The 90595-nt window shown below is 61.4% G+C and carries 83 protein-coding genes (1 of these 83 running past the window's edge); 45 read left to right on the top strand and 38 right to left on the bottom strand.

The features are described 5' to 3' along the window. The 3 genes from ilvC to VFW72_RS02995 all read right to left on the bottom strand — a co-directional run. Window positions 1-838, bottom strand: an 838-nt coding sequence (gene ilvC / locus VFW72_RS03005) for a ketol-acid reductoisomerase (protein ID WP_329672780.1), incomplete at its 3' end; no start/stop codon positions are given. A 59-nt stretch (window positions 839-897) separates the two neighbouring features. Continuing rightward, entirely contained in the window at window positions 898-1389 is a 492-nt protein-coding gene (gene ilvN / locus VFW72_RS03000; RefSeq protein WP_329672779.1) for an acetolactate synthase small subunit, read from the bottom strand. A 174-nt stretch (window positions 1390-1563) separates the two neighbouring features. Then, on the bottom strand, window positions 1564-3303 hold the full coding sequence (locus tag VFW72_RS02995) for an acetolactate synthase 3 catalytic subunit (RefSeq protein ID WP_329672778.1): 1740 nt from the start codon (window positions 3301-3303) through the stop codon (window positions 1564-1566). A gap of 325 nt (window positions 3304-3628) precedes the next feature. Here VFW72_RS02995 and VFW72_RS02990 point away from each other — a divergent pair, with 325 nt between their 5' ends. The 5 genes from VFW72_RS02990 to VFW72_RS02970 all read left to right on the top strand — a co-directional run bounded on the left by VFW72_RS02990 (window position 3629) and on the right by VFW72_RS02970 (window position 6905). Then, complete coding sequence (locus VFW72_RS02990; RefSeq protein WP_329672777.1) at window positions 3629-4216, top strand: RNA polymerase sigma factor; 588 nt, start codon at window positions 3629-3631, stop codon at window positions 4214-4216. After that, on the top strand, window positions 4213-4809 hold the full coding sequence (locus VFW72_RS02985) for a DUF3619 family protein (protein ID WP_329672776.1): 597 nt from the start codon (window positions 4213-4215) through the stop codon (window positions 4807-4809). The genes VFW72_RS02990 and VFW72_RS02985 overlap by 4 nt, the downstream gene beginning before the upstream one ends. Further along, window positions 4809-5642 (top strand): DUF3106 domain-containing protein, encoded by an 834-nt coding sequence (locus VFW72_RS02980; protein WP_329672775.1) that lies wholly within the window; start codon window positions 4809-4811, stop codon window positions 5640-5642. Before VFW72_RS02985 ends, VFW72_RS02980 begins: the two co-directional genes overlap by 1 nt. 92 nt (window positions 5643-5734) lie before the next feature. After that, window positions 5735-6280, top strand: coding sequence for an RDD family protein (locus VFW72_RS02975; protein ID WP_329672774.1), 546 nt, complete (start codon window positions 5735-5737; stop codon window positions 6278-6280). Window positions 6281-6326: 46 nt separating this feature from the next. Continuing rightward, window positions 6327-6905 (top strand): TIGR00730 family Rossman fold protein, encoded by a 579-nt coding sequence (locus tag VFW72_RS02970; protein ID WP_414638769.1) that lies wholly within the window; start codon window positions 6327-6329, stop codon window positions 6903-6905. Between the two features lie 23 nt (window positions 6906-6928). On the opposite strand, the gene VFW72_RS02965 is transcribed toward VFW72_RS02970, so the two are convergent. After that, window positions 6929-7267: a P-II family nitrogen regulator gene (locus tag VFW72_RS02965; protein WP_329672772.1), complete on the bottom strand. Its 339-nt coding sequence runs from the start codon at window positions 7265-7267 to the stop codon at window positions 6929-6931. 44 nt (window positions 7268-7311) lie between these two features. Beyond that, window positions 7312-9018: an NAD+ synthase gene (locus tag VFW72_RS02960; protein WP_329672771.1), complete on the bottom strand. Its 1707-nt coding sequence runs from the start codon at window positions 9016-9018 to the stop codon at window positions 7312-7314. A gap of 186 nt (window positions 9019-9204) precedes the next feature. Here VFW72_RS02960 and VFW72_RS02955 point away from each other — a divergent pair, with 186 nt between their 5' ends. The 4 genes from VFW72_RS02955 to VFW72_RS02940 all read left to right on the top strand — a co-directional run bounded on the left by VFW72_RS02955 (window position 9205) and on the right by VFW72_RS02940 (window position 15116). Continuing rightward, on the top strand, window positions 9205-11130 hold the full coding sequence (locus tag VFW72_RS02955; RefSeq protein ID WP_329672770.1) for a sensor domain-containing protein: 1926 nt from the start codon (window positions 9205-9207) through the stop codon (window positions 11128-11130). A gap of 157 nt (window positions 11131-11287) precedes the next feature. Next, a complete protein-coding gene (locus VFW72_RS02950) occupies window positions 11288-12805 on the top strand; it encodes an NAD(P)/FAD-dependent oxidoreductase (protein ID WP_329672769.1) in 1518 nt (505 codons plus the stop codon). 84 nt (window positions 12806-12889) lie between these two features. Then, the gene (locus tag VFW72_RS02945) at window positions 12890-14734 is read left to right on the top strand and encodes an aminopeptidase P family protein (RefSeq protein ID WP_329672768.1); all 1845 of its coding nucleotides are present in this window, start codon (window positions 12890-12892) and stop codon (window positions 14732-14734) included. A gap of 190 nt (window positions 14735-14924) precedes the next feature. Continuing rightward, window positions 14925-15116 carry a hypothetical protein gene (locus tag VFW72_RS02940; protein WP_329672767.1) on the top strand — a complete coding sequence of 64 codons (192 nt, stop codon included), beginning with the start codon at window positions 14925-14927 and terminating at the stop codon, window positions 15114-15116. 22 nt (window positions 15117-15138) lie between these two features. On the opposite strand, the gene VFW72_RS02935 is transcribed toward VFW72_RS02940, so the two are convergent. From VFW72_RS02935 to metE, 3 genes are all read right to left on the bottom strand, one after another. Then, window positions 15139-15888, bottom strand: coding sequence for a DUF481 domain-containing protein (locus tag VFW72_RS02935; protein ID WP_329672766.1), 750 nt, complete (start codon window positions 15886-15888; stop codon window positions 15139-15141). 42 nt (window positions 15889-15930) lie between these two features. Then, a complete protein-coding gene (locus tag VFW72_RS02930) occupies window positions 15931-16938 on the bottom strand; it encodes a hypothetical protein (protein ID WP_329672765.1) in 1008 nt (335 codons plus the stop codon). Window positions 16939-17056: 118 nt separating this feature from the next. Continuing rightward, window positions 17057-19360, bottom strand: a complete 2304-nt coding sequence (metE, locus tag VFW72_RS02925) for a 5-methyltetrahydropteroyltriglutamate--homocysteine S-methyltransferase (RefSeq protein WP_329672764.1) — start codon at window positions 19358-19360, stop codon at window positions 17057-17059. Window positions 19361-19462: 102 nt separating this feature from the next. On the opposite strand from metE, the gene VFW72_RS02920 reads away from it, so the two are divergent. Together VFW72_RS02920 and VFW72_RS02915 are read left to right on the top strand one after the other, a co-directional pair. Beyond that, on the top strand, window positions 19463-20413 hold the full coding sequence (locus tag VFW72_RS02920) for a LysR family transcriptional regulator (protein ID WP_329672763.1): 951 nt from the start codon (window positions 19463-19465) through the stop codon (window positions 20411-20413). 57 nt (window positions 20414-20470) lie between these two features. Then, a complete protein-coding gene (locus VFW72_RS02915) occupies window positions 20471-22027 on the top strand; it encodes a methyl-accepting chemotaxis protein (RefSeq protein ID WP_329672762.1) in 1557 nt (518 codons plus the stop codon). 87 nt (window positions 22028-22114) lie between these two features. On the opposite strand, the gene VFW72_RS02910 is transcribed toward VFW72_RS02915, so the two are convergent. Next, window positions 22115-22660 carry a DUF1415 domain-containing protein gene (locus tag VFW72_RS02910; RefSeq protein WP_329672761.1) on the bottom strand — a complete coding sequence of 182 codons (546 nt, stop codon included), beginning with the start codon at window positions 22658-22660 and terminating at the stop codon, window positions 22115-22117. A 66-nt stretch (window positions 22661-22726) separates the two neighbouring features. Next, the gene (locus VFW72_RS02905; RefSeq protein WP_329672760.1) at window positions 22727-23701 is read right to left on the bottom strand and encodes a GlxA family transcriptional regulator; all 975 of its coding nucleotides are present in this window, start codon (window positions 23699-23701) and stop codon (window positions 22727-22729) included. Window positions 23702-23766: 65 nt separating this feature from the next. Here VFW72_RS02905 and VFW72_RS02900 point away from each other — a divergent pair, with 65 nt between their 5' ends. Beyond that, window positions 23767-24702 carry a glutathione S-transferase family protein gene (locus VFW72_RS02900; protein ID WP_329672759.1) on the top strand — a complete coding sequence of 312 codons (936 nt, stop codon included), beginning with the start codon at window positions 23767-23769 and terminating at the stop codon, window positions 24700-24702. A gap of 1 nt (window position 24703) precedes the next feature. On the opposite strand, the gene VFW72_RS02895 is transcribed toward VFW72_RS02900, so the two are convergent. Further along, window positions 24704-24934, bottom strand: coding sequence for a hypothetical protein (locus VFW72_RS02895; RefSeq protein ID WP_329672758.1), 231 nt, complete (start codon window positions 24932-24934; stop codon window positions 24704-24706). 135 nt (window positions 24935-25069) lie between these two features. Between VFW72_RS02895 and hypB the strand changes: the two genes are divergently transcribed. From hypB to VFW72_RS02820, 15 genes are all read left to right on the top strand, one after another. Further along, on the top strand, window positions 25070-25858 hold the full coding sequence (gene hypB, locus VFW72_RS02890) for a hydrogenase nickel incorporation protein HypB (RefSeq protein ID WP_329672757.1): 789 nt from the start codon (window positions 25070-25072) through the stop codon (window positions 25856-25858). Continuing rightward, window positions 25843-28278, top strand: coding sequence for a carbamoyltransferase HypF (gene hypF / locus VFW72_RS02885; RefSeq protein ID WP_329672756.1), 2436 nt, complete (start codon window positions 25843-25845; stop codon window positions 28276-28278). Before hypB ends, hypF begins: the two co-directional genes overlap by 16 nt. 4 nt (window positions 28279-28282) lie before the next feature. Then, window positions 28283-28543 (top strand): HypC/HybG/HupF family hydrogenase formation chaperone, encoded by a 261-nt coding sequence (locus VFW72_RS02880; RefSeq protein ID WP_329672755.1) that lies wholly within the window; start codon window positions 28283-28285, stop codon window positions 28541-28543. Then, a complete protein-coding gene (hypD, locus tag VFW72_RS02875) occupies window positions 28540-29652 on the top strand; it encodes a hydrogenase formation protein HypD (protein WP_329672754.1) in 1113 nt (370 codons plus the stop codon). Before VFW72_RS02880 ends, hypD begins: the two co-directional genes overlap by 4 nt. After that, the gene (hypE, locus tag VFW72_RS02870) at window positions 29649-30722 is read left to right on the top strand and encodes a hydrogenase expression/formation protein HypE (protein ID WP_329672753.1); all 1074 of its coding nucleotides are present in this window, start codon (window positions 29649-29651) and stop codon (window positions 30720-30722) included. Before hypD ends, hypE begins: the two co-directional genes overlap by 4 nt. A 15-nt stretch (window positions 30723-30737) precedes the next feature. Continuing rightward, entirely contained in the window at window positions 30738-31067 is a 330-nt protein-coding gene (locus tag VFW72_RS02865; protein ID WP_329672752.1) for a cupin domain-containing protein, read from the top strand. After that, entirely contained in the window at window positions 31064-32854 is a 1791-nt protein-coding gene (locus VFW72_RS02860) for an NAD(P)H-dependent oxidoreductase subunit E (RefSeq protein WP_329672751.1), read from the top strand. Before VFW72_RS02865 ends, VFW72_RS02860 begins: the two co-directional genes overlap by 4 nt. A gap of 4 nt (window positions 32855-32858) precedes the next feature. Beyond that, window positions 32859-33563 (top strand): 2Fe-2S iron-sulfur cluster-binding protein, encoded by a 705-nt coding sequence (locus tag VFW72_RS02855; protein WP_329672750.1) that lies wholly within the window; start codon window positions 32859-32861, stop codon window positions 33561-33563. Continuing rightward, window positions 33560-34111, top strand: a complete 552-nt coding sequence (locus VFW72_RS02850; RefSeq protein WP_329672749.1) for an NADP oxidoreductase — start codon at window positions 33560-33562, stop codon at window positions 34109-34111. Before VFW72_RS02855 ends, VFW72_RS02850 begins: the two co-directional genes overlap by 4 nt. 19 nt (window positions 34112-34130) lie before the next feature. Next, window positions 34131-35642 (top strand): Ni/Fe hydrogenase subunit alpha, encoded by a 1512-nt coding sequence (locus tag VFW72_RS02845; RefSeq protein WP_329672748.1) that lies wholly within the window; start codon window positions 34131-34133, stop codon window positions 35640-35642. Then, window positions 35639-36118 (top strand): hydrogenase maturation protease, encoded by a 480-nt coding sequence (locus VFW72_RS02840; RefSeq protein ID WP_329672747.1) that lies wholly within the window; start codon window positions 35639-35641, stop codon window positions 36116-36118. The genes VFW72_RS02845 and VFW72_RS02840 overlap by 4 nt, the downstream gene beginning before the upstream one ends. Continuing rightward, the gene (locus VFW72_RS02835; protein WP_329672746.1) at window positions 36111-36467 is read left to right on the top strand and encodes a hydrogenase maturation nickel metallochaperone HypA; all 357 of its coding nucleotides are present in this window, start codon (window positions 36111-36113) and stop codon (window positions 36465-36467) included. The genes VFW72_RS02840 and VFW72_RS02835 overlap by 8 nt, the downstream gene beginning before the upstream one ends. A gap of 115 nt (window positions 36468-36582) precedes the next feature. Beyond that, entirely contained in the window at window positions 36583-38160 is a 1578-nt protein-coding gene (locus VFW72_RS02830) for a DUF4118 domain-containing protein (RefSeq protein WP_329672745.1), read from the top strand. Further along, window positions 38157-38849, top strand: a complete 693-nt coding sequence (kdpE, locus tag VFW72_RS02825; protein WP_329672744.1) for a two-component system response regulator KdpE — start codon at window positions 38157-38159, stop codon at window positions 38847-38849. The genes VFW72_RS02830 and kdpE overlap by 4 nt, the downstream gene beginning before the upstream one ends. A 5-nt stretch (window positions 38850-38854) precedes the next feature. Then, window positions 38855-40744, top strand: coding sequence for a potassium transporter Kup (locus tag VFW72_RS02820; protein ID WP_329672743.1), 1890 nt, complete (start codon window positions 38855-38857; stop codon window positions 40742-40744). 34 nt (window positions 40745-40778) lie between these two features. Here the strand turns inward: VFW72_RS02820 and VFW72_RS02815 are convergent, their stop codons facing one another. The 5 genes from VFW72_RS02815 to VFW72_RS02795 form a co-directional block, all read right to left on the bottom strand. Further along, a complete protein-coding gene (locus VFW72_RS02815; RefSeq protein WP_329672742.1) occupies window positions 40779-41231 on the bottom strand; it encodes a hypothetical protein in 453 nt (150 codons plus the stop codon). A 144-nt stretch (window positions 41232-41375) separates the two neighbouring features. Continuing rightward, entirely contained in the window at window positions 41376-42203 is an 828-nt protein-coding gene (locus tag VFW72_RS02810) for a hypothetical protein (RefSeq protein WP_329672741.1), read from the bottom strand. Window positions 42204-42425: 222 nt separating this feature from the next. Then, entirely contained in the window at window positions 42426-43250 is an 825-nt protein-coding gene (locus VFW72_RS02805) for a crotonase/enoyl-CoA hydratase family protein (protein WP_329672740.1), read from the bottom strand. A gap of 10 nt (window positions 43251-43260) precedes the next feature. After that, a complete protein-coding gene (locus VFW72_RS02800) occupies window positions 43261-43701 on the bottom strand; it encodes a nuclear transport factor 2 family protein (RefSeq protein ID WP_329672739.1) in 441 nt (146 codons plus the stop codon). A gap of 46 nt (window positions 43702-43747) precedes the next feature. Further along, on the bottom strand, window positions 43748-45769 hold the full coding sequence (locus VFW72_RS02795; protein WP_329672738.1) for an NADPH-dependent 2,4-dienoyl-CoA reductase: 2022 nt from the start codon (window positions 45767-45769) through the stop codon (window positions 43748-43750). 181 nt (window positions 45770-45950) lie between these two features. Here VFW72_RS02795 and VFW72_RS02790 point away from each other — a divergent pair, with 181 nt between their 5' ends. The 4 genes from VFW72_RS02790 to VFW72_RS02775 all read left to right on the top strand — a co-directional run bounded on the left by VFW72_RS02790 (window position 45951) and on the right by VFW72_RS02775 (window position 50691). After that, on the top strand, window positions 45951-46508 hold the full coding sequence (locus VFW72_RS02790; protein ID WP_329672737.1) for a PadR family transcriptional regulator: 558 nt from the start codon (window positions 45951-45953) through the stop codon (window positions 46506-46508). Window positions 46509-46694: 186 nt separating this feature from the next. Then, window positions 46695-47915, top strand: coding sequence for a hypothetical protein (locus tag VFW72_RS02785; RefSeq protein WP_329672736.1), 1221 nt, complete (start codon window positions 46695-46697; stop codon window positions 47913-47915). 8 nt (window positions 47916-47923) lie between these two features. After that, window positions 47924-48382, top strand: a complete 459-nt coding sequence (locus VFW72_RS02780) for a hypothetical protein (RefSeq protein ID WP_329672735.1) — start codon at window positions 47924-47926, stop codon at window positions 48380-48382. Further along, on the top strand, window positions 48379-50691 hold the full coding sequence (locus VFW72_RS02775; protein WP_329672734.1) for an ATP-binding protein: 2313 nt from the start codon (window positions 48379-48381) through the stop codon (window positions 50689-50691). The genes VFW72_RS02780 and VFW72_RS02775 overlap by 4 nt, the downstream gene beginning before the upstream one ends. Here VFW72_RS02775 and VFW72_RS02770 read toward each other — a convergent pair whose 3' ends face one another. The 4 genes from VFW72_RS02770 to VFW72_RS02755 all read right to left on the bottom strand — a co-directional run bounded on the left by VFW72_RS02770 (window position 50692) and on the right by VFW72_RS02755 (window position 57154). Beyond that, on the bottom strand, window positions 50692-52407 hold the full coding sequence (locus VFW72_RS02770) for a PAS domain-containing protein (protein WP_329672733.1): 1716 nt from the start codon (window positions 52405-52407) through the stop codon (window positions 50692-50694). Window positions 52408-52552: 145 nt separating this feature from the next. Next, entirely contained in the window at window positions 52553-53935 is a 1383-nt protein-coding gene (locus VFW72_RS02765) for an efflux transporter outer membrane subunit (protein WP_329672732.1), read from the bottom strand. Window positions 53936-53943: 8 nt separating this feature from the next. Then, window positions 53944-55935: a MacB family efflux pump subunit gene (locus VFW72_RS02760; protein WP_329672731.1), complete on the bottom strand. Its 1992-nt coding sequence runs from the start codon at window positions 55933-55935 to the stop codon at window positions 53944-53946. A gap of 4 nt (window positions 55936-55939) precedes the next feature. After that, entirely contained in the window at window positions 55940-57154 is a 1215-nt protein-coding gene (locus VFW72_RS02755; RefSeq protein ID WP_329672730.1) for an efflux RND transporter periplasmic adaptor subunit, read from the bottom strand. A 68-nt stretch (window positions 57155-57222) separates the two neighbouring features. Here VFW72_RS02755 and VFW72_RS02750 point away from each other — a divergent pair, with 68 nt between their 5' ends. Then, window positions 57223-57972, top strand: a complete 750-nt coding sequence (locus VFW72_RS02750) for an SDR family oxidoreductase (RefSeq protein WP_329672729.1) — start codon at window positions 57223-57225, stop codon at window positions 57970-57972. 27 nt (window positions 57973-57999) lie between these two features. Here the strand turns inward: VFW72_RS02750 and VFW72_RS02745 are convergent, their stop codons facing one another. Next, window positions 58000-58875 (bottom strand): DUF3034 family protein, encoded by an 876-nt coding sequence (locus tag VFW72_RS02745; protein ID WP_329672728.1) that lies wholly within the window; start codon window positions 58873-58875, stop codon window positions 58000-58002. A 153-nt stretch (window positions 58876-59028) separates the two neighbouring features. Between VFW72_RS02745 and VFW72_RS02740 the strand changes: the two genes are divergently transcribed. Both VFW72_RS02740 and VFW72_RS02735 read left to right on the top strand, forming a co-directional pair. Continuing rightward, a complete protein-coding gene (locus VFW72_RS02740) occupies window positions 59029-59511 on the top strand; it encodes a group 1 truncated hemoglobin (protein WP_329672727.1) in 483 nt (160 codons plus the stop codon). 73 nt (window positions 59512-59584) lie between these two features. Beyond that, window positions 59585-60199: a methylamine utilization protein gene (locus VFW72_RS02735; protein ID WP_329672726.1), complete on the top strand. Its 615-nt coding sequence runs from the start codon at window positions 59585-59587 to the stop codon at window positions 60197-60199. Window positions 60200-60343: 144 nt separating this feature from the next. On the opposite strand, the gene VFW72_RS02730 is transcribed toward VFW72_RS02735, so the two are convergent. Continuing rightward, entirely contained in the window at window positions 60344-61309 is a 966-nt protein-coding gene (locus VFW72_RS02730) for an asparaginase (RefSeq protein ID WP_329672725.1), read from the bottom strand. 109 nt (window positions 61310-61418) lie between these two features. On the opposite strand from VFW72_RS02730, the gene lexA reads away from it, so the two are divergent. The 3 genes from lexA to VFW72_RS02715 all read left to right on the top strand — a co-directional run bounded on the left by lexA (window position 61419) and on the right by VFW72_RS02715 (window position 62791). Next, the gene (lexA, locus tag VFW72_RS02725) at window positions 61419-62129 is read left to right on the top strand and encodes a transcriptional repressor LexA (RefSeq protein ID WP_329672724.1); all 711 of its coding nucleotides are present in this window, start codon (window positions 61419-61421) and stop codon (window positions 62127-62129) included. A 125-nt stretch (window positions 62130-62254) separates the two neighbouring features. Continuing rightward, window positions 62255-62542, top strand: coding sequence for a hypothetical protein (locus VFW72_RS02720; protein ID WP_329672723.1), 288 nt, complete (start codon window positions 62255-62257; stop codon window positions 62540-62542). A 126-nt stretch (window positions 62543-62668) separates the two neighbouring features. Continuing rightward, complete coding sequence (locus tag VFW72_RS02715) at window positions 62669-62791, top strand: hypothetical protein (protein ID WP_329672722.1); 123 nt, start codon at window positions 62669-62671, stop codon at window positions 62789-62791. A gap of 105 nt (window positions 62792-62896) precedes the next feature. Here the strand turns inward: VFW72_RS02715 and VFW72_RS02710 are convergent, their stop codons facing one another. The 3 genes from VFW72_RS02710 to VFW72_RS02700 all read right to left on the bottom strand — a co-directional run bounded on the left by VFW72_RS02710 (window position 62897) and on the right by VFW72_RS02700 (window position 65982). Beyond that, window positions 62897-63679 carry a hypothetical protein gene (locus tag VFW72_RS02710; RefSeq protein WP_329672721.1) on the bottom strand — a complete coding sequence of 261 codons (783 nt, stop codon included), beginning with the start codon at window positions 63677-63679 and terminating at the stop codon, window positions 62897-62899. Window positions 63680-63776: 97 nt separating this feature from the next. Further along, window positions 63777-65627 carry a dihydroxy-acid dehydratase gene (gene ilvD / locus VFW72_RS02705; protein WP_329672720.1) on the bottom strand — a complete coding sequence of 617 codons (1851 nt, stop codon included), beginning with the start codon at window positions 65625-65627 and terminating at the stop codon, window positions 63777-63779. 85 nt (window positions 65628-65712) lie between these two features. Next, the gene (locus VFW72_RS02700; RefSeq protein WP_329672719.1) at window positions 65713-65982 is read right to left on the bottom strand and encodes a TIGR04438 family Trp-rich protein; all 270 of its coding nucleotides are present in this window, start codon (window positions 65980-65982) and stop codon (window positions 65713-65715) included. Between the two features lie 88 nt (window positions 65983-66070). Between VFW72_RS02700 and VFW72_RS02695 the strand changes: the two genes are divergently transcribed. Then, entirely contained in the window at window positions 66071-66385 is a 315-nt protein-coding gene (locus VFW72_RS02695) for a c-type cytochrome (protein WP_329672718.1), read from the top strand. An 84-nt stretch (window positions 66386-66469) separates the two neighbouring features. Here VFW72_RS02695 and VFW72_RS02690 read toward each other — a convergent pair whose 3' ends face one another. Together VFW72_RS02690 and acs are read right to left on the bottom strand one after the other, a co-directional pair. Next, window positions 66470-68125: an MFS transporter gene (locus tag VFW72_RS02690; RefSeq protein WP_329672717.1), complete on the bottom strand. Its 1656-nt coding sequence runs from the start codon at window positions 68123-68125 to the stop codon at window positions 66470-66472. A gap of 207 nt (window positions 68126-68332) precedes the next feature. Continuing rightward, window positions 68333-70312, bottom strand: coding sequence for an acetate--CoA ligase (gene acs, locus VFW72_RS02685; protein WP_329672716.1), 1980 nt, complete (start codon window positions 70310-70312; stop codon window positions 68333-68335). A gap of 133 nt (window positions 70313-70445) precedes the next feature. Here acs and VFW72_RS02680 point away from each other — a divergent pair, with 133 nt between their 5' ends. From VFW72_RS02680 to VFW72_RS02665, 4 genes are all read left to right on the top strand, one after another. Then, a complete protein-coding gene (locus VFW72_RS02680; protein WP_329672715.1) occupies window positions 70446-71051 on the top strand; it encodes a TIGR00645 family protein in 606 nt (201 codons plus the stop codon). Between the two features lie 64 nt (window positions 71052-71115). Continuing rightward, the gene (locus VFW72_RS02675; protein WP_329672714.1) at window positions 71116-72642 is read left to right on the top strand and encodes a fumarate hydratase; all 1527 of its coding nucleotides are present in this window, start codon (window positions 71116-71118) and stop codon (window positions 72640-72642) included. 167 nt (window positions 72643-72809) lie between these two features. Continuing rightward, window positions 72810-74153: a patatin-like phospholipase family protein gene (locus VFW72_RS02670; protein WP_329672713.1), complete on the top strand. Its 1344-nt coding sequence runs from the start codon at window positions 72810-72812 to the stop codon at window positions 74151-74153. 20 nt (window positions 74154-74173) lie between these two features. Beyond that, complete coding sequence (locus VFW72_RS02665) at window positions 74174-75238, top strand: MBL fold metallo-hydrolase (RefSeq protein ID WP_329672712.1); 1065 nt, start codon at window positions 74174-74176, stop codon at window positions 75236-75238. Here VFW72_RS02665 and VFW72_RS02660 read toward each other — a convergent pair. The 10 genes from VFW72_RS02660 to VFW72_RS02615 form a co-directional block, all read right to left on the bottom strand. Further along, window positions 75233-75901, bottom strand: a complete 669-nt coding sequence (locus VFW72_RS02660; RefSeq protein WP_329672711.1) for a PEP-CTERM sorting domain-containing protein — start codon at window positions 75899-75901, stop codon at window positions 75233-75235. The two genes, VFW72_RS02665 and VFW72_RS02660, sit on opposite strands and share 6 nt — an antisense overlap. Before the next feature lie 250 nt (window positions 75902-76151). Next, window positions 76152-77030, bottom strand: a complete 879-nt coding sequence (locus VFW72_RS02655) for a PEP-CTERM sorting domain-containing protein (RefSeq protein ID WP_329672710.1) — start codon at window positions 77028-77030, stop codon at window positions 76152-76154. Window positions 77031-77170: 140 nt separating this feature from the next. Further along, complete coding sequence (gene clpB, locus VFW72_RS02650; RefSeq protein WP_329672709.1) at window positions 77171-79768, bottom strand: ATP-dependent chaperone ClpB; 2598 nt, start codon at window positions 79766-79768, stop codon at window positions 77171-77173. A gap of 113 nt (window positions 79769-79881) precedes the next feature. Next, the gene (locus VFW72_RS02645; RefSeq protein WP_329672708.1) at window positions 79882-81105 is read right to left on the bottom strand and encodes a GGDEF domain-containing protein; all 1224 of its coding nucleotides are present in this window, start codon (window positions 81103-81105) and stop codon (window positions 79882-79884) included. Window positions 81106-81207: 102 nt separating this feature from the next. Then, window positions 81208-81705 (bottom strand): molybdenum cofactor biosynthesis protein MoaE, encoded by a 498-nt coding sequence (locus VFW72_RS02640; protein ID WP_329672707.1) that lies wholly within the window; start codon window positions 81703-81705, stop codon window positions 81208-81210. Window positions 81706-81712: 7 nt separating this feature from the next. Continuing rightward, a complete protein-coding gene (locus VFW72_RS02635; RefSeq protein WP_329672706.1) occupies window positions 81713-81979 on the bottom strand; it encodes a MoaD/ThiS family protein in 267 nt (88 codons plus the stop codon). Further along, the gene (glp, locus tag VFW72_RS02630) at window positions 81976-83247 is read right to left on the bottom strand and encodes a gephyrin-like molybdotransferase Glp (protein WP_329672705.1); all 1272 of its coding nucleotides are present in this window, start codon (window positions 83245-83247) and stop codon (window positions 81976-81978) included. Before glp ends, VFW72_RS02635 begins: the two co-directional genes overlap by 4 nt. A 20-nt stretch (window positions 83248-83267) precedes the next feature. Beyond that, the gene (thrC, locus tag VFW72_RS02625; RefSeq protein WP_329672704.1) at window positions 83268-84689 is read right to left on the bottom strand and encodes a threonine synthase; all 1422 of its coding nucleotides are present in this window, start codon (window positions 84687-84689) and stop codon (window positions 83268-83270) included. Between the two features lie 20 nt (window positions 84690-84709). After that, window positions 84710-86047 carry a homoserine dehydrogenase gene (locus VFW72_RS02620; RefSeq protein ID WP_329672703.1) on the bottom strand — a complete coding sequence of 446 codons (1338 nt, stop codon included), beginning with the start codon at window positions 86045-86047 and terminating at the stop codon, window positions 84710-84712. Window positions 86048-86104: 57 nt separating this feature from the next. Further along, entirely contained in the window at window positions 86105-87334 is a 1230-nt protein-coding gene (locus VFW72_RS02615) for a pyridoxal phosphate-dependent aminotransferase (protein WP_329672702.1), read from the bottom strand. Between the two features lie 105 nt (window positions 87335-87439). On the opposite strand from VFW72_RS02615, the gene VFW72_RS02610 reads away from it, so the two are divergent. The 3 genes from VFW72_RS02610 to VFW72_RS02600 all read left to right on the top strand — a co-directional run bounded on the left by VFW72_RS02610 (window position 87440) and on the right by VFW72_RS02600 (window position 90367). Then, entirely contained in the window at window positions 87440-87814 is a 375-nt protein-coding gene (locus VFW72_RS02610) for an Mth938-like domain-containing protein (protein ID WP_329672701.1), read from the top strand. A gap of 96 nt (window positions 87815-87910) precedes the next feature. Next, a complete protein-coding gene (locus VFW72_RS02605) occupies window positions 87911-88390 on the top strand; it encodes a peroxiredoxin (protein WP_329672700.1) in 480 nt (159 codons plus the stop codon). A gap of 273 nt (window positions 88391-88663) precedes the next feature. After that, window positions 88664-90367 (top strand): PhoH family protein, encoded by a 1704-nt coding sequence (locus tag VFW72_RS02600; protein WP_329672699.1) that lies wholly within the window; start codon window positions 88664-88666, stop codon window positions 90365-90367. An 86-nt stretch (window positions 90368-90453) separates the two neighbouring features. Here the strand turns inward: VFW72_RS02600 and VFW72_RS02595 are convergent, their stop codons facing one another. Then, on the bottom strand, window positions 90454-90595 hold the final stretch of the coding sequence (locus tag VFW72_RS02595) for an amidase (protein ID WP_329672698.1). The gene runs 1349 nt beyond the window's last position; 142 of the gene's 1491 nt are visible here — the last part of the coding sequence; its start codon lies off the right edge, out of view — the gene reads right to left on this strand; its stop codon occupies window positions 90454-90456.

Below are 90595 nucleotides of genomic sequence, written 5' to 3'. Positions count from 1 at the left end.
GCTTGAGTGCATTGCGCATGGCTTCACGGGAAGCATCGTTGATCACTTCGGGGCCGGTCACGTACTCGCCATACTCCGCATTGTTGGAGATGGAGTAGTTCATGTTGGCGATGCCGCCTTCGTACATCAGGTCGACGATCAACTTCAGTTCGTGCAGGCACTCGAAGTAAGCCATTTCCGGAGCGTAGCCAGCTTCAACCAGGGTTTCGAAACCGGTCTTGATCAGTTCGACACAGCCGCCGCACAGCACGGCTTGTTCGCCGAACAGGTCGGTTTCGGTTTCTTCACGGAAGTTGGTTTCGATCACGCCACCCTTGGTGCCGCCGTTGGCAGCAGCGTAGGACAGAGCGATGTCACGGGCCTTGCCGGACTTGTCTTGGTACACAGCGATCAGGGAAGGCACGCCGCCGCCCTTCAGGTACTCGGAACGCACGGTGTGGCCTGGGCCCTTGGGGGCAACCATGATCACGTCCAGGTCAGCGCGAGGCACGACTTGGTTGTAGTGCACGTTGAAGCCGTGAGCGAAAGCCAGCACAGCGCCTTGCTTGATGTTGGGCTCAACGTTGTTCTTGTAGACCTCAGGGATGTTCTCGTCGGGCAACAGGATCATGACAACGTCAGCGTTCTTCACGGCTTCGTTGACTTCAGCGACCTTGATGCCAGCGGCTTCGACCTTGGCCCAAGAGGCGCCGCCCTTGCGCAGACCCACGGTCACGTTCACGCCAGAGTCACGCAGGTTTTGTGCGTGAGCGTGGCCTTGCGAACCGTAACCCACGATGGTGACGTTCTTGCCCTTGATCAGGCTCAGATCGGCGTCCTTGTCGTAATAGACCTTCATGTTTTTAGCTCCGTCAGAAAATCAGTTGCTTGTGCAGCGTGTAGGAAATTGCGGGAGGATCAGACGCGCAAGATGCGCTCGCCGCGCCCGATCCCGCTGGTCCCGGTGCGCACGGTTTCAAGAATGGCTGCGCGGTCAATGGCTTCGATGAAGGCATCGAGCTTGGCTGCGTCGCCAGTCAGTTCAATGGTGTAAGTCTTGTCGGTCACGTCGATGATGCGGCCGCGGAAGATGTCGGCCATGCGCTTCATCTCTTCGCGCTCCTTGCCCACGGCACGCACCTTGATGAGCATCAGCTCGCGCTCGGTGTAAGGGCCTTCGGACAAGTCCACCACCTTGACCACTTCGATCAGGCGGTTGAGGTGCTTGGTGATTTGCTCGATGACGTCGTCGGAACCCGTGGTCACGATGGTCATGCGCGACAGCGAAGGGTCTTCGGTTGTCGCCACAGTCAGGCTTTCGATGTTGTAGCCACGAGCGGAGAACAAGCCCACCACGCGCGACAAGGCGCCGGCTTCGTTCTCAATCAGCAATGCAATGATGTGTTTCATGGTGATCGTCCTGGCAGGTTCTTCAACGTTCCGGGCGGTAACCCGGGCATCTTGGCCTGCGGTTCGATGAATCGGATTAATCAAGACCCGGCATGCTTTTCAGGCTCAGCCCGCACAGATCCCGGCAAGGATCTGGCTGCTGCCCCGTCTGGCATGACGGGCATCAACGCGGAATCAGAGCTCCTCGGAACCCAACAGCATCTCGGAGATGCCCTTGCCTGCCTGAACCATCGGCCAGACGTTTTCGGTCGGGTCGGTGCGGATGTCCAGGAAGACGGTGCGGTCCTTGAGCTTGATGGCTTCACGCAGCGCGCCTTCCACGTCTTCTGGACGCTCGATCAGCAAGCCGACATGGCCATAGGCCTCGGCCAGCTTCACGAAGTCAGGCAGCGCATCCATGTAGCTGTGCGAGTAGCGGCCGGAGTATTCCAGCTGCTGCCACTGACGCACCATGCCCAGGTAGCGGTTGTTCAAAGCGATGACCTTGACCGGCGTGTTGTACTGCTTGCAGGTCGACAGCTCTTGAATACACATCTGGATCGAGCCTTCGCCGGTGATACAGAACACGTCTGCATCGGGCTTGGCCAGCTTGATGCCCATGGCGTAAGGCAAGCCTACGCCCATGGTGCCCAGACCGCCGGAGTTGATCCAGCGACGGGGCTCTTCAAACTTGCTGTACTGCGCGGCAAACATCTGGTGCTGGCCCACGTCAGAGGTGATGTAGTAGTCGGTGCCCTTGGTCAGCTCGGCGAGCTTTTCAACCACGGCCTGAGGCTTGATGACCTCAGTCGATGTCTTGAACTTCAGACACTCGCGCTTCTTCCACTCGTTGATCTGGTTCCACCAGGCAGCCAGCGCGTTCGGATCGACACGCTGAGTGGTTTCCTTGATCTGCGCCAGCATCTCTTGCAGCACGTCTTTCACATCGCCCACGATGGGGATGTCAACCTTGACGCGCTTGGAAATCGACGATGGGTCGATGTCGATGTGGATGATCTTGCGCTCGACCTGGGCGAAGTGCTTGGGGTTGCCGATCACGCGGTCGTCGAAGCGGGCACCGATGGCGATGACCACGTCAGCGTTCTGCATGGTCATGTTGGCTTCGTAGGTGCCGTGCATACCCAGCATGCCCAGGAAGGTCTTGTCAGACGCAGGAATGGCGCCCAAGCCCATCAAGGTGCTGGTGCTGGGGTAACCCAACAGGTTCACCAGCTCGCGCAGTTCGTTGGAGGCCTCACCCAGGATCACACCACCGCCGGTGTAGATGTAGGGGCGCTTGGCGGTGAGCATCAGGTTCACGGCCTTGCGGATCTGACCGCCGTGGCCCTTGCGCACGGGGTTGTACGAGCGCATCTCGACCGTTTCGGGGTACTTGAATGCGGTGGTCTTGAGGGAGACGTCCTTCGGAATATCGACCACGACTGGGCCAGGACGGCCGGTGCGGGCGATGTGGAAGGCTTTCTTCATGGTCTCGGCCAGGTCAGCCACATCCTTCACCAGGAAGTTGTGCTTGACGATGGGGCGAGTGATGCCCACGGTGTCGCACTCCTGGAAGGCGTCCAGGCCGATGGCGGCGGTGGGCACCTGACCGGTGATGATCACCATGGGGATGGAGTCCATGTAGGCGGTCGCGATACCGGTGATCGCGTTGGTCACGCCGGGACCCGAGGTGACGAGCGCCACGCCGACTTCGCCAGTGGCGCGTGCATAGCCGTCAGCGGCGTGCACAGCGGCCTGTTCGTGGCGAACCAGCACGTGCTCGATGGTGTCTTGCTTGTACAGCGCGTCGTAGATGTACAGAACGGCGCCGCCTGGGTAGCCCCAGATGTACTTGGTGTTTTCTGCCTGCAGGCAGCGAACCAGAATGTCCGAGCCGTTGAGGATCTCGGGCGTGGTGGGATTAGACATATCCATGTCAGAACCTTTCAGAATTTCTCTAACGAAAAACGATCGGTGCCCCTCTACACCAGCTCACCCCCGAAGGAATAAACCAGCAACGCTGCGACCACGGATGGCCGTGCGCTCGCCCTTGTGAGGCGGATTTGGAGCCTGCGCGGACTGAATCGGAAGTCGGTTGACACTCAGACCCAGACCAGATCGGAATTGGCGCAAAGACTGCGATTATCACACTCATTACACATGCCGCCAACACAAAACCGCATGTAACAGACCACAGAAGCCAGGGGGATGCATAATTCGCCCGCAACTCAGTCGTCCCTTTTCCCCTCAAGGCTTGGTCTTGACCCCTCTGCCCAGTCCGTCCGTCGAAGAAGAACTCAACGAGTTTCTCAAAAGCGTTGAACGTCGAGCGTTCAAGCGAACGGTCTATGCTGTCCGGGACGAAGATGCTGCACTCGACATCGTGCAAGACGCGATGATCCGTCTGTGCAGCAGCTACGCCGATAGGCCAGCCAGCGAGTGGCCGATGCTGTTTCAGCGCATCGTTTCCAACGCCACCCTGGACTGGTTTCGACGCCAGAAGGTTCGCAATGCGGTGTTCCAGAACATCGGGGACCTCGAGTCCAGCATTTCGTCAGACGACGACGGTGACTTCGACCTGCTGGAAGCGCTGCGAATCGATGAGCCTGGCACAGAAGGTGCTGAAGACAGCGCCAGTCGGACCGAAATTCTGGCTGCGATCGAAGCTGAAGTCGAAAAACTGCCAGCACGTCAACGGGAAGCCTTCCTGCTGCGTTACTGGGAGGAACTGGATGTAGCAGAGACCGCTGCAGCCATGGGTTGTTCTGAGGGCAGCGTGAAAACGCATTGCTCTCGTGCAGTACAGGCTTTGTCTAAAGCCCTTCACTCTCGCGGTATCTCATTGTGAAAAATGCACCCCGTCACCCGCTGAACGAAGCGCAACGCGAGTCCCTGGAGGCCCGTGTTGCTCTGCGTATTGGCGCGCACCTCGAGGCGGGCGCTCAACGCCTGCCACACGACATCACGGAACGATTGCGCGTCGCGCGCGAGCAGTCCATTGCCCAGGCACGGTTGAGTAAGGCACACGCCGTCAAGCCTGTGCAGGTGGCGCAACCGGTCCTGGGCCTGCAATTGGCAGGCGCCTCGGGTTCCGGCAGTCGCCTGTCGGGTTGGAGCCGCGCGATCGCGCGCGCCACAGGTCACGGTCGCCGTCTTGATGACGCGCCCCTGAGTTGGGGGTGGCGACTGGCGTCGGCATTGCCGGTGGTCGCCTTGGTTGCGGGCCTTTGGGGCATCCACACGTGGTACCGACTGGAACAACTTCAAGCCACCACCGAGGTCGACATTGCCTTGCTGACCGACGATTTGCCGCCATCGGCTTACTCGGATCCTGGGTTTGAAGAGTTCCTGCGATCCACTGACGACGAGCCCGCCGCCCCAGCGGCCGAAGTAGCTCCTGCGACGGACAGCGATACCCCAGCGACACACGAAACCACCTGATGAAGCTGGCCAAGAAGTATTTCACCTTGGGATTGGGCGGCTCGCTGCTTGTGCTCGCCGCCTCTGCGCCCTTGGCTGCCGGAGGAGGCGCAGGGCTTCCGCCGCCCGTCAGCGCCGTCGAAGTGGGCGCGAACCCCTCCTGGTCTCAACTGACACCCGCGCAGCAGCACGCACTCAAGCCGCTGGCCAACCAGTGGAACTCGCTAGAACCCGGCAGCAAGGACAAGTGGCTCAACGTGGCCAGTCGATTTGCCCAATTGCCCCCGCAGGAACAAGCTCGCGTTCAAGATCGCATGACGCAGTGGGCGAAGTTGCCCCCCAAAACCCGTGGTGAAGCCCGTTTGCGTTTCCAGCAGACTCGCCAACTGCCCTCGCAAGAGCGCCAGCAAAAGTGGGAGGCTTATCAGGCTCTGTCTGAAGCAGATCGTCGCGCGCTGGCTCAAAAAGCTCGCCGCAAGCAGCACCCGGTTTTGCTGGCAGATGACATGGCCGGGCCGCGCGAGCAAAGCCAGGTCTTCAGCGGGCGTACGCCTGTGACCAAAATCCAGGAAAAGAAGTCCAACGTGGTCCCTGCCACGCTGAGTTCAGCCCCTGCGCCCACATCGGCCTCGCCATCTCTGGTCAAACCCAGTCGCGGCGCCACCACGACATTGGTGAACGAACGCGCCACGCCGCCCATGCATCAGCAAACGGGGCTGCCCAAAATCGCGGCGACCAAGGGCTTTGTTGACCCGCAGACCTTGCTGCCTCGCAAAGGCCCACAGGGTGCGGCGATGGCCAGCCTACCTGAGTCAGGCCCATCTCGCCCGGCTCCACCCCACCACCGTCACTGACGCGCATTCCCCAGCCGGCTTGGGCATCAACATGGGTTGTGCTGCCCATGCAGGCCATCCGCCGGTCAGATTGCCTGTTAGATTCTCTCCCCATGATCAAGAGCACCCCTCCCAATCAGGGCGGCCTGACAGCCGCTCAGTACGCGCAAAGGGCCGCAGGCCCGGCCCCCACCCTCCTGCGCCGAATGGCCGCATTCATCTATGAAGGCGTGGTGTTATTTGGAGTGGTGATGACCGTAGGGGGCATCTACTCGGTCAGCACGAACCAGACTCATGGCTTGCATGGTCGCCAAGGTCTGCAGGCGGTGTTGTTCCTTACTTTGGCGCTTTACTTCATCTGGTTCTGGACCCACGGCGGCCAGACTCTGGCCATGCGGTCCTGGCAACTGCGTCTGGTCAACACCGAAGGCCAAGCGGTTTCCCTGCGTCAGGCGCTGACCCGGTTCCTTTTGTCATGGCTGTGGTTTGTTCCCGCCCTGGGGGCCGCCTGGCTGGCCGGATGGCACCAATCCAAACTGTTGTACGGCGCGATGCTGGTCTGGGCTTGCACATATGCCTTGCTGAGTTTCCTCCACCCCCAGCGCCAGTTCTGGCACGATGCGGTCTGTGGCACCCGTGTGATCGACAACCGAAGCTGAACCCAACGTGACTCGCCTCTCCCTCTGTGTGTACTGTGGCTCCCGCATGGGGGCATCGCCCGCTTTTGAAGCAACTGCCCGCGAAGTCGGGCGTCAGATTGGCGAACGGGGCTGGCGCCTGGTGTACGGGGGGGGCAGCACGGGCCTGATGGGGGCGGTGGCCGACGCGGCTCTGGCCGCAGGCGCGGAAGTGGTGGGCGTGATTCCGGAGCGTTTGATTCAGCGCGAACTGGGCCATGGTGGCGTCACCGAACTCCAGGTGGTCGACAGCATGCACGAGCGCAAACACCAGATGGCCATGCATTCAGATGCTTTCCTGGCCATCCCGGGCGGCATCGGCACCATGGAAGAAATCTTCGAGGTATGGACCTGGCGCCAGCTCGACTACCACCGCAAAGCGCTGGGCCTGCTCAATGTGGAAGGCTATTACGACGCTTTGCTGGCCTTCATTGACCGCAGTCGCGACAGTGGCTTCCTGTGGCCCGATGTACAAGAGCTGCTGCTAGTCGATACGCAGGTCACCGAGATGCTGGACCGCCTTGAGGCAGAGCACTTGAGGCTGCAAAAACAAACGCCGCCTCAAGCCCCCGATGCGGGCCCTGGCGGCGTGGTTCCGGGGATCTGAGCCCCGGACTGCTGACGGTGAGATCAGACCGCGGCTTCGTCGGTCTCGCCCGTGCGAATGCGAACAACCTGTTCAACAGGGGTCACAAAAATCTTGCCATCACCAATCTTGCCAGTCTTGGCAGCCTTGATGATGGCTTCGATGCAACGCTCCACGTCGTCACCCTTGACGACGACTTCGATCTTGACCTTGGGCAGGAAGTCGACCACGTACTCGGCGCCACGGTACAACTCGGTGTGCCCCTTCTGACGACCAAAACCCTTGACCTCTGTCACCGTCAAACCGGTGACGCCCACTTCGGCCAGGGCTTCACGAACTTCTTCCAGCTTGAACGGTTTGATGACGGCAGTGATCTGTTTCATAAAGGACTCTCCAAAAGCAGATATTTAATCACGTCTGAGGCCACTCAGGCGCGGAACTTAGAGGTAATGGGGTAGCGCCAATCTCGACCAAACGCACGGTGGGTGATGCGGATGCCGACCGGTGCCTGGCGGCGCTTGTACTCGTTGATCTTGAGCAGGCGGGTCACCTTTTCCACATCGGCCACGGCAAAACCTGCCGCCACGAGTTCTTCAATGGATTGATCCTGCTCCATGTAGCGCTCCAGAATGGCGTCCAGCACCTCGTATTCAGGCAGGCTGTCCTGGTCTTTCTGATCCGGCCGCAGCTCGGCCGAGGGGGGGCGGGTGATGATGCGCTCGGGAATGGGCTCCACCTCGCCGCGAGCCACGGCCTCGGCGTTGCGCCAACGCGCCAGTCGGTACACCAGCGTTTTGACCAAATCCTTGATGACGGCAAAGCCACCGGCCATGTCGCCATACAGGGTGCAGTAGCCGGTGGCCATCTCGCTCTTGTTACCGGTGGTCAGTACGATCGCGCCGGTCTTGTTGGACAAGGCCATCAGCAAGGTGCCGCGGATGCGGGCCTGGATGTTTTCTTCGGTGGTATCGGGCTGACGGCCCACGAACAGCGGCGCCAAGGCCTGATTGAACTGATCGAACATCGGTGCAATCGAGATTTCATCGTGTTGCACCCCGAGCCGGTCGGCCATGTCACGGGCGTCGATCCAGGAAATGTCGGCGGTATAAGGTGACGGCATCATCACAGTGCGCACCTTGTCGGCTCCGAGAGCGTCGACCGCAATGGCCAGAACCAGTGCCGAGTCAATGCCGCCCGACAGACCGATGATGGCGCCAGGAAAACCATTCTTGCCAATGTAGTCGCGCACGCCACACACCAGGGCAGCCCAGATTTCACCTTCATGGCTGGGTGGCTCGGCCAGTTCACCGCGAACGCCCCCCTGGGGCTCCAGTCGCAGGCGCAGGGTGGCCAATTCGAAACTGGCGGCACGGGCCCCAACCTGACCTTGCGCATCGACGGCAAACGATGCGCCGTCAAAGACCACTTCGTCCTGTCCGCCAACCAGATGGGCATAGACCAGCGGCACACCCAGGCTGCGTGCCCGTTGAGCCATGCGGTCTTCACGCTCGGCGCGCTTGCCGGCATGAAACGGCGAGGCATTCAGCACCACAAAGGCTTGCGCTCCAAGAGCCTGAGCCGCCTGTGCTGGCTCGTCAAACCAAGCGTCTTCACATACCAGCAAGCCGATTTTCCAGCCCAGCACATCTACCACCACCGGGCCCAGACCGGCCTCGCGGCCACCAATGAAATAGCGGCGCTCGTCGAACACCTGATAGTTGGGCAGCTCGCGTTTCGCATAGGTGGCCACCACCTGACCGGCGCGCAGCAAGCTGGCCGCATTCAAGCGACGAGGAACCGACCAAGAGCGGGTGCGCAGATCGTCACCGGGGCCCATCTGGGGGTGTCCAATGACCAGATGCAGATCAGGCAGGTCAGCCAGCTCTTGCGCCACCTGATTCAGAGTCTGCTCACAGGCGAGCATGAAGGCCGGGCGCAGCAGCAGGTCCTCCGGGGGATAGCCACACAGCGCCATTTCGGGCGTCACCACCAAACGAGCCCCGTCAGCGTAGGCCTGACGCGCCGCTGCCACGATGCTGCGGGCGTTGCCGGCCAGATCGCCAATGGTGGGATTGAATTGCAGCACCGCGACTTCCAGGGCAGAAGCAGCAGCGACAGACGACAAAGAGCTCATGAGCAAAAACGAATCAGTACAGACGCAGGTGAGCATGGTAGCGGGCCTGGGCAGCGTTTCGCCAGGCGGGGTCATATTCACAGCTGGTTACACCGCTCACCACTTTCGACGTGATCGGCTATCAAGACTTGCGGAGCAACACCCGAAAAAGGTGTGAACTGCACTTTTCTTATGTCTGGGGTGATCATGTCCTCTGCTGAGTTGTTCAAGAGGGTGCGCACTCTGATACGTCGCGTGCCCATGGCCGCCTGGCCTCCCCTGCTGGCTGCCGGCATGGTGGCGGGTCTGGTGCTGACATCTTCCTCGCAAGGGGCTCTGCACTGGCTGGGCCTGTCGGTGCTGGCTGTCACATCCGGCACGCCACTGTGGTTCATGAACCGCTGGCGACGGCATGTGCGCGTGGCGCAATCGGCTCAGTCAACCTGGCAAGCCCTGTTGGATGGCAGTCAGGATGCCGTGATGGTGGTGCGCGTTCGCCGCGACGACACGGGCAAGCGCCTGGGCTATGAGGTCAGCCGGGCCAATCAACAGGCCGTCCAGTGGTTTGGGCAGACGCAGTCGGATCTGATCGGCATGGATCTGGCAGAGCTCTTTCCTCAACCCCAGTATTCCCTCTTCTTCCAACGCCTGAATCGCGCCCGCAAAACACGCACGGCCGTGGCCGAGGAGCACCTGTACGCACCGTTGCACCTGGCTGGATCGGGGCGTGCGCCCACCTGGCTGCACCATCAGATCATCCCCATTCCCGAGGGCGTGGCCCTGGTTTCGCGCGATACGACGGCCTCGCATGAAGCTCTGCAAGCCATCAAGCAGCAGGAATTGTTTTACCGCACCCTGGTCGACACATTGCCGATTGCCGTCAGCGCCAAGAGCGTGCGCCCCGAGAACCGCGATCGAATCCTGGTGTGGAATCAGGCCGCCTCGGACACCTTGCAGTTGCCAACCGAAGACGTGGTTGGCAAAACGACCCACGAGGTCATGCCTGACGAACTGGCGACCCGCAACGAACAGCAAGACGCCCTGGTCCAGCAGAACCCCACCCTGCACCATTTCCAAAGTGTGCCCATGCGCACGGCCAAAGGCGACCGCCTGTTTGACGTCATCAAGTCGCCCGTTTGGGGTGCCGACGGTCAGATCGACCACATCCTGACCATCACGCGTGACATGACCGAACACCGCCTGGCGGCTGACAAGTGGCGACTGGCTAGCCGGGTGATGGAAGAAACCGGCGACGCCGTGGTGATCAGCGACGCGCTTGATCGCATTCTGATGGTCAACCCCGCCTTCTGCCGCCTCAGTGGCATGAGCCCCAGCGAGGTGACGGGGCGAAACGCCGAGTTGATTGGCTTGATGCCTCTGCGCGAGAGCCACCTGCAAGGCATTGATGCCGCACTGAAGGGCAACCAGCGCTGGGCCGGCGAAACCCAGCAGATTGCACAGAACGGGGAGACGCTTGACCTCCTGATGCGCGTGAGCACCTTGCGCAACGAAGCCGGCCGCATCGTTCAGCACATTCGTGTCATGCAAGACATCAGCGTGTCCAAGGCCCGCGAACGCGAACACCATGAGCAAACCCGTCACGATGCGTTGACAGGCCTGCCCAATGCGCGCGCCTTTGAAGAACGCCTGGACCACGCGGTGGAACGCGCTCGTCGCAGCAAGCAAACCCTGGCCGTGCTCTACGTGGACTTGGATGGCTTTGCGGGCGTGAACAACCAGCACGGGCGTGAGGCGGGTGACCGCCTGCTGGTTGAAGCTGCCAACCGCATGCGCGCCTTCACGCGGATCACCGACACCGTTTGCCGCTTGGCCGGCGACGAATTCACCTTGATCCTCGAAGAGGCCGGCCAGCTTGACGAGGTCGAGCGCATTTGCGGTCGGATCGTCGACGCCCTGAGTCTGCCCTTTGACCTGGGCGACAACGCCGTGGTGATCAGCGCCAGCGTGGGCGTGGCCTTGTGGGAAGCCAAAGAGACCGCTGCCTCGTTGTGCGTGCGCGCAGACAAGGCCATGCACAGCGCCAAGCGGGCGGGCAAAGACCGCTACGCCTTCGCCACGCAGGGTGGCACGCTGGACCTGCTGATGACCCCGAAAGCGCTCGACGCCGCCTGATTTCCCATTCCGTGTCCTCTGAGCCCCCTCGATCGAGGGGCGCACCACAGCGGTGCAAGACCACACACAGGACACGTGTACTGGTATAAACCACGAGAAATTCACCAGGCACGTTTCGTGGCGGTGTCACATTACTCTTTTTCATCAACCGCAACGCATGCCCAACACCAGCCGTCCCTCTGCGCCCAAGCCTCGTGTCGTCATCATCGGATGTGGTTTCGGAGGCCTTGAAGCGGCCAAAGCCCTGTCGCATGCGCCGGTGGAAATCGTGGTCATTGACCGCACCAACCACCACCTGTTTCAGCCCCTGTTGTACCAGGTGGCCACAGCCGGGCTACCTGCCCCAGCCATTGCGGGCCCGATTCGCCACATCCTGCGCAAGCAGATCGCGCGCGGCAACCTGACGGTGCTGATGGGTGAAGTGACCTCGATCGATGCCGCATCGAGCTGTGTGGTGATCGACGGTGGCGAGCACATTCACTACGACCATCTGATCGTGGCTGCGGGTGCAACCCACTCTTACTTCGGCCGCGATGATTGGGCCAAGTACGCGCCGGGTCTGAAGACGCTGGGTGACGCGTTCACCATTCGCCGCCGCGTGCTGACCGCCTTCGAACAAGCCGAGCGGGAAACCGACCCAGCCAAACGCGAACCCTGGCTGACCTTCGCCATAGTGGGCGCAGGCCCCACTGGCGTGGAAATGGCAGGCACCCTGGCGGAAATTGCGCAGCAGACCCTGCGTTCTGAGTTCCGCCGCATTGACTCGCGCCGTGCCCGTGTCATCTTGCTGGAAGGCGCCGGCCGCGTGCTGGGCACCTTCCCCGAAGACATGTCGCAACGGGCCAAGGAGCAACTGGCCGGCCTGGGCGCCGAAGTGCTGACCGGCGCCAAGGTGACCAACATCACCGCCTTCGGCATTCATTACGACACGATGGAGCCGGGCCCGGATGGCACGCCTCACCCGGTGTCGCATTTCCTGCCCAGCCGCACCGTGGTGTGGGCCGCCGGTGTGGCCGCGTCTCCATTGGGGCGCGCCCTGTCCAAGAGCACGCGCTGCCAGCTCGACCGCGCCGGCCGCGTGGTGGTCCAACCCGACCTGACCATCCCCGACCACCCGAACATTTACGTGGTGGGCGACCTGGCCAGCGCCAAGAGCTACCTCGATCCCGACAACCCCACACCCGTTCCCGGTGTGAGTCCGGGCGCCAAGCAGATGGGCCGAAAGGCGGCATTCAACATCATGCGTCGCCTTCAGGGTAAGGAATCGCAAGCCTTCCGTTACTTCGATTACGGCAATCTGGCCACCATCGGCAAGCGTGCCGCCGTGGCCGTGCTGGACCTGCCCTTCATCAACAAGCGCGTGAAGTTCAGCGGCTTCTCTGCCTGGCTGTTCTGGCTGTTCGTGCACGTCTACTTCCTGATCGGCTTCCGTAACCGCACCGTGGTCTTGATGGACTGGGCTTGGGCTTACTTCACCTCGCAGCGCCATGCTCGCGTGTTCCCGGACCCACATGCACTCGAACCCAATGCCATGGTGGTGCGAGTCACGCCCCCGTCAACGCCCCCTGTCAGCGTGTCGGCCGTGAGCCAACCCACCACTGCCCCCAATCAAGCCACCGTGTCAGCCCCTGGCAACACTGGCGCAACAGGTGGGCAGGCCGCGCCAGCCCGATAACAGCGTGCATCGCGCCTGCGGCAGCGGGCTGCGCCCGAACATGGCAACATGGGAGCGTGTTTGTTCTCCCATAGTTGCCTGTACATGCCTGCCACGTCTGCTGCTCTCGTTTCTGCTCGACTCCAAGCCCTGCGCGCCCACATGGCCGCACAAGGCTGGCAAGCTGTTCTGATTCCCAGCAGCGATCCCCATTTGTCCGAGTATCTGCCCGCGCACTGGCAAGGGCGGGAATGGTTCAGCGGGTTCACGGGTTCTTCAGGCACCCTGATCGTCGCGAGCAGCAAGGCCGCCCTGTTCACAGACAGCCGCTACTGGGAACAGGCGGAGGCCGAACTCGCCGGCACGAGCGTCGATCTGGTCAAGCTAGACGGGCCAGCCACTCCGGCCTATGCAAATTGGCTGCGCATGCAGGCCGGCAAGGGCCAACTTGCGGTTGACGGCGCCGTGTTGGGCTTGGCACAGACCCAGCAATTGATTCAAGCCCTCGCAGAGGTCGGCTGGACACTGGAGGCTGGAAACGACCCCTTGAATGCAGCGTGGGCAGAACGCCCGCCCTTGCCTGCGGGCACCGTATTCGAGCATGAAGCTCCCTTCGCAGCCACGCCCCGCAGCGACAAGCTCGCGGCCCTGCGCCAGGCCATGCAAGACAAAGGCGCCACCCACCATTGGATCGCCACGCTGGATGACCTGGCCTGGTTGCTGAACCTGCGCGGCGCAGACGTGGAGTACAACCCTGTCTTCCTGGGCCACGCTCTGGTCAGCCAGAACCACGCGACCTTGTTTGTCGGCGAGGGGAAGGTGCCTGCGGCGTTGCAGCAATCATTGGCACGCGACGGCATTCAAACCCAGGCCTATGAACTGGCCCTGCCTACCTTGGGAGACCTGCCCGCGCAAGCCTGCTTGTTGGTCGACCCCAAGCGCATCACCTGGGGTTTGCGTCAGGCCGTCCCGGACACGGTCAAAGTCATTGAGGCCATCAACCCCACTACCCTGGCCAAGTCACGCAAAACCGATGCCGAAGCCCACTTCATTCGCGAAGCCATGGCCCGAGACGGTGCGGCCATGGCCGAGTTTTACGCCTGGTTCGAGCAAGCCCTGGGCCGAGAGTTCGTCTCCGAGATCACGGTGGACGAAAAGCTCACGGCAGCACGGGCTCGCCAGCCTGACTATGTTTCGTTGAGCTTCCCCACCATCGCGGGCTTCAACGCCAATGGGGCCTTGCCCCACTACCGGGCAACACCGCAAGCCCATGCCGTCATCAGCACCCCGCAAGGGCTGACTGCCCAAGGCCTGCTGCTGATCGACTCGGGTGCGCAGTACCTGGGTGGCACCACCGACATCACCCGGGTGTGGGCCATCGGTGAACCGACTGCCGAACAGAAACGAGATTTCACCCTGGTTCTGAAGGGCACCTTGGGCTTGTCGCGCACGCGCTTCCCGCGCGGCACCCTGGCCCCGATGCTGGACGCGATAGCCCGCGCCCCTTTGTGGGAACAGGGCCTGGATTTCGGCCACGGCACGGGGCATGGGGTGGGCTACTTCCTCAATGTTCACGAAGGGCCGCAATCGATCTCGAAGGCCATTCCCGATACGAACATGGCCATGCAGCCCGGCATGATCACCTCGATCGAGCCCGGCCTGTATCGGCCCGGTCAGTGGGGCATCCGCATCGAAAACCTGGTGCTCAATGTGCCCTTGCCCTCGACGGTACCCAACGCCCAACCCGGTACACCCGAGTACGGGGAGTACCTGGCGTTTGAAACCCTCAGTCTGTGCCCCATCGACACGCGCTGCATAGACCGCAGCTTGCTGCGGGCCGACGAAATCGCGTGGCTCAACAGCTATCACGCTGAGGTGTGGCGGCGGGTCAGCCCGATGGTGCAAGGAGAGGCGCGAGCCTGGCTGGAACGGCGCACAAAGGCCATCTGAGCAGGCCACGGTTCAAGCCATTTTTTGGATGGCGAGACATCTGTCACGAACGGAAGCTCGCCCCCCCGCAATCAGGCGGCTAGTCCAAAACGAACCTGCCGGGTACAGTTGATTCCAGTGTCACTGACCCGGTGTTCTGCCCCCCGAACCGGTGTTCAGCTGCAGTTTCGGGAGGCGGCAGGAGCCCACCATGAACGAAGACAACAGCGCCGATCTGGCTCGCAAGCAGTTCATGGACATGCAGGCCATGCTGATCAAACTGCGTGATGGCTTGCTGAACTTGAGCGCCTCGCTGCAAGAACTGGCCATGGTCTCGGATGACGAAGCCATGAAGCAGGCCAGCGTGGAAACCGAAGCCCTGTTGGCCCGTCTGCGTGGATGATGCGCGGTTGATTCTCAGCTGATCAGAAGCTGTAGCTCAGCCCGACTTCCGACAGCCATTCCCCATCCTTTTCCTGCGAATCGAACGGGAAAGCTCGGCGATACAGAAGCTCATACTTCAGTCCGAGCTTGTCTGTGAGCTTGTTACGCACTCCTAGGGTCAAGGTCGTGTAGGACTCACGACTGCTCCACTCATTGACCCAGTTCAATTTGACCGAAACGGTCTCACTGGCATTCCATCGCCCCTTGATGGATGCGATGTACAGAATCTCTGAAACCTCGCCCTGGCCGGCCAGCATGGCCTCGCGGTAGCCAGTACCCAGCTCAACGTTGTACTCGAGGGCCGTGCTCGAGCCAAATTTTCGCCCCGCCCCGGAGCGAATCGACTGGGCCTTCTGGTAGAACCCGAAGCGGTCATAGCGCATACGGGGTGAGACGTAGAGGTAGTAAGGCGTGTCGTCCAGAAAGTACTTGTACTTCAGGATCGCATCGTACTTGTCGGTGTTGACCTCTAGCGGCGTCCCCTTGATCTGGATGTACTCGCGATCGAAGCGAAACTCGCCATCCAGCTCGCTGTGCGGCAAAGGCAAGGTCAGGTCCGACGACAGGGAAATTTCACGGGTGGTGTAAGTGGCTTGTGCGAAGGCGTAATGGCCATCGACGTCACCCGACCAGACGTAGAGCTCAGCATGAGCCCCTGCGCACCCCAGCAACCCAGCCAACCCTAGCTGCGCTACTTTCCCCCGCGCCAGGGCATGCCAACTCGATTCCATCCGTCTGACCGATTCAATTTCAAAGGTAGTAATTGTCTCAGTTCAGGGCGCGTGCCCCAGCAGCCAGGCCTGGCGAATCAGGCGGCCACACTCCACAGATCGAACAGCAGGTTTGCTGTCCGGGTCTGCGCTGAGCACACCAGAGCGCTCTTCCCTGGCCACGATGCCGTAGAACTGGCGCCCGGCATCGATCCAGGGGTAAAAGCCAAATGCGCCCGGACTGCTGAAGGCCCCATCGCCCACGGCGGGGTCGTCTTCCACCCAATGACCGAGGGAGTAATGCCAGGATTCGGTGACGGGAATAGGCGTCTTGAGCGCTTCCCCCGGACAGGCTCGCGGCTGGGTACACACCGGATGACTGCCCAACAAGCTGCCCATTTTCAGATCGCCTGAGAGCATGGCGCGCAAGAATCGACCGTAGTCACTCGCGCTGCTCTGCACCCCACCAGCCAGTTGTGGCTGACCATAGACCAGGTCCCAGCCCTGCCCGGCTTTACCCAAGCCGCGCACGATGGCCTGCGCCAAGCCTTGGTTATCCAGTGCCCCCAGGCCCATCAACGCAGCATGTTGCTGCATGTGGCCCCCGTTGTAATAGAACCGCCCGATGGTCTCGGGGTCTTGTGCCCCACGCCGGTTGAGCATGCTGGTGCGGCACTCCTCTACCGTTTGCCCCTGGCGGCACATGTGAAAGCGGGTGTAGCCACTCTGAAAATTCAGATAGCGAACATCGTCTTGCGTCAGGGCCCCGCCCCGCTGCTCAGCCACATAAGCCCCATAGATCCATTTGGAGGCTGATGCGATCTGAAGCCGGGTTTGGGCATCCGGCGCCTTGCGCCCGGCCTGCCCGCTGGCCAACACCCGCCGCCCATCGCCAATTTCCCAATAGAAAGGCTGCGCCACCTGGCACTGCGGCGCATTGTTGGCCATGGCCTGGGCCGCGCGAACGCGCTCAGGCATGCCGGGCTCAATGGCCGTCGCGGCAAAACTCACTCCGAGGCAGCCCCATGATGCGAGCGATATGAGGGTCTGCCTGGCAATCTGGTTCGACATGGCGCCATCCTTGGGCGAGTGGAATCTGAGCGTTATACAACGCCCGACCCTGCGGTTCGGATGACGCCTGTCTTCTGTCTCGGGCAGACATCAGGCTGCCCCCCCCCGAGCGATCAAATCAAGCGGCCAGGGCCGGCTGACTCAGACGCGCACGCAGAATGTGGGCCGCCTCAACCATGTGCTGCAGCGCAGCCTCGGTTTCTGGCCATCCACGGGTCTTGAGCCCGCAGTCGGGGTTGACCCACACACGCTCGACCGGAATGACCTGGCAAGCCCTTTCAAGCAGATGCAACATGGCATCGACCGATGGCACACGTGGCGAGTGAATGTCATACACCCCGGGACCGATTTCGTTCGGATACGCAAAGCGACCGAATCCATCGAGCAACTCCATGGCCGAACGCGATGTTTCAATCGTGATCACATCGGCATCCATGGCGGCAATGGCAGGCAAGATGTCGTTGAATTCGGAGTAGCACATGTGGGTGTGAATCTGGGTGTCGTTGCGCACGCCTGCAGCCGAAATGCGGAACGCCTGCACGGCCCAATCGAGGTAGTGCTGCCACTGGCTGTGCAGCAAGGGCAAGCCTTCCCGGAAGGCGGGTTCATCGATCTGCACCACGCGAATGCCGGCCCTTTCAAGGTCTTGCACCTCGTCTCGAATGACCAAAGCCAGTTGCATGGCGGTGGTCGAGCGAGGCTGATCATCTCGAACAAAAGACCATTGCAGCATGGTGACCGGGCCCGTGAGCATGCCCTTCATGGGGCGGTCGGTGAGCGACTGGGCATAACGCGTGGTCTCCACCGTGATCGGCTCCGGGCGGAAGATGTCGCCATAAATGATGGGAGGCTTGACGCAGCGCGAGCCATAGCTTTGCACCCACCCGTTCTCGGTGAAGGCGTAACCCCACAGGTACTCGGCAAAGTATTCGACCATGTCGTTGCGCTCAGCTTCGCCATGCACCAGCACATCCAGCCCCAACGCCTCTTGTTTGCGCACAGCCAGTGCGATTTCATCGCGCATGCGCTGCAAGTAGTCGAAAGCACTGAGATCACCCCGGCGGAATGCCGCCCGCGCCTGGCGGATCTCAGGCGTTTGTGGAAACGAGCCAATGGTGGTGGTGGGCAAGAGCGGCAACTGGAGCGCTTCTCTTTGCTCGCGAGCCCGCTGGGCATGGGGGCTTTGGCGATCGGCCATGGCCGGGCTGATCTGGGCGAGGCGCTTTTGCACGATGGGGTGGTGCACACGGCCGGACTGTCGTCGTGACTGCACCGCCGCCAAGGCTTCGTTGAAGGCCTCGGACACGGCCTCCACCCCTTGATCGAAGGCCTTGCCCAGGGTGGCCACTTCTTGCACTTTCTCTTGAGCAAATGCGAGCCAGGATTTGATCTCGGGGTCGAGTCGGCGTTCGGATGCGAGACTGACTGGCACATGCAGCAAGGAGCACGACGACGCCACCCACAGACGATCCCCAAGCAGCTGATAGGCCTTGTCCAATCTGGACAGACTGGCCTGCAAATCGTTGCGCCAGATGTTGCGCCCATCGACCACGCCGGCCGACAGCACGGCTTGCTCAGGCAGCAACGCGAGCCATTCATCCAGTTGCTCAGGGGCACGCACGAGATCCAGATGGAATCCCGCCACCGGCAATTGAGAGATCAGTTTGGCATGGTGCCGGGTGGTTTCAAAGTAGCTCGCGAGCAAGATTTTGATGCCACAGCCCTGCAAGTCGGCGTAAGCCGATTCAAAGGCAGCCAGCCAATCGGTTTCCAACTCCAGCGACAAAATGGGCTCATCGATCTGCACCCACTCGACCCCTCTGGCCTGGAGCGCACCAAGCAAGCGCACATAAGCCTGCACCAGTTGGGGCAGCAGGCTCAAGCGGTCAAAGGCACCACCGTGCGACTTGGCCAGGTACAAGAAAGTCAGTGGGCCAGTCAGCACCACCTTGACCGGCATGCCCAGTGCCTGGGCTTCATCAACCTCATCCAATAACCAGGTCACGCCTCCGTCAAACCGAGTCTGAGGCCCGACCTCAGGGACCAGATAGTGGTAGTTGGTGTCGAACCACTTGGTCATTTCCATCGCGGGCTGTTGGGCATTGCCTCGAGCCAGCTCAAAGTACTGGGCCAAGCTGAGCTTGTCGGCTGCAAAGCCGAATCGTGCGGGCAGGCAACCCAAAGTGGCACACAGGCTGAGGATGTGGTCATACCAGGCAAAGTCGCCCACGGTGACCCAGCTCAAGCCGGCATCGCGTTGAATACGCCAATGGCGCTCACGCAGCTGGCGCCCGGTTTCCAGCAGGGTCAGCTCGCGAGCCTGACGGTCTTCGGGGGCGGCTTGCCAGAATGCTTCGAGGGCTCGCTTGAGTTCACGTTGGGCTCCCACGCGGGGAAAGCCAAGAATGTGAGTCCGAGTCATGGTGAGAGGCTCCGTGTCAGTCATTGAAAAGTGACGCGAAGTGTGGCGATACCACTAGAATGAAACAAGCGACATTTTTTCATCCATCCATGAATTTCATTCATGCTTGACATCCGCCATCTACGTTCACTGGTGGCCATTGCCGAATCAGGCAAGCTGGCCACTGCCGCCGAGCGGGTTCACTTGAGCCAGTCAGCCCTATCGCACCAGATCAAGGCCCTCGAAACGCATTACGACCTGGTGCTTTTTGAACGCAGCAAGAGCGGCATGCATTTCACTCCGGCGGGTGAACGATTGCTGAGCCTGGCTCGCGCCGTGTTGCCTCAGATCCATGATGCGGAGCGGGATCTGACACGCATGAAAAGCGACACCAGAGGCGAATTGCGGATCGCGCTGGAGTGCCACACCTGCTTCGACTGGCTGATGCCAGTGATGGACGAATTTCGCCGGCGTTGGCCTGAGGTCGAGGTCGATCTGGTGGCGGGCTTTCACGCCGACCCATTGAACTTGCTGGAGCGGCGCCGGGCCGACCTGGTGATCGGGTCGCATCCATCATCCCCCGGCCAATGGCACATTGCCCCCCTCTTTCGGTTCGAGATTCTGGCCGTGCTGCCAAACGAACATCGCTTGCGCAACAAACGCCGGCTAGAGGCCCAAGATTTTGTGGGCGAGACCCTGATCACCTACCCGGTTCCAGAGGAGCGCATTGACCTGATCCGACAGATTCTCGCGCCGGCCGGCATTTCTCTGCCGAGGCGCAAGGCAGAGTTGACGGTGGCGGTGCTGCAGTTGGTGGCGAGCCGCCGAGGCGTTGCGGCCTTGCCCAATTGGGGCGTCAAAAGCTATGTGGACCACGACTACGTGTTGGCCAAACGGATTGGCTTGCGAGGCCTGTGGAGCGAGTTGTACGCCATCGCCCCCCAGGCGCTGGCAAGTCGCCCTTATCTGGCAGATTTCGTTCAGATCGTGCGCGACATCTGCGCTGCACAACTGGCTGGCATTCAGCTGCTGGCTGACAAAACGCCTCAAGTTGGTGCCAAACGCTCCGAATAAGCTTGCAGGCCGCGCCCCCTTGGGTAGTTCGTGGCCCCATTGTCCTTCGGAGCCACCATGTCTCAAGTTTCCACTTCCGGATCAATCCAACGCCGGCTTGTTCTTGTTTTGACCACCGTTTTGCTGCTGGCCAGCATCGGTTCCGTCGTCGGCATCTGGTCGCTGACCCACATCAGTGGCAAAACCCAAGCCCTGACTCAAGATTCCCTCACCACCGAGCGCCTGGCTGCTGACTGGTATCGGAACCTGTCTGTGAACGCCGTGAGAGCCAAGGCTGCCGCTTTGGCCCCTGACCCCGCCATCGCCAAATCCTTTTCCGATGATGCGGCCGCCACGTCCAAGGTCTCAAGCGAAATTCAAAAGCAGCTTGAGCCGCTGATGGTCAACGCCAAGGAGAAGGAACTCTTTGCCCAAATTGGCGAAGCGCGCAAGGAAATGCTTCGCACCCGCGCTGAGGTGTTCGACGCCAAGAAGGCCGGCGATACGGCCGCGGCTGAACGGGCTTTGCAAAGCGGCTTCCTGCCTGCCACCGCCAAGTTGCAGGATCTGGTGCAGCAATTGGTCAAGACTCAACGTGAGGACATCGATCAGCAGGCGCTGTCGATTCAATCGGCCAACAGCACCGGCCGCAATGCACTGATTGTGTTCGGCCTGTTTGCCCTGGGTTCGGGCATCGCACTGACCCTGTGGCTGGCGCGCACCCTGACCCAGCCCTTGGCGAAGGCCGTGGAAGTCAGCGATCGCATCGCCGCGCTGGATTTGAGCGAGCACATTGACGCACACGACAAGGACGAGACCGGCCATCTGCTGCTGTCGCTGAAGTCGATGCAGGATTCGCTCAAGTCGCTGGTGGCGGAAGTGCGCAACTCGACGGACAGCATGAAGGTGGCGTCGGTTGAAATTGCCACCGGCAACTCGGACCTGTCTAGCCGTACCGAGCAAACTGCCAGCAACCTGCAGCAAACCGCCAGTTCGATGGAACACCTGACCGGCACCGTGCGTCAGACCGCCGAAGCTGCTCGGGTGGCCAATCAATTGGCAGCCTCTGCCCACGATGCAGCCAGCCGCGGTGGTGAGGTGGTGTCGCACGTGGTGGCCACGATGGATGAGATCAACCAAAGCTCACGCAAGATTTCCGACATCATTGGCGTGATTGATGGCATTGCCTTCCAGACCAACATCCTGGCCTTGAATGCGGCCGTGGAGGCCGCCCGTGCGGGCGAGCAAGGTCGCGGCTTTGCGGTGGTGGCGGGTGAAGTTCGCTCACTGGCACAACGCAGCGCGAATGCGGCCAAAGAGATCAAGACACTGATTGGTGCCAGTGTGGACAAGGTGGAAACCGGTTCGCGCCTGGTGCAGGAGGCCGGCACGTCGATGAGCGCGATCGTTCAAAGCGTGCAGCAGGTCAATGACATCATTGGTGAGATCACCGCCGCGACCGCCGAGCAGTCGGATGGCATTGGCCAGATCAATGCGGCGGTGACGCAACTCGATCAAATGACCCAACAGAATGCGGCCTTGGTCGAACAAAGCGCCGCCGCAGCGGAGAGCATGCGCGACCAGGCGCAACGCCTGGCCGACAAGGTGGCCGCGTTCAAACTGCATCGAGGCTGATCGCTCACAGGCTTCCCCTGAACAAAAACGCCCCGGTCCACGCCGGGGCGTTTTGCTATGTCTAGGCCAAGATGCGGCCAACTGCCATCAGGGCAGCCACAGCTTTCGCCACCCCTCCAGACCCAGCTTGCGCAGGGTTTCCATATTGGTTTCATAGATGTCTTCGGCGTTGGGAAACGCCGCCACGGCCCGCTCTATGCTGCTTTCACGCAGCAGATGCAAGGTGGGGTAAGGCGAACGATTGGTGTAGTTCTCGATGTCGTCTTCCTCGGTGCCATCGAACTGGTACTGCGGGTGGAAGCTGGCCACTTGCAGTTCGCCCTCCAGTTCCATTTCATCGATCACCGCATCAACGATGTCGAGAAAGGCGTTGTAGTCATCAAAGTCTTGCAGCACCTGCGGGTGAATCAACAAGGTGGTGTCGACTTCCTCGGGGTCGGCATCGCGCAGCAAGCTCAACTCGGTCACCAGGTGTTCAACCAATTGCTCGGGCGTGGTCGCATCAGAAACCACGTAGCGAATCTGCTCCTTCACATGCACCGACTTGGCGAAAGGACACAGGTTGAGGCCAATGACGGCACGGGTCAGCCAGTCTTGCGTCTGGCCAATGATGGAGTCTGAATCGAAGGTCATGCGGGCATTGTCTCAGCTTGGTCGCGCTTGTCCAGCACGCCACATCAGACCGAGGCGCCGGATGGCCTAGGCGCCCACGCCCTGCTGCTGCCGATAAGCCGCCGGACTGAGACCCGTGACCTTCTTGAACACGCGGCCAAATGCCACCCGATCCTGATAGCCCACGCACTCGGCCACGGCTTCAATGGGCAAGCGACTGGATTCAAGCAGATCCTTGCTGCGATCGATGCGCACGGCCTGCTGGTACTGAATGGGTGTCATGCCGGTGGCCGCCAGAAAACGACGCTGCAGCGTGCGCACACTGGTGTGCAAACGCTGGGCCAACTGCTCCAGCGACAGGGGCTGGGCATGGTGTTCGGCAATGAAGGCTTCGACTTGGTGAATGCCGTCATCGTTGTGCCGGCGCCAACCATGGGGCGGTGTGTACCAGGTTTGCGGGCCATGGCTCAAATCCGTGACCAGCAAGCGAGCAAGGTTACGCGCCACATCTCGCCCCGCCAACAACTGAACCACGTACAGGCACACATCGACTGCAGCCAAGGATCCTCCGGAGCACACGACCTCGGCCTCGTGCGTGAGGTTGTGGCTGGCCTGTACGCGAACCTGCGGGTAACGTGCCTGAAAGCCGTTGGCCAGCATCCAGTGGGTGGTGGCCGCTTTGCCATCCAGCCGCCCACTGGCCGCCAACAGGTAAGCCCCCGTGCACAGGGTGGCCACCAAAATGCGCGAGTCGAGCCGAGCCAGTGCCGCAATCGTCTGCGATTGCTCGGCCACAGCCTCGGGCCCATTCAACCAAAGTGAAGGAATGAGCACCACGTCGACACCCGACAAGGCTTCCAGACCGGCGTCGACGCGCAAATCGCCATCGGGATGCGCAACGGGCTGGCCATCCTGACTGATGCGAACCAGGTGAAACCGATGTGCCACGCCCAGTTGGTTGGCCATGCGGAAGGCATCGAGCACCAGGCCGTAGCTGGCCAGGCTGTGCTGCCGGCAGATCAACACGCCGACACGATGATCTTGGGGAGCCGCAATGTCCATATCAGCATCAAAGATGTCTATTACGACAATTCTATGGTTCGGCCTGCTTGGCCACAATGAGCACCATGAACACCGCCACACACCCCACACTGATCCTTCACCACTACAACGAGTCGCCCTATGCGGAAAAGATTCGGGCCATGCTGGGCTTCAAGGGACTGGCCTGGGAGTCGGTGGTGGTGCCGATGATGATGCCCAAGCCCGACATGACGGCCTTGACGGGCGGCTACCGCAAGGTGCCGGTGCTGCAGGTGGGGGCCGATGTGTATTGCGACACCCGCCTGATTGCCCGCGTGCTGGATAAGCTGGCCCCATCCCCGGCAGCGATGCCCGAAACTGGCTGGAGCGAAGTCATCGCCCACTGGGTGGACGTGAACTTCTTTGGCAAAGCAGTGGCCTACACCTTCAGCCAGATCGTCGACTTTCTCAGCGACGACTTTCTTGCAGACCGAGCCGCACTCAGCGGCATGCAAGGCATGAGCCGTGAAGCGGTGAAGCAGTCTGGGCCGCAAGCCCGCCTGGTGCTGGAACGTGAACTCGCCTGGGTGGAACAAGGCTTGAAGCAAGCACAGCCCTTTGTAGGCGGAGACACACCGACCCATGGCGACTTTGCGCTGTACTGCGCCTTGTGGTTTGTGAAGGTCAGCCGACTGGATCTGAGCGCTTACCCCGCCACGCTGGCCTGGATGAAACGCATGAAGTCATTCGGACATGGCACCCGCAACGAACTGGCAGCGCACATGGCACTGGACGTGGCGAGAGACACGGAGCCTGCTGCACTCGACTACGAAACGGCTGAGACAGATCCGAGCGGCTTGCGCGTGGGCCAACGCGTGAGCGTCCGCCCCGAAATCATGGGACAGGAAAGCGTCGAGGGCGACCTGATCGGCTTGAACGCGGAACAGCTGACGCTGCGCCTGCAAAGCGAGCGCTGTGGCACGGTGCACGTGCACTTCCCGCGCACGGGCTACCGCGTCAAACCGGTGGGCAATGCCGGTTGATTCAGGCCATTTCCTGGAACATGCGCTTGCGCTGTTCCAGGGTGGGAATGGGCGCCCGCAGAACCGGGCGCTCCTGGCGGCCACCGACACGGTGCAGTGCTGACAGGCCAAAAAATGCCGCTACGGTGCACAGCGACACGCCCATCCAGGGCTGACCAATCAAAAAAGCAGCAGCGGCTGCCACACCAGCGACAGAGCTGGCCAGACGTTTGAACTGTTTGGACGATCTCATTACGGGGTCTCAAGTCAAACAACGTGACATTTATGGCACTTTGTGACCCACCCGAATAGGGGGATTGCCCGACGGCGGGGAAACCATGAGTCCGTTATGGTGCATGGATTGATCCCGTCTCCATGCAGGTTCCCCATGTGCACCATTTGCGGCTGTGAGTCTGCCGACCACCATCACCACTCGCCACACGAGCCCTCGCACCCACATGCCGAGGACGATGGGCACGCGCACCCGATCTCTGAAGTCGCTCAAACCGGCTCCGGCTTGCACACCCGGGTGCTGCAACTGGAGCACGACATTCTCGCGGGCAACAACCATGTCGCCGCCCACGTTCGAGAGCACCTTCAAGGCCAGCACACACTGGCGCTGAATCTGGTGTCGAGCCCCGGCTCCGGTAAAACCACCTTGCTGGTGGAAACCGTGAGCCGATTGCAGAGCCAACGCCCAGTGGCCGTGATCGAAGGCGACCAACAGACCAGTCTGGACGCTGAGCGCATACGTGAAACCGGGGTAGCGGCCATTCAGGTCAACACCGGCAAGGGCTGCCACCTTGACGCCCGCATGGTGCATGACGCCCTGCATCATCTGCCGCCTTTGCCCCATGGCGTGCTGTTGATCGAAAACGTTGGCAACCTGGTCTGCCCGGCTGGCTTCGACCTGGGGGAAGCCGCCAAGGTACTGGTGTTTTCGGTGACCGAAGGGGAAGACAAACCGCTGAAATACCCCGACATGTTCCAGGCAGCGCAGCTGGTGCTGCTGTCCAAATGTGACCTGCTGCCCCATTTGCGTTTTGATCTGGAACGAGCCAGGCATTACATCCATCAGGTCAACCCGCAGGCGGAGATCTTGCAGGTGTCGGCCACCAGTGGCGCAGGCATCGATGCCTGGCTCGAATGGATTGAACAGCAGTGCGCCAAGACCTGATCCTGCATGGCCTGGTGCAAGGCGTGGGCTGCCGCCCCTGGGTGCACCAACAAGCCACGCAACGCGCCCTGAGCGGTTGGGTGCGCAACACGCCGCAGGGTGTCGCGGTGCGGCTGGAAGGGCTCGCGGCCGACATCGACTCCTTGGTGTCGCACCTGCCGCACATGCCATTTCCAGCGCGGGTTGACCGCATCGAAAAGTTACCCAAGCCTGCGGATGACTGGCCCCCCATTGCAGCTGGGGCCTTTCAAATTCTGAAGAGCACTGTCAGCGACTCTCTCCACGCCCTTGGCACCCACATTGGCACCGATCTGGCCACCTGTCCACGCTGCTTGAGCGAACTGTTCGATCCGCAAGACAGACGCTGGCGCCACCCCTTCATTCACTGCCCTCAATGTGGCCCACGCTACACCGTGGTCCATGGCTTGCCATTTGATCGCGCTCACACCAGCATGGCGTCGATGGCGGTATGCCAGCAGTGCACACGGGAGTTCCTGTCACCCACCCACCATCGTTTCCACGACCAGACCACCTGCTGCCCGGCGTGCGGACCGCGCCTGAGCCTGTGGCGCCGCGACAGAACATTGCTGGCAGGCGACGCCACCGACCGGGATCCCATCGCCGAAACACTGGCGCTGATTCAGGCCGGACAAATCGTGGCCATCAAAGGCATCGGGGGCTTTCACCTGTGCTGCAACGCGCGCGATGCCCATGCCGTCGCACGCCTGCGGCAACGCAAGCAGCGCCCGAGCAAGCCCTTGGCGATCATGGCGGCCAACCTGCCCTCGCTCCGTCCGTGGGCCCATATCCAGCCGCACGAAGAAGCATGGTTGACCCAAGCCGGTCGCCCTATCGTGTTGTTGCAGCAAACCCCGCAAGCGCAGCAACAGCTTGCGCCCATCGCGCCGGGTTTGACCGCCATCGGCGCCATGCTGCCGTATGCGCCCATTCATCACTTGCTGTTTCATGAAGCCGCACAGCGCCCCGCCGGCACAGACTGGATGCACCACGCGCAAGAGCTGCTGCTGGTGATGACCAGCGCCAATGTTTCGGGTTCGCCCCTGGTGATCACCCACGACGAGGCATGGCAGCAGTTGCCAGACCTGGCCGATGCCCTGCTGCTGCACGACCGCGAGATCCTGCATCGGGCAGACGACTCCGTATTGCGGGTCCGACCCGACGGCAGCGCCTGCTGGATACGCCGAAGCCGAGGCTACGCCCCAGAGCCCTTGGTCTGTGGCCCTACCCCGCATCGGGTCAACGTCGTCGCCTGTGGGGGCGACCTGAAAAACACAATCTGCCAGATTCGCACCACGCCGCAAGGTCAATGGGAAGCGGTAGTCTCTCCCCATATCGGGAATCTGAGTGGCGCAGCGTGCCGGCAGGTCTACCAAGCCCAACTGGATCAGCTTGGTGACACATTCATCCACTCGACCGCGCACCGTGCCGTGGCCAGCGATCTGCACCCCGACTTCTTCAGCCACCGCAGCGCCGCGAATCTGGCCCACAGGTATGAAGCCGACTGGGTGCGGGTGCAGCACCACCATGCCCATGTGGGCGCAGTGCTGGCTGAGCATGCTGCCAAGGGGCATACACCCGGTGCCGTGATCGCCCTGGCGCTGGATGGGTTTGGCCTCGGCACAGACGGTCACGCCTGGGGTGGCGAGCTGTTGAGAGTTCACGGGGCTGAGTGCCTCCGACTGAGCCACCTTCGCCCCCTGCTGCTTCCCGGAGGCGAGCGAGCCGCGCGGGAGCCCTGGCGCCTGGCCGCTGCGGTGTTGCATGACCTGGGGAGAGCGTCGGAAATTGGGCAGCGCTGGCCCGAGCAGCCTCAGGCTCGCGCACTGCAAGCCTGGCTTCAGCAACAAGGCACCCAGCCCGCCGCGCAGACCCTGTCCACCACCAGTGTGGGCCGACTGTTTGATGCCGCAGCCGCTTTGCTTGGCTTGACCTCGTGGTCAGACCATGAGGGCCATGCGGCCATGTTGCTTGAAGCCTGTGCCTCACCAGCATGGCCCACCGAGGCGACTGCCCCAATGGCCCGCATCCATGCCCCCCCCTCACCAAAGGAGGAATCGGGCATCGCCCCATGGGACTGGCGTGATCTGATGCACACGCTGATTTCCTTGTCTGGCGATCTCCACAATCGTCATCAGGCTGCAGCCTACTTTCACGCAGCTCTGGCTCAAGGCCTGGCGCAATGGGTCGGACAAGCCTGTCGGGATCAAGGCTTGAACACGGTGGTGCTGACCGGCGGCTGTCTGGTCAACCGTTTGCTGGACGACCGCCTCACCGAATTGATCCAGGCACAAGACCTGCGAGTCTGGCGGGCCTCACAATACCCCTGTGGTGATGGCGGCCTGTCTTTGGGTCAGGCCTGGGTTGCCTTGCAAAGCCTGTCGCCCCCTCCTGCTTTTTGACACCATGTGCCTCGCCCTGCCCGCCCGCGTGATCGATGTCGATGCCACTGGTCATGGTCATGTCGACCTGGCTGGCGTGCGCAAGCACATCTCCATGGCCCTGCTCGATGACGTCAAGCCCGGCGACTATGTGATCGTGCACGTAGGCTATGCCCTGACCAAACTCGACCCGCAAGAAGCCGAAGCCACCTTGGCCTTGTTTGCGGAGATGGGGGCACCAGATGCGCGCCCAATGGCCCCGCCACCGGCCCCATCAACGCCGTGAAGTACATCAGCGAATTTCGTGACCCGGCCCTGGCAAGCGCGTTGGCGCGAGCCATCTGCGCCGAGGCACGCCCCGATCGTGCCTATCGATTCATGGAGTTCTGTGGCGGTCACACCCATGCACTGGCACGCTATGGCGTGCTGGACCTGCTGCCAACCAACATCCGGATGATTCACGGCCCGGGCTGCCCGGTGTGTGTGTTGCCAATCGGTCGCATCGACCAGGCCATCGCGGTGGCGCGGCAGCCTGGCGTCATCCTGAGCAGCTATGGCGACACCTTGCGTGTGCCGGCCTCGGGGCAGACCAGCCTGTTGCGCGCTCGCGCCCAGGGAGCCGATGTGCGTGTGGTCTATTCGGTAGACGATGCGCTGAACCTGGCCCGACAACACCCAGATCGGGAAATCGTCTTCCTGGCCATTGGCTTTGAAACCACCACCCCGCCCACGGCGGTGGCCGTGCTCACCGCACAGCGCGAAGGCCTGACCAACTTCAGTGTGCTGTGCAACCACGTGCTCACACCAGCGGCCATGCACGCCATCCTGAATCAAACCGAACCGGTGGCACTCGACGGTCTGGTCGGCCCTGCGCACGTGTCCACCATCATCGGCACCCAGGCGTATGCCCTCTTCCCGGCCCAGTATGGCCTGCCAGTGGTCATTGCCGGGTTCGAGCCGCTGGATATCATGCAGGCCATTTTGATGCTGGTGCGCCAGGTCAACGACGGTCGCGCCGAGGTGGAAAACGAATTCACCCGGGCCGTGAATGCCCAAGGCAACCGGCGGGCGCAAGCCATGGTCCATGAGGTGATGACCTTGCGAAGCGAGTTCGAATGGCGCGGCCTGGGCTCCATGCCGCACAGTGCCCTGCGCCTGCGAGACGCGTTCGCGGCACATGACGCCGAGCGCAAATTCGGCGTAGCAGCCTCGCCAGTGGCTGACCACCCGCAGTGCCTGTGCGGGCCCATTTTGCGAGGCCACCGCCAACCGCAAGACTGCAAGCTGTTTGCCACGGCCTGCAGTCCCGAACATCCCTTGGGCGCCTGCATGGTCAGCTCTGAAGGGGCTTGTGCCGCGCACTACCACTACGGCCGTCATCGAACCACTGCATGAATACCAGCCGACACCATCTGCGTCCGCTCGACAAGAAACAGGGCCGCATCGACATGAGCCATGGCGCAGGCGGGCGCGCCACTTATCAGCTGCTCCAGGAGATCTTCCGCCCCGCGTTCGAGCGCACCTGGCCCGAAGGTTGGCACGATGCAGGCGACGATGGCGTGGTGCTCAGTGGGGCCCTGCAAGTGCCGGCTGGACACGATCTGGTCATGTCCGCCGATGCCCATGTGGTGGCGCCGCTGTTTTTTCCAGGCGGCGACATTGGCAGTCTGGCGGTGAACGGCACCACCAACGATCTGGCCATGATGGGCGCCCGGCCCGCCTGCCTGACCGTGACCTTTGTGCTGGAAGAGGGCCTGCCCCTGGCCGACCTGCAACGCGTGGCCCAATCGATGGCCGAAGCCGCCTGTCAGGCCAGCGTGGCCATCGTGGCAGGCGACACCAAAGTGGTGGAGCGCGGCAAGGGTGATGGCCTCTACATCAGCACCAGTGGTCTGGGATGGCGCCCCCAAGGGCTGCGCCTGTCCGGCTCACAAGCCCGGCCGGGAGATGCCATCTTGCTGTCCGGCCCAGTGGGCGACCATGGCCTGGCCGTGCTCAGCCAGCGCCAGGGTTTGCAGTTCGACTCGCCCATCGTGTCCGACTGCGCCCCCTTGAATTCGCTCACCCAAGCCATGTTGGCCACCGGCGCCCAGCTGCGGGTGCTGCGTGACCCGACACGCGGCGGGGTCGCCACCAGCCTCAATGAAATCGCCGCGGCTTCGGGCGTGGGCATGGCTCTCAACGAAGCCGACGTGCCCGTGAGCCCGGCCGTTCAAGGTGCCTGTGAACTGCTGGGACTGGATCCGCTTTACATGGCCAACGAGGGCAAGCTGCTGGCAATCTGCGCCAATGACGACGCCGAACGGCTGCTGGCCACCATGCGAGCACACCCGCTGGCCCAGCAAAGCTGCCGTATCGGCACGGTCACACAAGACCCCCATTGTTTCGTGCAAATGCGCACCCGATTCGGTGGCTGGCGTATGCTCGACTGGTTGACTGGTGAACCCCTGCCCCGAATCTGCTGAAACAGGAGCCGCATCATGGCCATTGCCCACGCAGCATCAGGTGATCTGATTCACGCCCAACCCTTGGGCGCCCGCTTGCCGGACGTGCAGAGCCATGCCCTGCTCAAAAGCGAACAGCTCGAACTCATCCGGCTGGTGCTGCCTGCCGGCAAAGGCATGAAAGAACACCGGGTGGATGGCGAAATCACCATCCAATGCCTGGAAGGGGTCATCGAACTGTCAACTCAAACCAGGACACTGAGCCTGAAGGCGGGTGACCTGGTCTTTCTGGCCGGCGGCGAACCCCATGGCCTCAAAGCATTGGAACCAGCCTCGGCCTTGCTGACCATCAGCCTGACATCGTGACGCAAGCCAAGCCGCCCACACCAGAGCACGATCTGGACAACCTCCTGGCTCGGTATACGCCCGGCCCAGGGTCGCTGTTGCAGGTCTTGCGTCTGATACAGGCACGCTTTCATCACATTCCGGCCTGGGCCATTGACACCCTGGCCTCGCAATGGCAGCTGAGCTATGCCGCCATTCGCAGCGTGATCGGTTTCTACCATTTCCTCAGTTTCGAACACCGTGGGCACTACACCGTCTACCTCAGCGACAGCGTGACCGATCGCATGCTGGGCAGCGAGGCGCTGTTGCAACGACTGTGTGACCAGTTGCGCGTCGAACCGGAGCAGACACGGGCCGACTTGCGCGTCTCGGTGCACCGTACGGCGTGTACCGGCCTGTGTGACCAGGGGCCAGCCGGCCTCATCAATGGACGCCCGCTCACGCAACTCACCCCGCGTCGCATCGATGAAATCGCAGCGCTCATTGAAGCCGCTTCGCCCTTGGACGAATGGCCGGTCGATTTCTTTGCCGTCAGCAACCCCATTGGCCGTCACGACCTCACACTGAGCCATCCGATTGCCCCCGGGGCGGCCATCAGCCGAGCGCTGCAAATGGGGCCCGACGGCATCATCGCCGCATTGAAAGAGGCTGGCCTGCGCGGCCGAGGCGGCGCCGGTTTTGCAACCTGGCAAAAATGGCAGGCCTGCCGTCAGGCTCCGGGCCCGCGCGCCATCACCTGCAATGCCGACGAAGGCGAACCCGGCACGTTCAAAGACCGCATGCTGTTGATGCAGTGGGCCCATGAAGTGATCGAGGGCATGACCTTGGCCGGGCTCTCAGTGGGCGCGCAGCAGGGTTTTCTGTATTTGCGGGGCGAATATGAATTCATTGCCCCTCATTTGCTCCAGGTGCTGGCCCAACGGCGACAAGCGGGCTGGCTGGGCCAGCGTGTGGGCGGTTCAGCTCATGCATTCGACATCGAGCTTCATCTTGGTGCCGGCGCTTACGTGTGCGGCGAAGAAACCGCGCTGATCGAATCGGTGGAAGGCAAGCGAGGCATTCCCCGCACACGCCCGCCCTTCCCAGTCGACCGCGGCTATCTGGGCCTGCCCACCGTCAACAACAACGTCGAAACGTTTGCACAGGTGGCGCAGATTGCCCTGCACGGAGGGGCCTGGTTTGCCGCGCAGGGCACCGAGCACTCAAGAGGCACACGCATCCTCAGCGTGGCGGGCGACGTGGCCCGACCTGGTCTGTATGAAATCCCCTGGGGCCTGACCGTTGCCGAAGTGCTGGCCGACTGCGGCGCACACGATGTGCAAGCCGTGCTGGTGGGCGGCCCCTCAGGCAAACTGATTGACGCCAGCCAGCTGCAGCGCCGCATCAGCTTTGAAGACCTGCCCACCGGCGGCGCCTTCACCGTGTTCAACGCCCAGCGAGACATGCTGGAAGTGGCGCGCCAGTACACCCATTTCTTTGCCCATGAGTCGTGCGGGTTCTGCACGCCGTGCCGAGTCGGCTGCGGCCAACTGGTGGAAACGGCCGACCGTCTGGTCACTGGCCACGCCAGTGACATGGATGTGCAACGCTTGAAGGAAACGGGCGAACTCATGCAAAGGGCCAGCCACTGCGGATTGGGGCAGACCGCCGCACACCCCCTGCTGGACGTGCTGGCCCATTTCCCAGAGCAAGTTCAGTCGCGCCTGGTGCCCGCGCAGCAAGCCTTCGACCTGAGTGCGGCGGTGGTCAACATGCATGCCTTGGCGCCCCGTCTAACCCAGTCCTCCCAGTCTGAGACCTCTGCCTGAGCCCATGTCCGAGCCGCTCACCTTCACACTGGATGGCCAAGCCATTCCCTTCACCCCAGGCCAGACCGTGATGCAGGCCGCCACGGCCGCCGGCGTCTACATTCCCCACCTGTGCCACCACGTCGATTTCGACCCCATTGGCAGCTGCAAGGTCTGCAGCGTGCGAGTCAAAGGACGGCTGATGACGTCATGCACCCTGCCAGCGAATGCCGGCATGGTGGTCGAGTCGGAAACCCCCGAGCTGCAAGCCGACCGCAAACGGCTGATTCAAATGCTGTTTGTGGAAGGCAACCACCACTGCCCTTTTTGCGAAAGGAGCGGCAACTGCCACTTGCAAGCGCTGGGTTACCACCTGGGCATGCAAGACACCCACTTCGTGCACGAGTACCCGCACCATGCGGTCGACGCTTCTCACTCGGATGTCTGGCTGGACCGCAGCCGTTGCGTGCTGTGCGAACTGTGCGTGCGGGCCAGCCGCGAAGTCGATGGCAAGAACGTGTTCGCCATTGGCGGGCGCGGCCTGAAAACCGAACTGCTGGTCAACAGCCCCAGTGGCTTGCTGAAAGACAGCGACATTGCCGCCACCGACCGGGCCATGTCCATCTGCCCCGTGGGGGCCTTGATGCCCAAGCGGCAAGGCTTCATCATCCCCATTGGCCAGCGGCCCTACGATCAGGCCGACATTGCCCAGCACCCGGAGGACACATGAGCGTGCCTCGCCCCAAATTGACCATCGCCACCTGCTCGCTGGCGGGCTGCTTCGGGTGCCACATGTCTTTTCTGGACGTGGACGAGGCCCTGGCTGACCTGATCGACCACATTGAATTCGACCGCAGCCCGCTGACCGACATCAAACACGTCAACCCGAATGGTGTCGACATTGGTTTGATCGAAGGTGGCCTGTGCAATGCCGAGAATGTGGAGGTGCTGCGCGAGTTCCGGGCCCGCTGCAAGGTGCTGGTGGCCGTAGGCGCCTGCGCCATGTACGGGGGGGTACCTGCCCTGCGCAATGGCATCCCCGTGTCTGAACTGGTGGCCGAGGCTTACCTGGGCTCAGATCTGCTCAACCCTCAGGTGCCCCAAGACCCCGAATTGCCGCCTCTGCTGCAAAAGGTCTTGCCACTGCACGAGGTGGTGCCCGTGGATTACACCCTGGCAGGCTGTCCGCCACCGGCAGCAGCCTTCAAGGAGCTCATCATGGCGCAGCTGGAAAACCGCGCGCCAGAACTGCCGCAGCAAGCCCGCCGTTTTGACTGATGGTTGACCTCTGACACCCATGCCTCATCCACTTGAAACCGCCGCGCACCCCGAAGGCCTCGAACGCGTTGTGATCGAGCCGGTCAGCCGCGTGGAAGGCCACGGCAAGGTCACCCTGCTGCTCGACGAGCACCGTCGCGTACAACAAGCCCGCCTGCACATTGTTGAATTCCGAGGCTTCGAACGCTTCATTCAGGGCCGCCCTTACTGGGAAGTGCCCACCCTGGTTCAACGCCTGTGCGGCATCTGCCCGGTCAGCCACCTGCTGGCCGCCAGCAAGGCTTGCGACCCCTTTGTCATCGGCTCGGCACGCATTCCCCCCGCGGCAGAAAAGCTGCGCCGACTGCTGCACGCCGCACAGGTGCTGCAATCACACGCCCTGCACTTCTTCCACCTGGCCTCGCCCGACTTGCTCTTTGGCTTTGACGATGCCGTGCCCCACCGCAACATCGTGGGCGTGCTGCAAGACGAACGCGAACTGGGATTGCGGGGCATTCGCATCCGCAAGTTCGGGCAGGAGGTCATTCGCATCCTGACCGGCAAGCGTGTACACGGCACAGGTTCTGTGCCTGGTGGATTCAACCGCCCCTTGTCGGTGGCTGATCGCGATGCCTTGTTGCATGAAGTGCCGCAGATCATCGACTGGAGTGCTGCGGCGCTGAACCTGGCGCGTGACCTGTTCCTGGCCAACCATGCCGCGCACAGCACGTTTGCTGACTTCCCCTCGCTGTTCATGTCATTGGTGCGGCCCGACGGTGCGGCCGACCTGTACGACGGCGCCCTGCGCGTGAGCGACGCGGCCGGCCTGCGCGTGTTCGACCAGGTCGATGTGCACACCTACCCTCAATTGCTGGTCGAGGAAGTCAAACCCTGGACCTACATGAAGTTCCCGCACCTGCGGGCCCTGGGCCCCGATCGGGGCTGGTACCGCGTCGGCCCCCTGGCTCGCATCAACAACGCCAGCTACCTTGACACCCCACGAGCCGAGGCCGCCCGTGAGGAATTCAAAGCCTGGAACCATGGCAAGCCGGTGACGGCCTCGTTGGCCCAGCACTGGGCGCGCATGATCGACATGTTGCACTGCGCCGAAACCATTGAGCGGCTGCTCAACGATCCCGACATCACCAGCACCGACCTGATGGGCCGTTTGCCGGCAGGTCAAGCCGTCTTGCGCGAAGGCATCGGCGTGATCGAAGCGCCCCGAGGCACCTTGATTCACCACTACCGCGTCGATGAAAACGACCTCATCAGCTACGCCAACCTCATCGTATCGACCACGCACAACAACACGGCCATGAACGAAGCGGTGCGCAGCGTGGCAGCGCAGTATTTCGATGGCCGGGCCTTGACCGAAGGCTTGCTCAATCACATTGAGGTGGCGATCCGGGCTTACGACCCCTGCCTGTCGTGTGCCACCCATGCCCTCGGCAAAATGCCCCTGCAAGTGGAGCTGCTCGACGCTCAGGGGCAGACCGTGGACCTGCTGCTCAAACACGAAGATGGGCAGATCGAACACCCGGGGCATGCATGAAACCCATTCTGGTTCTGGCCATTGGCAACCCCAGCCGAGGCGACGATGCCTTGGGCCCTCTGCTGGCCGAACGACTGATGCAATGGCTGCAGCGTCGCCCCGCTTCGGTGCAAAGCGCCATCGAAATCATCTGCGAACAGCAACTCATGGTGGAGCATGTGGAAGACCTGCGAGACCGCCCCTGCGTGTTGATCATCGACGCCGCCGCAAGTGGTAGGCCAGGGGCCCAGATCCAGACCGTGCAAGCCTTGCCTGCCCCGCCATCTGTTCAAAGCCACCAATGCCCGCCCCCGGCCTTGCTGGCGCTGTACCAGCACCTGCTGCAAAACCCGCCGCCGCCATGCAGCGTGCTGTCGGTCAAAGGCGAAGGCTTCGAGTTGGGGGCACCGCTGTCTACCGACGCGCGCCAGGCCTTGCGAACAGCTTGGGATTTGATGCAGGCCTGGCTGGATGAAGCCTTGCACACCCATGCATGAAGCGTCCCTGGCCATGGAGATCGTGCTGACGCTAGAAGCCCAGGCCGATCAGCTCGAACGCATCACGGCCATCACGTTGGATATCGGCAGCCTCAGTTGTGTGGAGCCACAAGCCTTGCTCACGGCGCTGGAAACCGCACTGACTGGCACGCTGGCAGACGGCGCGGTCATCCACATGGTGCAGCAGGCCGCTTTGGCCCATTGCCAGGACTGCGGCACGCAGTGGTCGCCACCGGACCGAATCGAGCCCTGTCCGCAATGTGGGTCGTTTCGCAAAACCTGGCTGGCTGGGCAGGACATGAAGATTCGCGCCATTGAGGGCTGGGCACGCCCCGCTGCTACGACCTGAAGCGATGCTGCGGGGCAGCATTTTTACGGCATTTTTATGCCCGACATGCCAGAATTTTCGACAACAAGATGCCCGCCCACCTAAGCTGTAGGCATCAGGGCTTCCGCTTCCTTGTATGCACGACGCTTCGGCCATTCCAGACGCCCCCACTGCCTCTTCGCCACGAGCTGGACACGCCAAGGCCGTGGCCGCATGCGGCCTCACCACAGCCCTGACCTGGCCCATTCATGACATTCTGGACCCGGTCAACACCGTCATGCTGTTCCTCTTGACGGTGGTGCTCGTGGCCACGCGATGGGGGCGGGGCCCGGCAGTTCTGGCTTCATTCCTCAGCGTCGGATTGTTTGATTTTTTCTACGTGCCACCTCGGTGGTCTTTTGCTGTCAGCGACATCCAATACCTGCTGACCTTTGCGGTGATGCTAACGGTGGCCCTCATCATTGGCCATCTCACCATCGGTCTACGACAGCGCGCCGATGAGGCCAACGCATCAGCCAAGCGCTCGCAGGCGCTCTACACATTGGCCAGTCATCTGGCAGGGGCCATGTCGATTGAGAACGTGCGGCAGCACAGTGCCAGCTTTGCGGCCACACAACTGCATGCCGAGCTGTCGCTTTGGGTCTGCGCGCCCGACAACACCCTCGTTCCCGCAACACCCGACGATGCCGCACTGCCTCATCAGGCTGGTCCTGACGTCGCCCGCGTGATGCACATGGTTCACCACGAACACAAGGGGGTGGCCTCGCACCAGCTCGCAGACAGCGGCCAGCTCGTCATCGCGCTGCCGTTGACGGGCTCCACGCGCTCAAGAGGGGTCTTGCTGCTGAGCCCGTTACGCGCGCATGACCCCACGCTGGATCGCCATCGGCCTTTGCTGGATGCGGTGACATCGTTGGTTGCCACTGCCATCGAGCGACTGCACTTTGTTGAAGTCGCTCACCAACATCAAATAGAAGCCAATGGCGAGCGTTTGCGCAACTCGATCCTGTCAGCCCTGTCTCACGACATTCGCACCCCATTGACTGCCCTGTACGGCCTGGCCGACACGCTGACGCTGATCCAGCCACCCTTGCCCGATCGTGCGCAGGAAATGAGCAGCGCCATTCGCGATCAAGCGATGCGTCTGAACCGCATGGTGTCCAACCTGTTGGACATGGCTCGCTTACAGAGAGGAAAGGACGCTGGACAACTGCCCCTTCGACTCGAGTGGCAACCGATTGAAGAGGTGATCGGCGCCAGCATTCAGATGTTAGGGATGGCCCTGCAAGACCATGCCGTTCAAGTGCACCTGCGCTCAGACCTGCCCCTGGTGCACATTGACGCCGTCTTGATGGAGCGGGTGTTCGGCAACCTGATAGAGAACGCGGCCAAGTACAGCCCTGCCGGGTCAGCCATTCACATCAATGCAGAGGTTCAAGGCGACACCCTTGAAGTGCGCATCAACAATGATGGGGCAGGCTTTCCCCCCGACAGACTTCAAGAGGTGTTCAACCTGTTTGAGAGGGGCATGCCCGAATCGACCGTACCCGGTGTGGGGCTGGGACTTGCCATTTGCCGAGCCATCATCGAGGCCCACTGCGGTCGCATTGAAGCCTGCAACCCGGCCGAAGGGGGGGCTCAAGTGCGGTTCACCCTGCCCTTGGGAACCCCGCCCACCATCGAACCGGAATCAGAGGGGGAGGACCGCACATGAACGCCCCCATCGTTTTGCTGGTTGAAGACGACCCCCACATTCGTCGCTTTGTTCGCACCGCACTGGAAAGCGACCAGTACAGAGTGGTCGAGGCAGAATCCATGCGTCAGGGCCTGATTGAAGCCGGTACACGCAAGCCAGACATGGTCATCCTTGATCTGGGGCTTCCCGATGGGGACGGACGCGGCTTTGTTCAAGATTTGCGAACATGGTCCGGCATGCCTGTTTTGATTCTGTCGGCCCGATCTACAGAGACAGACAAGATCGATGCCCTTGATGCAGGGGCCGACGACTACCTCACCAAGCCCTTTGCCGTCGGTGAATTGCTGGCGCGAGTCAGAGCCATGCTACGCCGCAGCCGCAAAGGAACCGACATCGAACAACCGTGCCATCGATTTGGCGAGGTCGACATCGACCTGATCACCCGTCAGGTAAGGCGAAACGGCGAGCCCGTTCACCTGACTCCGATCGAATACCGCCTGCTTTGCGTGCTGTTGGCCCATGCAGGCAAGGTCATGACACATCGGCAATTGCTTCGCGAGGTATGGGGACCGTCCCATTCCGAGAGCAACCATTACTTACGGATCTACGTCGGGCATCTACGCCAGAAACTCGAACACGATCCGGCTCAACCACGCCATTTCCTGACGGAAGTCGGCGTCGGCTATCGATTCCAGCTAGGAGTATGAGTTTCATGTCCCACCCCTCGACCGACTCACAGGGTCACGGCCAGTCCAGCCTGGGCGCCCTCACGCTCGCCGCCCTGGGCATTGTGTTTGGTGACATTGGCACCAGCCCGCTGTACGCCTTCAAGGAGGCCTTCAATGGCCCCCATGCATTGGCGCTGTCACCAGAAAACGTACTGGCCACCCTGTCCGCCTTGCTCTGGGCCGTGTTCATCATCGTCTCGATCAAGTACGTATGGATCGTACTGAAGTACGACAACGACGGCGAAGGTGGCGTGTTGGCATTGACCGCGCTGGCCCATCGGCTGGCACACGACGCACCAAGACGTTCTGTATTGGTCGTGGGTGCAGGCGTATTTGCTGCAGCGCTGTTTTATGGCGATGCGATCATCACACCGGCCATCTCCGTCCTGTCTGCAGTGGAGGGCATCAGCGTGGCCACGCCGCGGTTTGAGCACTTCATCGAACCGATCACCATCGGCATCTTGATCGGCCTGTTCCTGATTCAGAAGCAAGGCACAGGCAGCGTTGGCAAGTGGTTCGGTCCCATCACGGTGATCTGGTTTGCTGCACTGGGCGCATTGGGCGTCCACAGCATTGCCCAAACCCCCATGGTGCTGCAAGCCATCAACCCCATGCATGCCCTGCAATTCACATTGGACCACCCGGGAGCCGCCTTCCTGCTGTTGTCGGCTGTTTTCCTGGCCATGACGGGTGGCGAAGCACTCTATGCCGACATGGGCCACTTCGGTGCAAAAGCTGTTCGCCTGGGTTGGTACGGGCTGGTCTTTCCCTGCTTGATCCTGAATTACTTCGGCCAAGGCGCACTGGTGCTTCGCGACGCCAGCGCGGCCACAAACCCCTTTTTCATGCTGGCACCGCAATGGTTGCTGATTCCGTTGGTTGCCCTGGCCACGGCCGCCACGGTCATCGCTTCTCAAGCGACCATTTCGGGAGCCTATTCGATGACCTTGCAGGCCAGCCGGCTGGGCTACCTGCCGCGTGTCCGCATCCTGCACACCTCCGATCAGGAGCGCGGCCAGATCTACGTGCCCAGCGTGAACTGGATGATGTTGCTCGCGGTCATCGCTCTGGTGCTGGCGTTCAAGACCTCGGGCGCCTTGGCTGCCGCGTACGGCATTGCCGTGTCCGGCACCATGATCATCACGACCGTGCTGACGGCCTTCGTCACCCGCATCAGCCCCCGCCCATGGCGGCGCACAACCCTGGTGGCCCTGGGGGGCTTTGCCTTGCTCGAATTAGGCTTCTTTGCGTCGAACCTGAGCAAGCTGGGCGAGGGAGGCTGGTTCCCATTGACCTTGGGGGCAGGCATTTTCCTGATGCTGACCACCTGGAAAAAAGGCAGTGGCCTGGTTGCGGATCAACGCCGCCAGATCGACATTCCCATGGATGATTTTGTGCACAGCCCACGCCCCGATGTGCCGTATGTGGAAGGCACGGCGGTGTATCTCACGTCGGACCCGACCATCGTGCCCAGCGCGCTTTTTCACAACCTCAAACACTACAAGGTCATGCACAGGCAAACAGTGTTCCTGCATGTGCTCAACGACAACGCCCCCTACGTGAGCGCGGCCGAGCGCGTGGCTGTGGAGGAGTTAGGCCCAGGCCTTTACACGGTCACTGTACGCTTTGGCTTCAGAGAAGAACCCGATATTCCAGAGGCCTTGGGTGCGCTGACGCACGCAGGCTTGGATCTGGAACCCATGCGGACGACCTACTTTGTGGCTCGATCAACCGTCGTCGATGGCCCCGGTGTATTGCCGACATGGCAATGCGGCCTGTACAGCTGGATGACTCGCCAAGCCGAAGGTGCCGCGACTTATTACAGGCTGCCTGCGAACCAGGTTGTGGAGTTAGGCACCCAGGTCATGCTGTGAACCCGAAGGGCTGGAGCGCAAGCCCCGCGCCAGGTCACTGCATCAACTTGAACTCTTCAAACGCCACGCGCTTGATGCGAGGCTTGACCTGCTGTTCGTTGAGGTATTCGTTGACCGACTCTTTCACCAGTACCCCGAACTCGAGGATGCGATCCGGGCCACGCAGGCCGGTTGCGTCAAAACCCGACCCGGCTTCGGCAACCAGTGACTTGAACGCCGGCTCGTACGGACGCAAGACATCCAGGTCTTCCTCGTTTTTCAGCAAGAGGTTCACTTTGACGGACAGGATGCGACCGTCGGCCGTCTGCGCTGTCACGGGGCTGACGCCCAACCACGTCGGCACCGGCCGCTTGGGCTCCTCCGGCTGAGAACTCAGCCGGGTGTACGCCCAGGCACCCAACAGCGCCACGAGGGTCACAATGCCAATGAGGATGGCCAGCTTGAGTTCGCCGCCTGAAGCTCGCGGACTGCTGGTCGCGGTTGCCATATCTGAGATCTCCTGTCTGAACGGCTCTGAAGTTACTACAGCCGGTCAGCGTCAATGCCTCAAATTAGGGGGCCTGGCGTCAGGAAATCACGGTCGGGATCAAGCAGGCCAACAAAGCGTGAAAAAGGTCCGCGGCCAAGGGCGTCACAGGACCGTACGAACCGCACGAATCCGCAAAGCCGCACCCGGCATCACAGGCACCACCATGCCGACCAGGGTCAGCCCCCTTGCCTCGTGATTCAAATGCGCCCCCAGCCCGAATTCGGTGTCGTCGTCTTCATGGCAGGTGTAGTCAACCGGTACGGCATGGGCGCCCGGCACCCAGCCCAGGGCCACGGGCAAATCAAGCACCACGGCACGCGCCAATTGAACCTGCCAGGCATCGACATCCAGCAATTCACGCTGCGCATCGTTAGCCGCATCGTCAGCACGCTGCAGCATATCGATCATGCCGGCATTCAGCCGCAAATGCCCCACCAGACCGAAAGGCACTTCTTCGGCGTGCAAACGCACCAGCCAAGGTTGCTGGAAGGCATTGGGCAGCAAAATCTGGCCGCCTTCCTGAACGTGCGCAGACTCGATCGCAGACTCGGGAAGCGAACCGACCGTGACCTGGAAATGCCACTGAGGCCAGTTCACGGCGGCACCTTGAAGTGCCGCGGGAGGAACTGATTCGAGCACCAGCGCCAGGGGCAGAAACACCTCGGTGCCGATGGGTGCCAGACGCATGTCGCTGATGACACAGCGAACCTGCTCGGACGGCGCCAACTCGTCTCCCACCGGGGCCGCTTCAGACCTCACCTCGAACACGAGCGGATGCTGGCACCAGTGGGTCAATTGACGCACCAGCCCATCCACATCAGACAGCCCCCCCCAAGGCATGGACACACGCAGGTCGCCCCAGCGCGTACGAGCCACCAACTCACGCGCATCGACAGGTTCGCTTAGCAGCCGGGCCCCCATCATCGGCACCCCGCCGCTTCTGTAAAACAGATCATCGCCATACTTGGTCTCCGCACGCAGGCCAGACGACCTTCAAAGCGGATGATTCGAAATTGGCGCGAGTGTGCGACGGGGTAAAAGAAAGGCCAAGTTCGCTTGCATTGTTTTACCAATTTTGCGAAGACTTGGCCTGGTGCACAGTTGTCCTGTGCGTGAACTGTGCTTGGCAAAACGCCAAGTTGTCCGAAAAACTCAATCCTTGAACACGGGCGTTTGCTTGGTCATGCCCGCCATCATGGCGGCGTTGAGGTCGTTGGACATCAACATGGCCGCGTTCCAGGTGGCAATGTAGTTCAAGCCATCGGCTACAGAGTGGTCACGCGAGTAGTTGAGCATTTCCTTGGTGCCGCGGATCGACAGTGGCGACTTGGCCGCGATCTGGGCGGCGATTTCACGCACGCCGGCTTGCAGGGCTTCGCGGGTCTCGTACACGCGGTTGACCAGGCCGATGGTCTGCGCCTCGGCGGCCTCGACCTTGCGGCCGGTGTAGGCCATTTCACGCACGATGCCCTGGTTGCCAATCAGCTTGGGCAGACGCTGCAAGGTGCCCACGTCGGCCACCATGCCGATGTCGATTTCCTTGATCGTGAAGTAGGCATCGGCCGAGCAGTAGCGCATGTCGGTGCAGCTGATCAGGTCGACCCCACCGCCCACACAGCCACCGTGAATGGCCGCCAGCACGGGCTTGCGGCAGCGCTCGATGGCGGTCAGCGTGTCTTGCAGATCGAGCACCACGCGGCGCAGGTTTTCACGCGTGCGGCCATCGCATTCGTTCTTGATCATGGGCAGCAGGCCCATCATCATCTGCAGGTCAATGCCGGAGGTGAAGTGCTTGCCTTCGCCTTCGATGATGGCCACGCGCGCTTCAGCGGTCTCGTCGATCCAGTTGAAGGCCTTGCGGATGTCGTGCCACATGGTCAGGTTCATCGCATTGGCCTTTTCGGGCCGGTTCAGGCGAACGGTGGCGATGTGGTTGTCAACCGAGACGGTGACGGTTTCAAAAGTCGTCTGTGTCATGGAAGGAAGATCAGAGTTGGGCCTTGTAGGCAGGCAGGTAGGCGGCCAGGCGTGCGCCCATTTCGGCGCCCAGCGCCTGCAAGGCGTTGAAGGGACGAATCATGACCTCGAAGTCGACAATCTTGCCGGTTTCGTCAAAGCGGATCATGTCGATGCCTTTGAGCGATTTGTCGCCCACCTTGGCACTGAATTCGAGCACCACGCTCAGCCCGTCGTCTGAGGCGAACTGGCGGTGGTATTCGAAGTCGCTGAACACTTGCACCACGGTGGACAGGATCAAGGTCACGGCCTCGGCGCTGACATAGGGCTTGAACGCCATGGGCGAACGAAACACTGCGTCGTCATGCAGCAGCCCGCGCAGCTTGCTGAGGTCGCGCTGGGCCAGCATGGCATGCCACTGCGCCAGGGCAGCCGCCACGGACGGCTGCAGTTTGGGATCGAGTGCGTTCATGACCGTCTCCTGTCCAGGGTGGTGTCAGTGCAGATTCACAGTGAAATCACAGCGCAGCGGCCACTTCGGTGCCTTGCTTGATGGCGCGCTTGGCGTCGAGCTCGGCGGCCACGTCAGCACCACCAATCAGAGTCACCTTCTTGCCTGCGGCTTCCAGGCCGGCTTGCAGTTCGCGGAAGGGTTCCTGACCGGCACACAGCACCACGTTGTCGACGGGCAGAACCATGTCCTTGCCACCCACGGTGATGTGCAAGCCCGCGTCATCGATCTTGTTGTAGCTGACACCGGCAATCATTTCAACATTGCGGTTCTTCAGCGAGGTGCGGTGGATCCAGCCGGTGGTCTTGCCCAGGCCGTCGCCGACCTTGCTGGTCTTGCGCTGCAACAGGTAGACCTGACGGGGCGCCTTCTCGAGATGCGGCTGCTTGAGGCCACCCCGGTTGGTGTAGTCGCTGTCAATGCCCCACTCGTCGTTGAACTTGGCCAGGTTCAGTGCAGGGCTGTCGCCCTCGTGCGTCAGGTACTCGGACACATCAAAGCCAATGCCACCAGCACCGATCACGGCCACGGTCTTGCCCACGGGCTTCTTGTCGCGCAGCACGTCGAGGTAGCTCAGCACCTTGGGATGGTTCACGCCCTCGATGGCGGGGGTGCGTGGCGACACGCCGGTGGCCAGCAGGATTTCGTCAAAGCCGCCCTTGACCAGATCGTCCACGGTCACGCGGGTGTTGAACTGGGTTTTCACGCCAGTGGCCTTGATTTCGTTGCGGAAGTAGCGCAGGGTTTCGTAGAACTCTTCCTTGCCAGGAATTTGTTTGGCCACGTTGAACTGGCCACCCACATCGCTGTCGGCTTCAAACAAGGTCACGTCCAGACCGCGGCGGGCTGCGGTGGTGGCGGCGGCCAGACCCGCGGGGCCAGCGCCCACAACCGCTACGCGCTTCTTGGCAGGCGCGGGTTCGATCTTCAGAATGGTTTCGTGGCAGGCGCGTGGGTTGACCAGGCACGAGGTGATCTTGCCGCTGAAGGTGTGATCCAGACAGGCTTGGTTACAGCCAATGCAGGTGTTGATGGTTTCGGGCTTGCCAGCAGCCGCCTTGTTGACGAACTCGGGGTCAGCCAGCATGGGGCGAGCCATGGAGACCATGTCAGCACAACCGTCGGCCAGGATTTGCTCGGCTACCTCAGGGGTGTTGATGCGGTTGGTGGTGATCAGAGGGATGCCCACCTTGCCCTTCATCTTCTTGGTCACCCAGGCAAAGGCGCCGCGAGGCACGCTGGTGGCAATGGTGGGAATACGCGCCTCGTGCCAACCGATGCCGGTGTTGATCAGGGTGGCACCGGCTTTCTCGATGGCCTGAGCCAGTTGCACGACTTCGTCGAAGTCAGAACCGCCATCGACCAGGTCCAGCATGGACAGGCGATAGATGATGATGAAGTTCGGGCCGACGCGCTCACGCACGGCCTTCACGATTTCAACGGGGAAACGCATGCGGTTTTCGTAGGAACCGCCCCACTCGTCGGTGCGCTGGTTGGTACGCGCAGCGATGAATTCGTTGATCAGGTAGCCCTCAGAGCCCATGACTTCCACGCCGTCGTAGCCAGCCTTCTGAGCCATGGCAGCGCAATTGGCAAAGTCTTCGATGGTTTGATAGACCTCGGCGGTGGTCAGTTCGCGGGGAGGCATCGGAGCGATGGGCGCCTTGATGGGGCTAGGACCCACCAGACCAGGATGGTAGGCGTAGCGGCCGAAGTGCAAGATCTGCATGGCGATCTTGCCGCCGGCTTCGTGCACCGCATCGGTCACGATTTTGTGCTGGGCGGCCTCTTCTTCAGTGGCCAGGCGCGCACCACCGGGGTAAGGACGGCCATCGTCATTGGGGGCAATGCCGCCGGTCACCATCAGGGCCACGCCGCCGCGTGCACGCTCGGCATAGAAAGCAGCCATGCGCTGGAAGCCGTCCTTGGCTTCTTCCAGACCCACGTGCATCGAACCCATCAAGACGCGGTTCTTCAGCGTGGTAAAGCCCAGATCGAGTGGTTTCAGCAGATTGGGAAAAGCAGTCATGTCGTGTCCTGAAGGGGTTCAGTTGTCAGATCGTGAAAGATAAGCCGATACAAGCCGGCCACATGTGGGGGCCTACCCCAACTATGCAACCAGTTGCATGAATCAGTGCCGTGAATGTATGCGAGCTTCCGCATTTATGCAACTGGTTGCATAGTTCAAGCCCGCCCCTTAGACTCGAAGCATGTCGCTTTCACATGCCCTGATGACCTCATTGCTGGAGAAGTCTTGCTCCGGATATGACCTGGCTCGCCGCTTCGACAAGTCCATCGGCTTTTTCTGGCGTGCCACGCATCAGCAAATCTATCGCGAGCTGGCCCGCATGGAGAAGGCGGGCTGGATCGAGTCGGCTGCCGCCCCGGACGGCGGGCGCACCCGAAAGAAGATGTATCGCGTCCTGGAGGCGGGCAAGACTGAACTCATGCGCTGGGCTCGCGAACCCGCCCCCCCGCAAGACATGCGGGAAGAGTTGGCTGTGCGATTGCGCGCCGATGCCGTCCTGGGCCCGCTGGGGCTGGAAGACGAAATCGCACGTCGAATGGCGATTCACCTGGAAAAACTGGCTGGATACCGCGCCATTGAGGCGCGCGATTTCCCGCCCCATAAAGTCCTCACCCGCGAGGCTCAAATCCAGCACATGATCCTCAAGGCGGGCATCATGTTCGAAGAGGGGTGGGCGAAATGGTCACAGGAAACACTCGATCTCCTGCGCCAAACTGCACAAACGTCCTCCAAAGTGTGACCTGATTCGCCAAAACTGCTCAGGAAGCTCCGCGTTCAACCGATAGCGACGACATGCCGCCTCAAAAGGCGGCCACTGGTGTCGTTGGCAGTTTCGGACGACACCCCTTCGACCATCTGAGAAGGATCGTGCCGCGCCATGGTTTCGTTGTCTGTCCCGTTAGAGGAATCAGCCCCTGGTTTCTTGATGAAGAGCCTGCTGGCTGTGTGCCTGGGCTCGCTCATGTCGCAGACCGCCTTGGCTGCAGAGGGCAGCGCACTGAAGCTATCGGGCTTCGGTACGGTGGGCTATTGGCTGAGTGACAGCAAAGACGACCTGCGCTTTCGCCGCGAATTGAGCCAGAACGGCCCGAAGATCAAAGACCACCATGAACTGGCCGACACCCGCTTGGGTCTGCAGGCCAATTACGCCTTGACGGATCACCTGGAAGCCGTGGGCCAACTCGTTTTTCGAGAAAAGGCGGCCTACAGCAACCGCGACACGGTCGAATGGGCTTTTGTGAAATACAAGCCCAATCACGACACCGACTTGCGCGTGGGGCGCGTGGGGCTGGACACCTTCATGCTGTCCGACTACCGCAGTGTGGGCTATGCCTACAACTGGGCTCGCCCGTCGGCTGAGTTCTATGGATGGATCCCGTTTTACTCCCTTGACGGCGGCGACATCAGCAAACGCTGGACCTTGGGCGATGGGCAATTGAAGGTCAAAGCCTTTGCCGGCTCGACGCACACCGGCATGCCCTGGGCGGACAAGAGCTACCCGCTGGAAGCCGTGGCAACGGGTGTGAACGCCACGTGGGAATCGGACGAGTGGCGCCTGCGCCTGGGTCACACACGGATGCGTTTCGAGAAAAATGCGCCGTTTGATCAGCTCATTCCCTATCTGCAGAACCCGGTGGTTCAAGCGCTGTGGCCCTCTGCCGCCGCTTACGCCGATGACCTCAAGCTTGACGGGCAACACCTGCATTACAGCGTGATCGGACTGGCCTGGGAGCGCGATGGCTGGCAGGTATCTGGCGAAGTCGCCGCCACCTCGGCCAAAACCGTGTTTGCCCCTCAGGGGCTGAGCGCGTACATGTCGGTGGGCCGGCGCTTCAACCAATGGGTGCCCTACGCCACCTTCGCTCGCAACTGGAATACCTCCAAGTTGAAGCTGAGCCCATCGCCCGCGCCGGTTCTCGATCCCCTGGGCGCGCAATTGAACCAGGCTTACGAATCGACTCACACCAATCAGTACACCGCTGCAGTCGGCGTGAGGTGGGACTTCGCCGAGCGACTCGCACTGAAGCTGCAATGGGACCGCTCGGTGATCAGCCCGACCGGCGTGCAGATGTGGGGTGACGGCACGATCGACTGGCGTGGTGGCAGCAAGCACATCTGGTCCGCCACGGTGGACTTCACCTTCTGAGGATGATCATGAAAAAGACCATCCTCCTCCTTCTCGCCCTGAGCGGACTTTGGCTGCCTCCCATGGCACAAGCGCAAAGCACCAACAACACGCTGCTCGTGGTGGTCAACAGCCGCAACGTCAGTACCGCCGTCAGTGCCCGTGACATCGCAGACCTGTACCTTGGCCGCACCCGCAATCTGCCCAATGGGCAGTCCATCGTGGCGGTGGACCACCCTGGGGCCTCTGCGGTGCGCGCCCGGTTCTATCGCGCCCTGACGGGCAAGGCCATCACCGACATCAACGCCTACTGGGCCCGATTGCTGTTCACCGGCCAGAGTTCTCCTCCCCAACCTTTGGCAGACAGTGCCGCGGTGATCGAAGCGATCAAGTCCAACCCCGGTCTGATCGGTTATGTCGAGCAAGCGCAGCTGCCCAACCCGGAAGCTTTGGGACTCAAAGTGATCCTGAGCATCAACGCCCCATGATTTTCAGCAACCGATCGCTGCAGACTTACCTGGGCTTCGTCGCCGCCGTGGTCACGTTGGTGCTGGCCACCATCGCGGGCATGCTGGTGTTTCATTTTCAGGCGGCCAAATCTGAAGAGGAAAGCCGTGCCCTGATCAAAAGTCTGATGGCGACGGTCTACAACACGGCGGCCATTGCCACCTTCGCCAACAACCAGCAAATCGGACAGGACGCGATCGATGGTTTGCTGAAGAACGATGTGGTGCAACGTGCTCAGTTGACGGGAAACCGCGGCATCAACATCACCAGCGAAAGGGCAGGCAGCGAGCAAAACGCGAAGAACGCCCTGGTTGAGCCCATTCACTCGCCGTTCAGCGATGACGAGGTGGTAGGCGAGTTGCGGGTGGAACCGAACCGCGATTGGATCGCCAAGAAGGCGCGAGATTCGGCGCTGACCATGGTGGCGTGGATGGCCGGCATCATCGTGCTGACGACCATCATCTTCATGTTCATCATTCGTCGTACGTTGACCGACCCGCTGGTGTCGGCCGCGAGGCAACTGGCCAGGGTGGTCCCGGGTCAGCAGGCTGCGCTGACAGTACCGTCCCACCTGGAACGCAACGAAGTCGGCGCCCTGATTGACGGTGTCAATGAGTTGCTGGGCAAGGTGGGCCAAGCCCTTGATGTCGAGCGCAATTTGCGCAACCAGGTCGAAGAAACCGATGCCCAGCTGCGGATCGCCATGATCAAGACGGAAGCAGCCGCCAAGGCCAAAGAGGACTTCCTGGCGTCGATGAGCCACGAAATTCGCACGCCGCTCAACGGTGTGGTGGGCACCCTGGATCTGTTGTCGTTGAGCAAACTGGACGACGAACAGCGCGAGCAGATCAATGCCATGCGTGAGGCCTCCGGGGCTTTGCTGGGCATCATCAACGACATCCTGGACTTCTCCAAGATTGAGGCCGGCAAGCTGGACGTGAACCCAGAGCCAGTCGACCTACCCCATTTGCTGGGCTCGGTCACCAACCTCTACCGCGACACTGCCAGCAGCAAGGGACTGACGCTGGACTTGCAGGTCATCGGCATTCAGCAAACGGTGTTGTGCGATCCACTGCGCATGCGCCAGATCGTCAGCAACCTGGTCAGCAATGCGCTCAAGTTCACCCAGCAAGGCGGTGTGACGGTGCGCGTGCGCGGCCTCCCCAAGGGCGACAAGCAGATTCAGATCCGCCTCGATGTGATCGACACGGGGATCGGCATTCCGCCCGAGTCGCAACACAAGGTGTTCTCGGCCTTCTCGCAAGCCTCGGCCGACACGGCTCAACGCTTTGGTGGCACAGGGCTGGGCCTGACCATCTGCAAACGGCTGGCTGAATTGATGGGCGGCTCGATTTCGCTCAAGAGCACCCCGGGCAAAGGCACCACCTTCTCGGTCGACCTGCCCCTGGGCTTGACCGATCAGGCACCGAATTCAACCCATCTGGATGATCTGGCTCGCCAGGTGGCACCCAGCAATCAAGGTCCACGCAAGCTGTTGAGCGTGGAAGAGGCTCAGGCCCAGGGCTGTCTCATCGGTCTGGTCGATGACCACCCCATCAACCGATATGTGCTCAGTCGCCAGCTCTCGCTGCTGGGCTACACGTCGGTCTCGGCGGAAGATGGCGAACAGGCTCTGGCCATGACGCACCAGTACAAACTGGCCCTGCTGATCACAGACTGCCAGATGCCCCGCATGGATGGCTACCAACTGGCTCAGGCCATTCGAGCCGAAGAAGCCGAAGCGGGACGAGCGCCCCTGCCGATCCTGGCGTGCACGGCTGCCGCCCTTCAGGGTGAAGCAGAGAAGTGTCAAGCCGCCGGCATGAGTGATTACATGACCAAACCCCTGCAAGTGCCCGTTCTGGCGGCCATGCTGAAAAAGTGGGGGCCACCTCCGCCCGATACCGCTTCGCCATCGCCAGAGCCCCCCCTCACCTCAAGCAACAGCCCGATCGATCTGGCTTACTGGGAAAGGCAGACCGCAGGTGAAGACGAACTCAAGACCATGCTGGCCGACCAGTTCATCACCACCACGCGCAATGACGCCGAGCGCCTGCACACACTCATTGCGCAAGACCTGGAAGCCGCTGGCTCATTGGCGCACCGCATCAAGGGGGCCGCGGTGGCCGTGGGCGCTCAAGACCTCGGCACCCTGTGCTCCGAGCTTGAAAAGCACTGTCGCGAGGGGCTGAGCGACCGACTGCCCCATTTGATCGAGGCCTTGGACCAGGAAATCACCCGCGTGATCGGTTGGCTTGAAGCACGACTGGATCGCGCCGGCCAGGCCTGATCAGGCCGACACCAGAGGCTCCGCTTCGGACTCGGTGGCATCGGTAGGGCGAACCGCCTTGCCTGCCCCGACTGCCAGACGGTAGCTGGCCACCATGGCCTGCAACAGCGCAGCTTGCGCCTGCAACTGTTCGGCAGTCGACGCGAGTGCTTCAGACGCCTCGGGGTTCATGGGGTCTTGCAGCAACTCGGACGTGTGATTGATGGCCGGCACCATCTGGGCCAGCACCGCCCCGGCCTTTTCAGCCAGCATGGCAGTGGCCTTGGGTACCGCGCGTTCCACAGCGGGCTTTTGAGCCAAGGACTGCAAGACTTCCTGCACACTCAAAGTTGACTGTGACACCTGAGCCAGGGCTGTCCCCAGCTGCTCGGTGGCTGCGCGCACGGGCGCAACGGTCTGGTTCATGGCAGCAACCACGGCATTGAGCTGAGTCCCCACATCAAGAAACAGGCCATGCATACCTTCCAGGCTGGCCGGACGCGCATAGTCGCCTTCCGACACGCGCTCGGCCAGAGCCGCAAAGGCGTGTGAAGCCAACCAGGCATCGGTGCAGTCCTGCCACTGCGACAACACGGCCACGACCTGCCCCGCCTCGTTGCGAACCGGGGTGTCGGTGATGTCAAAAGTGCGGCCGCCCAAAACCCGACGACTCACACGTCGATCGCTCAGGTTTTTCAAGCCAACCGACTCGTCTTGCGAGGCGCCATAGAACATGGCCACGCTTGCCCCTTCCAGTTTCTGCGCCTGGAAAGCCGGGTTGGCAGCCTTGAAGGCCTGTGTGCGATCGGCCAGCAATTGGCGCAATGCGGCATTGGCCATCAGGATGCGACCATCCGGAGCTGCCACATAGCTGGGCAACACACTGAGGTCGAGAATCTGGCGCCAGGGCGCTGCCTCGGCTGCCACGGTGGCAGGGCCGCTCTGAATTGGGGATGTGAGGCTGGCGCTCAGATCGCGCCAGGTGACGGTATGGCCCACGATCTGGCCTTGACGGTCGCGGATGGGCTGCGCCAGCAAAGCCAAGGTGAGGCCGGCGAAGCGCAACTCGGTTTCACCCTCGGAGGTGGGCAAAATGGCCAGGTCAGCGCCTTCTGCGGCCTGAGAAAACACATCCAGACGCTGCCCGATGAGGCGCCCCAGGTCGACCTGCGGCAACACGGTCTTGATCTTGACCTCGTGCTCTTTGAGCAGCGCCGCCAGCGTCTTGGTCACAAACAGAATGACGCCGTCCTCGTCGGTCAGCAAGGCTCGCACACCGGTGGCGTCAAGCGCCGAACGCATGCGAAGGGTGTCGGTGGCCCAGTGGGCCAACTCATCGCTCAGGTCTTCCTGCTCGGCCTTCAACTCGTCATACGAGCGAGCCAGCGACTGATGTTGTTCCTGCACATGGGTGAGGTGGCGCAACAAGCGTGTGGCCTCATCGCCGCGGTCAACCGCAAAGGGAACTGGCCCAGTGGCTTCGGACAAAGTTTGAGCCAGTGCAACGGCCTCTTTCAGGGGGCGCGCCGCGGTGCGCCCCACCAGCCACGACCAGGCACCGGCCACCAGCCCAGTCGCCAACAGGCCGGCCGCAGCCATTTGGGGCTGAGCCCACTGAAGCTTCAAGGTACCAGTCAAGGTCAGCGCCGCCACCGAAACCGCCGACAAGGTCACCACGCCGCCAAACTGGGCAGCAAATTTGGAACCAAGGGAAATCTGGCGAAGCAGCTGAGTCATGACAGGCCTTTCATGCGGGGCAGGCAGATGCCCCGATCCAGCCCAGATCGTGGCACCACCGTCGCCGTCGAAAGACCCGAAAAAAGCGGCTTGGCGGGCCGCTATTTACAAATCAAAGCGTGATGCATGTCACGCTTGAGGCCCATCAGCCACCAAGCGCCTGGTGCAGGGTGGCCAGCGCATTCAAACGGTTCAACCGGTTTTGCGCCAGATTGTTTTCCGCCTGCCGACGCGCTTCTTGGGCATCAAGCCAGGTTTTCAAGGGCACGGCCCCAGCCCGATAACGGGCCTCGCTGAGGCGCTCGGCTGTTTGAGCGGCCTGCCAGGCCAGGGTCAGTTGCGCGCCCTGGTCTTCATACTGCTGACGCGCAGACAACGCGTTTTCCACATCGGCCAGGGCCTGATACCAGGTCTGCCGCAAGCCCAGCACGGCCACTTCGTAGTCGGCCTCGGAAATGGCCACACTGCGCTGCATGTCGCGCCACTGCACAAAGGGCAGCAGCAGACCGGCGCCCAGCGTCCCCACCGGGTCGCGAAGCACCTGCGACAACTCGGTACTGCTGCCGCCCACGCTGCCCGTCAAGGTCAGGCGGGGGTAGAAGCTGTCGCGGGTGGCGTCCACATTGGCCAGTGATTTCCGCAGACGCAACTGCGCCGCCTGCAGATCAGGTCGCTGGTTCAGCAAGGAAGCCGGCAAGCCGGGGACCACAGCAGGCAAGGGTCCCTCCTGCAAACGCAGCGACTCGTCGGTGGCCGAGCCGGGAGGCGAGTCCAACAAAATGGCCAAGGCATTGCGAGCCTGCACCCGCTGCTGCAACCATTGCGTGTGGCTGGCCTGTTGGGCCGCCAGGGCTTGCGTGGCCTGCGCCAACTCCAGCCCCGAGGCTTCACCCGCACCGTACTGCGCCTGCACCAGGCTCAAGGTGCGCCGGGCGTAGTCGATGCTCTGCTCGCTCGCGACCACCCTCTGGTTCAGATAGGCCACCTGCCAGTACAGATTGGCCACGGTGGCAGACAGGGACAAGCCTGCAGCCTGGCGATCAAACTCAGTGGCCTGGGCCTCCCAATCGGCTGCATTGCGCAGCGACGCCAGCCGGCCCCACAGGTCAAGCTCCCAGCTCACCCCAGCAGTCACCGTATTGACCTTCGTGGTCCCCCCCCCGTCGAGCGGGCGAGCCCGAGACACCGTGCCTTGCACATTCACCGAGGGCAACTGGTCGCTGGCCGCCTGGCCTGCCACCAACTGAGCCCGCCGCACCTTCAACGCGGCCTGGGCCAGATTGCCGTTACGGGCTCGAGCCTGCTCGATCAATCGATCGAGGACCGGGTCGTTCAACGCCAGCCACCAGGCCGAACGCGCGTTATCCGTCTGCCCCACCGCAAGCCCGCTCTGCCCGGCTTGCTGCCAGTTCGCCGGCGCGGTCAAGTCAGGCGCACGACGCACATCGGAGCTGGCACAGCCCCCCAGTGCCACCAACAGCCCCAGCACCAACGGCTTCCATGCAGGATGCTTCAACACCTGATTCATCACATTCCTCACTGCCTGGACAAGGCATCGACCGGATCGAGTCGAGCCGCATTACGCGCGGGCAGGAACCCAAACACCACACCGATCAGCGACGAAATACCAAACGCCGCCAAGATCGAATTCAACGAATAGACCATGCTGAAGGTGCCGCCACCGAACTGGTCAAACAACACGCCAATGCCCAGGGCCAGGCCAATACCCAGCACCCCACCAATCAGGCAAACCAACACCGCTTCGATCAGGAACTGACGCAGGATGTCGCTCTGACGCGCCCCCACGGCCATGCGCACACCGATTTCCTGGGTGCGCTCGGTGACCGACACGAGCATGATGTTCATGACCCCGATGCCTCCCACAATCAGCGAGATCACGGCAATCGAGGAAATCAGCAAGGTCATTGTCTGCGTGGTGCTTTCAATCGTCTGCCGAATGCTGTCGCTGTTGCGCACAAAGAAGTCTTGCGTGCCATGGCGCTGGGTCAAGAGCTTGACGATGCCCTGCTCGGCGGCGGCCGAAGGCACATCGTCGCTGATGCGAACGGTCACGTTGCGCAGCCAGCGCACACCCAACAGTCGGCGCATGGCTGTGGTGTAAGGCACCCACACATTGAGGTTGTCCGACATCATGAAGCCGCTTTCCTGCGGCGAGGTCACCCCGACGATGCGTACCGGCACCGACCCCAGGAAGATCACCTGCCCCACCGGATCTTCGCCATTGGGGAACAGCGCCTTTTGGGTGGCCGGGTCAATCACGGCCTCCTGGGTTTGCCGGCGAACGCTGTCGGCATCGAACGCCATGCCGCGGGCCATGGTGTAGCCCTTGACCCGAAAAAACGATTCCCCCACCCCATTGATGTTGGCTGTGGACTCGATGTTGCCTCGGCGCAGGGTCACGCTCGTACTGACCGAGGGGGACACGCTGTCCACATAACTCAACTGAGCCAATGCATCGGCGTCGGCAGGCACCAAGGTGCGAATCCGCGTGGCCTGTCGGTCACCGAAATTCTTGCCAGGGAAGACATCGATGGTGTTGGTGCCCATGGCCGAAATGTCCTTGAGCACCCGCTGGCGCGACCCTTCACCCAAGGCCACCATCGACACCACTGACGCAATGCCGATGATGATGCCCAGCATGGTCAGCAAGGTGCGCAAGCGATGGCCAGCCATGGCGCGCAAGGCCATGGTGAAGGCCTCCGTGAAGCGGTCCCAGTTGGCTCGCCACGGATGCGGCGGCGGTGTGCCCTCTTCTCTCTTGGCCGTGCGCGCCGGACGATCACCTTCTTGCTGACGATCCGAGACGATCACCCCATCGGCCACTTCGATGATGCGCTGCGCGTGCTGCGCCACCTTGGGGTCATGGGTGACGATGATGACAGTGTGCCCATCGGCATGAAGCTCCTGCAGGATGCGCATCACCTCTTCGCCACTGACGCTGTCCAAGGCCCCTGTGGGTTCATCGGCCAGGATGACGTCACCGCCATTCATCAAGGCGCGTGCAATGCTGACCCGCTGCTGTTGCCCGCCAGACAGCTGACCTGGCCGGTGCAACACGCGTTCACCCAGCCCCAGTCGGCCCAGCAAGGCGGCCGCCCGAGCTCGGCGCTCTTCCTTGCCATGACCCGCATATATGGCCGGAATCTCGACATTGCCGCTGGCGGTCAGGTCGCCCAGCAAGTGATAGCGCTGAAAGATGAAGCCAAAGTGCTCGCGACGCAGTCGTGCCAGCTCATCGGCATCCAGCGTGGCGGTGGCCTGGCCGGCCACCTTGTACACCCCTCGGGTCGGACGATCCAGGCACCCCAGGATGTTCATCAGGGTGGACTTACCCGACCCCGACGCACCGATGATGGCAACCATCTCACCCGCGCGAATGCTCAGGCTGATGCCCTTGAGCACCGCCACCGACTCATCGCCCGACGGGTATTCCCGCCAGAGGTCCTTCACCTCCAGCAGGGCTGGCGCTTGATGTGAGGCCTTGTCCATGGCTGTTTGCAAACCCATGGCCTTAGAACATGCCCGGTGGACGACGCGAGCCACCACCGGAACCTGACGCCGTGGCATCGCCCACCACCACCAGATCACCTTCCTTCAAACCTTCCAGCACTTGTGCCTGCACACGGTTGTTCAAGCCAATGCGCACGCGGCGCTGCACCACCTTCTGGGCCCCTGCCGGGCCTTCCAGCACGCTGACGGTGTAATCATGGGTTTTGGGGTCTCGCTTGCCCAAAGCCGAAGCCGGGATGACCAGGGCATGGGGCACCTTGTCGAGCACGATGAAGACCTGGGCCGTCATGAGTACGCGCAGCTTGCCATCGGGGTTCGGCACATCAAACAAGCCGTTGTAGTAAATGGCGGTGGTGGTTGAGGTAGAGGCGGTGACCTTCGCATCGGTCTGACTGACTTCGGGCACGGGCTCCACGGCGCGCAGCGTGGCCTGGAAACGGCGTGTGGGCTCGCCCAGAATCGTGAAATAGGCCGGCATGCCGGGCTTGACCCGCACCACATCGGCCTCGGAAATCTGCGCCTTGATCTGAACCTGATCCAGCTTGGCCAGCTTGATGATCGACGGCGCCGATTGAATGGCATTGACCGTACGGCCCTCTTCCGCGATCACGCCGATGACGACACCATCAATGGGCGCCAGGATGCGTGTGTAGCCCAGGTTCACTGTAGCCGTGTCCACTGCGATGCGCGCCTGCTTCAACTGCGCGTCCAGCACACCAATGTCGGCCCGGGTGGTGGCCAGGGTGGCCTCGGCCGCTTCCAACTCGGCTTTGGAGGCTGCGTCCAGCTTCGAGAGATCTTGCTTGCGCTTGTAGGTCAGCTCGGCCTGGGTGAGCAAGGCCACCTTGGCGGCACGCTGCGCGGTCAACAAGGCGACCTGTGCCTCGGCATTGCGCAGGTTGTTCGTTTGCGTGGTCGAGTCGATTTCGGCGACCAACTGCCCCTTGGTAACTCGGTCACCCAGGTCGACATACAAGCGCTTGATCTGTCCGGAAACCTGAGCGCCGACACTGACCTCTTTTCTGGCCTGAATGGTGCCGCTGGCCAGCACAGTGTCTTCCAGATCATCGACCACGACCTTGGCCGTGATGACCTGCGGCGCCGGAGGCTTGGCAAAGTACCGCGCGTGGATTCCCCATGCTGCGCCAGCCACAACGGCTGCTACCAGAAACCAGCGCCCACGCCGGAGCCAAGTCGATGCATTGTTCTTGTTCATACTGACACTGTCGCCGCCCCATGTAGCGCCACGATGCGCGATGGGTAAAGGGAATGTAAAGTTGTCACATGCTACCTTCAACCTTGATCACCGGAGCCAGTCGGGGCATCGGTGCAGCCACCGCGCGACTGCTTTCTGCGCAAGGTCATCATGTGCTTATTCACTACGCGCATGACGAGGCTGCAGCCAACACCGTGGCCCACGAATGCCTGGCCCTGGGCGCCCCCTCGGCCCGAACTTTCCGGGCGGACCTGGCCCACGAGGCCGACGTGCTCCAGCTCTTCGCCTTTGTCGATGCCCATCTGCCGCCCCTGACCGGCCTGGTCAACAACGCCGGCATCGTCGACATGACCGCGCGCCTGGACCAGATGTCAGCCGAACGCCTCCAGCGCATGCTGGCCGTGAACGTGCTGGGGCCCATGCTGTGCGCCCGCGAGGCGGTCAAGCGCATGTCGACCCGGCACGGTGGGCATGGTGGTGTGATTGTGAATGTGTCCAGCAGCGCAGTGCGCCAAGGATCGCCAGCCATGTACGTGGACTATGCCGCCAGCAAAGGGGCCATTGATGTGTTCACGGCGGGCCTGTCCAAGGAAGTCGCCGCTGAAGGCGTGCGGGTCTGTGCCGTGCGCCCCGGCATCACCGACACCGGCATCCATGCCACCGGAGGAGAGCCCGACCGGGCTGCGCGCCTGGGCCCCACATTGCCCATGGGGCGAGCCGCCCACCCCGATGAGGTGGCGCAAGCCATCGTCTGGTTGCTGTCGAGTGCAGCCAGCTACACGGCCGGCGCCATTCTGGATGTGACCGGCGGGCGCTGACCTGCACGCAGGCCCTTCACCCAGGCCTCAGTAGTTCAACTGACCGGACAGGTACCAGCCGTTTTGCGACGGCTTGGTCACCACATTGCCCATGCTGACCCACGCTGCGGTGATGCTGCCGCCTCGGCATGGGAACCAGGCCAGGTACACGTCTTTGGCCGTGTCTTCGCGCAGCGCCTGGTTGGCACCATCGTCGGTCACGAGGTTATTGGGCTTGTGGCGGAACTCGGCACCCAGCACCAGATCGTCTCGCAACATCACCCCGACACTGCCCTCCAGTTTGAGCAGGTGGGTATCCCGTGCAGGCCCGCCAAACCCCACCAGGCCGAACTGGTTTGCATTGGTCAGCCGCGAAGTGAAGGTGCCGATCACATTGCGTCCGGCCAAGCCACCCAGCCACACCTTGGTGGCCGTGGCATACAGGTCCAGCCCGCGGTTGGACTTCGCCCCGAGGGACTTCACCAGCCCCTCGTCGTCGTTGATCTTGTATTGCGCGCCCACGCTGATCTGCGGCATCCAGCGGTCCTGGTCATACACCGCATCGCCCGCCACCTTGAGCTTGGCGCCAAATACTTTCATCTCGATCGATTTGCCTGGCACCGTGTCAGCCAGGCCAAAGGTCCAACGCGCGGCGCTGAGCTCAACCCGGTCATACAGCCCCACGGCCGCGCCCGCCACATCCAGTCGGTACTGGCTGGGCAATTGCACCCGAGTGGCAAAAGCCACCCCGCCAATCTGGTTGGCACTGCCGTTACCGGTGATGGTGGCCCAAGGCACCAGACCGCTGCCACCTGCGCCTTCAATGGTCGTCACCCCGCCGGTGGCCAGCAGACGATCACCGGCATAAGCTGTTGCGCAGCAGGCGCCGATCAGCGCCACCAACCAGATCTTGCAAGCTTTCATCGACAAGTCTCCATCAAGAACGAAACGGCAGGGGAACGCCTGGGGAACGTGAGGGAAACGGCTCAATTGAACCGCTTTTCAGCCAGCAGTCTGACCGAGTTGAAGGCACCATGAAGCGTTGAATAACGGCAATCCAACCCGAGGTTTCGGCTCATGAACAGACTGCAGCTCTCCTGGTCCCCCGAGCGCACCCAGCACCTGAAATGGGCGCTCATCGGCATCACCCTCAGCTGGACACTGGCCGCGTTGATGGCCTGCACCACCCCACCCGCCGGAGGTCACAGCCTTTACCAGCAACTGGGCGGACAAAGCGGGATCGAGCTGGTGGTTGGCCGCACGCTGGATCGCGTGGCAAGCGACCCGCGCAGCAAGCGCTCGTTCCAAGGCGTGAAGATGCCCTATCTGAAAAAGAGCGTGGCCGCGTATGTTTGCAAGGTCGCCAACGGCCCTTGCGAATATGAAGGCGAAACCATGGCCAACTCGCACGCCAAATCGGCCATCACGTCTTCCGAATTTGATCTGATGGTGACCGTGTTGCGTGAAGAGCTGGATCGCGCTGGGGCCTCAGAAGCCGCCAAGAACGAGCTGCTGCGCCGATTGGCCCCCACACGGCGTGACATCGTCACAGCCCATTGAAAAGCCCCCGACAACGCCCCCTAGAAGGCCTCCTGAGATGCCTCATCAGGCCCCTGATTTGCGGAGTTCGCTCATGACCCTTCTCTCGCTGCGCCGCAACAGGCTCCGCCCCGCCCCGCCAACCGCCATGGTGCTGTCGACATGCCTGGTGCTTTCCGCCCACGCGGCACCGGTTCCCGTCACCGTGCTGGACAGTGCCGGCAAGCCCCTCGTCGGCGCAGCCGTCGCTGTGTTCGTCAAAGGCACCCCGGCCGCCACCACGGGCATCACCGTGGACATGGCCCAGCGCGACAAACAGTTCGTGCCCAGTCTGGTGGTCATTCAGACCGGCTCGGCCGTGCAGTTCCCAAACTTCGACACCATCCGACACCACGTCTACTCGTTTTCGGCCATCAAGCCCTTTGAAATCAAGCTCTACAGCGGGCGCCCCTCCACCCCTGTGGTGTTCGACCGTCCAGGCACAGCCACACTGGGTTGCAACATCCACGATGGCATGGTCGGCTACATCCACGTCGTGGATACGCCCTACTTTGGCGTGACAAACGCCCAAGGCAAAGTGGAATTGGAGCTGCCCTCGGGTGACCACCGCGTCCGAGTCTGGCACCCGCAAATGGGCGAAGCACAGCCAGGCCAGGAGTTCCGCCAGATCATGGGCTCCACGCCAGTGACCTTGCGCCTGCATCCTTGACGTTTTTTCCTGGTGTCACACGGCTTTCACACACCGCTGGCAAAGTTCGCATCAGCCCGAGAGCAGCGCAAGCTGACAAACTCAGGGAGGCAAGCAGGTCAAACCTGATGCGAGCTGGTCACCACCGACTGAGTCCATACCCGCCTAGCCTTCAGATTCATTCAATCGGGCACCTAATGCATGCAGCACCAGCGCCAGGCGCGCCTGGGCTGCCGTCAAACCCTCCACCGCAGTGAACTCGTCCCCATCACGGGGCACGACGCCACCACGCGCCACGCGCGAACTGCGCCAGACCATCACCCCACCTTGCTGTAAGCCGCGCAAAGCCTCCAACAAGGGTTTGTTGATGGTGCCGTGGCCGGTTGCCGCCACCACCACGCCCTTGAGATCAGGCGCAGCAGCCCACAGGGCACGCACCATCACCCCATCTGCGTCCGCGTGGCTGGTTACGACTTCCACACGCGGCGGCACCGGAGTGTCGAGCCGTGACCAACCGGCGCCTCCTGACCGAGGCCAGGCATCGACCAGCGCCAGTAGTTCCCCATTCGGCAACACCGTTGCCAAGGCGCTGGCGCCACCGCCGTCAAAAGCATCCACCGCATGAGTGTGGGCCTTGCGCACATGCAGGCCAGACCAGACCTGTCCGGCCATGACCACCGCCACCCCACCATGCCCTTGGGCTTCGGCCCAGCGAAGGGCCCGAACCGCATCAAGCAAATTGCGAGGGCCATCCGCATCAGGTGCTGTCGCCGGTCGCATGGCCGCAGTCAAGACCACCGGCTTGCTCCCGTCATGCAGACGGTGCAACAGATACGCGGTTTCCTCCAGCGTGTCCGTGCCGTGTGTGATCACCACCCCAGCCACGTCATCACGCCTCAACTCGTCGGCCAGCGCGAGCGCCAAAGCCTGCCAGATCGACCAATTCATGTCCTTGCTGTCGACCTGAGCCACCTGACGACACCGCAATGGCACCCCGGCCAAATCAGGAACCGCTGCCACCAACTGATCCACGCTGAGTTGCGCCGCATCGTAGTGCCACGCACGGGACGAATCATGACCGGTGCCCGCGATGGTGCCCCCGGTGCCGAGAATCACAATGTGACGTTCCAATTTCTCTCCCGTGTCTTGCCTCGTGCCAAGCCGTTGCAAAAAGTACTGGACAAACAAACAGCCCTGTATAGAATGACAGTCATTGTCGATCCACGACTGCGCCTTTGCGATGACGAACGATAAACCCAAACTCACGCCGCGCCAGCAGCAAATCTTCGAGCTGATTCAGCGTGCCATTGCGCGCACCGGTGCGCCGCCCACTCGGGCCGAAATCGCCACCGAACTCGGCTTCAAGTCTGCCAATGCTGCCGAAGAACACCTGCAGGCCCTGGCCCGCAAAGGTGTCATCGAATTGGTGGGGGGCACTTCGCGCGGCATCCGTCTGAAAGCCGGCACCTTGCGCACCGTCAATGAAAGCCGCAAGAAAACCGAGCCGAGCAAAGCCGCTGGCTTGCTGCCCGCACTGAATCGCACCCTGCCGGGCCTGGAACAACTCATGCTGCCACTGGTGGGGCGTGTGGCAGCAGGTGCGCCCATCCTGGCGCAAGAGCACATCGAACAAACCTACGGCGTCGAACCCAGCCTGTTTGCCAAACAGCCCGATTTCCTGCTGCGCGTCAAAGGCATGAGCATGAAAGACATCGGCATCCTCGATGGCGACTTGCTGGCCGTAGCCAAGGCACGCGAAGCGCGCAATGGCCAGATCGTCGTCGCCCGCATTGGCGACGAAGTCACCGTCAAGCGTTTTCAGAAAACCAAAGATCGCATTGAACTGCTGCCTGAAAACGCTGATTTCAAACCCATCGTCGTCACCCCTGACGACGACTTCGAGCTCGAAGGCCTGGCGGTCGGACTCATCCGCAACCAGCCTCTGAACTGATTCCCTACTGCCGCGCGGGTGGCGGGCATTTGCTGCAAGCAGGTTCAGCCTGTCTTGTTGCGATCCCGCGCGTCAGTCCCTTCCACGAATCCTGCCGAATTCCTTTTCAGTAACCGGAGTTCACCATGATTCACCAATTCGCACGCGCTTTCTTCTTTCGCTCGCAACCCACCCAGGCCACAGCTCCGCGCATGGCCAGCCCAGCCAGTGTGGGTCTGAGCGCCTCGGGCGTCGTCAACGCACGATCCATCGTCCGTCCAGCCGCGTCCCGCACAGTCAATCGCATGCCCATGCACCACCTGCGCATCTGCAGCGACCCCAGCGATGCACGCCGCACCGTCATCGCCGGTCGTTTTGCAGAAGTCTGCGCGGCGCTGGATCAAATGGTGCGAGAACAAGAAGCCGCAGCCTGAACGTCCCCATCAACTTGGCGTGATTTTGTTCATGCAAGCGGTCTGATCGCGGTCAGCCGGCCCACGCAGCGCGCATTGAGGGTGCTTAAATGAAGGCTCACCAACACCCTTGATGCGGAGCTTGTGATGGCAAAAGTGATCCCTCTCTTTTCTTCCAACGACATCATGACTTTCGAGCTGGACGCTTGGGACAGCGAGTGGAACCAGGTTCTCGACCAACTCGACGAAGGCAACCTGATTCCGTTCTGATCAGACCAACCCATACCGAATTGCACGGGTCGACTCAGCATCAACCGCTGCTCGCCCTTGCCTCGCTGCACCATCCAAACTGAGACCGGCCCCCAAACCGGTTACTCAGTTTGAAGACGAGTGATTCGACGCGTACTCAATCACCTGCCCGACTGAATGCGCTCCGGGAGCGTAGATCTCCATCGCGCCTCCCACCGCCATCAAGAAGAAGGCAGTGATCGCAAAGGGAAGCCAGGTGCGGCGAAAGGCGCTCGATAGCCAGTGCGGGGAGTTTTCTCGGCGCAAGTGGCGAAACAGGGCATACGACAGCACCCCATCAACCAGCACCTCGGCGAACAGCACTGGCGCGATGTAAACCACATAGAGCGATGCCAGCGCCAACCCCAGGGCCAGCGCGATCACGATGAGCGGTATGGCCAGCTCATCTGACTCGGCGACCGATGCCACAGAATCCCCGACCGACTTCAATGGTGACGCGACCGTATCGTCCATGACGCTTCCGGACGCATCGTAAGTTCCGGACGCTCCCCCGCCCCCGAAATCACCCCCTCCGCCGCTCTCGAGCGGTGCCTGGCACATGCCACCGCCGTCTCCGCCAGATATGCAGGACAGATCAGGCACATCGGCGTAGTCCGAAGCGTTCTGACGCAACCAGAACCAGATGAGCAAGAGGAAGAAGCCGTAAGCACACAGCAGTGCCAAGGGATAGCGTATCGCCATGGCATCCAACCCGAGGTGCAACAACGAGAAAGACGCCAACAAGCCAAACCCACCCGTGAGCGCGACGATCAACCCCATCTGAACGCGAGGAAACGACCGGGCCGCAAGTCGCTCCTTCAAACGCTGGATGGCATAGGCCCTTCGGATCATGGCGGGGGTGTTGTGCATGAGGTCATTGTGTACCCATGCCACATCGGCAACGCCAAGAAAAAAGCCCGCACAAAGCGGGCCTTTCATGCGGGTCACCAGGTGGTGACTCGCGCGATCAACGCTGAATCTGACTCAGATCACGCACCGCGCCGGTGTCGGCCGAGGTGGTCAACAAAGCATAGGCCTGCAGGGCGGCCGAGACCACTCGTTCACGGTTTGCGGGCTTCCAGGCCTGCGCACCCTTGGCTTCCATCGCCGCGCGGCGAGCGGCCATTTGCTCGTCGCTGATGGCCAGGTGAATGCGACGGTTGGGAATGTCGATCTCGATGGTGTCACCATCTTCCACCAACGCGATGGCGCCGCCACACGCAGCTTCAGGCGAGGCATGACCAATCGACAAACCCGAAGTACCCCCCGAGAAGCGACCGTCGGTCAACAGCGCACAAGCCTTACCCAACCCGCGGCTCTTCAGATAGGAGGTGGGGTACAACATTTCCTGCATACCAGGACCGCCCTTGGGGCCTTCGTAGCGAATGATGACCACATCGCCAGCCTGAACCACTTCGCCCAGGATGCCTTCCACCGCATCGTCCTGGCTTTCGAACACGCGAGCCTTGCCGGTGAACTTCCAGATCGACTCGTCCACACCCGCAGTCTTGACGATGCAACCCTTCTCGGCAATGTTGCCGTACAGAACAGCCAAACCGCCATCCGCCGTGAAAGCGTGTTCCTTGCTGCGAATCACACCGTGCTCGCGGTCCAGGTCCAGCGCCTTCCAGCGACTGTCTTGGGAAAACGCCACCTGAGTGGGGATGCCGCCGGGGGCAGCCTTGTAGAAAGTGTGAACAGCTTCGTCTTGCGTGACGGCGATGTCCCACTTGGCGATGGCTTCGGCCATGGTGGCACTGTGAACCGTGGGGACGTCGGTGTGCAACAACCCACCGCGAGCCAACTCACCCAGAATGGCCATGATGCCGCCAGCACGGTGCACGTCTTCAATGTGAACGTCTGGCACGGCGGGGGCCACCTTGCTCAGGCAAGGCACCTTGCGCGACATGCGATCGATGTCCTTCATGGTGAAGTCGACACCGGCCTCGCGAGCGGCGGCCAACAGGTGCAGAACGGTGTTGGTCGAGCCGCCCATGGCCACGTCCAAAGCCACAGCGTTTTCAAACGCCTTGAAGCTGGCAATGTTGCGAGGCAACACAGAGTAGTCGTCTTGTTCGTAATGACGCTTGGCCAACGCCACGATGCTGCGACCGGCTTGACGGAACAGTTTTTCGCGGTCAGCGTGCGTGGCAACGATGGTGCCATTGCCTGGCAGGGACAAGCCCAGCGCCTCGGTCAGGCAGTTCATCGAGTTGGCCGTGAACATGCCCGAGCAGGAACCACAGGTGGGGCACGCCGAGCGTTCGATGGTGGCCACTTCTTCGTCTGAGCAGCTCTTGTCTGCGGCTTTGACCATGGCGTCAACCAGATCAAGCGCAATGACCTTGCCTTCGATCTTGGCCTTGCCGGCTTCCATGGGGCCACCGGAGACGAAAATCACAGGAATGTTCAGGCGCAAGGCGGCCATCAGCATCCCGGGGGTGATCTTGTCGCAGTTGGAAATGCACACCAGCGCATCGGCCGTGTGGGCATTGACCATGTACTCCACGCTGTCGGCGATCAGGTCGCGCGAGGGCAGCGAATACAGCATGCCGCCGTGACCCATGGCAATGCCGTCGTCCACGGCGATGGTGTTGAATTCCTTGGCGACACCACCAGCGGCCTCGATTTCACGGGCAACCAATTGACCCAGATCCTTCAGGTGCACGTGACCCGGCACGAACTGGGTGAAGCTATTGGCAATGGCGATGATGGGCTTCTCGAAATCGCCGTCCTTCATGCCTGTGGCGCGCCACAACGCGCGGGCACCCGCCATGTTGCGACCGGCGGTGGAAGTACGGGAACGATACTGAGGCATGAAGGAACTCCGGGCTAGATTCGCTTGAGAGGCCCAGATTTTATCCTCAGCCCCACCCCACCCTTCGCACCTGTCGGCTTTTCAGTCAGCCTTGTTTACGGCGCTCGCGTGACTTTGCGTCCAGGCCCAGATCTTCCAGGTGCTTCTGGCGCCGGGCTTTGCGTTTGTCGTCAACTTTCTCCATGGCTTTGCGCTGGGTCCAACCAGTCGAATCCACAAAGGCCCACCAGACGATGGCCGCGCCGAAGGGCGCCAGAAAGGCCCACCAGCGTTCACCCCATGTCCACGCCCCGACAGGCCCCAAACCTGCAAAGTTCATGACCAGCAACAAGACTCCAATCGCTACAAACCACATCTTGATGTCCTTAAATTTCACAGCAACAGAAATCGATGGCTAGAATGAAGAGGTCCTAACTCTAGACCCGCTTGCGGAAGGATCTTTCATGAAATTCTTGCCCTCTCTGTTGGCTGCTACAGCCCTGAGCGCCGCCGCCCTGTCCCCCGCCTTTGCCAGCCAGGAACTGGCTCAGAAGAAGGCTTGTATGGGTTGCCATGGCATCGACAACAAGATTGTCGGCCCGGCTTACAAGGATGTGGCCAAGAAATACAAGGGCCAAAAGGGCATTGAAGCCAAATTGGTGGAAAAAGTCCTGAAGGGCGGCAAGGGATCTTGGGGCGAAGTGCCCATGCCTGCCAACAGCCAAGTCAATGAAGCAGAAGCCAAGCAACTGGTTTCCTGGATTCTGTCGCTGAAGTAATTTCCTCAGCCGAAAAATCAAAAGCCCCGCACTGCGGGGCTTTTTTCATGCCCCCACCAGAAGCGGGGGCGTCACACAGATCGATCAGTCGTTTGCGTAGATGTCGATGTCCTTGGTTTCGCGCACGAACAGCAGGCCAATCACGAAGGTCATGAGCGCCACCACAATGGGGTACCACAGACCGTTGTAGATGTTGCCGGTTTGCGCCACGATCGCGAAGGCGGTGGTCGGCAGCAGGCCACCGAACCAGCCGTTACCAATGTGATACGGCAGAGACATTGAGGTGTAGCGGATGCGTGTGGGGAACATCTCCACCAGCATGGCCGCAATCGGACCGTAGACCATGGTCACATAGATGACCAGCAGAGTCAGGATGGCCACCACCATGGGCTTGTTCAGCTTGGCTGGGTCAGCCTTGGCTGGGTAACCCGCTTCCTTGATGGCAGACAGCACTTCCTTCTTGAAAGCCGCATCCTGCTTCTTGGCCTCGTCGGCAGCCAGCCCCTTCGAGCTGTACGACGGGATGACCTTGTCGCCCACCTTGATCTGGGCCACACCCGCACCTGCCACGTTCTCGTAGTTCACCGAGTTGGCAGCCAACACCTGCTTGGCGATATCGCAAGAGCTGGTGAACTTGGCGGTACCGGTCGGGTTGAACTGGAACGAACACTCAGCTGGATCTGCCACCAGAGTCACGGGGGCGGTGGCTTGAGCACGAGCCAGATCGGGGTTAGCGGCCTCGGTCAGTGCCTTGAACAGCGGGAAGTAAGTCAGCGCAGCGATCAGGCAGCCACCCAGGATGATGGGCTTGCGGCCGATCTTGTCAGACAGCGAACCGAACACCACGAAGAAGGGGGTGGCGATCAGCAGCGAGATGGCAACCAGGATGTTGGCAGTAGCGCCGTCAACCTTCAAAGCCTGAGTCAGGAAGAACAGGGCATAGAACTGACCGGTGTACCAGACCACGCCTTGACCCGCGACCAAACCCAGCAGCGCCAGAATCACGATCTTCAGGTTGGACCACTGACCAAACGACTCAGACAGAGGCGCCTTGGAGGTCTTGCCCTCCTCCTTCATCTTCTTGAAGGCGGGCGATTCGTTCATGCTCATGCGGATCCACACGCTGATACCCAGCAGAGCGATCGACACGATAAACGGCACGCGCCAGCCCCAAGCGGCGAAGGCGTCTTCACCCACGAAGGTACGAGTGCCAAGAATCACCAGCAGCGACAGGAACAGGCCCATCGTGGCAGTGGTTTGAATCCAGGCTGTGTAGGCGCCACGACGACCGTGAGGCGCGTGTTCGGCCACATAAGTCGCCGCGCCGCCATACTCACCCCCCAGGGCCAGGCCTTGGAGCAAGCGCAACACAATCAGAATAACCGGGGCGGCAACACCAATATGTTCGTAATTGGGCAAGATACCGACGATAAACGTCGACAAACCCATGATCAAAATGGTGACCAGGAAGGTGTATTTGCGCCCGATCATGTCACCCAGGCGACCGAAGACCAGCGCGCCAAACGGACGAACGATGAAACCTGCGGCAAATGCCAGCAAGGCAAAAATGAACGCAGAAGTGGGGTCTAGGCCCGCGAAGAATTGCTTGGCGATGATGGCCGCCAACGAACCGTAGAGATAAAAGTCGTACCACTCAAAAACCGTTCCCAGACTGGAGGCGAAAATGACTTTTTTCTCCTCAGCCGTCATGGGTGCATTCGTCATGCTGCTACTCGCCATGGTGTGCTCCTCGTGATGACAGATTCAACCGGGCTTGTGACCCTCCCCCCCAATTTAAGGGGGATCTGTTCCTTTTGTAATAAGGGTGAATGCTGAGTCACGTGGACAAAGTGCACAAAATGAAACTAATTTGAAATTAGCCATGAAAAAAGGAGCCCGACCTTTTCAGGTCGAGCCCCTTATGAATTGTGGCTGGATTGTTAAATCTCAGTTGCTCTGCGCCAATTGCTCGAGAATGGCCGGGTTTTCCAGAGTACTGGTATCCTGGGTCACATCTTCCCCCTTGGCAATCACACGCAGCAAGCGACGCATGATTTTCCCGGAGCGGGTTTTAGGCAAATTATCTCCAAATCGAATATCTTTGGGTTTCGCAATCGGGCCAATTTCCTGTGCCACGTGGTTGCGCAATTCATTGGCCAATTGCCGAGCCTCATCGCCTGTGGGACGTGGCCGCTTCAGGACCACGAAGGCGCAAATGGCTTCCCCTGTCAGATCATCCGGGCGACCGACCACGGCGGCCTCGGCCACCAGGGGGTGCGACACCAACGCTGACTCGATTTCCATCGTGCCCATGCGGTGACCCGACACGTTGAGCACGTCGTCGATGCGACCGGTGATGGTGAAGTAGCCATTTTCAGCATCGCGAATGGCGCCGTCGCCTGCCAGGTAGTACTGACCACCAAAGTCGGCTGGGTAGTAACTCTTCTTGAAACGCTCGGGGTCGCCCCAGATGGTGCGAATCATGGAAGGCCACGGCTTGCGTACCACCAGCACCCCCCCCTGCCCCCATGGCACTTCCTTGCCGGTTTCGTCAACCACGGCGGCATCAATGCCAGGGAATGGCAGCGAGCACGAACCGGGCTTGAGGGCATGCGCGCCAGGCAATGGCGTGATCATGTGACCACCGGTTTCGGTCTGCCAGAAGGTGTCGACAATGGGGCAGCGGCCGCCACCGATCTCGCGGTGATACCACTCCCAGGCGGCGGGGTTGATCGGCTCGCCGACCGTGCCCAGCAGACGCAGGCTGCTGAGGTTGAACTTGCGCGGATGCACCGCTTCGTTGGTCTCGGCCGCTTTGATGAGGGCGCGAATGGCCGTGGGCGCGGTGTAGAAAATGGTGACCTTGTGCGCTTCGATCATGCGCCAGAAGCGCGAGGCGTCCGGGTAGGTCGGCACGCCTTCAAAGATGACCTGGGTGCCGCCCAGTGCCAACGGCCCGTAAGCCACATAGGTATGCCCCGTGACCCAGCCGATGTCGGCGGTGCACCAGAACACATCATCGTCTTTCAGGTCGAAAGTCCATTTGGTCGTCAGCGCGGCATGCAGCAGGTACCCGCCCGTGCTGTGCTGAACGCCCTTGGGCTTACCGGTTGACCCCGATGTATACAGCAGGAACAACGGGTGTTCGGCGCTCACCCACTCGGGCGCGCACTCGGCCGGCTGCGCAGCCAGCACGTCGTGCAACCAGGCGTCACGCCCGGCTTGCATTTGAATGTTGCCGCCGGTGCGCTGGAACACGATGACCTGACGCACCGAATCGCAGCCGCCCATGCCCAAGGCTTCGTCAACGATGGCCTTCAGAGGCAAGGCTTTGCCGCCCCGCAACTGCTCGTCGGCCGTGATGACCAGGACGGCGCCAGCGTCTTCAATGCGATCACGCAGACTTTGAGCGGAGAAACCACCAAACACCACCGAGTGCGTGGCGCCGATGCGGGCGCAGGCCTGCATGGCCACGACCCCTTCAACCGACATGGGCAGGTACAGCACCACACGGTCACCCTTCTTGACCCCTTGCGCTTTCAGCGCATTGGCCAGCTTCGACACCCGCTGCAGCAAGTCGCTGTAGGTGATGCGGCTGACCTGACCATCGTCCGATTCGAAGACGATCGCAACCCGATCACCACGCCCGGCCTCGACGTGACGATCCAGGCAGTTGTACGAGGCATTGATCTGGCCATCGTCGAACCACTTGAAAAACGGCGCATTGCTGGAGTCGAGGACCTTGGTAAAGGGCTGCTTCCAGGAAAGAAACTCGCGGGCTAGGCGTGCCCAGTAGCTTTCGTGATCTTTCTGAGCTTCAGCGCAGAGTTGATCGTAGGCTTGACGACTACCAATGTGTGCTTTGGCAGCAAACGCCTCGGGAACGGGGTAAAGAGAAGGGGTTGTGTTGACATTCTGGCCAGACATGGCGTGGACTCCTGATACCGGTGCTTTTGGCACCCGCTGTTGGACTGGTGACGCAGACGTAAAAAGCGCACCAAGACAGGACATTGCGCCAGTCTCTAGAATTTGTTACCTCGGACATTCCCCAAGCACACCCATGAATAAATCAGACAAGCCGGTCAAACTTGGCACCATTCCCAGCCTGATCTTCGCCAGCCGCTGGCTGCAATTGCCGCTTTACCTCGGACTCATCGTGGCCCAAGGCGTTTACGCCTTCCATTTCTGGGTAGAGCTGGTCCACCTGGTCGAGGCCGCCTTTGGCAACCAGGAAGCGTTGCAAGCCATTTTTGCGGCATCCGGACAACGCTCGGCTGAGGCTCCCACCCACCTGACTGAAACGACCATCATGCTGGTGGTGCTCGGCCTGATCGATGTGGTCATGATCTCGAACCTGCTGATCATGGTCATCGTGGGGGGCTACGAAACCTTTGTGTCGCGCATGCACCTGGAAGGTCACCCAGACCAACCTGAATGGCTGGACCACGTGAACGCGTCAGTGTTGAAGGTGAAGCTGGGCACCGCCATCATTGGCATTTCGTCCATTCACCTGCTGAAAACCTTCATCAACGCCGAAAACTACTCGGAAAAGGCCCTGATCGCCCAGACGGTGATTCACGTGGCCTTCCTGCTGTCAGCCATGGCCATTGCCGCCACCGACCGCATCCTTCACGCCGGACACCAGAATTCCGACAAGCCGCACTGACGCCACGGTGTGCCTTTGGCACAATGTCGGTCTATTCCAATCACCGCCCCACAAAGGCCCAGCCATGACGACCATTCGTTACGACGATCTCGTTGAAAGCGTCGCAGCCGCGCTGCAATACATTTCCTACTACCACCCCGCTGACTACATCGCCCACCTGGCTCGCGCCTACGAGCGCGAAGAAAGCCCCGCTGCCAAGGACGCGATCGCCCAGATCCTGACCAACTCGCGCATGTGTGCTGAAGGCCACCGCCCGATCTGTCAAGACACCGGCATCGTCAACGTGTTCCTCAAGGTGGGCATGAGCGTGAAGTGGGAAGGCTTTGGCGCCCGCAGCATTCAAGAGGCCATCGACGAAGGCGTGCGCCGCGGCTACAACAACCCCGACAACAAGCTGCGCGCGTCGGTGCTGTCTGACCCCATCTTTGAACGCAAGAACACCAAGGACAACACCCCCGCTGTGGTGTTCATGGAGTTGGTGCCCGGCGACAAGCTGGACGTGACCGTGGCCGCCAAGGGCGGTGGCTCCGAAAACAAGTCCAAGGTCTACATGCTGAACCCATCTGACAACATCGTCGACTGGGTACTGAAGACCGTGCCGACCATGGGTGCTGGCTGGTGCCCACCCGGCATGCTGGGCATTGGCGTGGGTGGTACCGCCGAGAAGGCTGCCTTGCTGGCCAAGGAAGCCCTGATGGACGACATCGACATGTACGAACTGCTGGAGCGCGGCCCCCAGAACAAGCTGGAAGAGCTGCGCATCGAGCTGTACGAGAAGGTCAATGCCCTGGGCATTGGCGCCCAAGGCCTGGGCGGCCTGACCACCGTGCTGGACGTCAAGATCAAGACCTACCCCACGCACGCTGCGTCGAAGCCCATCGCCATGATCCCGAACTGCGCGGCCACCCGCCACGCCCACTTCGTGATGGATGGTTCCGGCCCCGTCTATCTGGATCCCCCCAGCCTGGACCTGTGGCCCAACGTGCACTGGGCACCTGACTACAACAAGTCCAAGCGCGTGGACCTGAACACCTTGACCAAGGAAGAAGTCGCCAGCTGGAAGCCCGGCCAGACCCTGCTGCTCAACGGCAAGATGCTGACCGGCCGCGATGCCGCCCACAAGCGCATTCAAGACATGCTGGCCAAGGGCGAGAAGCTGCCCGTGGACTTCACCAACCGCGTCATCTACTACGTGGGTCCGGTTGATCCGGTGCGTGACGAAGTGGTGGGCCCAGCTGGCCCCACCACCGCCACCCGCATGGACAAGTTCACCCGCATGATGCTGGAGAAGACTGGCCTGATCGCCATGGTGGGCAAGGCTGAACGCGGCCCCGAAGCCATCGCCGCCATCAAGGACGCCAAGAGCGCCTACCTGATGGCCGTGGGCGGCTCGGCTTACCTCGTGTCCAAAGCCATCAAGGCTGCCAAGGTGGTGGGCTTTGAAGACCTGGGCATGGAAGCCATCTACGAGTTCGATGTGGTCGACATGCCCGTGACCGTGGCAGTTGACGCAGGGGGCACCAGCGCCCACATCGAAGGGCCCAAGACCTGGCAAGCCAAGATCGGCAAGATCCCCGTAACGGTGGCGTGATCCTTCGGGTTCTCGCCCATCCAAAAAGCCCCGGCTGCTCGCACCGGGGCTTTTTTGTTTCTGTCCTCGGTGTTGCGCACCCATGCCCCAACTCCCTACAACTAGGGGCAGCACACCGCCGCTGATCGCGCTACTGTCCTCGTATCAGCCACTCTTCGCCCTACATCATGTCTACCACCAACGTCAGTCGCGAAGACTTTCTTGCCTGTACGCGCGCCTACCAAGGGCAGTTGAAAGCACTGAAAGCCAAACAGTACAGTGATGTGATCGACAGCCAAGGCCAGCAGTACATCGATCTGGTCCTAGAAGGCGGCGGCACTTTGGGCATTGCCCTGCTCGGCTACATCCACGTACTGGAAGAGGCTGGCCTGCGCTTCATCGGCATCGGAGGCACCTCGGCTGGCGCCGTGTCAGCCGTGGCGCTGGCAGCGGCAGCCAAGCCATCCGAATCGCGCATGCAGCCGCTGATGGAGATTCTGGCCAACATGCCAATGAGCAGCTTTGTGGATGGCAAGGAACCGGGTGACACCGATGCCATCGAGGCACTGAACGCCTGGATGAAAGGCCGCAACCTGCTCGTAAAAACATGGAAAACCGCGCAAGTTCTGGACAACCTGCACGAAATCCATGCACTGAACCGCGGCCAGACCTTCTTTGACTGGATGTCGGCGCTGATGCGAGGCTTCAATGGTGGCAAAACCATGACCACAGCAGCTCTGCGCGAACGCATGCATGACCTGCCTCCTCTATGGGTGTGCGACAGCGCCCTCGACAGCGACTATGACGGTTTGCCTGTCAAGCCCTACACGGTGCAGGCCGACGGGCGGCGTGTACTCACCCGCAACCCCAACACCGACTACCTGTGCGTGATCGCGGCCGACATTTCGACTGAAAGCAAAGTGGAATTTCCCAAGCACGCGCCGCTGTACTGGCAGGAACCGGAACAGGTCGATGTGGCGAATTTCGCCCGCGCCTCCATGTCGATTCCAGGCTTCTTTGAAACCTACCAGATCGATTCCCTGCCCCTGGAGCACGCCCGGCCCCTATGGAGGGAGGCTCACCCCTACCGGCCCGCTCGCGCATTCGAAGGTGAATTCCTGCCCAAGCGGCACCATTTTGTCGACGGTGGGGTGCTGTCGAATTTCCCGATCAACGCCTTCCACAACCCCAGCCGCGTGCCTTTGCGGCCCACCTTCGGGGTCAAGCTGCAATGGGACGAATACCGTCACGACATCAAAACCCTCATTGACGTGGTCACTCAGTCGTTCAACTCGGCACGCCATGCGCTCGACAGCGACTTCATTCACCGCAACCCCGACTTCAGCAAACTGGTGGCCTTCATCGACACCCAGGATGTGAACTGGCTCGACTTCGACATGCCCAGAGAAACCAAGCTCCGGCTGTTCGAGATGGGGGTGCAGTCGGCCATCAACTTCCTGGAAGGCTTCGATTGGCCTCGCTACAAGGAAATTCGCCGGCTGATGCTGAAGGCCAGTCTGATTCAAGCCTGAAGGGTTTGTACAGTAGCGGCATGAAAAACCGCTACTACAACCCAGCCAAGCCGCACCACCGGCCTGACGGTTTCCAGAACAACTACCAGTCGTTTCGCGGCAAGCGCTGGCACGAAATTCTGCGCTGGCGCTGGAATGCGTGGCGTGCAGGGCATCCACGCCCCTTGACCGAGCCCATCCCGGTCATGTCGCCTGACCTGGACTTCATTCACGCGAATGCCCAGGCTGGATTGAACATGCAGCCGGCGGTGACCTGGATCGGGCACATCACCGTGCTGGCCCAGATGGGCGGACTGAACATTCTGACGGACCCGGTTTTTTCAGAGCGCTGCTTTCCGGTGCAATGGGCGGGCCCCAAACGCGCCACCCCACCCGGATTGAGTCTGGCTCAGTTGCCGCGCATTGACGTTGTCCTGCTGTCGCACAACCACTATGACCACATGGACGAGGCCTCGCTGTTGGCTCTGGCGCAGCAGCCAGGAGGCCCTCCTCTGTTCATCACCCCACTGGGTCACCAAGCATGGTTTGCCCGGCGAGGCATTCGCCATGTGGTCGAACTGGACTGGTGGGATACGCACGTGTTGCCAGCAAGCGACCGCTCGGCCCGCATGCCCATCACGTTGACACCCGCTCAGCATTGGTCAGCGCGCACCGCCAACGATGCCCTGCGCAGCCTTTGGGGTGGTTTTGCCGTGCTGGCACCCGACTGCCATTTGTTCTTTGCGGGCGACACCGCCTACTCGAAAGACTTTGCCGACATCCGTCAGCACTTCGCTCAAGCGCAGAAACCCGATTCAGGAGGAGGATTCGACATCGCCCTGCTCCCCATCGGGGCCTACGAGCCACGTTGGTTCATGAAAGACCAGCACGTGAATCCGCAGGAATCGGTTCAGATCTTTCACGACCTGGGCTGTAAAAAAGCCATCGCGGTGCATTGGGGCACCTTCCAGCTGACCGACGAAGCCTTGGACGAGCCGCCACGAGAACTGGCCCGCTGCCTGCATCAGGCCGGGCTGAGTTCAGATCAATTCATGACACTGGCCATCGGAGCCACACTCAAGGTGCCGCCCCGCCAAAGATCATGACGCCTTGACGCGGCGCTTTCGCTGCATGAAGCCACCCACACCAAGCCCGGCGACGAGCAACCACAGTGTGGCTGGCTCATCGACCGCCGGGGCAGGCCCTGGCACGAAGCCGAATGGGTCGCCGTCGTGCACGGCCCAGGCACCGCCTTTGGCCACTTTGGGCACGTAGGCTTGTGAGCCTGAGAAAGGGAAACTGGTCCACAGCGCCCACGCCGTCATCACATTGCCTTGGTAGGTGTCTTTCGTCCAGAACAGGTCGGCTGAAAAATTCCGGATCGCACCGTCGCGCAAACCGGGTATCAAGATCGACCCACGCGCAGGCGACTGGTCTCCCCCCAACTCCAGGTTGGCGTAGTACATATGGCCGAGCTCGCTCGCGCGAGCATCGCTGCCAGCTCCCGGGGTGACGAGATCAATCGATTTGGTACTGATCCGCGATGTCACGGCCGGCAACCGCCACCCGTTCACGCCAAAGAAGTCCAGCCCTTGAACCCAGGAGGCTGCCGACCACCACATCGAGCCGTCTGCAGGCAAGGCCCCCGTCGTTGCGGAGTACCCCGCATCGGCCAACCAGGTGATATCCAGAACGGTGTCGTAATAAGCTTCAAAACCGTTGTCGGGGTTCTTGTCGGCATCTCGACCTTCCAGGGCCGCATGAGCCATGAGCGGTACGCTGGATAAGGCGCAAGCCAGCATGGCCGCCTGAGTAACTGCCCGAACTACACGATTGCTCGAATGCATATGACCCCCGTTTTCCGTTGGACGGATTCCGATTAAACGCCCAATGATTTCGGACATCAATCAACCAGAACCCTGACAAGATGGTGTCAGGGTTCTGGCGGGGTAAACCTTGCATTAGCGACCAAAGCCGCCCATTCATGGCGGCTTATCGGCTCTTGTCAGAAAGCGCCGATTACGCTTTGCGCTGGCGACGCGCCCAGCCTCCCAGGCATGCCACGCCCACCAGAGCGAAAGCGGCAGACGCGGGCTCAGGAACAGGGGCCGTGACGGCGGCCGCGCCCACCCCGCTGACTTTCGTCAGCAAGGTCAGAGTGGCCAACTGTGTGGCATTGCTGGTGTTTTCGAAGACCACCTTGAGTTCGCGGTCACGGGCGTCCTGAGCCGAAGCGCCGCTCACCCAGACCACTTCCATCTGGCCCGTGGCCGCGTTGAGCAGATAGTCGTAGTACCCCCCGGCAGTGGCGGTCGCCGTCAGCGAATCCACAAACGAGTAGTTGATCGCGCCGTTGTCAGTGCCATAGCTGTAGCTCAAACCCAGCGAGGCCAGCGCCTTGGCCCAGTCAGAACCGTTGCCACCGGGATCTGCCGCGGCGGCCAGCACAGACGCCTTGGCCGTGATGGTCAATCGCGAATGAGCCGCCAGACTGACGTTGCCGCCCTGCCCGGTCAAGGCAGAAGCAGCGAAGTTGGAGTTGCCGCCATTGGCCAGGCCTTGCGCGTTCAGGCTCCAGTTGCCGACAGGCAATGAAATCAGTGAGGAGGCCTGAGCATGGTCACTGGCCCCTTGCACGCTGTACTGGAAAAACGACTGGCTCTTCTTTTTCGAGGCGCTGCCGTCACTGGTGTCGTCGAGCGCCGAGGCCGACAGCGCGGTCAAGCCACTGCCGTTGCCCGACAGCCAATTGAAAGAGGCTGCCACCCCGTCGAACTGGTTCAGGTCTTCGAGTTGAAAGTGAAAGTCGCTCAAGCCTGCGGAGGCATTGGAAGCGGCATGGCCCATGGGGGCTACAGCAGCCAGACCCAGGGCCGCCCAGATAGCATGTTGACGCATGGTGTAGTCCTTTTGGTGGGCGCGTCACACTGGGTGAGCACGCTCTGATTCGAGGAGACCACAGCGTGCAAGGGTGTCATGACAGCGTCACGACACCCGGACTACATACCCCCACACCCCGGGGGACACCCGGGATGCGTTCAATGGACCACGCGCTCGAACTGAAATTCGCCGCCGTCGTCGACCTTGACCGGAATCACATCCTTCGGGCCGAACTTGCCTTGCAGGATGAGCTTGGCCACCGGATTCTCGATGCGCTGCTGAATTGCGCGCTTGAGCGGCCGGGCACCAAACACCGGGTCGAAGCCCACCTTGGCCAATTCAGCCAAAGCCTCAGGCGACACGTCGAGCTTCATCTCCATCTGGGCCAGGCGGCCTTCCAGCGCCTTGAGCTGAATCTTCGCAATGGATTCGATGTGAGCCTGATCCAGCGCATGGAACACCACCACCTCGTCGATCCGGTTCAAGAACTCGGGACGGAAGTGCTGCTTCACCTCCACCCACACCGCGTCCTTGATGTCCTCGGCGGGCTGCCCGGCCATCTGCATGATGTGGTGAGAGCCCAGATTCGAGGTCATCACGATCACCGTGTTCTTGAAGTCCACCGTGCGGCCTTGACCATCGGTCAGGCGGCCATCGTCCAGCACCTGCAGCAGCACGTTGAACACGTCAGGGTGGGCCTTCTCGACTTCATCGAGCAACACCACGCTGTAAGGCTTGCGTCGCACGGCCTCGGTCAAAGTACCGCCCTCTTCGTAGCCCACATAGCCGGGAGGCGCCCCGATGAGACGGCTCACCGAGTGCTTCTCCATGAACTCGCTCATGTCGATGCGGATCAGGTGGTCTTCGCTGTCGAACAGGAAGCCTGCCAAAGCCTTGCACAGCTCCGTCTTACCGACCCCCGTGGGGCCCAGGAACAGGAAGGAGCCATAGGGACGGTTCGGGTCAGACAGGCCCGCACGCGAGCGACGGATCGCATCGGACACGGCCACGATGGCCTCCTGCTGACCTACCACTCGCTCGTGCAATTTGTCTTCCATCGACAAGAGCTTGTCGCGCTCGCCCTGCATCAGCTTGGACACGGGAATGCCGGTGGCGCGGGCCACCACTTCGGCGATTTCTTCCGCGCCCACCTGGGTGCGAAGCAAGGTGGGACGATCAGATTGACCGCCCTTCTTGGCGTTTTCCTTGTCCTGCGCGTCCTTCAGACGCTTTTCCAACTCGGGCAGCTTGCCGTATTGCAGTTCAGCCACCTTGTTGAAATCACCCTTGCGCTTGAACTCTTCCATCTGGAAGCGAATCTTGTCGATCTCTTCCTTGATGGTGGCGGAGCCTTGGGCCTGGGCCTTTTCGGCTTTCCAGATGTCTTCCAGGTCGGCGTATTCCTTTTGCAGCTTGTCGATCTCTTCTTCGATCAGGCCCAAGCGCTTGATGGAGGCTTCATCCTTCTCGCGCTTCACGGCTTCGCGCTCGATCTTCAACTGGATCAGACGGCGATCCAGACGGTCCAGGGCTTCGGGCTTGGAATCGATTTCGATCTTGATTTTGGCCGCCGCTTCATCGATCAGGTCAATGGCTTTGTCTGGCAGGAAGCGATCCGTGATGTAACGGTTGGACAGCTCTGCCGCCGCCACGATGGCCGGGTCAGTGATCTCCACACCATGGTGCACTTCGTACTTTTCTTGCAAGCCACGCAAGATGGCAATGGTCGCCTCCACGGTGGGTTCGCCCACCAGGATCTTCTGGAAGCGACGCTCCAGGGCGGCATCCTTTTCGATGTACTTGCGGTACTCATCCAGCGTGGTCGCGCCAATGCAATGCAACTCGCCGCGCGCCAGAGCGGGCTTGAGCATGTTGCCAGCGTCCATCGCGCCATCGGCCTTGCCCGCACCGACCATGGTGTGGATTTCGTCGATGAACATGATGGTCTGGCCTTCGTCCTTGGCCACTTCTTTCAGCACACCCTTGAGGCGCTCTTCGAAGTCACCACGGTACTTGGCACCGGCCAGCAGCAAGGCCATGTCCAGCACCAGCACGCGCTTGTTCTTGAGCGTGTCCGGCACTTCACCAGCCACAATGCGCTGGGCCAAGCCTTCCACAATGGCGGTCTTGCCCACACCAGGCTCACCAATCAGAACGGGGTTGTTCTTCGAGCGGCGTTGCAGCACCTGGATGGCGCGGCGAATTTCTTCGTCACGACCGATGACGGGGTCGAGCTTGCCCTGACGCGCACGCTCGGTCAGGTCCAGGGTGTACTTCTTCAGCGACTCGCGCTGACCTTCGGCTTCGGGGTTGTCCACTTTTTGGTCTCCACGCACGGCTTTCACAGCGGCTTCCAGCGATTTGCGGGACATGCCGTGGTCACGCGCCAACTCGCCGGTTTCACCCTTGTGATCAGCCAGGGCGAGCAGGAACATTTCGCTGGCAATGTAGGGGTCGCCTTGTTTGTGGGCTTCTTTTTCAGCCCCTTGCAGCAAGCTGACCGTATCGCGCCCGGCCTGCACCTGATCGGCGCCCTGCACTTGCGGAAGCTTGTCGATTTGCTTGGTCAAGGCCGCCGCCAATGGGCCGACCTTGACGCCCGCTCGCTCAAGCAAGGCCTTGGGGCCGTCGTCTTGCTGAATCATCGCCAGCAAGATGTGGGCGGGCTCGATGTAGGGGTTGTCGCGGGTGACTGCCAGGCTTTGAGCCTCGGTCAGCGCTTCCTGAAATTTGGTGGTGAGTTTGTCCAGACGCATGAGCACTCCTGTTGCCCCTTGGGTTTGAGACTGCATGGGGGCCGATTGCATTCGGAGATGGGGGAACCCCACCGCATTTCAAGACCCCGGGAAATCTCGGTGCTTGCGTCAGATCAAGAATGCACCACTTCAGAAGCCGGCGGCATGGTGTCCACAGCCTCCTCCGGCAACGAGAAGGCCACCTGGTTGCGCCCCGCCTCTTTGGCTTGCGCCAGGCTGGACTCGGCCATGGCCAAGGCATGTTCAAGCGTCTCGGAGGGGTGGTGATAAGCCACCCCCACACTCAAAGTCAGGCGCACCAGCCCCGCCGTGGTCTGGGCAGGCTTGGCCTCGATGGACGAGCGCAGCCGTTCAGCCACCACTTTGGCCTCATGGGGCTGCCGAATCGGGAGCAAAACGACGAACTCTTCGCCGCTGTAGCGTGCCAGAAGGGCGTCATCACGAAGGCGATCCTGCACCACCTGCACCACATGGCGTAGCACATCGTCCCCCACCAAATGGCCGTAGGTCTCGTTGACACGCTTGAAATGGTCCACATCCAGCATCAGTACCGCCAACTGATCGTAGGGGCGACGGCGCGCCAGAATCATGCGCTCACCCAGCTCACGCAGCCCTCTGCGTGACAAGGCGCCAGTCAGTTCGTCAGACAAGGCACGGGTATGCAACTGCTGCTGCAGGCGCTCATTGAGCATGGCCACCACCACGCCAAACCAGGCCAAAGGCCAGATGGCCACCACCATCGCACTCGGCAAACCCCACCAGTCTGGAATCTGCGTCCAGGGCCCATCGGGCGTGCCCTCTGCGGGCCCCCCCAAGGCTCGCACAAGGTGGATGCCCCAATTCGCGACCAGGCCCGTGAGCATGGCCAGCAAACCCCATTCACTGACGCTGATTCTGGCCCCCCGCACAATGGCCCACGACTGCTCAAGCAACACCGCCAGGCAGATCAGCGAGAGCGTGGCGTACAACACCCGGGCGTAATCGGCCTGCGACAGCCCCCAGGCAGACAGCCACAAGGCCAAGCCGACAAAACTCATCAGCCCCCAGCCCAGCCAAGGCGGAGTCCGACGCCCCTGCAATTGTCGAGAGGCCCAGCCCAACAGGACCAAACCCATGGCTGTACACCCTTGCGCAGCCTGAAAAACCAGATGCACACGGTCAGCCGGCGCGAGCGACGCCAACAAAATCGGCGCAGAAAACAAGAAGCCCCAACGGTAGAGCGTGAGCGCGTAACCCACGCGCGCCTGATCTGCCCGAACGGCAAAACACATGAGCAAGCCGAACAAGGACGCCGCGCCACTGATGGCAAAGCTGGTGAACATGTCGGGTTGAATCATTCGGGCTGGCACCTGATGGAGCACTGAGGAAACCACAGCATGCCACCGAGTGCTCCCGAGCGGAAGCCGGAAAAATCGGGAAAATTTGGCGTTTGACTGCGTTCAGCCCTGGCGCCAGCGGTCCATGGCCTGGTCGTCAGACGCGCGGGCATCCACCCACTGCCCCTGCCCGTTGACCACTTCCTTCTTCCAGAAAGGGGCGTCGGTTTTGAGCCAGTCCATCAGGAATTCGCAGCACTGGAAGGCCTGCCCGCGATGAGCGGAAGTCACCGCCACCAGCACGATCTGATCGGCAATGGCCAGTGGCCCCACCCGATGAATGACCCGCGCATTGAACACATCGAAGCGTTCTTTGGCCGCATCGATCATGCGGGCAATGCTGAGCTCGGTCATACCCGGATAGTGTTCCAGCTCCATGACAGCCCCTTCGGACGAGGCCGCATCAGGGCGCCATTCGCGCACGGTGCCCACGAACGTCACCACCGCGCCCACGCGGTGGTCACCCGCACGCAAGCGCGCCACTTCGGTCGACACATCGAAGTCATCTGGCCCCACCGTCACGCAGGCCAAAGAGGGGCTGGTTTGAGGCACGGATGCCATGACGACCTCAGCCACCGGTAACCGGCGGAAAAAACGCCACCTCGGCCCCATCGGTCAGGGGCTCGTTGGCAAAGCACATGGTCTGGTTGCAGGCTGCACGCAAGCCCTTGGTCTGCGCCAGAACTTCAGCGTGGTCATCCGATTGCCGAATCAGCCACTCACGCAATTGGCCCACCGTGGCAGGTTTGTCGGCAGCGTCGTCCGCCCAAGACACATCTTGCCCCGCCCCCAAGCGCTCACGCACCGAGGCGAAATATCGAACAGAAATCTTCATGCAGTCTCCTGGCGGGCATGGGCCGCCGGCTGCATCAACTCTGCCACAGGCCAATAGGCCACGGTATCGCCCGGTTGAACTACCTGTTGGGGTGCCAGATCGACCAAACCGTCAGACCAGGCGGCCGAACTGAGTACGCCGGAGCCCTGATGCGGATGCAGCAGCACCCCCATGTCGGCATCGAGGCGCACGCGCACGAACTCGCGTCGCTTGTCTGGGCGGGGCCATTCGAAGTGGGCCTTCAAGCTTATGGGTCGGGGCAAGACCCAGCCCAAACCACCCAACACATCCATCACTGGTCGCACCAGCATCAGGAAGGTCACGTAACTGGCCACCGGGTTGCCAGGCAGCCCCATGTACAGCGCCTTCGAGCCATCCTGACGACGAATCCAGCCGCACACGAAGGGCTTGCCGGGCTTGATGGCCAGGGCCCAGAACTCCAAACCACCTTCGGCCAGCACGGCATTGCGCAGGTGGTCTTCTTCGCCCACCGACACACCACCGCTGGTGATGATCAGGTCATGTCCTTCAGCGGCTTGCCGCAGGGCCGCGCGGGTCTGCTCCAGATTGTCTGGAATCACGCCCAGGTCAGCGGCTTGGGCGCCACAGGCCTGCACCAGCCCTCGCAGGGTGTGTCGGTTGCTGTTGTAGATGGCACCAGCGGGCAAAGGCTGGCCAGGCATGACGAGTTCATTGCCCGTGGTCAGCACGGCCACGCGGGCACGGCGATACACCGGCACCTGCGCTGCCCCCACCGAGGCCGCCACGCCCAGCGCAGCTGGCGTCAGGCGCACGCCGGCAGACAACACCGTCTGGCCGGATTGAATGTCTTCCCCCGCACGGCGAATGTTCTGCCCCAGGCGAACGGTCTCATTGAAACGAACCAGGCCCTCGCCGGCTGCTTCGGTGTGCTCTTGCATGACCACAGCATCGGCACCCGCAGGAATTGGCGCACCGGTGAAGATGCGGGCACAGGTTCCAGGCTGCAGCGTCGCGCCAACCTGCCCTGCCGCAATGCGTTGCGACATCGGCAAGGCCGCCCCCGGGCCAGACAAGTCAGCCACCCGCACGGCATAGCCGTCCATGGCGCTGTTGTCCAGCGGGGGCACCGCCACGCTGGAGACGAGGTCATTCGCCAGCACCCGGCCCAGGGCGTCAAAGCTGTCGATCTGTTCCAAAGACAGGGGGTTTGACGCCACGTGTTGCGCAACCATGTCGCGCAACCGGGCCCACGCCTCGTCCAGAGGCATCAGGGGCTTGGGTGCCATGCAGAAAACTCGATGCTGATTCAGTCAGCGCAATGTTGAACGACGTAGTCCTTCACGGCTTGCGTGAGCTTGGGCATGACCGTGAAGCGCTTGGGCAGCGACTCCAGACCATCCAGGCCGGCAATCCAGTGCGGACGCTCAGGCTGGCGGCCGGTGGCTTCGACGATGGTGTCGGCAAACTTGGCGGGCAAGGCCGTTTCCAGCACCAGCATCGTCACGCCAGGCTTGACGTGTTCGCGTGCCACCTTCAGGCCGTCGGCCGTGTGGGTGTCGATCATGATGCCGAAACGATCAAAAGTATCCTTGATCGTCTTCAAGCGATCAGAGTGTTTGCTGCAACCCGACACGAAGCCGTACTGAGCCACCTTGGCAAACTCTTCGGCAGACACATGGAATTCACCGGTTTGCTCCACGGCATCCTTGAACAGAGCCTTCACGCGCGCACCATCGCGCCCCAGCAGGTCAAACACAAAGCGCTCGAAGTTCGAGGCCTTGGAAATGTCCATCGAGGGCGACGAGGTCTCATACGTTTCAGCGCTGCCGCGCACGCGGTAGGTGCCGGTGCGGAAGAACTCGTCGAGCACGTTGTTTTCGTTGGTGGCCACCACCAGCTGATCAATGGGCAAGCCCATCATGCGAGCCACGTGGCCGGCGCACACGTTGCCAAAGTTGCCCGATGGCACCGTGAACGACACCTTCTCGGCATTCGACTTGGTGGCGTAGAAGTAGCCAGCAAAGTAGTACACGACCTGAGCCAGCAAGCGCGCCCAGTTGATCGAGTTCACCGTACCGATCTTGTACTTGCGCTTGAACTCGAGGTCGTTGGACACGGCCTTGACGATGTCCTGGCAATCGTCAAACACGCCTTCCACGGCCAGGTTGTGAATGTTGGGGTCTTGCAGACTGAACATCTGCGCCTGCTGGAAGGGGCTCATACGGCCGTGTGGCGACAGCATGAAGACACGCACGCCCTTCTTGCCGCGCATGGCGTATTCCGCCGCGCTGCCGGTGTCGCCCGAGGTGGCGCCCAGAATGTTCAACTGCTCACCACGGCGACCCAGTTCGTATTCGAACAGGTTGCCCAGCAGCTGCATGGCCATGTCCTTGAAGGCCAAGGTGGGACCGTTGGACAAGGCTTCCAGCGCCAGACCCGGCTCCAACGGCTTCAGGGGTGTGATCTCATCAAAACCATAAACCTGCTTGTTGTAGGTCTTGGCGGTGATGGCCTTCAGGTCAGCAGCAGGGATGTCGTCGATGTACAGCGACAGGATTTCGAACGCCAGCTCGGCATAGCTCAGGCCGCGCCATTTGGTCAGCGTGGCATCGTCCACCTTGGGGTAGGACACGGGCAGGTACAGGCCGCCATCGGGGGCGAGGCCTTCGAGCAGGATTTCCGAGAAGCTGCGCTGGGTTTGATCGCCGCGGGTGCTGATGTATTTCATGGTCGGTCCAGGGCGAGAGATCAGGCGAGTTCTTCTTTACGCAGGCGCACGATCGGGGCCAGCACGGTGGGCAGCGCTTGCATGGCGGCAATCGCCTTGTTCATGCGGCCTTCCTTGGTGTCGTGGGTCAGCAGGATCAGATCGGTCTGGTTGCCGTTCTCACCGCTCACCTCGTCAGCCTCGCGCTGGATCACGGCGTCGATGCTGATGCCTTGTTCAGCCAGGATGCCGGTGATCTTGGCCAGCACGCCGGTTTGGTCGGCCACGCGCAGACGCACGTAGAACGAGGTCACCACTTCTTCGATCGGCAAGATCGGCAGGGTCGACATCGAATCGTGCTGGAAAGCCAGTGGCGGCACGTAGGAAGCGGCTGGCGCATCGGTCAAACGAGCGATGTCGACCAGGTCAGCCACCACAGCCGAAGCGGTGGGCTCAGAGCCTGCACCCTTGCCGTAGTACATGGTGGTGCCCACGGCATCGCCCTGCACCATCACGGCGTTCATCGCGCCTTCCACATTGGCGATCAGGCGGCGCTGAGGTACCAGGGTTGGGTGGGTGCGCAGCTCAATGCCGGCAGCCTGACGTTTGGCGATGCCCAGCAACTTGATGCGATAGCCCAGTTGTTCGGCGTATTTGATGTCCACAGCCGACAGCTTGGTGATGCCTTCCACATAAGCCTTGTCGAATTGAACGGGAATGCCGTAGGCAATGGCGCTCAGCAAGGTGGCCTTGTGGGCCGCATCGATGCCTTCGATGTCGAACGTGGGATCAGCTTCGGCGTAGCCCAGGCGTTGGGCTTCTTTGAGCACCACGTCGAAGTCCAGGCCCTTGTCACGCATTTCGGACAAGATGAAGTTCGTGGTGCCGTTGATGATGCCGGCCACCCATTGAATCTGGTTGGCGGTCAGGCCTTCACGCAACGACTTGATGATGGGAATGCCACCAGCCACCGCAGCTTCAAACGCCACCATCACGCCCTTTTCGCGAGCCGCAGCGAAGATTTCGGTGCCATGCACAGCCAGCAGGGCCTTGTTGGCGGTGACCACGTGCTTGCCAGCGGCAATCGCTTCCAGCACCAGGGTCTTGGCAATGCCGTAGCCGCCAATCAACTCCACCACCACGTCGATGTTGGGGTTGGCAATGACTTGGCGAGCGTCGCTCACCACTTCAACCGCATCGCCCACCAGTTCCTTGGCGCGCGCCACATTCAGGTCGGCCACCATGTCGATGGAAATGCCACGCCCCGCACGACGGCGAATTTCTTCCTGGTTGCGCTTGAGAACGGTGAAGGTGCCACCACCCACGGTGCCAATGCCCAACAGGCCGACGCGAACAGGTTTCTGGTTATCTTGGCTCATGACGTTTGTACGTGTAATGGGATCAATTCAAAACAATAGACAGGATCGCAGCAGGGATCAGGCTGTGCCGTGACGCTTGCGATAGCCTTCCAGGAAGCGGGCGATGCGGCCAATGGCCTCGGTCAGGTCGTCGCTGTTAGGCAGGAAGACCAGACGGAAGTGATCAGGGTGCGGCCAGTTGAAGCCCGTGCCCTGCACGATCAGCACCTTTTCTTCGGCCAGCAGTTCGTAGGCAAATTGCTGGTCGTTGGCGATCGGGTACATCTTGGGGTCCAGGCGCGGGAACATGTACAGCGCGCCCTTGGGCTTGACCACGCTGACGCCGGGAATGGCATTGAGCAACTCATACGCCAGATCTCGTTGCTTGCACAGGCGGCCTGTGGGTGCCACCAAGTCCTTGATGCTTTGGTAACCACCCAAGGCGGTTTGAATGGCCAACTGGCCTGGCGTGTTCGCGCACAAGCGCATCGACGACAACATGTTCAGGCCTTCGATGTAGTCCTTGGCATGGCGCTTCTCGCCGGACACCACCATCCAGCCGGCGCGGTAACCGCAAGAGCGGTAGTTCTTGCTCAGGCCGTTGAAGGTGAGGAACAGCACGTCATCGGCCAGCGACGCCATCGAGGTGTGGGTGTTGCCGTCGTACAAGGTCTTGTCGTAGATCTCGTCGGCCAACACGATGAGCTGGTGCTCACGCGCCACCTGAATGATTTCCTTCAACAAGCTCTCGGGGTACAGCGCACCCGTGGGGTTGTTGGGGTTGATGACCACGATCGCCTTGGTCTTGGGCGTGATCTTGGCGCGAATGTCGGCAATGTCGGGGTTCCAGTCGGCCTGCTCATCACAGATGTAGTGAACGGGGCGGCCACCAGACAGGGACACCGCAGCGGTGTAGAGCGGGTAATCGGGCGCTGGCAGCAGCACCTCATCGCCTTCGTTGAGCATGGCGTTCAAGGCCATGACGATCAACTCGGACGCACCATTGCCCAGGTAGACGTCATCGACCGTCACACCCTGGATGTTCTTTTCCTGGCAGTAATGCACCACGGCCTTGCGCGGGGCAAACAAGCCTTTGGAATCGGTGTAACCCGCTGCGCCCGACAGATTGCGGATCATGTCCTGCACGATCTCGTCGGGCGGCTCCAGACCGAACACCGCCAGATTGCCGATGTTCAGCTTGATGATCTTGTGCCCGTCTTCTTCCATCTGGCGCGCCTTTTCCAGCACGGGACCACGAATGTCGTAACAGACGTTGGCGAGTTTGCTGGACTTGACGATGGGCTTCAAAACGATCTCCTGGGCCCCCGGCGGCCCGAACAATGGCATTCGGCGCACGCAAACAGGGAAATTTGGGGAAAGCTACAATTTAACCACAGCCATCCATTTCCCTACATGAAACTGCACGCAGACCGCGCAGAAGGCGTCAATGTCATTCACGCCTACACGCGCCAGTCGGTCTCGGTGAACGGCCAGACCTACACACGCTCCATTTTGGTGCCCCCTACGGGCGACATGATCGACTGGCCCGCCACGTCGGTGGCTGAGCTCACGCAAGCGCATTTTCAGCAGATCGCCGACGCTGCGCCTGAGGTCGTGATTTTCGGCAGCGGCAGCACCTTGCGATTCCCCCCGCCCCAAGTTCTGCAACCGCTGATGGCCGCCCGCATCGGCATCGAGACCATGGATACCGCTGCGGCTTGCCGCACCTACAACATCCTGGTGGCCGAGGGCAGGCGTGTCATGGCCGCCCTGTTGGTGGAACCTTGAGGCCTATCCCTGATCAGATCAAGCAACAGCCCTTCGGGGCAGGTCTGACAAGCACTTTATAATCGCAGGCTATTCCTGCTGGCTGATCACTAGAACATGACACCCGCCCTTAACAAACCTCTGCCCGAAATTGAAGCGATCGCCACCGGCGGCGTGAAATTCACCCCCCAAGCTTTTGCGGGTCGCACCGTGGTGTTGTACTTCTATCCCAAGGACCACACCCCCGGCTGCACGACCGAAGCCATGCAGTTCCGCGACAAGCACGACGAATTCGTGGCAGCTGGCGCCGTGGTCTTTGGCGTGTCTCGCGACAACCTCGCTTCGCACGACAAATTCAAGCAGAACCTCGAACTGCCCTATGAGCTCATCGCCGACACCGAGGAAAAGCTGTGTCACATGTTTGGCGTGGTCAAGAACAAGATCATGTACGGCAAGAAGGTCAAGGGCATCGAACGGTCGACTTTCCTGATCGACCCCAACGGCGTGCTGCGGGAAGAATGGCGCGGCATCAAGGTAGCCGGTCACGTCGATGACGTACTCAAAGCGGTTCAGAATCTGGGCCAGCAAGCGGCCTGACCAACAGCCCTCGAAGCAACAGGCGCCCTGCGGGGCGCCTTTGTTTTTTGACATGCAAAACCTACACGAGAGGGACTGCGTGTTGCATCACGCAGACACCTGTTCGCGGCAGGCATGAACTGTGCATAATCAATCGCATGCATCTGGGCTTTTCTCGACACTGCTTCATTCAGGAATACCGACCTGCCGTAGTCTGCGAGGACGCTCAGGCACTGGCCGCACAGAGTTCTGTGCGGCCTTTTTGTTTGTGCCACACCTGCCAGGGACCTCATCATGCCTCTGCCTAAGCCGCCCACCAAACGTGCTGACATGCTGTCCGCTGATGCTTATGTGAATCAGCCCAAACCAGCCAAGAAATCAAGCAAAGGCACCAAACGTACAGCCGAGGTGCAGGCCACACCAGCCGCCCCCGCACCGGTTCTGGAGTTGGTCAAACCTGCTCGCACCGAGCGGGCTGCGCCGCCTGTGGTCGCAGAAAAAGAAGTGGCGGCCACCCCGGTTGCCAGCGCACCTGCTTCTGCGAAATCCAAGCCGACTGCTGGTGCATCCACTCGCAAGCGCAAGCCAACCGACACTGGCCCCGCCAAGCTGTTCGTCCTCGACACGAACGTGCTGCTGCACGACCCCATGTCGCTCTACCGCTTTGAAGAGCACGACATCTACCTGCCCATGATCACGCTGGAAGAGCTGGATGGGCACAAGAAGGGTATGACGGAAGTGGCCCGCAACGCACGCCAGGTCAGCCGTGAGCTGGACGCTCTGGCCACCGATGCAGGCCAGCACCGTCAACTGGACCCCATGGCTGGCATCCCGCTGGCCAAGAACGGCCACATCGAGGCCGGTGGCAAGCTCTATTTCCAGACCACGGCCATGGCCGTGCAATTGCCTATGGGGCTCCCCCAAGGCAAAGCCGATAACCAGATTCTGGGCGTCGTTCAGGCCCTGCGCAATCAGCACCCAGGTCGCGAGGTGGTGCTGGTGTCCAAAGACATCAACATGCGCATCAAGGCCCGTGCCATGGGCCTGCCTGCGGAAGACTACTTCAACGACAAGACCCTGGAAGACGGCGACCTGCTGTACACCGGGGTGCTGCCCTTGCCCGCCGATTTCTGGGAACGCCATGCTAAGGGCATGGAAAGCTGGACCCAAGGTGGCCAGACCTTCTACCGTGTCTCCGGCCCCATGGTGCCTGCCCTGATGGTCAACCAGTTCGTTTACCTGGAAGCGCCCGGGGTGTCGCCCTGGTATGGCAAGGTCACCGAGATCACCGGCAAGCATGCCGTGCTGAAAACGGTCAAGGACTACACCAATCCGAAGAACGGCGTGTGGGGCGTGACCGCGCGCAACCGCGAACAGAACTTCGCATTGAACTTGCTGATGGACCCAGAATGCGACTTCGTGACGCTGACTGGGTCGGCCGGCACCGGCAAGACCTTGATGACCTTGGCTGCTGCCTTGAGCCAGGTTCTGGACGACCGCCGCTACACCGAGGTCATCGTGACACGGGTAACCGTGCCCGTCGGCGAAGACATCGGCTTCCTGCCCGGCACGGAAGAGGAAAAGATGTCGCCTTGGATGGGTGCGCTGGACGACAACCTGGAAGTGCTAGCCCGCAGCGACAACAGCGCGGGCGAATGGGGCCGTGCCGCCACCAATGAACTGGTGCGCAGCAAGATCAAGATCAAGAGCATGAACTTCATGCGTGGCCGCACCTTCCTGAACAAGTTTGTCATCATCGACGAGGCGCAGAACCTCACGCCCAAGCAGATGAAGACCTTGATCACCCGGGCTGGCCCAGGCACCAAGATCATCTGCATGGGCAACCTGGCGCAGATCGACACGCCCTATCTGACCGAAGGCAGTTCGGGCTTGACCTATGCGGTCGACAAGTTCAAGGGCTGGCCACACAGTGGGCACGTCATGCTGGCACGAGGCGAACGCTCGCGCCTGGCTGACTTCGCTTCGGAAGTGCTCTGATTTTTCCTCGCCCCAAAAGCGAAAGCCGAGGCAGATGCCTCGGCTTTTTTCTTGCCTGATTCGGCCCTGCCGCCTCAGGCCTCAGATCAGATCGGTGGTACGCGCTGCGCCCAGGGTTGGGCTTGCTCCAGTTGCCCCGCCAGGCTGAACAACAAGCCCTCTTGCCCCATGGGCCCCATGAATTGAACACCGCTGGGCAAGCCCTCGTCGGTCGTGAACAACGGGACC

This window comes from Aquabacterium sp. (genome assembly GCF_036273115.1).
Classification (GTDB): Bacteria; Pseudomonadota; Gammaproteobacteria; order Burkholderiales; family Burkholderiaceae_C; genus Aquabacterium.
Note: the sequence above shows the minus strand (reverse complement) of the source record. Positions and strands in the feature narration are given on the sequence as shown.

Coding starts and splice junctions, on each gene's coding strand:
- ilvN (WP_329672779.1), bottom strand. CDS start 1,389: ATGAAACACATCATTGCATTGCTGATTGAGAACGAAGCCGGCGCCTTG.
- VFW72_RS02995 (WP_329672778.1), bottom strand. CDS start 3,303: ATGGATATGTCTAATCCCACCACGCCCGAGATCCTCAACGGCTCGGAC.
- VFW72_RS02980 (WP_329672775.1), top strand. CDS start 4,809: ATGAAGCTGGCCAAGAAGTATTTCACCTTGGGATTGGGCGGCTCGCTG.
- VFW72_RS02975 (WP_329672774.1), top strand. CDS start 5,735: ATGATCAAGAGCACCCCTCCCAATCAGGGCGGCCTGACAGCCGCTCAG.
- VFW72_RS02970 (WP_414638769.1), top strand. CDS start 6,327: ATGGGGGCATCGCCCGCTTTTGAAGCAACTGCCCGCGAAGTCGGGCGT.
- VFW72_RS02965 (WP_329672772.1), bottom strand. CDS start 7,267: ATGAAACAGATCACTGCCGTCATCAAACCGTTCAAGCTGGAAGAAGTT.
- VFW72_RS02960 (WP_329672771.1), bottom strand. CDS start 9,018: ATGAGCTCTTTGTCGTCTGTCGCTGCTGCTTCTGCCCTGGAAGTCGCG.
- VFW72_RS02955 (WP_329672770.1), top strand. CDS start 9,205: ATGTCCTCTGCTGAGTTGTTCAAGAGGGTGCGCACTCTGATACGTCGC.
- VFW72_RS02950 (WP_329672769.1), top strand. CDS start 11,288: ATGCCCAACACCAGCCGTCCCTCTGCGCCCAAGCCTCGTGTCGTCATC.
- VFW72_RS02945 (WP_329672768.1), top strand. CDS start 12,890: ATGCCTGCCACGTCTGCTGCTCTCGTTTCTGCTCGACTCCAAGCCCTG.
- VFW72_RS02940 (WP_329672767.1), top strand. CDS start 14,925: ATGAACGAAGACAACAGCGCCGATCTGGCTCGCAAGCAGTTCATGGAC.
- VFW72_RS02935 (WP_329672766.1), bottom strand. CDS start 15,888: ATGGAATCGAGTTGGCATGCCCTGGCGCGGGGGAAAGTAGCGCAGCTA.
- VFW72_RS02930 (WP_329672765.1), bottom strand. CDS start 16,938: ATGTCGAACCAGATTGCCAGGCAGACCCTCATATCGCTCGCATCATGG.
- metE (WP_329672764.1), bottom strand. CDS start 19,360: ATGACTCGGACTCACATTCTTGGCTTTCCCCGCGTGGGAGCCCAACGT.
- VFW72_RS02920 (WP_329672763.1), top strand. CDS start 19,463: ATGCTTGACATCCGCCATCTACGTTCACTGGTGGCCATTGCCGAATCA.
- VFW72_RS02915 (WP_329672762.1), top strand. CDS start 20,471: ATGTCTCAAGTTTCCACTTCCGGATCAATCCAACGCCGGCTTGTTCTT.
- VFW72_RS02910 (WP_329672761.1), bottom strand. CDS start 22,660: ATGACCTTCGATTCAGACTCCATCATTGGCCAGACGCAAGACTGGCTG.
- VFW72_RS02905 (WP_329672760.1), bottom strand. CDS start 23,701: ATGGACATTGCGGCTCCCCAAGATCATCGTGTCGGCGTGTTGATCTGC.
- VFW72_RS02900 (WP_329672759.1), top strand. CDS start 23,767: ATGAACACCGCCACACACCCCACACTGATCCTTCACCACTACAACGAG.
- VFW72_RS02895 (WP_329672758.1), bottom strand. CDS start 24,934: ATGAGATCGTCCAAACAGTTCAAACGTCTGGCCAGCTCTGTCGCTGGT.
- hypB (WP_329672757.1), top strand. CDS start 25,070: ATGTGCACCATTTGCGGCTGTGAGTCTGCCGACCACCATCACCACTCG.
- VFW72_RS02880 (WP_329672755.1), top strand. CDS start 28,283: ATGTGCCTCGCCCTGCCCGCCCGCGTGATCGATGTCGATGCCACTGGT.
- hypE (WP_329672753.1), top strand. CDS start 29,649: ATGAATACCAGCCGACACCATCTGCGTCCGCTCGACAAGAAACAGGGC.
- VFW72_RS02865 (WP_329672752.1), top strand. CDS start 30,738: ATGGCCATTGCCCACGCAGCATCAGGTGATCTGATTCACGCCCAACCC.
- VFW72_RS02855 (WP_329672750.1), top strand. CDS start 32,859: ATGTCCGAGCCGCTCACCTTCACACTGGATGGCCAAGCCATTCCCTTC.
- VFW72_RS02850 (WP_329672749.1), top strand. CDS start 33,560: ATGAGCGTGCCTCGCCCCAAATTGACCATCGCCACCTGCTCGCTGGCG.
- VFW72_RS02845 (WP_329672748.1), top strand. CDS start 34,131: ATGCCTCATCCACTTGAAACCGCCGCGCACCCCGAAGGCCTCGAACGC.
- VFW72_RS02840 (WP_329672747.1), top strand. CDS start 35,639: ATGAAACCCATTCTGGTTCTGGCCATTGGCAACCCCAGCCGAGGCGAC.
- VFW72_RS02835 (WP_329672746.1), top strand. CDS start 36,111: ATGCATGAAGCGTCCCTGGCCATGGAGATCGTGCTGACGCTAGAAGCC.
- VFW72_RS02830 (WP_329672745.1), top strand. CDS start 36,583: ATGCACGACGCTTCGGCCATTCCAGACGCCCCCACTGCCTCTTCGCCA.
- kdpE (WP_329672744.1), top strand. CDS start 38,157: ATGAACGCCCCCATCGTTTTGCTGGTTGAAGACGACCCCCACATTCGT.
- VFW72_RS02820 (WP_329672743.1), top strand. CDS start 38,855: ATGTCCCACCCCTCGACCGACTCACAGGGTCACGGCCAGTCCAGCCTG.
- VFW72_RS02815 (WP_329672742.1), bottom strand. CDS start 41,231: ATGGCAACCGCGACCAGCAGTCCGCGAGCTTCAGGCGGCGAACTCAAG.
- VFW72_RS02805 (WP_329672740.1), bottom strand. CDS start 43,250: ATGACACAGACGACTTTTGAAACCGTCACCGTCTCGGTTGACAACCAC.
- VFW72_RS02800 (WP_329672739.1), bottom strand. CDS start 43,701: ATGAACGCACTCGATCCCAAACTGCAGCCGTCCGTGGCGGCTGCCCTG.
- VFW72_RS02795 (WP_329672738.1), bottom strand. CDS start 45,769: ATGACTGCTTTTCCCAATCTGCTGAAACCACTCGATCTGGGCTTTACC.
- VFW72_RS02790 (WP_329672737.1), top strand. CDS start 45,951: ATGTCGCTTTCACATGCCCTGATGACCTCATTGCTGGAGAAGTCTTGC.
- VFW72_RS02785 (WP_329672736.1), top strand. CDS start 46,695: ATGAAGAGCCTGCTGGCTGTGTGCCTGGGCTCGCTCATGTCGCAGACC.
- VFW72_RS02780 (WP_329672735.1), top strand. CDS start 47,924: ATGAAAAAGACCATCCTCCTCCTTCTCGCCCTGAGCGGACTTTGGCTG.
- VFW72_RS02775 (WP_329672734.1), top strand. CDS start 48,379: ATGATTTTCAGCAACCGATCGCTGCAGACTTACCTGGGCTTCGTCGCC.
- VFW72_RS02770 (WP_329672733.1), bottom strand. CDS start 52,407: ATGACTCAGCTGCTTCGCCAGATTTCCCTTGGTTCCAAATTTGCTGCC.
- VFW72_RS02765 (WP_329672732.1), bottom strand. CDS start 53,935: ATGAATCAGGTGTTGAAGCATCCTGCATGGAAGCCGTTGGTGCTGGGG.
- VFW72_RS02760 (WP_329672731.1), bottom strand. CDS start 55,935: ATGGGTTTGCAAACAGCCATGGACAAGGCCTCACATCAAGCGCCAGCC.
- VFW72_RS02755 (WP_329672730.1), bottom strand. CDS start 57,154: ATGAACAAGAACAATGCATCGACTTGGCTCCGGCGTGGGCGCTGGTTT.
- VFW72_RS02750 (WP_329672729.1), top strand. CDS start 57,223: ATGCTACCTTCAACCTTGATCACCGGAGCCAGTCGGGGCATCGGTGCA.
- VFW72_RS02745 (WP_329672728.1), bottom strand. CDS start 58,875: ATGAAAGCTTGCAAGATCTGGTTGGTGGCGCTGATCGGCGCCTGCTGC.
- VFW72_RS02740 (WP_329672727.1), top strand. CDS start 59,029: ATGAACAGACTGCAGCTCTCCTGGTCCCCCGAGCGCACCCAGCACCTG.
- VFW72_RS02735 (WP_329672726.1), top strand. CDS start 59,585: ATGACCCTTCTCTCGCTGCGCCGCAACAGGCTCCGCCCCGCCCCGCCA.
- lexA (WP_329672724.1), top strand. CDS start 61,419: ATGACGAACGATAAACCCAAACTCACGCCGCGCCAGCAGCAAATCTTC.
- VFW72_RS02720 (WP_329672723.1), top strand. CDS start 62,255: ATGATTCACCAATTCGCACGCGCTTTCTTCTTTCGCTCGCAACCCACC.
- VFW72_RS02715 (WP_329672722.1), top strand. CDS start 62,669: ATGGCAAAAGTGATCCCTCTCTTTTCTTCCAACGACATCATGACTTTC.
- VFW72_RS02710 (WP_329672721.1), bottom strand. CDS start 63,679: ATGCACAACACCCCCGCCATGATCCGAAGGGCCTATGCCATCCAGCGT.
- ilvD (WP_329672720.1), bottom strand. CDS start 65,627: ATGCCTCAGTATCGTTCCCGTACTTCCACCGCCGGTCGCAACATGGCG.
- VFW72_RS02700 (WP_329672719.1), bottom strand. CDS start 65,982: ATGTGGTTTGTAGCGATTGGAGTCTTGTTGCTGGTCATGAACTTTGCA.
- VFW72_RS02695 (WP_329672718.1), top strand. CDS start 66,071: ATGAAATTCTTGCCCTCTCTGTTGGCTGCTACAGCCCTGAGCGCCGCC.
- VFW72_RS02690 (WP_329672717.1), bottom strand. CDS start 68,125: ATGGCGAGTAGCAGCATGACGAATGCACCCATGACGGCTGAGGAGAAA.
- acs (WP_329672716.1), bottom strand. CDS start 70,312: ATGTCTGGCCAGAATGTCAACACAACCCCTTCTCTTTACCCCGTTCCC.
- VFW72_RS02680 (WP_329672715.1), top strand. CDS start 70,446: ATGAATAAATCAGACAAGCCGGTCAAACTTGGCACCATTCCCAGCCTG.
- VFW72_RS02675 (WP_329672714.1), top strand. CDS start 71,116: ATGACGACCATTCGTTACGACGATCTCGTTGAAAGCGTCGCAGCCGCG.
- VFW72_RS02670 (WP_329672713.1), top strand. CDS start 72,810: ATGTCTACCACCAACGTCAGTCGCGAAGACTTTCTTGCCTGTACGCGC.
- VFW72_RS02665 (WP_329672712.1), top strand. CDS start 74,174: ATGAAAAACCGCTACTACAACCCAGCCAAGCCGCACCACCGGCCTGAC.
- VFW72_RS02660 (WP_329672711.1), bottom strand. CDS start 75,901: ATGGCTCATGCGGCCCTGGAAGGTCGAGATGCCGACAAGAACCCCGAC.
- VFW72_RS02655 (WP_329672710.1), bottom strand. CDS start 77,030: ATGCGTCAACATGCTATCTGGGCGGCCCTGGGTCTGGCTGCTGTAGCC.
- clpB (WP_329672709.1), bottom strand. CDS start 79,768: ATGCGTCTGGACAAACTCACCACCAAATTTCAGGAAGCGCTGACCGAG.
- VFW72_RS02645 (WP_329672708.1), bottom strand. CDS start 81,105: ATGATTCAACCCGACATGTTCACCAGCTTTGCCATCAGTGGCGCGGCG.
- VFW72_RS02640 (WP_329672707.1), bottom strand. CDS start 81,705: ATGGCATCCGTGCCTCAAACCAGCCCCTCTTTGGCCTGCGTGACGGTG.
- VFW72_RS02635 (WP_329672706.1), bottom strand. CDS start 81,979: ATGAAGATTTCTGTTCGATATTTCGCCTCGGTGCGTGAGCGCTTGGGG.
- glp (WP_329672705.1), bottom strand. CDS start 83,247: ATGGCACCCAAGCCCCTGATGCCTCTGGACGAGGCGTGGGCCCGGTTG.
- thrC (WP_329672704.1), bottom strand. CDS start 84,689: ATGAAATACATCAGCACCCGCGGCGATCAAACCCAGCGCAGCTTCTCG.
- VFW72_RS02620 (WP_329672703.1), bottom strand. CDS start 86,047: ATGAGCCAAGATAACCAGAAACCTGTTCGCGTCGGCCTGTTGGGCATT.
- VFW72_RS02610 (WP_329672701.1), top strand. CDS start 87,440: ATGAAACTGCACGCAGACCGCGCAGAAGGCGTCAATGTCATTCACGCC.
- VFW72_RS02605 (WP_329672700.1), top strand. CDS start 87,911: ATGACACCCGCCCTTAACAAACCTCTGCCCGAAATTGAAGCGATCGCC.
- VFW72_RS02600 (WP_329672699.1), top strand. CDS start 88,664: ATGCCTCTGCCTAAGCCGCCCACCAAACGTGCTGACATGCTGTCCGCT.